At 57.8% G+C, this 112,824-nt stretch carries 116 protein-coding genes and 1 tRNA gene (2 of these 117 cut by a window edge); 59 read left to right on the forward strand and 58 right to left on the reverse strand.

What is annotated here, in order from left to right; genetic code table 11:
• The 5 genes from ACR0IY_RS03315 to ACR0IY_RS03335 all read left to right on the forward strand — a co-directional run.
• Positions 1–881: the 3' portion of a class I adenylate-forming enzyme family protein gene (locus ACR0IY_RS03315; RefSeq protein ID WP_480670418.1), read on the forward strand. Its footprint begins 637 nt before the window's first position; 881 of the gene's 1,518 nt are visible here — the last part of the coding sequence; the start codon falls outside the window, past its left edge; the stop codon is at positions 879–881.
• Complete coding sequence (locus ACR0IY_RS03320; protein WP_480670419.1) at positions 878–1,537, forward strand: DsbA family oxidoreductase; 660 nt, start codon at positions 878–880, stop codon at positions 1,535–1,537. The genes ACR0IY_RS03315 and ACR0IY_RS03320 overlap by 4 nt, the downstream gene beginning before the upstream one ends.
• A gap of 75 nt (positions 1,538–1,612) precedes the next feature.
• The gene (locus ACR0IY_RS03325) at positions 1,613–2,821 is read left to right on the forward strand and encodes a multidrug effflux MFS transporter (RefSeq protein WP_480670420.1); all 1,209 of its coding nucleotides are present in this window, start codon (positions 1,613–1,615) and stop codon (positions 2,819–2,821) included.
• 57 nt (positions 2,822–2,878) lie between these two features.
• On the forward strand, positions 2,879–4,543 hold the full coding sequence (locus ACR0IY_RS03330; protein ID WP_480670421.1) for a tetratricopeptide repeat protein: 1,665 nt from the start codon (positions 2,879–2,881) through the stop codon (positions 4,541–4,543).
• A complete protein-coding gene (locus ACR0IY_RS03335) occupies positions 4,540–5,214 on the forward strand; it encodes an SH3 domain-containing protein (RefSeq protein WP_480670422.1) in 675 nt (224 codons plus the stop codon). Before ACR0IY_RS03330 ends, ACR0IY_RS03335 begins: the two co-directional genes overlap by 4 nt.
• On the opposite strand, the gene mfd is transcribed toward ACR0IY_RS03335, so the two are convergent.
• Together mfd and ACR0IY_RS03345 are read right to left on the reverse strand one after the other, a co-directional pair.
• On the reverse strand, positions 5,211–8,666 hold the full coding sequence (gene mfd, locus ACR0IY_RS03340) for a transcription-repair coupling factor (RefSeq protein ID WP_480670423.1): 3,456 nt from the start codon (positions 8,664–8,666) through the stop codon (positions 5,211–5,213). The two genes, ACR0IY_RS03335 and mfd, sit on opposite strands and share 4 nt — an antisense overlap.
• Before the next feature lie 21 nt (positions 8,667–8,687).
• Positions 8,688–9,212 (reverse strand): component of SufBCD complex, encoded by a 525-nt coding sequence (locus ACR0IY_RS03345; RefSeq protein ID WP_480670424.1) that lies wholly within the window; start codon positions 9,210–9,212, stop codon positions 8,688–8,690.
• Between the two features lie 120 nt (positions 9,213–9,332).
• Here ACR0IY_RS03345 and hemB point away from each other — a divergent pair, with 120 nt between their 5' ends.
• From hemB to ACR0IY_RS03365, 4 genes are all read left to right on the forward strand, one after another.
• Positions 9,333–10,331 carry a porphobilinogen synthase gene (gene hemB / locus ACR0IY_RS03350; RefSeq protein WP_480670425.1) on the forward strand — a complete coding sequence of 333 codons (999 nt, stop codon included), beginning with the start codon at positions 9,333–9,335 and terminating at the stop codon, positions 10,329–10,331.
• Between the two features lie 140 nt (positions 10,332–10,471).
• Positions 10,472–11,044: a lipid-binding SYLF domain-containing protein gene (locus ACR0IY_RS03355; RefSeq protein WP_480670426.1), complete on the forward strand. Its 573-nt coding sequence runs from the start codon at positions 10,472–10,474 to the stop codon at positions 11,042–11,044.
• Between the two features lie 174 nt (positions 11,045–11,218).
• Positions 11,219–13,681 (forward strand): penicillin acylase family protein, encoded by a 2,463-nt coding sequence (locus ACR0IY_RS03360; RefSeq protein WP_480670427.1) that lies wholly within the window; start codon positions 11,219–11,221, stop codon positions 13,679–13,681.
• Positions 13,682–13,786: 105 nt separating this feature from the next.
• Entirely contained in the window at positions 13,787–14,182 is a 396-nt protein-coding gene (locus ACR0IY_RS03365; RefSeq protein ID WP_480670428.1) for an ester cyclase, read from the forward strand.
• Between the two features lie 18 nt (positions 14,183–14,200).
• On the opposite strand, the gene ACR0IY_RS03370 is transcribed toward ACR0IY_RS03365, so the two are convergent.
• From ACR0IY_RS03370 to trkA, 5 genes are all read right to left on the reverse strand, one after another.
• Positions 14,201–14,464, reverse strand: coding sequence for a putative quinol monooxygenase (locus tag ACR0IY_RS03370; RefSeq protein WP_480670429.1), 264 nt, complete (start codon positions 14,462–14,464; stop codon positions 14,201–14,203).
• Between the two features lie 51 nt (positions 14,465–14,515).
• A complete protein-coding gene (hflX, locus tag ACR0IY_RS03375) occupies positions 14,516–15,787 on the reverse strand; it encodes a GTPase HflX (protein WP_480670430.1) in 1,272 nt (423 codons plus the stop codon).
• A complete protein-coding gene (hfq, locus tag ACR0IY_RS03380; RefSeq protein WP_010440340.1) occupies positions 15,787–16,026 on the reverse strand; it encodes an RNA chaperone Hfq in 240 nt (79 codons plus the stop codon). Before hfq ends, hflX begins: the two co-directional genes overlap by 1 nt.
• A 126-nt stretch (positions 16,027–16,152) precedes the next feature.
• Positions 16,153–17,691, reverse strand: a complete 1,539-nt coding sequence (locus tag ACR0IY_RS03385; RefSeq protein WP_480670431.1) for a TrkH family potassium uptake protein — start codon at positions 17,689–17,691, stop codon at positions 16,153–16,155.
• The gene (gene trkA / locus ACR0IY_RS03390; protein WP_480670432.1) at positions 17,691–19,067 is read right to left on the reverse strand and encodes a Trk system potassium transporter TrkA; all 1,377 of its coding nucleotides are present in this window, start codon (positions 19,065–19,067) and stop codon (positions 17,691–17,693) included. Before trkA ends, ACR0IY_RS03385 begins: the two co-directional genes overlap by 1 nt.
• A gap of 96 nt (positions 19,068–19,163) precedes the next feature.
• Here trkA and ACR0IY_RS03395 point away from each other — a divergent pair, with 96 nt between their 5' ends.
• Positions 19,164–19,637 carry a hypothetical protein gene (locus ACR0IY_RS03395; RefSeq protein ID WP_480670433.1) on the forward strand — a complete coding sequence of 158 codons (474 nt, stop codon included), beginning with the start codon at positions 19,164–19,166 and terminating at the stop codon, positions 19,635–19,637.
• A 21-nt stretch (positions 19,638–19,658) separates the two neighbouring features.
• On the opposite strand, the gene ntrX is transcribed toward ACR0IY_RS03395, so the two are convergent.
• From ntrX to dusB, 5 genes are all read right to left on the reverse strand, one after another.
• The gene (gene ntrX / locus ACR0IY_RS03400) at positions 19,659–21,068 is read right to left on the reverse strand and encodes a nitrogen assimilation response regulator NtrX (RefSeq protein ID WP_480670434.1); all 1,410 of its coding nucleotides are present in this window, start codon (positions 21,066–21,068) and stop codon (positions 19,659–19,661) included.
• Entirely contained in the window at positions 21,065–23,353 is a 2,289-nt protein-coding gene (locus ACR0IY_RS03405) for a sensor histidine kinase NtrY-like (protein WP_480670435.1), read from the reverse strand. Before ACR0IY_RS03405 ends, ntrX begins: the two co-directional genes overlap by 4 nt.
• A 99-nt stretch (positions 23,354–23,452) precedes the next feature.
• Positions 23,453–24,820, reverse strand: a complete 1,368-nt coding sequence (locus ACR0IY_RS03410) for a response regulator (RefSeq protein WP_480670436.1) — start codon at positions 24,818–24,820, stop codon at positions 23,453–23,455.
• A 40-nt stretch (positions 24,821–24,860) separates the two neighbouring features.
• Positions 24,861–25,928: a two-component system sensor histidine kinase NtrB gene (locus ACR0IY_RS03415; RefSeq protein ID WP_480670437.1), complete on the reverse strand. Its 1,068-nt coding sequence runs from the start codon at positions 25,926–25,928 to the stop codon at positions 24,861–24,863.
• Positions 25,925–26,866, reverse strand: a complete 942-nt coding sequence (gene dusB / locus ACR0IY_RS03420; protein WP_480671122.1) for a tRNA dihydrouridine synthase DusB — start codon at positions 26,864–26,866, stop codon at positions 25,925–25,927. The genes ACR0IY_RS03415 and dusB overlap by 4 nt, the downstream gene beginning before the upstream one ends.
• Positions 26,867–27,092: 226 nt before the next feature.
• Here dusB and ACR0IY_RS03425 point away from each other — a divergent pair, with 226 nt between their 5' ends.
• The 5 genes from ACR0IY_RS03425 to ACR0IY_RS03445 all read left to right on the forward strand — a co-directional run bounded on the left by ACR0IY_RS03425 (position 27,093) and on the right by ACR0IY_RS03445 (position 31,912).
• Positions 27,093–28,223: a bifunctional 2-C-methyl-D-erythritol 4-phosphate cytidylyltransferase/2-C-methyl-D-erythritol 2,4-cyclodiphosphate synthase gene (locus ACR0IY_RS03425; RefSeq protein ID WP_480670438.1), complete on the forward strand. Its 1,131-nt coding sequence runs from the start codon at positions 27,093–27,095 to the stop codon at positions 28,221–28,223.
• Positions 28,220–28,717 carry a phosphatidylglycerophosphatase A family protein gene (locus ACR0IY_RS03430; protein ID WP_480670439.1) on the forward strand — a complete coding sequence of 166 codons (498 nt, stop codon included), beginning with the start codon at positions 28,220–28,222 and terminating at the stop codon, positions 28,715–28,717. Before ACR0IY_RS03425 ends, ACR0IY_RS03430 begins: the two co-directional genes overlap by 4 nt.
• The gene (locus tag ACR0IY_RS03435) at positions 28,714–29,196 is read left to right on the forward strand and encodes a CinA family protein (protein WP_480670440.1); all 483 of its coding nucleotides are present in this window, start codon (positions 28,714–28,716) and stop codon (positions 29,194–29,196) included. The genes ACR0IY_RS03430 and ACR0IY_RS03435 overlap by 4 nt, the downstream gene beginning before the upstream one ends.
• A 309-nt stretch (positions 29,197–29,505) precedes the next feature.
• Positions 29,506–30,186 carry an orotate phosphoribosyltransferase gene (locus ACR0IY_RS03440; protein WP_480670441.1) on the forward strand — a complete coding sequence of 227 codons (681 nt, stop codon included), beginning with the start codon at positions 29,506–29,508 and terminating at the stop codon, positions 30,184–30,186.
• Between the two features lie 235 nt (positions 30,187–30,421).
• Complete coding sequence (locus tag ACR0IY_RS03445; RefSeq protein ID WP_480670442.1) at positions 30,422–31,912, forward strand: replicative DNA helicase; 1,491 nt, start codon at positions 30,422–30,424, stop codon at positions 31,910–31,912.
• Position 31,913: 1 nt separating this feature from the next.
• Here ACR0IY_RS03445 and ACR0IY_RS03450 read toward each other — a convergent pair whose 3' ends face one another.
• Positions 31,914–32,450, reverse strand: a complete 537-nt coding sequence (locus tag ACR0IY_RS03450) for a GNAT family N-acetyltransferase (protein WP_480670443.1) — start codon at positions 32,448–32,450, stop codon at positions 31,914–31,916.
• A gap of 227 nt (positions 32,451–32,677) precedes the next feature.
• Between ACR0IY_RS03450 and alr the strand changes: the two genes are divergently transcribed.
• From alr to ACR0IY_RS03505, 11 genes are all read left to right on the forward strand, one after another.
• The gene (alr, locus tag ACR0IY_RS03455; RefSeq protein ID WP_480670444.1) at positions 32,678–33,712 is read left to right on the forward strand and encodes an alanine racemase; all 1,035 of its coding nucleotides are present in this window, start codon (positions 32,678–32,680) and stop codon (positions 33,710–33,712) included.
• Positions 33,709–34,491 (forward strand): MlaE family ABC transporter permease, encoded by a 783-nt coding sequence (locus ACR0IY_RS03460; RefSeq protein ID WP_480670445.1) that lies wholly within the window; start codon positions 33,709–33,711, stop codon positions 34,489–34,491. Before alr ends, ACR0IY_RS03460 begins: the two co-directional genes overlap by 4 nt.
• Positions 34,488–35,234: an ABC transporter ATP-binding protein gene (locus tag ACR0IY_RS03465; protein WP_480670446.1), complete on the forward strand. Its 747-nt coding sequence runs from the start codon at positions 34,488–34,490 to the stop codon at positions 35,232–35,234. Before ACR0IY_RS03460 ends, ACR0IY_RS03465 begins: the two co-directional genes overlap by 4 nt.
• 22 nt (positions 35,235–35,256) lie before the next feature.
• A complete protein-coding gene (locus tag ACR0IY_RS03470) occupies positions 35,257–35,907 on the forward strand; it encodes a hypothetical protein (protein WP_480670447.1) in 651 nt (216 codons plus the stop codon).
• A gap of 12 nt (positions 35,908–35,919) precedes the next feature.
• The gene (locus tag ACR0IY_RS03475; protein WP_480670448.1) at positions 35,920–36,366 is read left to right on the forward strand and encodes a paraquat-inducible protein A; all 447 of its coding nucleotides are present in this window, start codon (positions 35,920–35,922) and stop codon (positions 36,364–36,366) included.
• A gap of 155 nt (positions 36,367–36,521) precedes the next feature.
• Entirely contained in the window at positions 36,522–37,304 is a 783-nt protein-coding gene (locus ACR0IY_RS03480) for a DNA repair protein (RefSeq protein ID WP_480670449.1), read from the forward strand.
• 121 nt (positions 37,305–37,425) lie between these two features.
• On the forward strand, positions 37,426–38,787 hold the full coding sequence (gene radA, locus ACR0IY_RS03485; protein WP_480671124.1) for a DNA repair protein RadA: 1,362 nt from the start codon (positions 37,426–37,428) through the stop codon (positions 38,785–38,787).
• Positions 38,788–38,828: 41 nt separating this feature from the next.
• Complete coding sequence (locus tag ACR0IY_RS03490; RefSeq protein ID WP_480670450.1) at positions 38,829–39,428, forward strand: CvpA family protein; 600 nt, start codon at positions 38,829–38,831, stop codon at positions 39,426–39,428.
• 622 nt (positions 39,429–40,050) lie between these two features.
• Positions 40,051–41,574, forward strand: coding sequence for an amidophosphoribosyltransferase (gene purF, locus ACR0IY_RS03495; RefSeq protein WP_480670451.1), 1,524 nt, complete (start codon positions 40,051–40,053; stop codon positions 41,572–41,574).
• Between the two features lie 265 nt (positions 41,575–41,839).
• Positions 41,840–42,088, forward strand: a complete 249-nt coding sequence (locus ACR0IY_RS03500) for a hypothetical protein (protein ID WP_480670452.1) — start codon at positions 41,840–41,842, stop codon at positions 42,086–42,088.
• 42 nt (positions 42,089–42,130) lie between these two features.
• Positions 42,131–42,775 carry an SDR family NAD(P)-dependent oxidoreductase gene (locus ACR0IY_RS03505; protein WP_480670453.1) on the forward strand — a complete coding sequence of 215 codons (645 nt, stop codon included), beginning with the start codon at positions 42,131–42,133 and terminating at the stop codon, positions 42,773–42,775.
• Between the two features lie 58 nt (positions 42,776–42,833).
• Here the strand turns inward: ACR0IY_RS03505 and ACR0IY_RS03510 are convergent, their stop codons facing one another.
• Positions 42,834–43,676: an ATP-binding protein gene (locus tag ACR0IY_RS03510; protein ID WP_480670454.1), complete on the reverse strand. Its 843-nt coding sequence runs from the start codon at positions 43,674–43,676 to the stop codon at positions 42,834–42,836.
• A gap of 155 nt (positions 43,677–43,831) precedes the next feature.
• On the opposite strand from ACR0IY_RS03510, the gene ACR0IY_RS03515 reads away from it, so the two are divergent.
• Positions 43,832–44,881 (forward strand): hypothetical protein, encoded by a 1,050-nt coding sequence (locus ACR0IY_RS03515; protein WP_480670455.1) that lies wholly within the window; start codon positions 43,832–43,834, stop codon positions 44,879–44,881.
• A 79-nt stretch (positions 44,882–44,960) separates the two neighbouring features.
• Here the strand turns inward: ACR0IY_RS03515 and tatC are convergent, their stop codons facing one another.
• From tatC to ACR0IY_RS03530, 3 genes are read right to left on the reverse strand one after another with little or no spacing between them, the layout of a single operon-like run.
• Positions 44,961–45,815 (reverse strand): twin-arginine translocase subunit TatC, encoded by an 855-nt coding sequence (gene tatC / locus ACR0IY_RS03520; protein ID WP_480670456.1) that lies wholly within the window; start codon positions 45,813–45,815, stop codon positions 44,961–44,963.
• Positions 45,812–46,270, reverse strand: coding sequence for a Sec-independent protein translocase protein TatB (tatB, locus tag ACR0IY_RS03525; RefSeq protein ID WP_480670457.1), 459 nt, complete (start codon positions 46,268–46,270; stop codon positions 45,812–45,814). The genes tatC and tatB overlap by 4 nt, the downstream gene beginning before the upstream one ends.
• Before the next feature lie 6 nt (positions 46,271–46,276).
• A complete protein-coding gene (locus ACR0IY_RS03530) occupies positions 46,277–46,507 on the reverse strand; it encodes a twin-arginine translocase TatA/TatE family subunit (protein ID WP_480671126.1) in 231 nt (76 codons plus the stop codon).
• A 227-nt stretch (positions 46,508–46,734) separates the two neighbouring features.
• On the opposite strand from ACR0IY_RS03530, the gene ACR0IY_RS03535 reads away from it, so the two are divergent.
• Both ACR0IY_RS03535 and ACR0IY_RS03540 read left to right on the forward strand, forming a co-directional pair.
• On the forward strand, positions 46,735–47,040 hold the full coding sequence (locus ACR0IY_RS03535) for a hypothetical protein (protein WP_480670458.1): 306 nt from the start codon (positions 46,735–46,737) through the stop codon (positions 47,038–47,040).
• 21 nt (positions 47,041–47,061) lie between these two features.
• On the forward strand, positions 47,062–47,733 hold the full coding sequence (locus ACR0IY_RS03540) for a helix-turn-helix transcriptional regulator (RefSeq protein WP_480670459.1): 672 nt from the start codon (positions 47,062–47,064) through the stop codon (positions 47,731–47,733).
• Between the two features lie 63 nt (positions 47,734–47,796).
• On the opposite strand, the gene ACR0IY_RS03545 is transcribed toward ACR0IY_RS03540, so the two are convergent.
• The 8 genes from ACR0IY_RS03545 to ACR0IY_RS03580 all read right to left on the reverse strand — a co-directional run bounded on the left by ACR0IY_RS03545 (position 47,797) and on the right by ACR0IY_RS03580 (position 55,218).
• Positions 47,797–48,957, reverse strand: coding sequence for a LysM peptidoglycan-binding domain-containing protein (locus tag ACR0IY_RS03545; RefSeq protein ID WP_480670460.1), 1,161 nt, complete (start codon positions 48,955–48,957; stop codon positions 47,797–47,799).
• A 65-nt stretch (positions 48,958–49,022) separates the two neighbouring features.
• Positions 49,023–49,673, reverse strand: coding sequence for a protein-L-isoaspartate(D-aspartate) O-methyltransferase (locus ACR0IY_RS03550; protein ID WP_480670461.1), 651 nt, complete (start codon positions 49,671–49,673; stop codon positions 49,023–49,025).
• Positions 49,670–50,452, reverse strand: coding sequence for a 5'/3'-nucleotidase SurE (gene surE, locus ACR0IY_RS03555; RefSeq protein WP_480670462.1), 783 nt, complete (start codon positions 50,450–50,452; stop codon positions 49,670–49,672). Before surE ends, ACR0IY_RS03550 begins: the two co-directional genes overlap by 4 nt.
• Before the next feature lie 121 nt (positions 50,453–50,573).
• On the reverse strand, positions 50,574–51,659 hold the full coding sequence (locus tag ACR0IY_RS03560; RefSeq protein ID WP_480670463.1) for an ABC transporter ATP-binding protein: 1,086 nt from the start codon (positions 51,657–51,659) through the stop codon (positions 50,574–50,576).
• An 80-nt stretch (positions 51,660–51,739) separates the two neighbouring features.
• A complete protein-coding gene (locus ACR0IY_RS03565; RefSeq protein WP_480670464.1) occupies positions 51,740–52,786 on the reverse strand; it encodes a methyltransferase domain-containing protein in 1,047 nt (348 codons plus the stop codon).
• Positions 52,787–52,887: 101 nt separating this feature from the next.
• Positions 52,888–54,000 (reverse strand): hypothetical protein, encoded by a 1,113-nt coding sequence (locus ACR0IY_RS03570; RefSeq protein ID WP_480670465.1) that lies wholly within the window; start codon positions 53,998–54,000, stop codon positions 52,888–52,890.
• A 2-nt stretch (positions 54,001–54,002) separates the two neighbouring features.
• The gene (locus ACR0IY_RS03575; RefSeq protein WP_480671128.1) at positions 54,003–54,782 is read right to left on the reverse strand and encodes an SDR family oxidoreductase; all 780 of its coding nucleotides are present in this window, start codon (positions 54,780–54,782) and stop codon (positions 54,003–54,005) included.
• Positions 54,783–54,855: 73 nt separating this feature from the next.
• Positions 54,856–55,218, reverse strand: coding sequence for a SnoaL-like domain-containing protein (locus ACR0IY_RS03580; RefSeq protein WP_480670466.1), 363 nt, complete (start codon positions 55,216–55,218; stop codon positions 54,856–54,858).
• Between the two features lie 109 nt (positions 55,219–55,327).
• On the opposite strand from ACR0IY_RS03580, the gene ACR0IY_RS03585 reads away from it, so the two are divergent.
• The 3 genes from ACR0IY_RS03585 (at position 55,328) to ACR0IY_RS03595 (ending at position 59,435) form a co-directional block, all read left to right on the forward strand.
• Complete coding sequence (locus tag ACR0IY_RS03585; RefSeq protein WP_480670467.1) at positions 55,328–56,935, forward strand: peptide chain release factor 3; 1,608 nt, start codon at positions 55,328–55,330, stop codon at positions 56,933–56,935.
• Positions 56,936–56,953: 18 nt separating this feature from the next.
• Positions 56,954–57,892, forward strand: a complete 939-nt coding sequence (locus tag ACR0IY_RS03590) for a glycosyltransferase family 2 protein (protein ID WP_480670468.1) — start codon at positions 56,954–56,956, stop codon at positions 57,890–57,892.
• 184 nt (positions 57,893–58,076) lie between these two features.
• Positions 58,077–59,435, forward strand: a complete 1,359-nt coding sequence (locus tag ACR0IY_RS03595) for a DEAD/DEAH box helicase (protein WP_480670469.1) — start codon at positions 58,077–58,079, stop codon at positions 59,433–59,435.
• Here ACR0IY_RS03595 and ACR0IY_RS03600 read toward each other — a convergent pair.
• Genes ACR0IY_RS03600 through ACR0IY_RS03610 form a run of 3 tightly spaced genes read right to left on the reverse strand, consistent with a single transcriptional unit; the run spans position 59,432 to position 61,436 of the window.
• On the reverse strand, positions 59,432–60,334 hold the full coding sequence (locus tag ACR0IY_RS03600; protein WP_480670470.1) for an EamA family transporter: 903 nt from the start codon (positions 60,332–60,334) through the stop codon (positions 59,432–59,434). The genes ACR0IY_RS03595 and ACR0IY_RS03600 overlap by 4 nt on opposite strands.
• Positions 60,335–60,355: 21 nt before the next feature.
• Positions 60,356–61,240: a fatty acid desaturase gene (locus tag ACR0IY_RS03605; protein WP_480670471.1), complete on the reverse strand. Its 885-nt coding sequence runs from the start codon at positions 61,238–61,240 to the stop codon at positions 60,356–60,358.
• Positions 61,227–61,436 (reverse strand): DUF2061 domain-containing protein, encoded by a 210-nt coding sequence (locus ACR0IY_RS03610; protein WP_480670472.1) that lies wholly within the window; start codon positions 61,434–61,436, stop codon positions 61,227–61,229. The genes ACR0IY_RS03605 and ACR0IY_RS03610 overlap by 14 nt, the downstream gene beginning before the upstream one ends.
• A gap of 107 nt (positions 61,437–61,543) precedes the next feature.
• Between ACR0IY_RS03610 and ACR0IY_RS03615 the strand changes: the two genes are divergently transcribed.
• Positions 61,544–62,410, forward strand: a complete 867-nt coding sequence (locus ACR0IY_RS03615; protein ID WP_480670473.1) for a helix-turn-helix domain-containing protein — start codon at positions 61,544–61,546, stop codon at positions 62,408–62,410.
• 89 nt (positions 62,411–62,499) lie between these two features.
• Positions 62,500–62,682 (forward strand): hypothetical protein, encoded by a 183-nt coding sequence (locus tag ACR0IY_RS03620; RefSeq protein ID WP_480670474.1) that lies wholly within the window; start codon positions 62,500–62,502, stop codon positions 62,680–62,682.
• A 6-nt stretch (positions 62,683–62,688) separates the two neighbouring features.
• Here the strand turns inward: ACR0IY_RS03620 and ACR0IY_RS03625 are convergent, their stop codons facing one another.
• From ACR0IY_RS03625 to bcoG, 3 genes are all read right to left on the reverse strand, one after another.
• The gene (locus ACR0IY_RS03625) at positions 62,689–63,450 is read right to left on the reverse strand and encodes an SDR family oxidoreductase (RefSeq protein WP_480670475.1); all 762 of its coding nucleotides are present in this window, start codon (positions 63,448–63,450) and stop codon (positions 62,689–62,691) included.
• Positions 63,447–64,910, reverse strand: coding sequence for a carnitine 3-dehydrogenase (locus ACR0IY_RS03630; RefSeq protein ID WP_480670476.1), 1,464 nt, complete (start codon positions 64,908–64,910; stop codon positions 63,447–63,449). Before ACR0IY_RS03630 ends, ACR0IY_RS03625 begins: the two co-directional genes overlap by 4 nt.
• An 86-nt stretch (positions 64,911–64,996) precedes the next feature.
• Positions 64,997–65,914: a 3-dehydrocarnitine:acetyl-CoA trimethylamine transferase BcoG gene (gene bcoG / locus ACR0IY_RS03635; RefSeq protein WP_480670477.1), complete on the reverse strand. Its 918-nt coding sequence runs from the start codon at positions 65,912–65,914 to the stop codon at positions 64,997–64,999.
• Between the two features lie 131 nt (positions 65,915–66,045).
• Here bcoG and ACR0IY_RS03640 point away from each other — a divergent pair, with 131 nt between their 5' ends.
• Positions 66,046–67,032 (forward strand): GlxA family transcriptional regulator, encoded by a 987-nt coding sequence (locus ACR0IY_RS03640; protein ID WP_480670478.1) that lies wholly within the window; start codon positions 66,046–66,048, stop codon positions 67,030–67,032.
• A 68-nt stretch (positions 67,033–67,100) separates the two neighbouring features.
• Here the strand turns inward: ACR0IY_RS03640 and ACR0IY_RS03645 are convergent, their stop codons facing one another.
• The 3 genes from ACR0IY_RS03645 to ACR0IY_RS03655 are packed head-to-tail and all read right to left on the reverse strand — an operon-like array spanning position 67,101 to position 70,114.
• Positions 67,101–68,147, reverse strand: coding sequence for an aldo/keto reductase (locus ACR0IY_RS03645; RefSeq protein WP_480670479.1), 1,047 nt, complete (start codon positions 68,145–68,147; stop codon positions 67,101–67,103).
• 37 nt (positions 68,148–68,184) lie between these two features.
• The gene (locus tag ACR0IY_RS03650) at positions 68,185–68,643 is read right to left on the reverse strand and encodes a DNA polymerase III subunit chi (protein WP_480670480.1); all 459 of its coding nucleotides are present in this window, start codon (positions 68,641–68,643) and stop codon (positions 68,185–68,187) included.
• A gap of 4 nt (positions 68,644–68,647) precedes the next feature.
• Positions 68,648–70,114, reverse strand: coding sequence for a leucyl aminopeptidase (locus tag ACR0IY_RS03655; RefSeq protein WP_480670481.1), 1,467 nt, complete (start codon positions 70,112–70,114; stop codon positions 68,648–68,650).
• A gap of 240 nt (positions 70,115–70,354) precedes the next feature.
• Between ACR0IY_RS03655 and lptG the strand changes: the two genes are divergently transcribed.
• The 5 genes from lptG to rsmA all read left to right on the forward strand — a co-directional run bounded on the left by lptG (position 70,355) and on the right by rsmA (position 76,750).
• Positions 70,355–71,455 (forward strand): LPS export ABC transporter permease LptG, encoded by a 1,101-nt coding sequence (gene lptG / locus ACR0IY_RS03660; protein WP_480670482.1) that lies wholly within the window; start codon positions 70,355–70,357, stop codon positions 71,453–71,455.
• Positions 71,455–73,617: an LPS-assembly protein LptD gene (locus ACR0IY_RS03665; protein WP_480670483.1), complete on the forward strand. Its 2,163-nt coding sequence runs from the start codon at positions 71,455–71,457 to the stop codon at positions 73,615–73,617. Before lptG ends, ACR0IY_RS03665 begins: the two co-directional genes overlap by 1 nt.
• Positions 73,608–74,861, forward strand: a complete 1,254-nt coding sequence (locus tag ACR0IY_RS03670; RefSeq protein WP_480670484.1) for a peptidylprolyl isomerase — start codon at positions 73,608–73,610, stop codon at positions 74,859–74,861. Before ACR0IY_RS03665 ends, ACR0IY_RS03670 begins: the two co-directional genes overlap by 10 nt.
• Positions 74,858–75,823, forward strand: a complete 966-nt coding sequence (pdxA, locus tag ACR0IY_RS03675; protein WP_480670485.1) for a 4-hydroxythreonine-4-phosphate dehydrogenase PdxA — start codon at positions 74,858–74,860, stop codon at positions 75,821–75,823. The genes ACR0IY_RS03670 and pdxA overlap by 4 nt, the downstream gene beginning before the upstream one ends.
• Before the next feature lie 84 nt (positions 75,824–75,907).
• Positions 75,908–76,750 (forward strand): 16S rRNA (adenine(1518)-N(6)/adenine(1519)-N(6))-dimethyltransferase RsmA, encoded by an 843-nt coding sequence (rsmA, locus tag ACR0IY_RS03680; protein WP_480670486.1) that lies wholly within the window; start codon positions 75,908–75,910, stop codon positions 76,748–76,750.
• A 53-nt stretch (positions 76,751–76,803) separates the two neighbouring features.
• Here rsmA and ACR0IY_RS03685 read toward each other — a convergent pair whose 3' ends face one another.
• The 3 genes from ACR0IY_RS03685 to prfA all read right to left on the reverse strand — a co-directional run bounded on the left by ACR0IY_RS03685 (position 76,804) and on the right by prfA (position 79,529).
• On the reverse strand, positions 76,804–77,391 hold the full coding sequence (locus ACR0IY_RS03685; protein WP_480670487.1) for a DUF4167 domain-containing protein: 588 nt from the start codon (positions 77,389–77,391) through the stop codon (positions 76,804–76,806).
• Between the two features lie 240 nt (positions 77,392–77,631).
• On the reverse strand, positions 77,632–78,477 hold the full coding sequence (prmC, locus tag ACR0IY_RS03690) for a peptide chain release factor N(5)-glutamine methyltransferase (protein ID WP_480670488.1): 846 nt from the start codon (positions 78,475–78,477) through the stop codon (positions 77,632–77,634).
• Positions 78,474–79,529, reverse strand: a complete 1,056-nt coding sequence (prfA, locus tag ACR0IY_RS03695; protein WP_480670489.1) for a peptide chain release factor 1 — start codon at positions 79,527–79,529, stop codon at positions 78,474–78,476. Before prfA ends, prmC begins: the two co-directional genes overlap by 4 nt.
• A 63-nt stretch (positions 79,530–79,592) precedes the next feature.
• Between prfA and ACR0IY_RS03700 the strand changes: the two genes are divergently transcribed.
• Entirely contained in the window at positions 79,593–79,880 is a 288-nt protein-coding gene (locus tag ACR0IY_RS03700) for a hypothetical protein (protein ID WP_480670490.1), read from the forward strand.
• On the opposite strand, the gene ACR0IY_RS03705 is transcribed toward ACR0IY_RS03700, so the two are convergent.
• The 4 genes from ACR0IY_RS03705 to ACR0IY_RS03720 form a co-directional block, all read right to left on the reverse strand.
• Positions 79,821–80,228 (reverse strand): DUF1499 domain-containing protein, encoded by a 408-nt coding sequence (locus tag ACR0IY_RS03705; RefSeq protein WP_480670491.1) that lies wholly within the window; start codon positions 80,226–80,228, stop codon positions 79,821–79,823. The genes ACR0IY_RS03700 and ACR0IY_RS03705 overlap by 60 nt on opposite strands.
• Positions 80,229–80,296: 68 nt before the next feature.
• Positions 80,297–81,244, reverse strand: coding sequence for an agmatinase (speB, locus tag ACR0IY_RS03710; protein ID WP_480670492.1), 948 nt, complete (start codon positions 81,242–81,244; stop codon positions 80,297–80,299).
• A 63-nt stretch (positions 81,245–81,307) separates the two neighbouring features.
• A complete protein-coding gene (gene speB, locus ACR0IY_RS03715) occupies positions 81,308–82,276 on the reverse strand; it encodes an agmatinase (RefSeq protein ID WP_480670493.1) in 969 nt (322 codons plus the stop codon).
• A 13-nt stretch (positions 82,277–82,289) separates the two neighbouring features.
• Positions 82,290–83,453, reverse strand: a complete 1,164-nt coding sequence (locus tag ACR0IY_RS03720; RefSeq protein WP_480670494.1) for a M20 aminoacylase family protein — start codon at positions 83,451–83,453, stop codon at positions 82,290–82,292.
• Positions 83,454–83,519: 66 nt separating this feature from the next.
• On the opposite strand from ACR0IY_RS03720, the gene mazG reads away from it, so the two are divergent.
• From mazG to ACR0IY_RS03735, 3 genes are all read left to right on the forward strand, one after another.
• Positions 83,520–84,377 (forward strand): nucleoside triphosphate pyrophosphohydrolase, encoded by an 858-nt coding sequence (mazG, locus tag ACR0IY_RS03725; RefSeq protein ID WP_480671129.1) that lies wholly within the window; start codon positions 83,520–83,522, stop codon positions 84,375–84,377.
• Positions 84,378–84,440: 63 nt separating this feature from the next.
• Entirely contained in the window at positions 84,441–85,382 is a 942-nt protein-coding gene (locus ACR0IY_RS03730) for a nucleoside hydrolase (protein WP_480670495.1), read from the forward strand.
• Entirely contained in the window at positions 85,379–85,828 is a 450-nt protein-coding gene (locus tag ACR0IY_RS03735) for a GNAT family N-acetyltransferase (protein ID WP_480670496.1), read from the forward strand. The genes ACR0IY_RS03730 and ACR0IY_RS03735 overlap by 4 nt, the downstream gene beginning before the upstream one ends.
• Positions 85,829–85,863: 35 nt before the next feature.
• Here ACR0IY_RS03735 and ACR0IY_RS03740 read toward each other — a convergent pair whose 3' ends face one another.
• The 6 genes from ACR0IY_RS03740 to ACR0IY_RS03765 all read right to left on the reverse strand — a co-directional run bounded on the left by ACR0IY_RS03740 (position 85,864) and on the right by ACR0IY_RS03765 (position 90,439).
• Positions 85,864–86,031 (reverse strand): hypothetical protein, encoded by a 168-nt coding sequence (locus tag ACR0IY_RS03740; RefSeq protein WP_480670497.1) that lies wholly within the window; start codon positions 86,029–86,031, stop codon positions 85,864–85,866.
• A 155-nt stretch (positions 86,032–86,186) separates the two neighbouring features.
• Positions 86,187–86,720, reverse strand: coding sequence for a GNAT family N-acetyltransferase (locus tag ACR0IY_RS03745; RefSeq protein WP_480670498.1), 534 nt, complete (start codon positions 86,718–86,720; stop codon positions 86,187–86,189).
• A gap of 48 nt (positions 86,721–86,768) precedes the next feature.
• Positions 86,769–88,046: a phosphopyruvate hydratase gene (gene eno / locus ACR0IY_RS03750; RefSeq protein WP_480670499.1), complete on the reverse strand. Its 1,278-nt coding sequence runs from the start codon at positions 88,044–88,046 to the stop codon at positions 86,769–86,771.
• Positions 88,047–88,191: 145 nt separating this feature from the next.
• Positions 88,192–89,073: a DMT family transporter gene (locus ACR0IY_RS03755; protein ID WP_480670500.1), complete on the reverse strand. Its 882-nt coding sequence runs from the start codon at positions 89,071–89,073 to the stop codon at positions 88,192–88,194.
• Positions 89,074–89,211: 138 nt separating this feature from the next.
• Positions 89,212–89,625, reverse strand: coding sequence for a Fur family transcriptional regulator (locus ACR0IY_RS03760; RefSeq protein WP_480670501.1), 414 nt, complete (start codon positions 89,623–89,625; stop codon positions 89,212–89,214).
• Positions 89,626–89,698: 73 nt separating this feature from the next.
• Complete coding sequence (locus ACR0IY_RS03765) at positions 89,699–90,439, reverse strand: endonuclease/exonuclease/phosphatase family protein (protein ID WP_480670502.1); 741 nt, start codon at positions 90,437–90,439, stop codon at positions 89,699–89,701.
• Between the two features lie 178 nt (positions 90,440–90,617).
• Here ACR0IY_RS03765 and ACR0IY_RS03770 point away from each other — a divergent pair, with 178 nt between their 5' ends.
• Entirely contained in the window at positions 90,618–91,589 is a 972-nt protein-coding gene (locus ACR0IY_RS03770; RefSeq protein ID WP_480670503.1) for a cation efflux transmembrane domain-containing protein, read from the forward strand.
• A gap of 14 nt (positions 91,590–91,603) precedes the next feature.
• On the opposite strand, the gene ACR0IY_RS03775 is transcribed toward ACR0IY_RS03770, so the two are convergent.
• Positions 91,604–93,022 carry a protein adenylyltransferase SelO gene (locus ACR0IY_RS03775; protein ID WP_480670504.1) on the reverse strand — a complete coding sequence of 473 codons (1,419 nt, stop codon included), beginning with the start codon at positions 93,020–93,022 and terminating at the stop codon, positions 91,604–91,606.
• Between the two features lie 87 nt (positions 93,023–93,109).
• Between ACR0IY_RS03775 and ACR0IY_RS03780 the strand changes: the two genes are divergently transcribed.
• From ACR0IY_RS03780 to ACR0IY_RS03790, 3 genes are all read left to right on the forward strand, one after another.
• A complete protein-coding gene (locus ACR0IY_RS03780; RefSeq protein WP_480670505.1) occupies positions 93,110–93,529 on the forward strand; it encodes a cupin domain-containing protein in 420 nt (139 codons plus the stop codon).
• Between the two features lie 103 nt (positions 93,530–93,632).
• Complete coding sequence (locus ACR0IY_RS03785; RefSeq protein ID WP_480670506.1) at positions 93,633–94,286, forward strand: hypothetical protein; 654 nt, start codon at positions 93,633–93,635, stop codon at positions 94,284–94,286.
• A gap of 91 nt (positions 94,287–94,377) precedes the next feature.
• Complete coding sequence (locus ACR0IY_RS03790) at positions 94,378–95,268, forward strand: fatty acid desaturase (RefSeq protein ID WP_480670507.1); 891 nt, start codon at positions 94,378–94,380, stop codon at positions 95,266–95,268.
• 78 nt (positions 95,269–95,346) lie between these two features.
• On the opposite strand, the gene ACR0IY_RS03795 is transcribed toward ACR0IY_RS03790, so the two are convergent.
• Positions 95,347–96,468 carry an anhydro-N-acetylmuramic acid kinase gene (locus ACR0IY_RS03795; protein WP_480671131.1) on the reverse strand — a complete coding sequence of 374 codons (1,122 nt, stop codon included), beginning with the start codon at positions 96,466–96,468 and terminating at the stop codon, positions 95,347–95,349.
• 191 nt (positions 96,469–96,659) lie between these two features.
• On the opposite strand from ACR0IY_RS03795, the gene tyrS reads away from it, so the two are divergent.
• Complete coding sequence (gene tyrS / locus ACR0IY_RS03800; RefSeq protein WP_480670508.1) at positions 96,660–97,907, forward strand: tyrosine--tRNA ligase; 1,248 nt, start codon at positions 96,660–96,662, stop codon at positions 97,905–97,907.
• A gap of 86 nt (positions 97,908–97,993) precedes the next feature.
• Here the strand turns inward: tyrS and ACR0IY_RS03805 are convergent, their stop codons facing one another.
• Positions 97,994–98,920: a hypothetical protein gene (locus ACR0IY_RS03805; protein WP_480670509.1), complete on the reverse strand. Its 927-nt coding sequence runs from the start codon at positions 98,918–98,920 to the stop codon at positions 97,994–97,996.
• Between the two features lie 211 nt (positions 98,921–99,131).
• Here ACR0IY_RS03805 and ACR0IY_RS03810 point away from each other — a divergent pair, with 211 nt between their 5' ends.
• Positions 99,132–99,887, forward strand: coding sequence for a 3-hydroxyacyl-CoA dehydrogenase (locus tag ACR0IY_RS03810; protein ID WP_480670510.1), 756 nt, complete (start codon positions 99,132–99,134; stop codon positions 99,885–99,887).
• 8 nt (positions 99,888–99,895) lie between these two features.
• Positions 99,896–100,447, forward strand: coding sequence for a sugar O-acetyltransferase (locus ACR0IY_RS03815; protein WP_480670511.1), 552 nt, complete (start codon positions 99,896–99,898; stop codon positions 100,445–100,447).
• Here the strand turns inward: ACR0IY_RS03815 and ACR0IY_RS03820 are convergent.
• From ACR0IY_RS03820 to ACR0IY_RS03830, 3 genes are all read right to left on the reverse strand, one after another.
• Positions 100,444–102,252, reverse strand: coding sequence for an ABC-F family ATP-binding cassette domain-containing protein (locus tag ACR0IY_RS03820; protein ID WP_480670512.1), 1,809 nt, complete (start codon positions 102,250–102,252; stop codon positions 100,444–100,446). The genes ACR0IY_RS03815 and ACR0IY_RS03820 overlap by 4 nt on opposite strands.
• Before the next feature lie 41 nt (positions 102,253–102,293).
• Positions 102,294–103,028: a GNAT family N-acetyltransferase gene (locus ACR0IY_RS03825; protein ID WP_480670513.1), complete on the reverse strand. Its 735-nt coding sequence runs from the start codon at positions 103,026–103,028 to the stop codon at positions 102,294–102,296.
• Positions 103,029–103,127: 99 nt separating this feature from the next.
• The gene (locus ACR0IY_RS03830) at positions 103,128–103,604 is read right to left on the reverse strand and encodes an outer membrane protein assembly factor BamE (RefSeq protein WP_480670514.1); all 477 of its coding nucleotides are present in this window, start codon (positions 103,602–103,604) and stop codon (positions 103,128–103,130) included.
• An 85-nt stretch (positions 103,605–103,689) separates the two neighbouring features.
• Between ACR0IY_RS03830 and ACR0IY_RS03835 the strand changes: the two genes are divergently transcribed.
• From ACR0IY_RS03835 to ACR0IY_RS03870, 8 genes are all read left to right on the forward strand, one after another.
• Complete coding sequence (locus ACR0IY_RS03835) at positions 103,690–104,226, forward strand: YceD family protein (protein ID WP_480670515.1); 537 nt, start codon at positions 103,690–103,692, stop codon at positions 104,224–104,226.
• A 206-nt stretch (positions 104,227–104,432) separates the two neighbouring features.
• Positions 104,433–104,639, forward strand: a complete 207-nt coding sequence (rpmF, locus tag ACR0IY_RS03840) for a 50S ribosomal protein L32 (RefSeq protein ID WP_008756996.1) — start codon at positions 104,433–104,435, stop codon at positions 104,637–104,639.
• Positions 104,640–104,663: 24 nt separating this feature from the next.
• The gene (gene plsX / locus ACR0IY_RS03845; protein ID WP_480670516.1) at positions 104,664–105,752 is read left to right on the forward strand and encodes a phosphate acyltransferase PlsX; all 1,089 of its coding nucleotides are present in this window, start codon (positions 104,664–104,666) and stop codon (positions 105,750–105,752) included.
• Positions 105,753–105,773: 21 nt separating this feature from the next.
• Entirely contained in the window at positions 105,774–106,745 is a 972-nt protein-coding gene (locus ACR0IY_RS03850) for a beta-ketoacyl-ACP synthase III (protein ID WP_480670517.1), read from the forward strand.
• 97 nt (positions 106,746–106,842) lie between these two features.
• Positions 106,843–107,145 carry an integration host factor subunit alpha gene (ihfA, locus tag ACR0IY_RS03855; protein WP_008755922.1) on the forward strand — a complete coding sequence of 101 codons (303 nt, stop codon included), beginning with the start codon at positions 106,843–106,845 and terminating at the stop codon, positions 107,143–107,145.
• Positions 107,146–107,163: 18 nt separating this feature from the next.
• On the forward strand, positions 107,164–107,787 hold the full coding sequence (locus ACR0IY_RS03860) for a MerR family transcriptional regulator (RefSeq protein ID WP_480670518.1): 624 nt from the start codon (positions 107,164–107,166) through the stop codon (positions 107,785–107,787).
• Between the two features lie 62 nt (positions 107,788–107,849).
• Positions 107,850–107,926, forward strand: a tRNA-Pro gene (locus tag ACR0IY_RS03865).
• A 61-nt stretch (positions 107,927–107,987) separates the two neighbouring features.
• Complete coding sequence (locus ACR0IY_RS03870) at positions 107,988–109,067, forward strand: 2'-deoxycytidine 5'-triphosphate deaminase (protein WP_480670519.1); 1,080 nt, start codon at positions 107,988–107,990, stop codon at positions 109,065–109,067.
• On the opposite strand, the gene ACR0IY_RS03875 is transcribed toward ACR0IY_RS03870, so the two are convergent.
• The 5 genes from ACR0IY_RS03875 to ACR0IY_RS03895 all read right to left on the reverse strand — a co-directional run.
• Positions 109,068–109,283 carry a hypothetical protein gene (locus ACR0IY_RS03875; protein WP_480670520.1) on the reverse strand — a complete coding sequence of 72 codons (216 nt, stop codon included), beginning with the start codon at positions 109,281–109,283 and terminating at the stop codon, positions 109,068–109,070.
• Between the two features lie 64 nt (positions 109,284–109,347).
• Positions 109,348–110,004 carry an SMC-Scp complex subunit ScpB gene (gene scpB, locus ACR0IY_RS03880; RefSeq protein ID WP_480670521.1) on the reverse strand — a complete coding sequence of 219 codons (657 nt, stop codon included), beginning with the start codon at positions 110,002–110,004 and terminating at the stop codon, positions 109,348–109,350.
• Complete coding sequence (locus tag ACR0IY_RS03885; protein WP_480670522.1) at positions 109,997–110,791, reverse strand: segregation and condensation protein A; 795 nt, start codon at positions 110,789–110,791, stop codon at positions 109,997–109,999. Before ACR0IY_RS03885 ends, scpB begins: the two co-directional genes overlap by 8 nt.
• A complete protein-coding gene (gene nagZ, locus ACR0IY_RS03890; protein ID WP_480670523.1) occupies positions 110,781–111,788 on the reverse strand; it encodes a beta-N-acetylhexosaminidase in 1,008 nt (335 codons plus the stop codon). Before nagZ ends, ACR0IY_RS03885 begins: the two co-directional genes overlap by 11 nt.
• Positions 111,785–112,824: the 3' portion of an SPOR domain-containing protein gene (locus tag ACR0IY_RS03895; protein WP_480670524.1), read on the reverse strand. The gene runs 25 nt beyond the window's last position; only the last 1,040 of its 1,065 coding nucleotides appear in the window; its start codon lies off the right edge, out of view; the stop codon is at positions 111,785–111,787. The genes nagZ and ACR0IY_RS03895 overlap by 4 nt, the downstream gene beginning before the upstream one ends.

Below are 112,824 nucleotides of genomic sequence, written 5' to 3' on the forward strand. Positions count from 1 at the left end.
ATACACTAGGAACCGGGCTGATGGACCCTTGGACCATAGGTGCGACGGCCCTGATCCCCGAACCGGGCACCAACCCGGAAACGCTGCCTGCACTACTGCACCAACACGGTGCTACGATTTTTGCGGCCGCACCCGGTGTGTTCCGCAAACTGCTCAAGACCTCAGGTGACCTGCAATTGCCAAAGCTGCGTCACGGTTTGTGCGCAGGCGAAAAGCTGTCTCGGCATCTGCACACACAATGGGCCGAGGCGACCGGAACCGAACTGTACGAAGCTTATGGTATGTCCGAGTGTTCGACCTTCATCTCTTCCAGCCCAGCCCATCCAGCACGAGGCGAAGCATTGGGTCAGCCACAACCGGGCCGCCGTGTGGCGATCCTCGGGCCGGACGGGCCTGTGCCGCAAGGACAGGAAGGCACCATCGCCATTCACCGGTCGGACCCCGGCCTGATGCTGACCTACCTGAACGCACCCGATGAGGCCAAATCACGGATGCAGGGCGACTGGTTCCTGACCGGCGACCAAGGGGCGATGGCGGTTGACGGGCAGATCACCTATCTGGGCCGGGACGACGATATGATGAATGCGGGCGGTTATCGCGTCTCACCGGTCGAGGTCGAGGCCGCTTTGGCCAAATACCCTGGCATCACGCAGGTGGGGGCCGCCGCAGTCGAGGTCAAACAGGACACATTTGTGATAGCTGCTTTCTATACCGGACCGGAAACGCTGGACGATGCGGACCTTCGGACCTATGTGGAGGCAAATCTGGCGCGGTACAAACAACCTCGCGCTTTCATTCACCTGCCTGAACTGCCAACCGGTGGGAACGGCAAACTTCTGCGCCGGGCGTTGCCGGGCTATTTCAAGGCGACCACACCATGACTCAGACCGTTAAACTCGACATCATGTCCGATCCGATCTGTCCGTGGTGCTATATCGGCAAGACGCACTTGGACAAGGCTTTGGCCGCCATCCCGGATCATCCACTTGTCATCGAATGGCATCCGTTTCAATTGAATCCCGATATGCCGGATGAAGGCATGGATCGGCGCGAGTATCTGGAGCGTAAGTTTGGCGGTAAAGACGGTGCCGTACGCGCCTATGCGCCAGTGGTCCAACACGCGGAAAACGCTGGCCTGAGCATCGATTTCGAAGGCATGAAACGCACGCCCAACACCCTGGATGCCCATCGCCTGATCCATTGGGCCGGGATCGAGGGCAAACAAAACGACGTCGTGGATGCGCTGTTCAACGCCTATTTCGTGCAGGCGCGCGACATTGGTGATCACGAAGTTCTGGCGGACATCGCCGACGGCGTCGGAATGGATGCCGCAGTGGTGCTGAAACTGCTGAAATCCGACGCAGATCGCGAGGGCATCCGCGATCGAGACACGCATTCGCGGGAAATGGGCGTCAATTCCGTGCCAACCTTTATCGTCGCCAACCAACACGCAGTTCCCGGCGCGCAACCTCCTGAAATGTGGCAGAAAGTGATTGAAGAGATCATGTCTCAACTTGAGGCTCCCTCTGCAAATTAGCACATTACTCTGTGCGCACTCAGCCCTAGAACCGCGTGATCTGCCGTGATAGCTCGAGCAGGTCAGGAGAACGCTATGGCCAATCGCATGTCTTTGGGGGAATTCATCGCACTTGTTGCAATGATGTTTGCAACAATTGCGTTTTCGATCGACTCGATGCTGCCCGCGTTGCCCGAGATCGGCTCGCAGCTCAGCCCGGATGACGTCAATCGGGCACAGTTGATCCTGACCTCTTTCGTGCTGGGCATGGGAACGGGCACCTTCTTCGTCGGCCCCCTGTCCGACGCGTTCGGACGCAAACCGGTGATTTATGTCGGCTCGGCGCTGTACATCGCGTCGGCGGCTGTGGCCTGGGCCAGTTCCTCGCTGGAATTACTTCTGATCGCACGAGTCGTACAAGGTATTGGCTGCGCCGCGCCACGCGTTGTTGCAATGGCTGTTATCCGCGATTTGTACTCGGGCCGGGAAATGGCGCGCATTGTCTCCATCGCCATGATGATATTCACGCTGGTGCCCGCCGTGGCCCCGATGATGGGGGCCGGAGTGATCGCCATCACCGGCTGGCGCGGTATCTTTGTCTCGTTCATTCTTTTCTCGGTGATCACTGTACTCTGGATGGGTCTGCGCTTGCCGGAATCCCTGAAGCCCGAGAACCGCCGGCCGCTGCGTCTGCACCTGATGGCATCTTCAGCCCGTGAAATGTTCAGTCACCCTACGGTTCGCTTGTCGATCTTCGTACAAACCCTGTGCCTCGGAATGCTGTTCACCATGCTGACAATGGTGCAACCGGTCTATGACGTAATCCACGACAGTGCAGACAGTTTTCCCTTCTGGTTCGGGTTAGTGGCATTGATTGCTGGCTCTGCCAGCCTGCTGAATGCAGCATTAGTGATCCGCATCGGGATGCGGCGATTGGTGACCTGGGCGCTGGCAGCGCAGATCGCGATCTCAATCGGCGTTATCGCTCTGAACGCGATGCAACTTTCGCCGAATCTGTCCTTTGCCGTATTTGTCTTCTGGCAGACGTCGATCTTCTTCATGGCGGGCATGACGATGGGCAACCTGAACGCCATCGCGATGGAGCCGATGGGCCATATCGCGGGCATGGCGGCCTCGGTTATCGGTGCGGTGTCCACCGTGCTTGCTGCGGTCATCGCTGGGCCAATCGGGCTACTGTTTGACGGGACTCTGACACCTTTGACCACCGGCATTCTGGTTATGAGTATGGTCGCGTTCGGCCTGATGCTGCACATGGGCCGGATCGAAAACAGAGTACCTGCCTGACCTGTGCAGCCCGCGCGAATCCCGTTAACCTCCCCCTAATCCGACCGGAGGTTTTCTATGAGCGATTATTACAATCTGGGCACCTATTCCTGCCCCGTCACCACATCCTCGCCCGAGGCTCAGCTGTGGTTCGACCGAGGGTTGGTCTGGACATACGGATATAACCATGACGAGGCCGTCGTCTGTTTCCAGCGTGCGGCTGAGTATGACCCGACATGCGCCATGGCCTATTGGGGTATCGCCTACGCGGCGGGGCCGAATTACAACCTGCCGTGGGACCTGCGTGATGATCGCGGTCAACGAAAAGCGTTGGGCCAGGCCTTTGATGCAGCGCAGCAGGCGCTTGCATTGGTTGAAACCTGTTCACCCGTTGAACAGGCGCTGGTCCGTGCCCTGCCCGCGCGCTACCCGCAGCGCGACCCGATTGCCAATATGAACGGCTGGAACCAAGATTTTGCCGACGCCATGCGCGCGGCTTTTGCAGTTCAACCCGAGAATCTGGATCTGCGAACCATTTACGTCGAGGCACTGCTCAACCTTACCCCCTGGCAGATGTGGGATTTGAAAACTGGCCAACCCGCCGAGGGCGCAGCGACGCTTGAAGCGCAAAAGGTACTGGAAGACGCGATGGCCGACGATCCGATGGCCATGTCGCATCCGGGTCTGCTGCACCTCTATGTTCACCTGATGGAAATGTCGCCGACCCCGGAAAAAGCGCTGAAAGCAGGGGATGTCTTGCGCACACTGGTTCCCGATGCCGGGCACCTGGTGCACATGCCCACCCATATCGACGTGCTGTGCGGTCACTATCAAAATGTCGTCCATTGGAACGAACAGGCCACCGTGGCCGACTTGAAGTATTACGAGCGCGAAGGGGCATTCAACATCTACACCGGCTATCGCCAGCACAACTACCACTTTGCCATGTACGGCGCGTTGTTCCTAGGGCAGATGGAACCCGCACTGCGCGCCAATCAGGGCCTTTGGGATACCACGCCCGAAGAAATGCTGCGCATCGAAAGCCCACCTATGGCGGATTACTTCGAAAGCTATATGTCCATGGGCCCGCACATCTTGATCCGCTTTGGCAGGTGGGAGGACGCAAAGGCACTGGAATTGCCCTCGGATCCGGATCTTTTCCGTACGCTGACTGCCACAACCCACTACGCCCGCGCCATCGCGCATGCCGCCACCGGACAGGTTGCCGAAGCAGAGGCCGAGGAACAGCTATTCTTGTCGGCCAAGGAGTGCGTGCCCGAAAACCGCCTTCTGCACAACAACCGCGTCGTCGATCTGCTTGAAATCGCACGCGAAATGCTGCGGGGCGAAATCGAATACCGCAAAGGCAATTACGATATCGCCTATGCCCATCTGCGCCGCTCGGTCGAGTTGGACGACACCTTACCCTATGACGAGCCATGGGGCTGGATGCAGCCGACCCGACATGCATTGGGGGCGCTGTTGTTCGAACAAGGTCACGTTGCTGAGGCCGAAGCGGTTTACCGTGAGGATCTGGGACTGGGTGGCATCCTCAGCCGCGCCTCGATCCACCCGGATAATGTTTGGAGCCTCAAGGGGTTGTACGACTGCTTGAAGGCACGCGGCGAAGCTGTTGAAATCAAGCAGATCCGGCAGCGTCTCGATCTGGCGCTGGCACGCGCTGATCGGGCTGTCGGAGCGTCCTGCTTCTGTGCTCAGGCCGCAATGAAGGCCGCCGAATGAGGTGTGTCCTGCTGCTTGCCGCCCTGCTCGGCACTCCTGCCTTTGCAGACCGTCAATCCTTTCCCCCGGTTGATCAAGCTGATCGCGATCCGTCGCTTGTAGCCTTTCGGAGTGCATTGCTGGCCAATGTCGCGGCGCGCGATGTTGAGGCCGTCGTAGCAGCGGCCTGCCCAGATATCTATCTCAGCCATGGCGGTGACGGAGGCCCCGAGGAACTGCGCGCTAAACTGAGCCTCGACCCTGAAACTCTGTCAGATGAGTATCGCGCCAACGCAGACGAATTGCATGATCAATACTGGGTCGATCTGGAAGACACCCTGTCACAGCCCGGCTATTTCGACGATGAGGGCGAATATTGGATGCCGCATCAATGGCAGATAACGCTGCCGGCCTCACTAGACGCGAGTCTTGCCTTCTATGTGACCGGCACCGAAGTCGCTTTGCGCCAGGCTGCCGTTCGCGGAGCCCCTGCGTCAGCGTTAATCAGCCACGAAGTCGTGTTAGTCCGTGACTACAATGAAGCTGCGGAGTATCAGCGCGTGATGCTCACCGATGGCACCCAAGGGTATATGCACAGCGATTTTTTGTGGCCCATGACAGGTCACCGCGCCGCATTCGTGAAATCCGACGCGGGCGACTGGCAGCTGTGCACTTTTGTCAGCGGAGACTAGGCTTTAGCCTTTTTCTTCTCGGCAACAACCTTCTCCGCCAGATCGCGGGCGATGGCAAAGGCTCCTTTGATCTTGTCGCTGTCCTTTTTCCAGTCCCGGCGAACGACGATCTTGTTGTCCTTGACCTTGGCCAATCCACGCTGGTTCTGGATAAACTCGACCAGCCCCTGAGGCGAGGCGAATTTGTCATTATGGAACTGGATCGTTGCACCTTTCGGTCCGCCATCCAGTTTGGCAATGCCCGCTCGTTTGCACATGGCTTTGATGCGGACAACCAGCATCAAGGTGTTGACCTCTTTCGGCAATGTCCCGAACCGGTCGATTAGTTCGGCGGCGAAGCCTTCCAATTCGACTTTGGTCGACAGCGACGACAGGCGGCGATAAAGCCCCAGACGCACGTCCAGATCAGGCACGTAGTCCTCAGGAATCAGAACAGGCACACCTAGATTGATCTGCGGCGCCCACTGGTCATCTGCGTCGGATAGCCCCTCCATCTCGCCTGCTTTGATCTTGGCAATCGCCTCTTCCAGCATCGACTGGTAAAGCTCATAGCCCACATCGCGCATTTGGCCAGATTGCTCCTCGCCCAGCAGATTGCCAGCACCGCGAATGTCCAAGTCCTGCGAGGCTAGTGTGAAGCCTGCCCCCAGCGTATCCAACGAGCCCAAAACCCGTAGGCGTTTTTCAGCGGTAGCGGTCAGCTTCTGGCGCGGTTTGGTTGTCAGATAAGCGTAAGCGCGCGTTTTCGACCGCCCTACCCGGCCCCGAATTTGATAGAGTTGTGCCAGACCGAACATATCCGCTCGATGCACAACCATCGTGTTGGCCGTTGGAATATCCAGCCCGCTTTCAACAATCGTTGTGGCCAACAAGACATCGTATTTCCCGTCGTAAAACGCGTTCATCCGGTCATCAAGTTCCCCCGCCGCCATCTGACCATGCGCGACCATATAGGTCAGTTCCGGCAGTTGGCTTTTCAGGAATTCCTCGATCTCGGGCAGATCCGAGATACGCGGGACGACATAAAAACTCTGCCCGCCGCGATAATGTTCGCGCAGCAGCGCCTCGCGGATGGTGACAGCATCAAACTCGCTGACATAAGTACGGATCGCCAGACGGTCGATAGGCGGCGTGCCGATGATCGACAGGTCGCGAACGCCCGTCAGGGACAGTTGAAGCGTCCGCGGGATCGGTGTCGCTGTCAGGGTCAGCACATGTATGTCACTGCGTAGCTGCTTCAGACGTTCTTTGTGACCGACTCCAAAATGTTGTTCTTCGTCAATGATCAGCAAACCCAGATTGTTGAATCTGATGCCCTTAGCCAGCAAAGCATGTGTTCCAATCACGATATCAACCGTGCCGCGCGCCAACCCGTCGCGGGTCTGTTGCGCGTCTCTCGACGAAACGAAACGTGACAGCTGCCTCACCTCGAGCGGGAAACCCCGAAAGCGTTCCTTGAACGAGGCTGCGTGCTGTCGTGCCAACAGAGTGGTCGGTGCGACCACAGCCACCTGAACCCCAGACATGGCCGCCACGAATGCCGCGCGCATGGCGACCTCGGTCTTCCCAAATCCCACATCGCCGCAGATCAAACGATCCATCGGCGCGCCGGAGTGCATGTCCTCCATCACCTCAGAAATCGCGCGCAACTGATCGTCAGTTTCCTGATATGGAAACCGGGCGCTGAACTCCTCCCACGCGTGAGGCGGAGGGTCCATGACCGGGGCTTTGCGCAGGGCGCGCTCGGCGGCGATGCGGATCAACTTGTCCGCCATCTCGCGAATACGCTCTTTCAGCTTGGCCTTCTTGGCTTGCCATGCACCCCCGCCCAGCCGGTCCAGCAACCCCTCGTCATGGCCGTATTTCGACAGCAATTCGATGTTTTCGACCGGCAGGTACAGCTTGGATTGCTCGGCGTATTCCAGCAGCAAGCACTCGTGGGCGGCGCCAGCGGCCGTAACGACCTCCATCCCCATATACCGGCCGATCCCGTGATCGACATGCACAACCAGATCACCGGGGCTGAGCGATTGCGTCTCGGTTAGAAAGTTTTCGGCCTTGCGGCGTTTCTTGGGTTGGCGGATCAGGCGGTCGCCCAGAACGTCCTGTTCGGCGATCACTGTCAAATCTGGGGTCTCGAATCCGTGTTCCAAAGCCCATACGGCCAGATGCAGTCCGCGTTTGCCAATACGTGTGCCATTGGTGACGGGAATGGCCTCGGCCAGACCTTCGTCTTCGATCAAGCCGGTCAGACGTTCGCGCGCGCCTTCGGAGTATGACGCGATCAGCACCGGACCCTTAGCCATTTTGTCAGTGATATGGCTGGCCAACGCGCCAAACAGGCTGGTGCTTTCCTGTTGCCGTTCGGGCGCAAAATTCCGGCCGATCCGCCCGCCCGCGTCGATCACTCCGGGGCCGCTGGCCTGTGGCAGAGGACCGAATTGCAACATGCGCCGATCGCCTACCGCCTGTTCCCACGCCGCGTCGTCCAGATACAGAAGTCCCGGCGGTGTGGGCTTATATACCGTGTCCATACGCGAACGGTTTTCCAGCGCCAATCGCCGCGTTTCGTACTGATCGGCAATAGTATCCCACCGAGCGAGCCGCGCTGGCGTCAACTGATCATCAAGGGTTATCGTCGCCTCGGGCAGATAGTCGAACAGCGTTTCCAGCTTTTCATGGAAGAACGGCAACCAGTGCTCGATCCCCTGATGCTTGCGGCCCGCGCTGACAGCCTCATACAGGGGATCATCCGTACCCGCCGCGCCGAATTCAATGCGATAGTTCTGACGAAATCGCGTAATGGCAGCGTCATTCAGAATGACCTCGGACACCGGAGCCAATTCAACCACATCCAGCTTTTCGGTGGTGCGTTGTGAAACCGGGTCAAACCGACGGGCACCATCCAGAACATCCCCGAACAGATCCAGACGGACAGGGCCGGCCTCGCCCGGAGGGAAAATGTCGATGATGCCGCCCCGTATGGCGTAATCACCAGGCTCCATCACCGTTGGGCTTTGGGTGAAACCCATCCGAACAAGAAAGTTCCGCAACGCAGTTTCGTCAACGCGATGGTTCACGCGTGCGGTAAAAGCGGCCTCGCGTAATACATCGCGGGCCGGAACCCGCTGCGTGACGGCGTTCAAAGTGGTCAGCAGTACAAAACGCTCGGGCATCTGATGCACCAACGCCGCCAGCGTCGCCACGCGTGCTGCCGCGATATCGGCATTGGGCGACACCCGGTCATATGGCAGACAATCCCATCCGGGGAAAACGAACACTGGCATGTTAGGCGCAAAGAAAGCTAGCGCGGCGCGCATCGCCTCCATCCGCTTGTCGTCGCGCGCGACATGAGCCACCGGCCCGCCAGACCGTGCGATCTCATTCAGGACAAGCTGCGCGTCAAACCCTTCGGGGGCGCCGCCGACTGTCACGTGGTTCGGAGCCGTCATCGTCCTGCCTTTCCGAATTTTCTATCCCAGAACACCGATTGAAAAGTTCTGGTACATGCCCCAAAGCGACGTGATCAAGATCGAAATCATTCCAATGATCTGCGTATAAATCCGACAACGCGTCAGAACCTTACCGACGATCTCTAGTTTTTTCTCGCTGCGCTGCAACTTACGCGCCGCCGATATATTGATGAGCATCACCAGACAGATCGGAAACAGCAACAAAAACACGGCCTGCGCAAACTCGACCCCATAGTAGAATCCAAGCATCGCCAGGCCGGTGAAACAGAAACAGCTAAGCCCCAGGATGACCAGCCCGGACACATCGACAATATATAGGATGCGATTGCCGTTGATCCGCACGATGTCCAGCAGGTCTTGCTCGGCCTGCCCACCGATCCGTCGAGCCCTCACCACCAGATCGTAGGGAACACCCATCGCCCAGTGGCTAGCCGTCGACCAAAGTACCGCCAACCCGATCCAATACCACAGATTCGAAAAGCTGCGCATGTCGATGATTTCGAAAAGCGAAGAGTATAAGTCCAAGCGTCAGCCCTTTGTTCACTGTCCTTAGGGGCTTTGTTTGCGCAACTGCGTCCATCGTAACCCTTGAGACCACGAGGAATTCATGCCACCCAATGCGGAAATATTCAAGGAGAGCGCGACATGAAACCGACCATCGCCCCCTATCCACAAACCCGTTTTCGCAGGGCGCGTCAATCGCCCGCCGTGCGGGGGCTTGTCCGGGAAAACACGCTGACCACCGACGACCTGATCTGGCCGGTTTTCGTGCGCGACGGCGAAGGCATTGAGGAGCCCGTGCCCTCGATGCCTGGAGTGGTCCGCCGCTCGGTCGATCTGATTGCCAAGGCTGCGGTCGAGGCGCAGGCGCTGGGAATTCCCGCCATTTGCATCTTTCCATACACCGATCCAAGCCTGAAGACCGAAGATTGCGCCGAGGCGTGGAATCCCGACAACCTGTCGAACCGTGCCATTCGTGCGATTAAGGCGGCAGCACCCGATATTGCCGTCATGACAGACGTGGCGCTCGATCCTTACAACATCAATGGTCACGACGGCTATGTCGTCGAGGGCGAAATCGTGAACGACAAGACGATCGAAGCATTGGTGAGGATGACACTGGCGCAGGCCGAAGCCGGGGCCGACATCATTGGCCCTTCGGACATGATGGATGGCCGGATCGGTGCGATGCGCAATGCGTTGGAAACGGCTGGGCATCATAACGTGATGATCCTCAGCTACGCCGCGAAATACGCCAGCGCCTTCTACGGCCCATTCCGGGATGCGGTAGGCGCGTCGGGCGCGCTAACCGGGGACAAGAAAACTTATCAGATGGACCCCGCCAATTCCAACGAGGCGCTGCGTCTGATCGAGCGCGACCTGACCGAAGGCGCGGATATGGTGATGATCAAGCCCGGCATGCCTTACCTGGATATCTGTCGTCGTGTTAAAGACACCTTTGGCGCGCCAACCTATGCTTATCAAGTGTCCGGTGAATACGCGATGGTTCAGGCCGCGGCGCAGAACGGTTGGATTGACGGCGAGAAGGTGATGCTGGAAAGCCTGCTTGCCTTCAAACGGGCGGGCTGTGACGGCATCCTGACCTATTTTGCCCCACAAGTCGCGCGTATCCTTCAGGACTAAATCACCGAATAGTCGCAAGTTTCCGCCGATTGTGATCAAAGCCTCCACAGCTTTCCCGTGACACGAGGCCGCAATCGGCGTATTCTCGCACATAAGATCGGGAACACCCGACAAATCAGGCAGTTATACAGAGAAATGACATGAGCAGTTCCAACTCTCACCGACTAAATCGTCGTGGCTTTGCCTTGGGCATGGCCGGGCTGACACTGACCGCCGCGTGCGGCAACGGTGTCGGCAATTCAAACGCAGCCACAATCGACGCACGCGTCGATGCCACGCTGACCGAAATGTACTCGCGTTACCCGAACACTGTCGAAATCGCCGAGAAATCCAACGGCATGTTGGTGATGCCGCTGATCACCGAAGCCGGTTTCGTATTCGGTGGCGGTTATGGTCGCGGCGCGCTGCGCATCAATGGCGCGACCGTTGATTACTATTCGGCCGTTAAAGGCACCGCTGGATTGCAGATCGGTGCCCAGCAATACGCCCATGTCCTGTTTTTCATGACACAGGATGCGCTGAACGATTTCCGCCGTTCCAGCGGTTGGACCGCCGGCGCCGATATCGGCTACGTGGTCAGCGATCAGGGCGACTCACTCTCTACCGACACGACAACGCTGCGCACCCCTGTTCTGGCAGCGGTATTCGGTCAAGCCGGCCTGCAAATTGGTGCGACCGTCGAAGGCACAAAATACACGCGGATCATTCCGTAACTCAGGATTACCACACCCCCCTCAAACAGACCCCGCCACAAGCTCCCTTTGTAGCGGGGTTTTTCTGTTTACGGTGCTGTAAACATGAATATTCCGGGGCTCTTCCTCTTTCGGTCATCCCGACCATCTACTAGTCTTGCCGCAATCTGAAACAGACAGGATTATGAGCCGCAGATGGGATTTGTGTTTCGATGGCTAGTGCGTATTACTTCGGGCCTGATCCTTCTGGGGCTGGCAGCTGTGGCGCTGGTGTATTTTCTGGCCAGCCAGTCGCTGCCGGATTACGATCAGACGGTCGAAGTCACAGGTCTGACCGCCCCGGTCGAGATCGTCCGAGACACCGCCAATGTGCCGCATATTCTGGCCGAAAACGACCCGGACGTGTTCTTTGGGCTGGGATATGCCCACGCGCAGGATCGGCTTTGGCAGATGACCGTCATGCGGCGCACCGCACAGGGTCGGCTGTCCGAAGTTTTTGGGGCTCGGACCGTCCACATAGACAAGCTATTGCGCCGCTTGGACCTGTATGGTCTGGCTCATCGCTCGGTCGATGTGCAGGACGACTACACCAAGGCGGCATTGCGTGCCTATGCCGCCGGGGTGAACGCACGGCTGGCTGAAATCAACGAGGCCGCTTTGGGCCGCGGTGCGCCCGAAATGTTCCTGTTCGACGCCCCGGTTTCCCCGTGGCAACCCGGCGACAGCATCGCAGTGATCAAGCTGATGGGCCTGCAATTGTCCGGCCATCTGAAAGACGAAGTGCTGCGAGCCCGCACGTCGCTGATCCTGAACGATCCCGCCCGGCTGGCAGATATCCTGCCAAATGTGCCGGGCGAAGGCATCGCTGCCCTACCCGAATACGCCGCGTTGTTTCCGGGGTTGCCCCGCTATGCCCAGGGAACGCCAATGCCGGACACACCCCTGTCGCCTTTCCCAAAGCGGGGGCTGGCTGGCGCATCAAACGCGTGGACCGCTGCGCCCTCGCGGTCCGCTAGTGGTGGTACACTGCTGGCCAATGACCCGCATCTGGGCTTTACCGCGCCGGGCGTTTGGTATCTGGCCCGGCTTGAATTGGCCAAAGGCGGCGTAATTGGCGCAACTATCCCCGGTGTTCCTGCCGTCATGACCGGGCGCAGTGACCGTTTGGGCTGGGGTCTGACCTCGTCCTATCTGGACGATCAGGATGTGCATATCGAACAGCTGAACCCCGACAACCCCGAAGAATACCTGACCCCAGATGGATACAAAAATTTCCGCACCCGCCCCTCGATAATTGAAATCAAGGACGACGCGCCCATCACTCTGACCCTGCGATGGACGGATAATGGCCCTGTCCTACCCGGAAGCCACTATGATCTGGAAACGATCACTCCGCCGGGTCACGTCGCATCGTTGTCTTGGACGGCGCTCAGCCCGCGCGACACTTCAATGACGGCTTCGATGGCACTCATGAATGCCGACAACGTGCTTGACGCGATTGCAGCCGGGGAAAAGTACATCTCCCCGTCTCAGAACCTGTCGCTGGTAGACAGAGACACGATTGGCCTCAAATTGATCGGAGCGATGCCCAAGCGCGATATACGCAATCAAAGCCGAGGCCGCATTCCAACACCCGGCTGGCTGGCCGAAAACCTGTGGCAGGGCCGCCTGCCTTATGCCGACAACCCGGAATTCGTGGCCCCTGCTGGCGGCATTCTTGGCAACACCAACAACAAGATCATCGACCGACCTTTTCCCAAGCATGTCTCATACGAATGGGGCGACACTCAGCGCGTGCACCGTTGGGAACGCCTGATGCAATCGCGCGAAGTTCATACCCGTGACAGCTTTATCGAGGCGCAACTAGATACCGTCAGCTTCACCGCACGGTCTCTGCTACCGCTGATCGGTGCCGACCTGTGGTTCACCGGAGCATCCGCCCCCGAAGGCACCCCGGAACGCCAGCGCCAGATCGCCTTGTCACTGCTGGCGGAATGGAACGGAGAGATGAACGAGCATCTGCCCGAACCTCTGATCTACGCCGCCTGGCTGCGGGCGCTGCAAATCCGCCTGATCTCGGACGATCTGGGTCCTCTGGCTGCGGAATACAAACATGTCGAGCCGCTGTTCATCGAACGCGTCTATCGCGACATTGACGGTGCTTCAGTATGGTGTGACGTCCGCCAAAGCGCCCCGGTCGAGACCTGCACCGACATGGCACGGCTGGCGTTGGATGACGCGCTGATCTGGATTTCCGAGAATTACGGCAGCGCGCTGGAATCCCTGCGCTGGGGCGATGCGCATCAGGCCACTCATGACCATCCGGTTCTGGGTACAGTTCCTGTGCTGCGGTTCTTCGTCAACATCCGTCAGTCCACAAGCGGTGGTGACAACACCTTGCTGCGCGGGCGCACCTCGGGCGAAGGCAAGGATCCGTTCCAGAACGTACACGGCGCGGGTTATCGCGGAGTTTATGATTTCGCCGATCCGGACAGTTCGGTCTTTATTACTGCAACCGGCCAGTCCGGGCACTTTTTGTCGCGTTATTATGACGATCAGGCTCAACTGTGGCGACGGGGCGAGTATATCCCTATGTCACTGGACCTCGATCTTGCACGCGCCGCAGCTGTTGGTGTCACCAATCTAATTCCGCGCTAATTTCGACGCTTCGGCAAGACCTTGCCCCTTTTTCGCGCGGTCGTGGACGCAGATGGGTGTTTCGCTTACGATCTGCGAGCCAATTATTTGGGACCGGGGGCACAAATGGCAAGTATTCGGGATAGGTTGAACAACCTCGCGCGCGACTATGCAATCGCCTGGAGTTCGGGCGATCCCGACGCGGTGGCCAGCTTTTTTGCTTCAGACTGTCAGATGAGCATGAACCGGGCCGAGCCACTGCAAGGCCGCGCCGCGATTTCCGAAATGGCCCGCGGATTTCAATCGGACTTCCCTGATCTTGAACTGCGCTGCGACATGATGCGGTGGGCTGGACGCCACGCTATCTTTGTCTGGACCTTCGAAGGTCATCACGCCAAGACCGGCAACCACGTCCTGACACGGGGTTGGGAGGAATGGGATCTGGGCGAAGACCACAAAGTCCTGTACTCGCAAGGTTGGTTTGATGCCGAAGATATGCAGCGCCAGATTGATGGCGCATAGCTTGGCAGGCTGATCCGGTTATTCCGACATGATCGAATATTCTCGCGGGATGCCTTCAGTCACCACAAACCAGACCGACGCCTTTGTCCTTAGCTGATGGGCGTCGAACGCGGCCTGATTTTCGAACACTTCATTGACGTTAAAACGCTCGACAATGTTTGGATCCACGACAACCTCAAAGGACAGGCATCCCGGCTCGGCCCGCGTTAGCACGATATGCTCTGGCAATGCAGCCCGGACCGTTTCCAGCCGGTCCGCGGGCAAAGTGATAAACTCGCGCAAATAGACCTTTCCGTTGCCATCTTGCGCTATTGGTATCCACCTATCGGAAGATCAAAGGGCCGCGAAATGCGCCGCTTGCTTGTCTGTCCACAATACCGTGATTTCAAAACCATCATCGGTCTGCTTTTCGGAACGCACGACATCCTGACGGAACAGCCAAGCACGTTTGTTGCCGTCAGCGAACCCAAGAATCAGCGTTGTTTCGTGTCGGACGCCTTGCAGCTTGGTTGCGATTTCGGCCAGCAGAGGGTCGACTCCCTCGCCGGTCACGGCCGAGATCGCAAAAATCTCGGGGTCGCGGTTCGCTCGTTTGAACGCCGCTTCTCGTTCCTCGTCGTCCAACAGGTCGATCTTGTTCCAGACCTCAAGCCGAGGACGTTCATCGTCAACACCCAGCGAGGTCAGAATGGTTTCGACATCTTGCGCCTGTGCGTCGGTCTCTTCGTGGCTGATGTCGCGCACATGCACAACGATATCCGCCCCCAGAACCTCTTCAAGCGTGGCGCGGAACGCCGCGACCAGTTCGGTCGGCAGGTTCGAGATAAAACCCACCGTGTCCGACAGGATCACTTCGGGGCCGTCCGGAAGCTCAACCCGCCGCATGGTCGGGTCCAGCGTAGCGAACAGCATATCTTTGGCCACCACCTCAGCCCCGGTCAGTCGATTGAAAAGGGTTGATTTGCCCGCGTTCGTGTACCCCACCAAGGCCACAATCGGATACGGTACCTTGGCCCGTGCTGCACGATGCAGGGTGCGAGTCTTGACCACCTTCTGAAGCTGCCGCCGCAAACGCACGAGCTGTTCGTCAATGGCGCGGCGGTCGGCCTCGATCTGGGTTTCACCCGGACCGCCAACAAAACCCAATCCGCCACGCTGACGTTCCAGGTGGGTCCACGCGCGCACCAATCGCGTGCGCTGATAGCTAAGCGCCGCCATCTCGACCTGCAACACACCTTCGCGGGTACGGGCACGGTCGCTGAAAATTTCAAGGATCAAGCCAGTTCGGTCGAGGATTTTGACCTTCCACGCCTTCTCAAGGTTGCGCTGCTGCACTGGCGTTACTGGACCGTCAATCAGCACGAGCTCAACCTCGGCGTCGTGAAAGCGTTCACCAAGTTCTTCGATCTTGCCGCTTCCAAAAAGAAGCCCCGGCTGTGCGCGTTGAAGGCGCACAATATCGGACCCGATCACATCCAGATCGGGCAAAGCGGCGGCCAGTGCCACCGCCTCGGCCAGCGCTGGTTCGGGAACACGGCGCTGTTCATCTGATTTGATATCCGGATGCAGCACCCAAGCCCGGGTGCGCGTCCTGTCATGTTCCATCAAGAGGCGTCTTCGCCCTCATACAGGCTGATCGGCTGCGACGGCATAATGGTCGAAATCGCGTGTTTGTAGACCAGCTGCGACTGTCCGTCGCGGCGCAACAAAACACAGAAATTGTCGAACCAGGTGATGACACCCTGCAATTTCACGCCGTTGATCAGGAAAATTGTAACCGGGACCTTTGCTTTCCGTACATTGTTCAGGAACGCGTCCTGAAGATTCTGTCTGTCCGAAGCCATATTTTTATAATCTCGCCATTGTTCTTGCTACGCGCTGCGGACCAACGCGCTCCCTCTGGCTGAGTATGTAGTGTCGTTAACTGAGTTTCCAGACGAAAAATCAGTCATCAATCCAGATGTTGTTTCTTAGTCCCGCCAGAGGCTTGGCGTAATCAGGGCAATGATTGCCAGTGTTTCCAGCCGACCGATCACCATCGCAGCGCACATTGTTAGCTTGGCCCCAGAGGTCAGGTCCACGATCCGAATGGGAATATCCGTCGCCAATTCGATTAACGGACCTGTGGTACTGAGCGCAGCGACGCTTAGCACCATAGCCTGTTCGAACCCCGCACCGGTCATCGCAAGCAGCAGGTTGAACACAGCCGCCGTCAGCGCGAACATCATCAGGAAGATCCACGCGATAAAGGCGCCATCGCTTTGGATGCGCCGGTTACCACCGCCCGCGCCACTGACGGATGAGGGATAGATCAAGCGGTCAATCTCGCGCGCGCCATTCAGATACAAAGCGAACACCCGCAGCAGTTTGACACCCCCCGCAGTCGTCGCAACGCCACCCCCAATCAGGGCCAGCCCCATCAGGATCAGCCCGGGGGTGCCAAGCCCTGATAGTTGTTGCGCATCATTCCAGTTGGCGCTTTCGAAACCAGCCGTGGTCAAGAAAGACAAAACCGTGAACACCATACCCCAAAGCACGTTCAGCGCTTCGAGCGGTTTAACCGTGCCGCCGATCTCGGCAACGCCGGCCAGAACGCGAAAGAATAACAGAACCGCGACGGCAGCAACAATCATCAGGCCAATACGAAATTCGGGGTCTTTATCCAGCCGCGAATATCCGGTTGTGGCCGTATCCGTAGAGAAAGTCAGGCGGGACAGCGCGAAGAACAGGAACAGGAACAGGATCGCTTCGCCAGTGACACCGGCTTGCGCACCCTCCAACCCTCCGACTGGCGAGATCCCGGACGTGGCCATCGTCGACATGGCATGGCAAACGGCCGTCAGTCCCTGCTCACCCGCGATCAGCAGCAGCAGCCAGATGACCGCCGTTAGGCCTGTATAAACAGGTGCGAGAGTGCGCGTAACCCGGATTAAGCGACCACGCGGATCGACCTTTTCGCTTTGCGCCACACCTGAAACCGGGCGTCCGGGTTGCCCGCGTGCGGTGACTTCAAATCCGCCAAGCGACAGCGGCGCCAGAATCGCGGCCGCGGAAATCCACATAATCAGCCCGCCCATCCAGCCGACCAGCGCGCGCCAAAAGTGCAGCGGAGCGTTCAGACGATCGGGATCCGGAAAGATGTCAGCGCCTGTGGTCGTCAATGCGCTGACCATATCGAAATATGCGTTCAGGAACGTTGTAGTTCCAAGCGCATCATGCAGCGGGATGGCCAGGAACAACGGCAGAACAGTGAAGCACCCTAACAGAACTGCCAACTGTCCCAATGTCCCCCTGCGCGGCACCCGGTTGGACGTCGCCAGCGCAACGCTTCCAACCACAAACAATCCCAGCAAACCAGAATAGAAAAACGACCGCGAGGTGTCGTGGTCATCCAGCGCCAGAGCATAAATCGCCGGCACCCACATCGACAGCGAAAAAACGCCCCAAATCAACAAGAACAACGGCAACCGCCGTACCAGACCGATGCGTTGTGTCTCTGCGCGCATCATCAGAAGAAATCAATCGAGACCTGCATCAAACGCTCGACCTCGGGCACGTCCTTGGCCATGGCAAAGATTGCCACCACGTCCTTTTCTTCGATCCTCAAACTGCCGGTCGGACGAAACAACTCGTCCCCCTTTAGAACGGCACCCACCAGAACACCTTCGGGAAAGTCGATGTCTCGCAGCTTTTGCCCGGCCATTGGAGAGGTAGACAGCACTTCGGCCTCGATCACTTCGGCCTCGGCATCGCCGATGGAATAGACCTGCCGCACCCGCCCATGGCGAATGTGACGCAGGATCGAGCTCACGGTGGTTGCGCGCGGGTTGATGTAGGCATCAATCCCCAACGGTCCCATCAGCGCCACCATGCTGGGATCATTGATCAACGCAATCGCCAGGGCGCACCCTTCTGCCTTGGCGCGAACAGCGGCCAGCATGTTGGCCCTGTCGTCATCCGTAACCGCCAGCATGGCGTCGGCGCGTTCGATCCCGGCCTCTCGTAGCAACGCGGCATCCAGACCGTCACCGTTCAGAACAATCGTGCGCTCCAGCGCCTCAGCCGCCAGTTCGGCGCTATGACGATCTCGCTCGATGACTTTGGACCGCACCCGGCTTTCCCGCTCCTCCAGCGTGCGTGCGACCTCAAGCCCGACATTGCCACCACCGACAATCACCACACGGTCCTGTTTTTTCTGGGTTTTGCCAAAGACCTCCATCGTGCGGTCCACGTCGTTGACGTTGCTAAAGACATAGCATTCATCGCCTACGAACAACTGATCCCCGGATTCCGGCGCGAACAGGCTGCCTTCGCGCCGCACACCGACAACGATCGAGCTGAGCGTCGAAAACAGATCGGTAAGCTGCCTCAGCGGTGTGTTGACCACCGGGCAGTCTTCCTCGATCCGAATGCCCAGCAACTGGGCTTTGCCGTCCATGAACATTTCAGTATCAAATGCCGAAGGCGCGGACAGTCTGCGCATGGCTGCAGCTGCAACCTCGCGTTCGGGGCTGATTACCACGTCGATGGGCAGGTGATCGCGGCGGAACAGGTCGGAATGGATCGCCTGCAAATAGGACTTGGACCGCAGACGGGCGATCTTTCGCTGAATTGAAAACACCGAGTGCGCCATTTGACAAGTGACCATGTTCACCTCATCCGAATGGGTCGCAGCAATGATCATGTCCGCATCGCGGGCTCCAGCCCTGCTCAAGACATCTGGATAGCTGGCAAAGCCTGCGATCCCCTGCACATCCAGTGTTTCGGTTGCGCGGCGCACCAGATCTGGGTTGTTGTCCACCACTGTTACGTCGTTCAGTTCGCCCGAAAGGTGCCGTGCGATTTGCCAACCCACCTGACCCGCACCGCAAATGATGACCTTCATGTTTCTGGCCCTTCTGCCTGAATTCTTTGAATGACAGATGCCCCCATAGCGGTCAATTGAATTGTCATGCTGACGAAGCTAAGGCAAGATAAGCCCATGAAATCAGTGCTTCGTTTACTTATTCCAATGATGGCCCTGTCCGCGTGCGAAGGCCCACTGTCAATGTATTACCGCGAAGGTGAAAGCGTATCGCGCCTACAGGCCGAGACCACGCAATGTCAGGTTCAGGCCGTAAATGAGGTGCCGGTGGCCAATCAGGTCCGGCAAAGCCCGCCCACCTACTGGCCCGGTCGCACCTATTGCGACGGTCGGGGACACTGCTATCGCTCGCCCGGATGGTGGCAACCCGGGCGTGTCTATACTGTAGACGTGAATCAGGGCCTGAGAAATCAGGTTGAGGCGCAATGCATGGCCCAAAAGGGCTTTCGCCCGGTTAGCCTGCCCCCCTGTAAGCAGAACGAGAAATCACGGGTGCCTGCGGCTGCAACGACGAAACTGCCGCCACTGACCACTCAGTCCTGCTTTGTTAAGTTCGACAACGGATCGATCCAGATCATCAACCCTGTCTAGGCCGGGTAAAGGCCCGGCGGATTATTCCGCCGGTTCCGGTTCGTCCAGTTGCGCCACCCGCGCGCCGGATTTGTTCGAGGTGACAACTCCCAGCGACTTCAGCTTGCGATGCAACGCGCTGCGCTCCATCCCGACAAAGCTGGCGGTGCGACTGATGTTACCGCCAAACCGGTTGATCTGGGTCAGCAGATATTCCCGCTCAAACGCTTCACGCGCCTCGCGCAGCGGCAACGTCGCCAGCGCACCGGACAAGACCACACGGCCTGTTTCGTCGGATTTTTCTTCTTCGGCAGGCAGTTCTTTTGCCTCGATCGGACCCGATCCGTCGCCCAAAATCAGGACACGCTCAATCAGGTTTTTTAGCTGACGCACATTGCCAGGCCAGGTCATCGTCTGCAGAAGAGCCACCGCCTCTTCCGAGATTTCGCGCACCGTAAGGCCTTGCGTTTCATTACACATCTCAATGAAATGCTCTGCCAGAACTGGGATGTCCTCGCGCCGTTCCTCAAGCGATGGCACCGCAATCGGCACCACATTCAGACGGTGGTACAACTCTTCGCGGAAGCGATCGGCCGCGATTTCCTCTTCCAAATCCCGGTTTGTCGAGGAAATCACCCGCAAATCGACCCGCACTTTGTCCGAACCGCCGACGCGCTGGAACTGTTGATCAACCAGCACTCGCAGGATCTTGGACTGCGTGCCCAATGGCATATCTGCCACCTCGTCAAAATACACTACACCGCCATGCGCTTCTTCAAGCAAACCGGATTCAATCCCGCGTTCCGAGGTTTCGCGACCAAAAAGCACTTCTTCGACCCGCTCAGGCTCGATCCCGGCGCAGTTTACTGTCACAAATGGAGCGTTGGCACGGTTGGAATGCGCGTGAATGTAACGCGCGGCAATTTCCTTGCCGGACCCGGCCGGACCGCTCAGCATTATGCGACCGTTGGATTTGGTGACTTTGTCTAGCTGGCTCTGCATGGCACGGAACGCCGCGGATTTGCCAATCATATCCGAATTGGTGACTTCCTTGCGCTTCAGCGAGGCGTTCTCGCGGCGCAATCGAGAGGTCTCCATCGCGCGGCGGATAACCACCATCAACTGGTCTATATTAAAGGGCTTTTCGATAAAGTCATACGCCCCCTGCTTGATTGCCGCCACCGCGATTTCAATATTGCCGTGGCCGGAAATGATCACCACCGGCACGTCAGGGTTGTCGCGCTTGACCGCTTTGAGGATGTCGATCCCGTCCATGCGGCTGTCCTTCAGCCATATATCCAAAATCAACAGCCCCGGCGGTTCGGAATTGATCTCGGCCATGCACTCATCCGAGTTGCCAGCCAGCCGGGTTGAATAGCCTTCGTCCTCCAGAATGTCGGACACCAGTTCGCGAATATCGCGCTCGTCATCTACGATCAGAATGTCACTCATCTTTGGCCTGCTTTCAGTTTGATAGTATGAATTGCCTGCTTTTGTGGCGCTGAGGTCGGGGCCAAGTTCCCCTTCGGCATCCGGATCACGGCCATTGCGCCAAAATGGTCCTGTCCGTCGAATAGAGGCGCATCTTCCAGAGTAAGCGCCCCGCCGTGTTCTTCGATTATCTTCTTGACGATGGGCAAGCCAAGCCCGGTGCCCTCGTCCCGTGTCGTCACGTACGGCTCGAACAATCGTGCCCGATCCTCGGGCAGGCCGATGCCGTTATCCGCGATGGTGATGATGGTACCCGCATCATCGCTTGTAACGTCCACTTTGATCTGTGGTTTCAGGTTATCGGGTGGGCCTTTTTGTTTCAGCGTTTCAATGGCCTCGCCCGCGTTCTTGATCAGGTTGGTCAACGCCTGATTCAGCATTGTTGCATCCACATCCGCCATGATTGGATGATCCGGCAGAGTGGCGTCAATCTGAACATCCGGCTGACCGGCCTGCTGTAACAGAACCGCCTCGCGGACCAATCCAACGATGTTTTCCTCGCGTCGGTCGGGCTCCGGCATCCGTGCAAATTTCGAAAACTCATCTACAATCCGCCGCAGATCATTGGTCTGCCGCACGATCACATCAGTCATGGATTCGAGGCTGTCACAATCCTCTTCATCCAGCTTGCGCGAGAATTTCCGCTTGATCCGTTCGGCGCTCAGCTGGATTGGGGTTAGCGGGTTCTTAATCTCATGCGCAATCCGTCGGGCAACATCGCCCCAAGCTGCCATGCGCTGCGCGCTGACAAGGTCGGTCACGTCATCAAAGGCAACAACATAACCTTCCAGGCCGCCATCCTCACCGCGACGCGTTGCCATTCGAACCAGCAGAATCTCCAATTGCCCCTTACGGGTGACTTTGATTTCACCCTGAACTGCTTCTTGCCCGCTGTCCTTCAGGCTTTCGAACAGCGGCAAGAATTCGGGTACTGCGATCCCAATCGCGAGTTGGCCCTCGACATGGGACCAGTCCAGTAAGCGTTCGGCCGAGCGGTTTACGAATGTCACACACCCATCTGGGTCCACACCTACTACACCCGACGTCACCGAGCTGAGCACCGAATCGAATAGGCGTCTGCGACGCTCAATCTGTCGAGTGTTCTCAAGAAGAGTGTCTCGCTGCCCTTTAAGTTGCCGGGTCATCTGGTTGAAATAGCGGCCTAACATTGCGATTTCGTCATCGCTGGCCTCTTCTATCACCTGTACGCTCAGATCCCCGGCCCCCACGCGCTGCGCTGCGGTTGTAAGCCGGCCTACAGGACGAGATAGGCGTTCGGCGAACCACATGCCTAAAGACATGGCGGCCAAAATTAGAATCACCGCAAAGCCCAGGTACAACAGACCGAATTCAAAAAGCACCCGGCCCCGTTCGCTTTCCAATTGCTGGTAAAACTGCGCCGTTTCCTTTGTGTCATCCAACAGGGTGAGTAGCTGACCATCCACCTCTCGGCTGACATAAAGATACCTGTCCAGATACGCCCTCAACGGCACCAGCGCCCGGAACTCGCTGTTTTGCCAATCGGCGATGATCAACAATCCTGTATCTGACGCCTCAATAATCTGCTCCGGTGTTGGGGCTTCGTAATTGAATAGATAGGATTGATCGCCCCGAGACTTAATTTCACCACTTCCGTCAATGACATAAGCCTCTCGCAGCCCGCGCTGAATCTGGCCCTGCCCTTGCGCCAGAACCTCGCGCAGCTCTGCGTCTGAGATGAAAAAGTCCACTGACCGCGCATTGTCCAGAAACCTAGCCAATACGATCGCGTCCTGCGTCAGTCCTTCGCGGTGTTCCTGCTCATAGGCTTCGGCTGCCGTCAGAGACGACCCCACCACCTGCCGCACACGATCCGAGAACCATCCCTCAAGACCAATATTCACCGTCAAGCCTGCAAAGATCGCCACCGTTACGGTTGGCACCAACGCTAACAACGTGAAGGCTCCGATCAGTCGCAGGTGCAATCGGGATCCCGCTGATTTTGCGCGACGGGCCGCGATCAGATTGCCCACTTGCCCCAACACAAGCGCGGCGACCACCAGTACATAGACAAGGTCTGCAAGAAGGATTAGGCGCAGCGTAGGTGCGGTTGTTCCCAGATCAAATGGACCGATGACAAGGTAGGTGGCCAAAGCCAGCACAGGGCCTAGAAGAACCAGCCCCAAAGTACCGAAATTGCGCAGTTTTCGGGATTTCCGCCACCGATTGATCGCTGGAATCGGCCCGCTCTGTGCTCGGGTTGCCACCGTCTGCCCTCATTCTGATGTGTCGCTTGCGCGACGTACCGCCATATGTCGTGGTCCTTGCCGGGGGCGAACCCGGATGCCACGGTTTGTGTGGCGATATTACATCAGTTTACGGCGTCGTGTCACCTGAATATCGAGGTCTGTAATCTTTTTGCGCAACGTATTTCGGTTAATTCCCAGAAGATCCGCACATTTTGCCTGATTTCCGCCGGTTGCATCCAGCGCCTGTTCTATCAAGGGTGCTTCGACCTCGCGCAGGATACGTTGATACAGGCCCGGAGGCGGCAACATGTTGCCGTGCAAATCGAAATACCGGCGCAAATGACGCGCGACCGAGGCCGACAATTTTTCACGTTCACCATCGCCCAGAACCGGTTCAGCCTCTGGCTGACTGCCCAATACCATTTCCACCTCGGCGCGGGTAATTTCATCTGCACGGCTGGTAAGGCTCAGACGGCGGATGGCGTTTTCCAATTGTCGCACGTTGCCCGGCCAGGAATAACGGCGAACCAGTTCCACAGCCTCGGGGCTAAGCCAGCGTTTTGTGCCTTGCTCACGCTCCTCGCGCGCTAAAAAGTGATCGGCTAGCAAGCCTATGTCATCTACCCTCTCGCGCAGCGACGGTACATGCACCGTCGCGCCGCACAGGCGGTAATACAGGTCCTGCCGCACCTGGCCGCTTTCCATTGCCTCAGTCAGGTCGGATTGGCTGGTGGCCATAAAGCGGGGCACATGATCGCCGGGCGCGTCCATCATGCGCACAAGACGGGCCTGCAATTCATCATCAATATCGGTAATTTCATCAATGAGCAGCGTCCCGCCCCGCACCCGTGCCATGACGCGCGCAGGCCCCTCAAGATCACGCAATTCCGCAGCGGCAACTGTCACAAAGGGCAAGGTACGGCGATCCGAGAAATCATGAATAGCCCTTGCAATCAATGATTTGCCAGTCCCACTTTCACCAGAGATCATCACAGAAATATCGGTGTTCATTACCCGCGCCACCAAGCGATACAGGGCCTGCATCACCGATGTTCGCCCAACCAGTGGCAGCTCTTCTGGCCGACCCTCAGATACATCAACTGCTTCGGTCTGCACGCGTTGTTTCTGTTCCAGCGCGCGTGCGGTTCGTTTCATCAGATCGGGCAGATCGAAAGGTTTGGGCAAATAGTCGTAAGCGTCCGCCTCGGCGGCCTGAATCGCTGTCATAATCGTGTTCTGGGCTGAGATTACGATAACGGGCAAACCGGGACGATCTTCGGCAATCTTCGGCAGCATCTCCAGCCCGTTGCCATCCGGCATGACCACGTCCGAGATCACCACGTCCCCCTTGCCCTCGCCAACCCAGCGCATCAACGTCGTCAGCGAGGAAGTAGCATGCACTTTGCACCCGGCCCGTGTCAGGGCCTGTGTCAGAACGGTGCGGATCGTGCGGTCGTCATCTGCGACCAGTACTGTGCCATCCATCGGGTGCTCTCCTTACAATTCTTGTCCCGGCCCTGTTGTCTTATTTTGTTTCACTCGGCGCTCGACGCAGCGAAATGCGGAACACTGTGCGACCCGGCACCGAGTCGGCGGAAATCCAACCGTCATGGTCCGAGATAATCTTGCTGACCAGCGCCAGCCCAAGCCCTGTGCCGTTTTCCCTGCCAGATACAAACGGGTCGAAAATTTCACTGCGAATTTTTTCAGGCAGGCCGGGTCCATCATCGATGATCTCGATCTGAAGCGGCATGGAATGGCCCGACCCGTCACTGCGGCGCAAGCGGAAGGAATGTTCGAAATAGGTCCTCAGTCGGATCGTTCCGCCTTTGGGACCGGCGGCCTCCGAGGCGTTCTTGAGCAGGTTCAGCACCACCTGAAGAAACTGATCCGGGTCGCCAAAGGCCAGCGGCAGCGAGGGATCGTAGTCTTCGACGATGTTCATATTCGCACCAAAACCCAACAGTGCCGAGCGCCGAGCGCGATCCAGAACATCGTGAATGTTGACCGGCCTGAAATCCGGCTGCGACAGGTTTCCGAACTGCTCGACCTGTTCCAACAGCTTCACGATACGGCGGCTTTCAGCCACAATAAGGTCAGTTAACTCAAGGTCTTGCTGCGGGATATTCATGCTTAGCAGCTGCGCGGCACCGGTGATCCCCGCCAAGGGGTTTTTAATCTCATGCGCCAGCATCTCGGCCATGCCGATTGCTGACTGTGCTGCCGATTTAACTGTGTTGCCACGCGTCATTCGCCCTGCCAACTCGCGCGGGGAAATGGTCATGATCATCGACCCCGGGTGCCCGATCAACGGAGCGATCTGCAGCGCACATTGCAGCGGTGCGCGGTTACCTGAACCAGCATCCACGTCATTCACGAACAACGGTGTCCCCTGCTCGCGGGCGCGTAAAAACGCCTCTTCCAACGGCGCATCCACGGCAATCTGATCCCAGACCGGCTGCCCGACAACGGCCTTGTGCGAGGCATTCAAGAACCCTTCGCCAGCCGAGTTGACGTCTGAAATACGATCCTCGGCATCGATGATGAAGGCCGGGACCGGAAGCGAGGCCCAAATGCTCTGATCCGAGGTCATGCCGCCACTTCCGTATCGCGGGTCAGCGCATCCCCCAACAGGCGCAGCACTTCTTCGGTATCGCGAGAGGTCAGAACGGCGCGACGCAATCCAGCAGGTGTACCGGCCTCATCCATATACCAACCCAGATGTTTGCGAGCGACGCGTAAACCCAGATCAGTTCCGTAGAACTCCAGCATGGTCTGGTAGTGATCGCGAACCATCGCAGTCAGATCGTCGCCTTGGGGAATCTCGGGTGCGCTTGAGCCGTACAAGTCGTGGCAAATCTGTGCCAGCAGCCACGGCTTGCCCTGTGCCCCGCGCCCGACCATGACCCCATCCGCACCGGACTGATCCAGCGCTTTGCGTGCGGCGTGCGTGTCAACGATGTCACCGTTCGCGATGACCGGGATCGACACAGCCTCTTTGACCGCCCGGATTGCCCGCCAATCAGCGTTGCCTTTGTAGAACTGACAGCGTGTGCGCCCGTGGATCGTGACCATACAGATGCCCGCATCCTGCGCCCGTCGCGCCACGTCAGGTGCATTCAACAGGCTGTCATCCCACCCCAACCGGGTTTTCAGGGTCACCGGAACATCGACGGCCTCGACCACCGCTTCGATCAGCGTCAGCGCGTGATCCGGGGTTTTCAACAGAGCTGAGCCGGAATAGCCGTTCGTCACCTTTTTGGCCGGGCATCCCATGTTGATGTCGATGACTCGCGCACCGCGGTCTGCGACTTGCCGGGCAGCTTCGGCCATCCAATACGCTTCACGTCCTGCAAGTTGAACGGCTGTATTTTCGACATTGGCAGATAATTCCGCACGTTCCCGCACACCGGGCTTGGCCTGCACCATCTCCTGGCTGGCGACCATCTCGCTCACGACCATGCCTGCGCCAAAGCGCATTACCAGATCGCGGAATGGCCGGTCGGTGATTCCGGCCATCGGTGCCAGCATGACAGGCGGGTTTTGGTCTTTGTCAGCGAGTGGCAGAGTCAACGTGCTTAATCCTTGGGCAGTTGCGGGTTTGATATCGAATTCAGCGCATATGAACAACAAATCAGCGGCAAACAAGCCTGCAAAATCATCACTTGCCCATTTTTTAGGCATGTTTACGCAGGTGATTGCCTCTGCATTCACCGCGCCCTAAACAAAGTCTCGAACCACCGGAGAACACGCCCCCATGACCACAGCTGCAATAATCGTCGCCGCAGGACGTGGGTTACGTGCTGGCGGGGGAGTGCCAAAGCAGTGGCGCCCATTGGCTAAACGTCGGGTCTCGGACTGGACGATTGACCGGTTCCAGGGTGAGGCCGACCATATCGTACTCGTGCTATCCCCAGATGATCGCGACGCCTGGGCTGAATTTGACGACACGGCCCTGATCCTGACCAAGGGCGGCAGCGACCGGGCGAGCTCTGTGCGCAACGGGCTTGCGGCCCTTGCCGGGCTCGAAATCCAACAGGTTCTAATTCACGACGTTGCGCGCCCCTGTGTCAGCCAGCATACCATTCAAAAAGTGCTGGCCGCGCTGGAAACTCATAAGGCCGCCGCGCCGGGTTTACCGGTTACCGATGCGCTTTGGACGGGAGATGGTACCGTCGTAACCGGAACGCAGGACCGAACCGGCCTGTTCGCAGCGCAGACTCCGCAGGGCTTTCGCTATGACGCGATCGTCGCAGCCCATGCCTCCCATCCAGGGGGGGCCGCCGATGACGTAGAGGTCGCCCGCGCCGCAGGGATTGAAGTGGCGATGGTGCCGGGCGATGCGGACAATATCAAAATCACAAGACCCGAGGACTTTGCCCGGGCAGAACGCATATTGGGAAAGAACATGGATGTAAGGCTGGGCAACGGGTACGACGTGCATCGGTTTGGCGACGGAGATCACGTGATCCTGTGTGGCGTGAAGCTGCCGCATGATCGCGGCCTGCAAGGGCATTCGGATGCGGACGTAGGCATGCACGCTGTCACCGACGCCATCTATGGTGCGTTGGCTCAGGGCGATATCGGCCAACATTTCCCGCCCTCGGACCCGCAGTGGAAGGGGGCGGCCAGCGAGATCTTCCTGCGCCACGCAGTCGATTTGGCCGCACAGATGGGTTACCGGATTTCGAACGTCGACTGCACGCTTGTCTGCGAATATCCCAAGATCGGCCCGCACGCAGCCACCATGCGGGATGAGATGGCGCGGATCATGGACCTGCGCACCGATCAGGTCTCGGTCAAGGCAACTACGTCGGAACGACTGGGCTTTACCGGTCGCAGTGAAGGGATTGCCTCGGTCGCCACAGCTTGCCTGGTGAAATCATGACAGCCGCGCGTCTGATCGGAACCGTCTGTGGCGTCGGCTACCTGCGCCCGGCTCCCGGAACGTGGGGATCACTGGCCGCCCTGCCCCTGGCTTGGGTTCTGCATACAGTGGGCGGCTTTCCGTTACTGGTCATCGCCACAGTCGCCGTATTCCTGAGCGGCCTCTGGGCTACCCGCGTGATGACTGAGGGCAAGGATAATCACGACCCGTCAGAGATCGTCATCGACGAAGTCGCCGGACAATTCATTGCTCTGTGGGCCATCTCTTATCCTTCGTGGGCGCACGGGATCGAGATCACGGCGTTGTGGCCCGGCTGGATCGCCGGGTTCGTCCTGTTCCGTCTGTTCGACATCACAAAGCCCGGCCCTGTTGGCTGGGCCGACCGGCGCAATGACTCGATGGGTGTGATGCTGGATGACGTGATTGCAGGCGTCCTTGCCGGGATCGGCGTGCTGATCCTTGCAGGCATTTCTCATGGAGTTCTCGGCCTATGACCGTCTCTGACTTACTCGACCGCGCAAAAGCGCAGGGGGTGATGATCGCGACAGCCGAAAGCTGCACTGGGGGCTTGGTCGCGGCTGCACTGACCGATATTCCCGGCAGCTCTGCCGTGGTTGATAGGGGTTTCGTCACCTATACCAACACCGCTAAGCAGCAGATGCTTGGCGTTGGCGCGGGTACGTTGCAGACACATGGCGCCGTTTCCGAAGAGGTCGCGCGCGAAATGGCCGAAGGTGCGCTGCTGAATTCAGACGCGCATCTTGCAGTTTCAGTAACCGGCATCGCAGGCCCAGGTGGGTCCGAATTCAAGCCCGAGGGGCGGGTTTGCTTTGGTCTGGCCGCCAAAGGCGTGCCGACCGCGACAGAAACCGTAGAATTCGGCGCGCTTGGCCGCGACAACGTTCGTAAGGTTGCTCGGGACCATGCGCTGACTATGCTTTCAAACGGCCTTTTCATCCTCGCTCAAACATAGGGTGGCTCGGTCCGTTATGCGGGCTGGTTACAGTGGGTTTTTTTCGTCAGTTGTCATAATTGTGTTGATCAAGACGGTTGCGCTGAGCACAACGCTTCGCGTAGACGCTGACGCCGAGATGCACGGGCTCGATCTCGAGGTCCAAGACATGCGATATGAGCAGCTAAGCCCACCTTGGCTGCGCATGCCCGCAAGGGCAAAAGCGGACCTCTTACAGGTCCGCTTTTCTTTTGGACAATCCCCTCTCGACACCGGGGGCGCAGGCGGGCTATCAGCCCACAACGTCAATTTACCTACCGAGGCCGTGTCATGATCCCCAGTTCGTTCCCCGACAGCACCGAAATTGCCCGCCTGACCGCGCGGATGCTGCTGGAGATCAAGGCCGTGCATTTCAATGCACGCGAACCGTTCACACTGGCCAGTGGCCTGCCCAGCCCGACCTATATCGACTGCCGCAAGCTGATCTCGTATCCGCGTATCCGCGCGACCCTGATGGATTTTCTTACTGTCACCGTGATGCGCGACGCAGGCTTTGAAGCGTTCGACAATATCGCTGGTGGTGAGACAGCTGGTATCCCCTTCGCCGCCATGGTCGCTGAACGGATGGCCCTGCCCATGACCTATGTGCGTAAAAAGCCCAAAGGCTATGGCCGTAACGCACGGATCGAGGGCGCAATGTCCGAGGGCGAGCGCGTTCTGCTGGTCGAAGACCTGACTACCGATGGTGGTTCGAAATTGTCCTTTGTGGATGCGATCCGTGAAACCGGCGCGACCTGTGGACATACGGCGGTGATTTTCTATTACGGCATCTTCCCCGAGACTGAAAAAACACTGGGTGACCACGGTGTGCAGCTGCATCACCTTTGCACCTGGTGGGACGTACTGGCAGAAGCGAAGGCGCAAAAGGCCTTTGACGAAGAAACCCTTAGCGGTGTCGAGGCTTTCCTGAACGACCCCCGCGCGTGGCAGGAAGCCAACAAAACTTCATAAACCGCCTGTGTATAAGCTGGGGGTAACTCTGACCAGAATCGCCCCCAGACCTCTTGCATCTAGTGGCCACCTTCATCACGCACGCAAAATGTTGCGTGGAGCGGCGTTTTTTGGCAGAGTTGTCCAAAGTTATCCCAAGCTGAAGCCAAGTTATACGCGACTTATCTTCAGACATTTACAGATGGCCCAAGCGGGGTCTGATTGATTAGAACTGCCGCAGGGCAGCGGGGACAAAATGAACGAGATAAGCAGTATCGAGCAGGCAGCGGCGCAGATTCAGAACGCCGAAACCATGCCGCACTCCATCGAAGCTGAACAACAGCTTTTGGGTGCGATCCTCACCAATAACGATCTGTACGACCGGGTGGCCTCGATCATCGGGGCCGAGCATTTCTATGATCCGGTCCATGCCCGCATCTACGAGGTCGCAGCCAATCGCATCGCCAAGAATGCGCTGGCCTCGCCTGTAACGCTGAAATCCTTCATGGCCGAAGACGAAGGCCTGAAGGAACTGGGCGGTCCGGCCTATCTGGTCAAACTGGCCGGGGCCTCGATCAGCGCCTTTGCGGTGCATGACTACGCCCAGATGATCTATGACCTAGCTATTCGGCGCGAGCTGATCCGGCTGGGCCGGGACATCTCGGACAAAGCGGCGCGGGTCGACGTCAGCAGCGAACCAAAAGAACAGATCGTAGAGGCCGAGCAACAACTCTATCAACTTTCCGAGCAGGGCCAGACCGAACAGGGATTTCAATCCTTCCTCAAGGCGGTCACAGAAGCCGTTAATGTCACCAACGAAGCATATCAGCGTGGTGGCGGCATGGCGGGTATTTCCACCGGTCTGGCCGACCTGGACAAACAGTTGGGCGGTTTGCACCCGTCTGACCTGATCATTCTGGCGGGACGTCCGTCGATGGGTAAAACCTCGTTGGCGACAAACGTGGCGTTCAACGTGGCCAAAGCGTACAAACGCGGCACCAAGCCCGATGGCACCGAAGGCGCGATTGATGGCGGTGTGGTCGGGTTCTTCTCGCTTGAGATGAGCGCCGAACAACTCGCGGGCCGGGTTCTGGCCGAGGCATCCGAGATTTCCAGCCACAAGATTCGTCAGGGTGATATGACGGAATCCGAATTCCGCCGGTTTGTAGACGCGGCAAAGGAATTAGAGGCCTGCCCGCTGTTCATCGACGACACCCCAGCCCTGCCAATCTCGCAGCTGGCCGCCCGCGCGCGGCGGTTGAAGCGGACACACGGGCTGGACCTGCTTGTGATCGACTACTTGCAGCTATGTCGTGGCATGGCCGACAACCGCGTCAACGAGATTGCCGAGATTTCGATGGGTATGAAGGCCATCGCCAAGGAACTGAACATCCCGGTGATCGCGCTGTCTCAGCTGTCGCGTCAGGTCGAAAGTCGCGACGACAAGCGCCCGCAACTGTCTGACCTGCGGGAATCGGGCTCGATCGAGCAGGATGCCGATGTGGTGATGTTCGTGTTCCGCGAAGAATATTACAAGGAACGTGAAAAGCCCGGCGATCACGAACTGGAAAAGATGGAAGAGTGGAAACAGGCGATGGAACGTCTGCACGGGAAGGCCGAGGTTATCGTAGGCAAGCAGCGCCACGGCCCCATCGGCACCGTCGAACTGTCGTTCGAAGCGCAATTCACCCGCTTTGGTAATCTGGTCAAACCCTGGCAGCAAGACGGCCAGATCGAAAGCTACTGACCTACCACAACTCAGGCCTGTCAAATGCGCTTACACAGCGGGACGGGCCAGCAAACGGTTCATCATTGCCACTAAGGGATTGGCCCAACCATCCGTGCGGCATGCTCAGCGGCATGGGCGCTTGGGCAAACGTCTCGGTGATCGGATGAAACCCGGTTTTTCTGTAGTAAGCTGGATCACCATAAGTCACCACGAAATCAACACCCTGCCCGCGCAACTCGTTCAAGCCAAAACGAATCATCCTTTGCCCAGCACCCGCCTTTTGACGGTCTGTCCGTACCGCCACGGGTGACATAAGGAACACCTGACGCACATCCTGATCAAAACGCAAACGGGAAAACAGGATGCACCCCAGCAGTGCACCGCCATCCAACGCCAAAACAGCGCGCAAATCGCGTTCGGGTGTTTTCAAAAGATCCCCGACCAGAGATCCAACCGCGCTCCCTTCTTTTTCCCCTTCTGACTCCGTAAACACACTCCTGAACAGTTCAGGCAATTCGGGCGCGCGGGCCTTGTAGTCGACGGTCAATTCCAGCATCTGCACTCCCTTGTGGCTACGCCGTGATCCCAGGCAACGATACCTCTCGAATACCGGCAAATGATCACTGTGCGAACACAATGACGAGATGTCGCTGGCTATCCAATCCGCTTTTTCCGCCAATATGTTGCGATACCGGCCACAAGCCGCGCAAGAAGGCCTAAATCCACGCAAGAATTGGCGCGTACCCCCTTGACCTGCCGCGATCCAATGTCATGAACAGCACCATGAGTACCGCACGTTTGACGATCAATCTTCACGCGCTGGCCAGCAACTGGCGGGCGCTCGACGCGAAAACGGATGTCGAGACCGGCGCCGTGGTCAAAGCCGACGCTTATGGCCTTGGAGCCGGGCCGGTTACCGCAGCCTTGGCCGAAGAAGGCGTTCGCAAGTTCTTTGTGGCCGTAGCCGAAGAAGGCGTTGCCGTACGCGAGGCCGTAGGCCCCGATCCCATGATTGCAGTGTTCTCAGGGCATATGGAGGGTGACACCGATTTGCTGCGCACTCATGACCTGACGCCGCTCATCAACTCGCCCGAGCAATTTTTGCGTCATGAACAGGCCTTGCCAGATCGGCCGTTCGGTATTCAGCTGGACAGTGGCATGAACCGTTTGGGGCTGGAGCCCGCCGACTGGGCCGAGCTGCGTCCTAGGGCCGAAGCGTTGAACCCGGTCGTTTATATGTCACACCTGGCCTGCGGCGATGAACCCGACCATCCCATGAATCAACAGCAGCTAAAGACCTTCCGTGAAATGACAGACGGCGTCACCGCGCCCCGATCTCTGGCGGCCACCGGCGGGACGTTGATTGGCCCCGAGTTCCACTTTGACTTCTGCCGCCCCGGTGTTGGCCTGTATGGCGGAATGCCTTTTGCCGACGCCAAGCCGGTGGTTACGGTGGACTTGCCCGTCGTTCAAGTGCGCCCCGTCGCGGTCGGAGAATCCGTCGGCTACGGCAACAGCTGGATTGCCCGGCGCCCATCACGCATTGCAACCGTAGCCGCCGGTTATGCGGACGGTCTGCATCGCGCAATTGGTGGCGGGATAGACACTTTCGCCGGTGATCAGCCCTGCCCCGTTGTTGGTCGCATCTCGATGGATTTGATCACAGTCGACGTCACCGACCTGCCTTACGACCCTGAGCGTCTGCGCATTTTGAACGGCCACCAAACCGTTGATGATCTGGCCGAGGCGGCAGGTACCATCGGATATGAAATCCTCACATCGCTTGGCGCGCGTTTTTCTCGGGGCTACGTGGAATGAGTGTTTTCTCAGTGCTTGGCAGCTTGGGCCGCGCGGTCATGGCACTGTTTGCCACATTCGGCAAGGTCGCACTGTTTTCGATCGACGCGATCTCTCACGTGTTCCGCCCGCCCTATTACCCGCGTGAATTTGCTGTTTCGCTGATGAACATCGGCTGGCTCTCATTGCCCGTGGTTGGCCTGACAGCGATATTCACCGGCGGCGCGCTGGCTCTGCAAATCTACGCCGGCGGCGCGCGCTTCAACGCTGAGGCGGTTGTTCCGCAGATCGTTGCCATCGGTATGGTACGAGAGCTCGGCCCCGTGCTGGTCGGCCTGATGATCGCCGCCCGCGTCACCTCCTCGATTGCGGCCGAGATAGCCACGATGAAAGTGACCGAGCAGATCGACGCGCTGGTCACTTTGTCGACCCATCCGATGAAATACCTGACCGTCCCGCGCGTTCTGGCCGCCCTGATCACTGTACCGCTCCTGGTGGGTATCGGGGATATCATCGGTATTGCAGGCGGTTATGTCGTTGCCACCCAAAACTTGGGCTTCAACGCGGCGACCTACCTGCAAAACACGGTCAACTTCCTAGAAGCCCGCGATATCGTGTCGTCGCTGGTCAAAGGGGCAGTCTTTGGCCTGATCGCGGCCCTTATGGGCTGTTACTACGGCATGAACTCGGGCCGCGGTGCGCAGGGCGTGGGCCGGGCCACCAAGTCCTCGGTCGAATCCGCCGCCATCATGATTCTGGCCGCCAACTTCATTCTGACAGGGGTGTTCTTCTCGCTATGATCCGAATGGAGAACGTACATAAGGCCTTTGGCGACAATCGCGTCCTTCAAGGCATGAACCTTGAGATTCCCAAGGGCACTTCGATGGTCATCATCGGCGGCTCGGGCACCGGGAAATCCGTGGCGCTGAAATGCGTGCTGGGCCTGATCAAACCCGACAGCGGCATGATTTACGTCGATGACCGCGACGCCACCAAAGGCGACCGTGACAAGTTTCTGGCCCGGTTTGGTATGCTGTTTCAGGGCGCAGCGCTGTTTGACTCTCTGCCTGTCTGGCAGAACGTCGCCTTCCGCCTGCTGCGCGGCCCGCTTAAACGTCCGCCGGAATACGCCCGCGAAATCGCTATCGAGAAACTGCGCCGCGTGGGTCTGAAATCCGACGTGGCCGACCGCTTTCCATCGGAACTGTCGGGCGGCATGCAAAAACGCGTAGGCCTCGCCCGCGCTATCGCCGCCGAGCCCGAGATTATTTTCTTCGACGAGCCCACCACGGGGTTGGACCCGATCATGTCCGGCGTCATCAACGACCTGATCCGCGAGATCGTAACCGAGATGGGCGCCACCGCGATGACCATCACACACGACATGAGCTCCGTCCGCGCGATTGCCGACAACGTGGCAATGCTGCACGGAGGCGTCATCCAGTGGACCGGCCCGGTCAGCCAGATGGACGCCTCGGGTGATCCCTATGTGGAGCAGTTCATCAGCGGCAGTGCCGTAGGGCCGATTGAGGCGGTGCGGTGAAATTAGGCGAAAGGAAAATTAAATGACGGATGACGAAATACTTAATGCAATTGAAAGCTGCATAAAGCGTCTTGATGATCTAAAACCCAACTTGATTTCTTCCAACTATGAAGGACTTGAAAGTCTGAAAGTCACTCTTGTTGGGGATGCAATAGATCTATTTTCCGAGTTATCTGCACTTTCATCATACACCGCTTGCCCACTTTCCCTGCCAAGAGAGATTAAAGATGACTTAACTTCCATTAAGTCACTTCTAGCCAGATACAACAGTTTTCGAGCACAATATCGCGCTTTTGCAACGAAGTACCGCGTAGAAAAGGAAAGAAGCGGTTCGTTAGTCAAACTTGACGAAAGCGACATCGAAACAATCCAAGAACTGATTAACGAAACTAGAAAAAAGATCAGGGCATCTACTTTGCTGGACGAACTTCACAAGGGTCGACTTTTATCACGGTTGGAATTGCTTCAATCAGAAATTCACAAAGTCCAAAGTGATATGGATAAAGCTTTGGCAGGTCTTGTTGAAGTTGGAGACGCGGTTGGTAAATTTGGCAGTAAAGCGAAGCCCTTTGTAGACGCGTTTGAACGCATCGCTAATGTTTTTAACAGCAAACGTGAGGAACCTTTACAGTTACCAGCGCCACCAAAGTCTCTACCAAAACCCGATTGTTAAAAAACTAAAGGAATGACCCTCCGCCTCGCCACCCTCTCCCTCCTGATCCTCTACCCCATCGCTTGGTTCGCCCCCCTGATGCGTGCGGGACTCCTCCCGATCTTCGGCCTAAGCGAAATCAGCGTCATCACCGGCCTGCAATCCCTGTGGAAATCCGACGTCTTCCTGGCGCTGATCGTCACCATCTTCGCCCTGTTTGCGCCCTACATCAAAACCATCGGCACCGCCCTGATCCAATGGGATCTGCTGGATGCCCGCGTCCAACCCGCGCTCAATATCCTCGGAAAACTGGCCATGGCCGACATCTTTCTGATCGCGCTATATATCACGCTGGCAAAGGGAATTTCCTACGCCACCATCGAAACCGCATGGGGTCTGTACCTGTTCACGGCCTGCATTCTGGCCTCGATCGCGTTGGGTCACATTACCGAAATGACACGCAGATCACGAAATACTTAGATGTAATTGATTGAAAACGCTCATCTGAGTATCATCATTATATTTCGAGCAGTAAAAATTTGTAGTTTTCGGGTCCGTAGCGGATCAATCTGTGTGTTTTGGATGTTCCCCGCTTGGGCCCGGTATGTACCGGTTCCAGAAGGAGTTCGTCGATCATGACTGCCCTCCATAACATTACATTGCAATTTCAGAATGCCTTTTTAAGACTGACTTTTTTAATGATCTGCGCCGCGGCTCTGGCCGCAGTTTCCGCGACGATATTATCCGCTTTGGGCGTGCTGCCCTGGCTGTCCATGCAGGCCGGATTCGGTTCTGCTGCGGTTATTGATGCCGGTATGTACATCCAGATTGGCCTGACCGTGCTGATTCTTATGCTGGCCTTTTACCTGCCCGCAAATGCCAGGATGATGGCGCTTGAGAACAGTCACCGTAAATTCTCACTGAACATGCATGACATCTCTGCGGCCTATCAGATGGCCCACGCCGCCGACCGCAGCGATCTGTTCACTATGTCGTCCGAGTTTGACGCAGTTAAAGAGCGCATGGCCTTCTTGCGGCAGCACCCTGACCTGCAGTCTCTTGAACCCGAGATCCTGGAACTGGCCGCTCAGATGAGCCAGATCAGTCAGGAACTTGCAGACACCTATGGCGATGCCAAAGTCTCGCGCGCCCGGACGTTCCTGCAACAGCGTCAGGAAGAAATCGAGCAGTTCCAACAGCGCATCGAGGAAGCCCAGACAATCCAGCACGAATTGCGTCAATGGACTCAGGACATTGAAATGGAGGAATCCATTGCCAAATCGCAACTCACCCGTTTGCGAGATGAACTGTTCGAGCTGTTGCCAGAATTGTCGGCGCAACTGCAATCGGCACCCAGTGAAGGCACACCCAAGAAATCCAGAGTCATCGCAATGCCACCGCCCCGCGCGGCAGAGTAAGCGCGCAAGCGCCCGCCGCGGACGATGGCCCCCTGGGGCCTGAGATCGCGGCGTCCCACCGGCGGAGATGATGGCCCGCAAGGGCTTGAAGAACCGCCCATCCTCGGGCACCAAGGGCCGCATGGCAAAGACAACTTTTTCCTGCTCGGCTTGCGGCGCGTCTCATTCGCGCTGGTCCGGGCGTTGCGACGGCTGCGGTGAGTGGAATACAATCTCGCAGGACGTCCCCCTTTCTGCTGGCCCAGCCAAGAAGTCCCTCGGTGGAAAGCGCGGCCAGTCCATCGCACTCACGGATCTGTCCACCGAGGAAACACCCCCGCCCCGCACACTGTGCGGGGTTGAAGAACTGGATCGCGTCTTGGGCGGAGGTCTTGTCCCCGCCTCTGCCCTGCTAGTTGGCGGTGATCCCGGTATCGGAAAATCCACCCTTCTGCTTCAGGCCGCAGCACGGTTTTCCCGGGCGGGCGTGAAAACCATCTATGTCTCGGGCGAAGAAGCCAGCGCGCAGGTACGTATGCGGGCCCGTCGGCTGGGGTTGGAAGACGCTCCTGTCCAACTGGCCGCGGAAACCAATCTTCGCAACATCCTGACAACGCTTGAGGCTGAAAAGCCGGGCCTTGCCATCATCGACTCGATCCAGACCATGTGGGCCGACAATGTGGACAGCGCGCCGGGTTCGGTCTCTCAGGTCCGATCTGCCGCCCATGAACTGACTACATTTGCCAAACGTCATGGCGTATCAATCATCATGGTCGGCCACGTCACCAAGGAAGGGCAGATCGCAGGCCCCCGCGTGGTCGAACACATGGTGGACACCGTCCTCTATTTCGAGGGCGAGCGTGGCCATCAGTTCCGCATCCTGCGTGCGGTGAAAAACCGCTTTGGCCCAGCGGATGAGATCGGCGTGTTCGAGATGACCGGCAAAGGTTTGGCGCAGGTTACCAACCCCTCGGCCCTGTTTCTGTCGGAGCGCGGCACGCCAAGCCCCGGATCAGCAGTTTTTGCGGGCATCGAAGGCACCCGACCTGTTCTGGTAGAACTGCAGGCGCTGGTTGCCCCATCCCCGCATTCCCAACCCCGTCGCACCGTCGTCGGTTGGGACAGCGGGCGTCTGGCCATGATCCTCGCCGTGCTTGAAGCGCGCTGCGGTATCCCCTTTGCAGGGCTCGATGTCTATTTGAACGTGGCCGGAGGGTTAAAAGTCAGCGAACCCGCCGCCGACCTGGCCGTGGCGGCCGCACTGCTGAGCGCACGCGAAGATACCGCCCTGCCCGCCGACACCGTCGTTTTCGGAGAAATCTCGTTATCCGGGGCACTTAGACCGGCCCCGCAAACCGAAAATAGGTTGAAAGAGGCGCAAAAACTTGGTTTCACATCGGCAATCGCCCCGGCGGGCGGCAAAACCGGCACTGTGGCAGGTCTGACACTCACCCGACCCTCTGATTTGGTGGGGTTTGTTGGCGAAACCTTCGGAGCAGGTTAAGATAACGCCTTGAGGGGCAGAAAAAATTACGGGCGAGGGCCATGGAAGGTTTTACAATTATTGACGGGGTTGTCGCCCTGATCATCGTCGTGTCGGGTCTTCTGGCCTATTCGCGTGGCTTTTTACGCGAGGTTCTAGCCATCGCAGGCTGGGTTGCCGCCGCCGTTCTGGCGTTCATCTTTGCACCTCAAGCGGTTCCGCTGGTGAAAGAGATTCCGGTAGTCGGAGATTTCCTGCGCGACAGCTGCGAATTGTCGGTCATCACTGGCTTTGCAGCCGTCTTTGCCATCGCGCTAATCGTGGTCAGCATCTTTACACCGCTGTTTTCGTCGATCGTACAGCGCTCGGCGATTGGCGGGCTGGATCAGGCACTGGGGTTCTTTTTCGGGATCGCACGCGGCATCCTTTTGGTTGCCATTGCCTTCTTTGTTTATGACACGGTGATGACCGGTCAGTCCTACACCATCGTGGACGAAAGCCGATCGGCCAAAGTGTTCGAGCAGTTCAGCGACCGGATCGAGGAACAGAACCCTGAACAGGCCCTGGGTTGGGTCACCCAGCAGTACGAAGAGCTAGTGGCCAGCTGCACCGCAGGGTCTGAACCTTCAGAAGAACCGACAGCCCCAACCACCACCGAATAAAGTAAATGCCCGGCTCTGACCGGGCATTTTTTCATCAGATGCGTGAATACTGAGGTCAGATAAACCCCTCGCCCCCGCAAATCGTGCATCTGATATTCTTAACGCCGAAACATCCCTCGCATCGACCGAAGATGGGTTTGCCGTGGATATCCCGGCTTTTGAGAACCTCGCCTTTCCCATTACAAATCTGGCACGGCGCGCGCCCCATGCCTCGGCAGCGATGGCAGCGGCGCTTTACAGGTTCTTCCTTTTTTTGACCTTGCTTGTGTTCCCACATGGCTGGCTTCCAAATTACATCCGGTTCCGGGATCAACTCTTTACGCTTGGCATGACAGCATAAGCCCGCGATCATGTCACCTTGAGATACCGTGTTTCGCAAAATCCACCGGCTGGAAATTTCAATTGTGATCCTTTGATGACACAGGCCGCGTAAAGCATTATGTGGGTGCCGACTGACATGGAATCGGAGCCACCGACCTTGCTGTACCTGTTTTCTTTCGCGCTTGCTCCGGCAAAACCCGCGCGTATGAACACCCGGCCGCACATGCCGACACAGTTGCGCGAACGCTCCGACAGACCGTGCAAACCAACATCATAACGTCATAGAAATTGGAGCCCGTACATGTGTGGGATTTTGGGGATCGCAAGCCGGACGCATGATGTCTTTGCGGAAATCTATGACGGGCTGCTGATGTTGCAGCACCGGGGGCAGGACGCCTCGGGCATCGTCACCTATAACGGCGAGTATTTCCGCGAGAAGAAGGCCAACGGACTGGTCAAGGACGTATTCAACGCAAGTGACGCCGAAACCTTGCTGGGCAAGATCGGCATGGGCCACGTTCGCTATCCCACCGCGGGCTCGCTCAGCGCAGCCGAAGCACAGCCCTTCTTTGTGAACGCGCCTTACGGTATCTACCTTGTCCATAACGGCAACATCACCAACACCGCTGAACAGCGTGAAAAGGTCACTGCAAAGTACAGCCGCCACCTGCGCACTACTTCGGATTCAGAAATCCTGCTGAACGTGCTGGCAGACAAAGTGGCCGACGCAATCAAGGTCAACGGAAACGCCGAACCCATTCGCAACATCTTTGCTGGCGTGAAGATGACGATGGAACGCATACAGGGTGCCTATTCCGTCATCTGTCTGGTTGCAGGTGTGGGCATGCTGGCCTTCCGCGATCCCTATGGCATTCGCCCACTGTCCGTTGCCAAGCGTGACGTAGATGGCACGGGCGATGATTATGCCTTTGCTTCGGAAGATGTAGCCTTTGGCATCAACGGCTTTGAAAAGCTGCGCGATGTCAAACCCGGTGAGGCGATCCTGATCGATCTGGATGGCAATATGCACAGCTTTCAGGCGGTCGAAGGTCAGCTGACACCTTGTATCTTTGAATACGTTTACCTGGCCCGTCCGGATTCGTTGCTGGATGGCGTCTCAGTCTACAAGACCCAGATGCGTATGGGCCAGACGCTGGCCCGCCAGATCGAGGCGGCAGGTCTTGAGATCGACCGGATCATCCCGGTGCCCGACAGCGCTCGCCCAGTGGCGCTTGAGGTCGCAAAGGCCACAGGGATTCCCTACCGCGAGGGTCTGGTGAAAAACCGCTATGTTGGCCGGACCTTCATCATGCCGGGTCAGGAAGAGCGGCAAAAATCCGTGCGCCGCAAGCTGAACGCAGTGCCACTGGAATTCAAAGGACACAATGTACTGCTGATCGATGACTCGATTGTGCGCGGCAACACGATCAAGAAGATCGTGCAAATGTGCCGCGAAGCCGGGGCCAAAAAGGTGTACATCGCCAGCGCCTCGCCGCCGGTGAAGTTCCCCAACGTTTACGGCATCGACATGCCTACCAAGCATGAGCTGATCGCCAACGGTAAAGAAATCGAAGAAATCCGGCAGGAACTGGGTGCCGACGCGTTGTTCTACCAGAAACTCGACGACCTGATCTGGTCCGCCAAGGAAGGCAACCCCGAGATCGAGGCATTTGATTGTTCCTGCTTTGACGGCAACTACATCACTGGCAGCGTCAGCGACGACTATCTGGACAGTCTGGAAAACAGCAGCCGGGTCAGCAAAAAACGAGAAGATATGCAGGTTCCCGGCGGCTCGTGGAACGCCGCCAAACTGGCATCAGGGTAACGGAAATCCCGAATCAATCTGTTTAGACCCGTTTCACTGACGTGAAGCGGGTCTTTTCTTACCCTCTGGTTTTTCAGGTCGGTGGATATCCGCGCACAACCCTTCGATGAAGAAAATGTAATCGCAAGGACTTCGCCGAGGTCGTGCTGCCCTGCCCGACCTGCGACCACAGGTCGACCTTTTGCTCGACGTTTCGATTTGATAGCGCGCTGCGTGACAACCACTCAAAACAAGGGGTCGGGTCGCTGCGGCCAGGCCGTTCTTCATGTCGAATGCAACCGTCAAAAGTGCGGCCACGCAAAAGGGCGCGCTAAAAAAGAATACTGTTTCCGTGCTTGGTGTCTTTGGCCCCAAGGCTGAAATGCGTGCCCTGATGCGTATGTCGTCCGGCCGGGTGAAAGAAGTCAAGCTAGGTAGCCGAGTATCTTCCGGCACCGTTGTTGCCATTGATGCCGAAGGTGTAATGCTGCGACAAAGCGGCCAGACAAAGCGGATCACCATACCCGGCAACTAATCCTGTCTTGACGCCCCGCGCACAGGGGTTCAAACCCCTGTCATGACCGATCAGACCAAAATTGCCCTTATCACGGGCGCTTCACGCGGGTTGGGCGCAGCTCTGGCCGAGGCGCTGGCACCCGAATACCACATCGTCGCCGTGGCGCGCACAACCGGCGGCCTGGAAGAATTGGACGACCGCATTCAGGCCAAAGGCGGCGCGGCCACACTGGCACCAATGGATATTGCGGATCCGAACGCCATGGCAACCCTTTGCCGGGGCATCCATGACCGCTGGGGCAAAGTGGACCTGTGGCTGCACACCGCGATCCACACCTCTGCCCTGACGCCCGCGCATTTCGTCGACCCGAAGGAATGGACAAAGGCTGTCAGCACCAATGCCACCGCGACGTCCGTCCTAATTCCCTATATCGCACCTTTGCTCGGTGAAACCGGCCACGCGGTATTTTTCGACGACCCCAAAGCCGGTCAAAAATTCTATGGCATTTATGGTGCGACCAAAGCTGCACAGATGGCACTGGCCCGCAGCTGGGCAATCGAGACGGAACGCACCGGCCCGCGTGTTTCGATTATCGAACCCGCACCGATGCCAACCGCAGTACGGGCGCGGTTTCATCCGGGTGAAAACAGGGATGCTTTGACCAGCCCGGCGAATGAAGCCGCGCGGATACTGTCTTTGTTGTAAAGATGGCCCCTTCGGCCATGCCTCCGGAGGGGAATTTTTGCTATGTGAAGCCGGCGGATCAGGCGATATGAACACCGTGTCGCCCGGCCAGATCGACGAAGAACTGCCACGCCACACGCCCCGAACGCGCACCCCGTGTTGCCTGCCACTCGATCGCTTCGGCGCGCAATGTGTCTGCGTCCACAGAAACGCCATACGCGCCGCAGTACCGGTCGATCATGGCCAGGTATTCATCCTGATCGCAGGGATGGAAACCAAGCCACAGGCCGAAGCGATCCGATAGCGAAACCTTTTCTTCCACCGCTTCAGACGGATTGATCGCGCTGGAGCGTTCGTTTTCGATCATATCGCGCGGCATCAGGTGCCGACGATTTGAAGTGGCGTAAAAAACCACGTTTTCGGGCCGCCCCTCAATGCCACCGTCCAGCACCGCCTTGAGGGATTTATAGTGTTGGTCATCGTGGCTGAATGACAGATCGTCACAGAACAGGATGAACCGGTGTGGAGCAGACCGCAGGTGGTTCAGCAGTCGTGCGACTGAGCCCATATCCTCTCGCTGAAGCTCCACCAGCTTTAGGTCCGGATGGTCTGCCTGCAGGGTGCCATGCACAGCCTTGACGAGGCTTGACTTACCCATACCTCGCGCACCCCAGAGCAGTGCATTGTTGGCCTTATAGCCATCTGCAAATCGCCGTGTATTGTCCAGCAGCGTGTCGCGGGAACGGTTGATGCCTACCAAAAGGTCCAGATTGACACGATTGACCTGAATGACGGGCTCTAATCTGTCCGGTTCTACATGCCAGACAAAGGCAGGCGCCGCTTTGAAATCCGGGGCGGCCAGAGGCGCAGGTGCCATACGTTCCAGCGCATCAGCAATGCGGATTAACGAGTTCATGTCCATGTTTCGCTCCCAAGGCACCCAACCAGTCCAAACCATGATCCTGCCTTGTGTTCAAGGTGCCTCGCCCCAATGCTTTACGATCCTTGTTTGATTGGGTAACAACCCAGACCATTACGGTATCCGCGACATTGCGGCGGAGTTTTTGACGGCAACTTATGCAGAAAAAACCAAAGACATGTATTTTACATGTGGGCGTGCACAAGACAGGCACAACTGCAATCCAGAAGGCACTGGAAGGCTATGATGATGGCACGTCGCGCTATGCAGATCTGGACCATGCGAACCACAGTATCCCGCTAAATATGGTTTTCGGGCAGCCTGCTGATATGGACGCTGCCGCGCCCGATAGCCCCAAAGACAAGTACTTACGGGCCTTGGGTGAAGCAATGGAACGCAAACTGCGCCGCGAGCTTGAGCTGGATCGCGAACGTATCGTGATATCCGGCGAAGTCGTGTCAACATTCGAACCTACAGCCCTTCGTGCTATGGCTACCTTGCTGAACGAATATTGCGATCGCGTTGAGGTTCAGTTCTTTGTGCGGTCCCCGCTGAGTTGGACTGCCAGTTGGTTACAGCAGTCCTTGAAGAGAGGATTGCCCATCAACGCCAAGCGCATCTCGGGGCATCTCTCTGACAAGTATCAAAACCTGTGTGACGCGTTCGGCACTGAAAATGTTCGGGTTCATAGATACGAAGACAAGGCGCAGTTTGGCGGCGATATCGTTGCCCTGTTTATCGATAGGCTTGGGCTGAACGTTGGCCTAGTCAAAAAGAACAGAAATATCGAAAATCAATCCCTGCCCGAGGCAACAACCCAGGCTATCTACAGGCTGAACCAGATCGACGGTTTCAAAGCCATATATCACAATATTCCTGAGGTACGAGGCCAGTTTATTTTCGCATTGAACAACGCAAGCGGTTCAACGCGTCCTCTTGATCACCGAATGTTCGCCAGCGCCGTTGATAGGGACGACTATTCCAAGATCAATGCCCTGCTGGACACGCCCTATGATATTGCGCTTGATCCCGCTGGAGATCTTGAGACCTACCTCATGAAAGTTGATCCCCAGTTGATGATCGGTGTTAATAAATCTCTGAAAGAAAAGGGAATTTTGGAACACCCCACCGACGACACCGACCTCGCCTTGTCGCTCTTTTTTGTACTGACGTGTGGGAAGGCGTTCGAAAAACTGACCCCGCGCTGAAAAGCTTGCTACCTAATAGCGCGGGATCTTTGTGTTCCTATTCAATGCCAGCACGATTATTCAAAGCGGGCCTTGTCACCTAATCGGCTTCATCCTCTTCACTTTCCTCGTCGTAGTAACCGTCAGCGCGCAGTTGCTCTTCACGCTTCTTCTCGACGCGGGCGACAAGAAAGATCGAAACCTCGTACAATCCGTATACCACAACGAACAGGATCACTTGTGTGATTACGTCTGGGGGGGTAACTATCCCAGCAAGAATGAGGATTGCCACGACGGCGTATTTTCGAACCGAACCCAATCCCTCGGCGCTAACCAGTCCAGCCTTCCCCATAAGCGTAAGAAGCACCGGCAATTGGAAGCAGAGGCCAAAGGCGACGATGAACTTGATCGTCAGGTTCAGGTATTCTTGGGCTGAACCTTGAAACACCACACTTAGCGGCGCTGCTGTGGCTTCATCAATCACGGCCTCGCCTTCGGTGCCGAACTGTTGGAAGCTTAGGAAGAAATCGTAGGCCAGCGGAGTGACGACGTAGAACGCGAAGCTCGCACCCAAAAGAAACATAAACGGTGACGCAAGCATGAACGGCAGGAACGCGTTCTTTTCAGTCCTGTAAAGCCCCGGCGCAACAAAGCGCCACATCTGGAACCCTATGTAGGGAAAAGCAAGAAGGAAGCCTCCAAAGAGCGACACTTTGATTGCAACAAAGAACCCTTCCTGAGGTGAAATGAAAATCAGTCCACAATCCTGACCTCTCTCCAAAAGCGCAGAGCATAGCGGACCAGTGAGAAAGTTGAAAATTGGCGTCGCAATTGCAAAGCAAAGAAACATGCCGACGACAAAGGCCGCCACACAATGGATCAGCCTTGTCCGCAACTCTGCCAGATGTTCGATCAATGGAGCCGAGCTGTCCTCGATCTCGTCGGTTTTTGTCATGACTTGCTTTCAGTATTCAGCGCGGCTTCGGCCTCTTCCGCCTTGGCCAACGCGTCCGCCGCTTCCTTGGCCTTACGTTCAGCAGCGGCGCGAGCGGTCGAAGCCTGGATCTTCTTGGCCTGTTCAGCCCGTTCAACGGCCAGTTTGCCGGTTTCGCTATCAGGGTCGAATTTGGTCGGGTCCATACTTTTGGCCATGTCCTGCGCGGCCTCTTTCACACTGTCCATCGCAGTGTTGACAGGGTTAGTTGCCGCGTTGAGACCCTTTTTTATCTCGCTCACACCTGCCTGATCCGCCGCTTCGTTCATCGCGCTGGAAAACTCGCGCGCCATACCACGGGCCTTGCCAACCCAGCGACCGACATTGCGAAACAGCACCGGTAGGTCCTTTGGCCCAACAACGATCAGGGCCACGATGCCGATGACCAGAAGTTCGCTGAAGCCCAAATCAAACATCTGCGCTTAAACCTTGTCTTTGTCAGTCTCGGGGGTGACGTCCTTTGCCATTTCGGAAGCGTCCTTTTCCAGTTCTTCGGTTCCCTCTTTGACGCCTTTCTTGAACGAGGTGATTCCCTTGCCAACTTCCCCCATCAGAGAACTGATCTTGCCACGGCCAAACAGCACTAGAATTACGATCGCAATCAGCAACCAGCCGACAGGTGGAACATTTGTCAAAACCATTGGGGTCATCATCATAGGCATGTCTCTTCTCCTTTTTCGTCGGCACAGTGCGCCGGGAATATGATCTGGGTCCGTGTCTACGCCTACAGCCCCGCCGAAAAAAGTGAGACAGATCAATTCTGCGCTGAAATGTGAACGAAACACATGTTTTTGCGGACTCGCAATTTCCAACTGACAGGTTTATGTCAGTTGGAAAGGGCTAATCAGAGGGCATCGAAACCAGGTCAACGGAGATCCACATGACCCATGTCGCAGAAATCGTCACCTTTTCCCTCGCCAATGGCACCAGCACGGAAGAATTCGTTAAACTTAGCCAGGCGTCCGAGGCTTTCGTCCGCTCCGCCCCCGGTTTCGCCCATCGTCAGTTGAGCCAGGGTGAAGACGGTCGCTGGACCGACTATGTCGTCTGGACTGATATGAAAGCTGCACAGGAGGCCGCCGCACAATTCATGCAACAGGACTGTGCGGCCGCCATGATGGCCGTGATCGACCCCGACAGCGTCCAGATGCGCCACGAGCACGTACTATGGAAAATGACCGCTTAATCCCATCTAGGACGGCGTGTGATGCGCCGTACTGATCGTCTGTTCGACATCATTCAGATCCTGCGCGACGGCAAATTGCACCGCGCACAGGACATCGCGGACCGGCTTGAGGTGTCGGTCCGCACGATCTATCGCGACATGGACACTTTGGTTGCCTCGGGCGTTCCTGTCGAAGGCGAACGCGGCGTAGGCTACATGGTGCGCGAGCAGATCACCCTGCCCCCGCTGAACCTGACACCAGCCGAGCTTGAGGCGCTGAATCTTGGCATGGCGATCGTGGCCGAGGCCGCCGACCCCGACCTCAAGGCCGCCGCAGAAACGCTTGCCGACAAAATCGATGCCGTGCTGCCGACGCAGGTTGTGGCCGAGGCTGATACCTGGAAATTTGCCGTCTACCCATTTGCCGATGCAGCACGCGGGCTGGCCCACATGGCCCCGATCCGCGCCGCTATCAAATCGCGCCAGAAGTTATTCCTGTCTTACCGCCGCATTGATGGCACTCTAACGGAACGCACCATTCGTCCGCTCCATATGGAATACTGGGGCCGCGTCTGGACCCTGACCTCATGGTGCGAGCTGCGTGAAGGCTTCCGTGTTTTTCGGATCGACCTGATCGAAACAGTCTCACCCCTACCGGAAATCTTCGCCGACGAGCCCGGCAAACGGCTCAGCGACTATGATCCCCACATCTGACTGCCGCTTCACCTGGCTTATAATATCCCCACCTGAATCATGGCCCGCGCGGGGCCATTCGCATCACTTCAAATAGGGCTCTGGGTCTACGGATTCGAACCCTTTGCGCACCTCGAAATGGACATAAGCATTGTCCCCACCGCGCAAGGACGCAATCTGTTGTCCACGACGCACACGATCGCCTTTCTTGACCTTGATGTTGTCGACATTGGCATAGACCGTCAGCAGGTCGTTATTGTGTTTGACCACAATGATCGGCACCTGATCCGCATCAGCCGTGATCGCCGCAACTGTTCCAGCTTCGGCGGCGTTCACAGCCGTCCCCGCAGATCCAGCGATGTCGATCCCTTCGTTCCTGCCTTTGTCATAGGTCCGAATAATCGTCCCTGTGACCGGCAGCCCCAAGGCAGCGTTGCTCTGATTGGTTGGCGCTTCCGCGGTGACATCGGGCGCAGGTGTGGCCGGGGCAAGCTCTTCATCCGGCAACGGCTGTGTCGCGCTGGGAGGGGTCGGAGTGGGCGATCCCTGCCCCGGTTGGGTCACATTGGTCGCCGGTACTGCCGCCTGTTGCGGGGCGGGCTGGTTCTTGACCGGGATCAGCAGGAACTGATCTTCGCGCACCATAAAGTCCGATCCCAGGCCGTTCCATTCCGCCAGGGATTCGACAGGCACATCATATAGCCGCGCGATCGTATAGGCCGTCTCGCCGCGTTTGACCTTGTGCCGCACCGGTTCCGGGCCGGAAGGCGTTGCAGGCGCAGGTGCTGTCACGGGTTGCGCAGGCTCCAGAGCCGATGTCCTTACGGATCCATCCGCCGGGGCTTCGTCAATCGCTGCCCCCGCGATCGTGGCAATATCCACCGAACTGGCAGCACCGACTGTGCGTGGCAGTGCGATCACTTCGCCATCACGCAGCGTATCCGTTGGCTTCAGACCGTTGAACACAGCGAGTTCACCCTCGGGCAATCCGACACGTGCAGCGATGTCGCTGACCGTATCTCCTTGGCGCGCAACCGCCACCTGATAGGTTGGGTATGTAATGACACCACGCGCATCGGGTGCCGGGCGGCTGGTGGTCGCGGATTGCGCGGCACCGGTGGTTGAAAATCCACCGACCTGCCCGCGCAGATCATAGTCCAGCGGACCTTCACACGCGGCAAGAAATGTCAAAGCGGCTACCCCTGTCACACAGCGGCGCATAGCTGAATTGGAAACTGCTCTCATTTTACTGTCCTCAACACCTGCCCCCTGTTCGCCGGGGTTCCGGTGCATTTTTGCAGAATAATCCTCTAAGCCCCGTCTTTTCCCAAACCCTCCAACAAGGGTACAAAACGGACGGGCAACAATTCATCATAGTCCAAACCGGTCTCGGTGCGCCTGACCCGGATCAGGGTCTGAACCGCATCCGACTGTCCCACCGGCAATACCATGATACCGCCGATTTTCAACTGCGCCAAGAGCGGCCCGGGCGGGTCTTCTGCCGCAGCCGTTACAATGATCCGGTCGAATGGGGCCTGCTCTGGCAAGCCGAACGATCCGTCCGACAACATGGCCGTCACATTGGTCAGACCTAAGTCGCGGAACAGCTGCCCGGTTTCCCGCACCAGACGCTTGTGACGTTCTACCGTGTACACCCGGCGTGCCAGCTTGGACAGGATCGCCGCCTGATAGCCCGAGCCTGTGCCGACCTCCAAAACCTTGTCACGGGGTGTCACTTCCAAAGCTTGCGTCATCAAGCCCACCACAGACGGCTGACTGATCGTCTGCCCGCAGGCTATTGGCAGCGGCGTATCTTCATAGGCGCGTTCCGCGAACAGGCCTTTGACGAATTGCCCGCGGTCGATCCGTTCCATTGCCGCCAGCACGCGCGCATCCGTCACCCCGCGCGAGCGCAGGGCAAACAGGAACTGCATGGTTGTTTCAGGGTCTGGTCCGGTCATTCGATTGTCTTCAACGCCGCCAGCGTATCATACGCTGTCAGGTCAGCCCGCATCGGCGTGACCGAAATATACCCTGCCAGATTCACCGCTGCGTCCGTACCCGGCGCGGTCGGATTGTGCTGATAACCGCCCTTGATCCACAGGAACCGACGCCCCGAAGGCGAACTATGTGGTTCAACCGAAAAATGCGTATCCCGGCGATACCCTTGCGGTGCGACGCGGGTACCCAACACCTCATCCGCAGGAACGGGGGGAAAATTCACATTGTAAAACAGGCGATAATCGCCCTGCTCTGTCGGAGTTGCGTCCAGAATCCGACGGACCAAATCGGCCCCGAACCGGTTGGCAGGTTCGAACGGGTCTTCCAACCCCAAATTATGCGGGCCGAAATACTGCGACAGCGCTATTGCCGGAATACCCTGCAATGCCGCCTCCATCGCGCCCCCTATGGTACCGGAATAGAGCGTATTCTCAGCCGAATTATTGCCCCGATTCACCCCCGACAATACCAGATCAGGCGGCGAATCCTTCATCACGTCATGCAAACCGGCCAACACGCAGTCGGCCGGTGATCCTTCGGCGGCAAAACGGCGCTCGCTGAGTTTTGCGACCATCATGGGATGCGTGTAGCTGATGCAATGGCCAACACCTGATTGCTCGAATGCAGGGGCAACAACCCAGACCTCGCCGTCAGGTCCGGCCACGTCCGCCGCGATCGCCTCAAGGGTGATCAGGCCCGGCGCGTTGATGCCGTCATCGTTGGTCAGAAGAATACGCATTTACCCCATCCACCGCAGCGTTTTGATCTTGATAGACGCGCCCCCGCCCTGCGGCAAGCAAAGGGCGCACGCAATCTGAGGCTTTCGCGCACCACTTGGCGCTAAACTGTGTTTTCACAGTCTAATTCGGGAATACAAAGCACCGATCGCGGCGAATGGTCAGCCACATAACCCTCCCAGAATTGGGGACGAACACGTTCGGTACCGTGGCCTTGAGGATCGATCCATCGTAATCCATCCGAAATTCCACAAGGCTCTCGTTTCCCAAAAACCGCGCCCTTTCGACCACTCCGCGCGCGGCAACCCCATCGGTGGGTGTCGGCAACGGCCCCTTGCCGTTGCGGTCGAAATCCAGCCGGACATGCTGTGGCCGGAACACGATCTCAACATCGGTGCCATCCGGAACACCCGGTGCCAGAAACTGACCAAAAGGCGTTTCCGCCAAAGCTCCATTCACTTGCGCCCGCAACACATTGACATCACTAAAGAAGGCCACCGCCGCCTTATCGGCCGGACGGGTATAGACATTGTACGGTGCCCCCTGCTGCACGATCTTACCGCGCCGCATCAGGGCAATTTCATCGGCCATGCGCATGGCCTCTTCCGGCTCGTGGGTTACCAGAACTACAGCGGCGTCCTCTTCTTTCAGAATCGCCAGCGTTTCGTCGCGAATACCGTCGCGCAACCGGTTGTCGAGGCCCGAGAACGGCTCGTCCATCAGCATGATCCGGGGGCGAGGCGCTAGGGCACGCGCCAAAGCCACACGCTGCTGCTCTCCTCCCGACAGATGATGCGGAAATTTGTCGACAAAGCGGATCAGATCGACCTTGCGTAGCAACTCATCGACACGGGCGCGCTTTTCTTCTTTGTGACCTTTCAAGCCAAAAGCGACATTGTCGGCTACGCTCAGATGCGGAAACAGGGCAAAGTCCTGAAACATCAGTCCGATTTCTCGACGCTCGGGCGGTACGCGAAACACCGTGTCGCAAATCAGCTTACCGTCGACAAAAATTTCACCGGATTCCTGCATCTCAACCCCGGCGATCATGCGCAGCGTCGTCGACTTGCCGCACCCCGAAGGCCCCAGCAAACACGTCACTTGCCCCGCCTGAACCGTCAGCGAGACATCGTCCACGACGACCCGCCCCTCATACCGGGCAATCAGATTGCGAATTTCCAGACGAGGAGGAGTTGCGTCTACTGTCACCGATGGACCCCGTTGCCTTTCCCGATCAAAAGCATCGGGCTTAGGCGGGGATAACAACCCCGTCCGTCAGGCGCAAGGGATCAGCAGCACCCGCCCGTCGGGGCCTCACCCATAGCTTCGAACGGGCTTTCTCCGCCGCAACCCGCGAAAATACCGTAATGCGTCGAGAAATCACCGATAAACTCGAAATGACGAGCAAAGCGCGTGTCTTTCAGCATCATCCAGGTGTTGCCGCACACCGGAAAAACCTTGTCCTTTTCAATGGCGTGGTGGTCGTCCAACTCGAACAAATGGGGCGCGTTTGGAATGGTGCCCTTGTAGATTACGGCCTGACCATAATCCTCGCAGGCTGGTTCCAGTTCGGACAGTTTGAACAATCGATACGTTGCAGACAGGAATTTCAGCGGCGCTACGCGTTCTTCCAGAACCGGGTTTTCAATAGTCAGTGGTCGGTGGGCCACTCGGCGCGGGTCACCGAACCCCGCCTTACGCGATATCGACAGGAAGTCATTCCAATAAAGCGCACCCGACAGGCATTCGCCGTATAACACCTCATCCTCTGCCATCGCCTGTGGCACACGCCGGTCAGCGTACACATCCGAGAAATACATCTCACCACCCTCCTTCAGCAGGCGGTGCGCGCCCCGCAGGACGGCCTCTTTGTCGGTGGCCAGATTGATGACGCAGTTTGAGACGATGATATCGAAAGAACCGGGTTCCAGATCCAGTTCATCCAGCTTTTCGATGAACCCGTGATAGAAGTCCACATTGCTGGCCGAATGCCCAAAGGCCTGCGCATGATAGTCCTGATGCGCCCGCGCGACATCCAGCTGTTCCGGCGTCATATCGACACCAACAACACGGCCCGTCTCACCCACCATGGCGGACAGCGCATAGACGTCACGTCCTGCGCCGCAGCCCAGATCAAGAATGCTCATCCCCTCGAGGTCAAGCGGAGCTATCAGTCCGCAGCCATAATAGCGGGTCAACACTTCGTCATGGATACTTGAAAGAATCTTCTTCACATGATCCGGCATGTCATCAGGGGTACAGCATGCGTTGGTTTGCAAATCAGCGCTGCCCTGCAGGACCTCACCATAGTAATTCTGCACCGACTCATGCTTCATATCGCTGATCCTTTTGTGGCTGGCTGAAATGCAGCTAATACAGCGTCACGCCCTGCGCAATGCGAAGGCCCTGTTTCTGACGAAAGCGTGAGTATCCTGCTTCAACACAACAGGTCGAAATCGACTTCCGCTCGGATCTGTCCATTAACCTGAATTTCCAACCGGTGCTGACCGGGAACAAGTTTGAACGTTGTCGCATTACCCTTGAGCTTGTGCGTCTTGCTCAAACGCAAAAAACCATCCTTCAAGACCGCCTGTTTCAACTTGTGCACTTTGGGTGAGGTTTTACCGTTAGGCCTTTGAAAGTGAATGATGTAATCAACCAAAACGGGCTGATTTTCTTCACCTTTCAGGTCCACATCAAATTGCAGCGCTTCACCGATCCGCGCATTTCCATTCAGCCGTATTACAGCCGAAACGTCCGCATCCGGATCATACCCAAGCATTTTCATGGCACGCGGATGGCCGGCTTTGACCAACCCCCGCAGGGTATGGGTGATTATCCAACGCAACTCATCCCGATCCTGCTGTCCTGCTACGTCCCAAGCCTGCAATTTGCCCAATACCAAGTCGGGGTCTTTCTTGCTTATGTCGTTGAGATGGTTCGCCACTGACCGCGTGACATAGCGCGTAGTGTCCGCATGCAGCCGATCCAACATCGGCAGCGGATCGGTCAGGCCTAGTCCGACGGCCTGCCCCCACGGCAGACGCGGACGCGTCCCTTCACTGACCAGACGGCGGACATGATAACTGTCATGTTCACACCAAACCGCCATCCGTGCCAGCACCTGATCCGGATGTTGGTTGAGAAACGGACGAATGGCCCACTCCATCGAAAACCTCTGGGTCAACTCCTCAAGCACATCCAGTGCCAATTCCGGGTGGTTCAGCCCCACGCCCACAACCCAATCACCCAGCGGTGCAAAGATGAAGTCACCGAAATCGTCATCTGTCTTGCCGGGGTCCAGCGGCGGCGGCAGCGCCTTCAGTATAACAGGTGCCACGTCCGGCAGGTCACCGGGCACGGCCTCTTGCAGGCATTCAGCGATCCAGGCCATCCGCTCTTTTAGCTCGAGGTCCAAAAGGCGGGACATGACCTGTTCCTCAAACGCCGCCGCATCAAATCCAGGATCAGCATTCGCGAACAACCCCGCGAGATAGCGGGTTTTTTCCACGTTAAACAGTTGATCCTTCAAAGAGAAATTCTGTGCCATACTCACATCGTCAGATTAGTGGCGCCACCGTCCAGCAGGATGTTCTGACCTACGATGAACCCCGCATGTTGCGAACACAAAAACGCGCAGGCCGCGCCGAATTCCTGCCGCGTCCCATACCTGCGCGCCGGGATCGTTGCCGCGCGTGTCGCCCGTGCCTCATCCATAGAAATCCCCTGCTGCGCGGCCACACCGGCATCCAGCGAGTCCGCTCGATCCGTTGCGTGAATGCCTGGCAACAGGTTGTTGATCGTCACCCCGTGCGGGGCGACCTGCCGTGCAGTTCCGGCGACATAACCGGTCAGCCCCGTGCGAGCCGCATTCGACAGGCCCAAAGCCGGGATTGGCGCGCGCACGGATTGCGACGTGATATTAACCACCCGGCCCCAGCCCTTTTCCACCATACCCGGCAGCAGCGCTTTCATGAACGCAATCGGCGTCAGCATGTTGGCATCCAGCGCCTTGATGAAATCGTCCCGGTCCCAGTCCGACCACAATCCCGGCGGCGGGCCGCCCGCATTTGTCACTAGAATCTCAATACCCTGCGCTGCGCTTATAACCCGCGCCTGACCCTCCATTGAGGTCACATCGCAGGCCACGGTTTGCACATCCACACCGTGTTCTGCCCGCAGGCGAGCGGCCTCGGCCTCCAACGCTTCGGCCCCGCGTGCGTTCATCACCAGATCCACTCCAGCGGCGGCCAAGGCCTCGGCGCAGCCCAAGCCCAACCCCTTGCTGCTGGCACAGATCAGCGCGCGTTTTCCTTGAATTCCCAGATCCATACGGTCCTCTCCACCTTTTGTTGTCCGCATGTCTAGCACCCGCCAGACGGAGAGGACCAGAGATCAATCACAGTCAGTAAAAGAACTCTTCCCTGACTATCTTGCCTTCGGCGACGTGATAAACGCCGACCTCGCGCATATCGAAGGTTTCACCAGTTTCTTTCACCTTCCCTTGCACTTCGAAGATCACGGCGAAACGGTCATCCCCGTGCATGAAAGGTTCACTCACAGACGCACCAGAGACCTCATGCGCGCCCTCCCACCATTCGTGTTTGCCACGGATCGCGTCACGTCCTTGTATTTCGCGTCCCATGCCGGAGTAATCTACCGCTTCAACCGAGACCGCATCGGCGGAGTAAAGCTTGGCCAAATTTTCTTTAGCCCGATCCTCCCGGCAACCTGCAACCAGTTCGTCCGCAATTTCTTTCAAATTCATTGATCCACTCCATCTTTTGTTCACTATATGTTCTTATTGCCATAGCGTCGTGATTCTGAACACCCCCTTTGTCTTGCCTCGGCAGGATTCCACGCCTATACGCGCCTCCATGCTTGATACCGCCTCGAACAAACCCGTATTGCCGCCCGAGATCGCCCGGCGCCGGACATTCGCCATCATCTCGCACCCGGATGCGGGCAAGACGACGCTGACTGAAAAGTTCCTGTTGTACGGGGGTGCCATTCAGATGGCCGGTCAGGTGCGCGCCAAAGGTGAAGCGCGGCGCACGCGCTCGGACTTCATGCAGATGGAGAAAGATCGGGGCATCTCAGTTTCGGCCTCGGCCATGTCGTTCGACTATGGGAATTTCCGGTTCAATCTGGTGGACACACCCGGCCACTCGGACTTTTCTGAGGATACGTATCGCACCCTCACTGCTGTAGACGCTGCCGTGATGGTGATCGACGGCGCAAAAGGTGTGGAAAGCCAGACGCAGAAACTGTTCGAGGTCTGCCGCCTGCGCGATCTGCCGATCCTGACCTTCTGTAACAAGATGGACCGGGAAAGCCGCGATACGTTCGAGATCATCGACGAAATTCAGGAAATGCTGGCGATCGACGTCACGCCCGCCTCTTGGCCGATTGGCGTGGGTCGTGACTTTATCGGCTGCTACGACATGCTGCGCGACCGGCTGGAGCTGATGGACCGCGCCGACCGTAACAAAGTGGCCGAGAGCATTCAGATCAACGGACTGGACGACCCCAAACTGGCCGAACACGTGCCCGCGCATCTGCTGGAAAAGCTGCTGGAAGAGGTTGAGATGGCGCGCGAACTGCTGCCCGCACTCGACCCGCAAGCGGTACTTGAGGGGCACATGACCCCAATCTGGTTTGGCTCGGCGATCAACTCGTTTGGTGTGAAAGAACTGATGGAGGGCATCGGCGCCTACGGTCCGCAGCCACAAGTGCAATCAGCAGAACCGCGTCAGATTTCACCCGATGAAAAGAAAGTCGCCGGCTTTGTTTTCAAGGTGCAGGCCAATATGGACCCCAAACACCGCGACCGTGTGGCGTTTGTCCGTATGGCCTCGGGCCACTTTAAACGCGGCATGAAACTGACCCATGTGCGGTCGAAAAAGCCAATGGCAATCTCAAATCCGGTCCTGTTCCTTGCCTCCGACCGTGAACTGGCCGAAGAAGCCTGGGCCGGTGACATCATCGGCATCCCCAACCACGGCCAGCTGCGTATCGGCGACACGTTGACCGAAGGTGAGGCGCTACGTGTCTCAGGCATCCCGTCCTTTGCGCCCGAGCTTTTGCAAGGTGTGCGTGCGGGTGATCCGATGAAAGCCAAGCATCTGGAAAAAGCCTTGATGCAATTTGCCGAAGAAGGCGCGGCCAAGGTGTTCAAACCCTCGATAGGATCGGGCTTTATCGTTGGCGTCGTTGGCGCACTGCAATTCGAAGTGCTCGCAAGCCGGATTGAGATGGAATACGGCCTGCCCGTGCGGTTCGAGGCATCCCAATTCACCTCGGCCCGCTGGGTCAGTGGGGACAAGGCCGAGGTCGAAAAGTTCGTCAACGCCAACAAACAGCATATCGCACATGATCACGATGGCGACATTGTTTACCTGACGCGTCTTCAATGGGACATCGACCGAGTGGTTCGCGACTATCCCGCCCTAACCCTGACCGCCACCAAAGAGATGATGACGTGACCGGCGCGAAAGCCGATTATGCTCGATAAGCCGTCCTGGGGTGTTGTTTCCACGGTTCGGGGCGCGGCCCTGGATATTTTGCGGTTCGCAGCCTATCACCTCGATCTTGGGGTCGACCGAATATACCTGTATCTGGACGAGCCCAACCCCAAGGCATTCAACGCGCTGAACAATCACCCGTGTGTCACAGTCCGCAATTGCGATGACGGGTTTTGGGCCAACCGAAAACGCGAGCGCCCTGAGAAACACCAGGTCAGGCAAACCGCAAATGCGACATTCACCTATCGCAATACAGAGCTGGACTGGCTGGCCCATATTGATGTGGACGAATTCCTGTGGACCGAAAAGCCGATCGCTGACCTACTGGCTGAGGTTCCGGGTGACATTCCTGGCGTTCGTATCCGCCCAATCGAAGCGCTGGCCGCCGGCAGCGATCTGTACAAGGCCTTTATTCCGAGTGGAAAAGACCGAGACGGCCTCGTGCAGTCTCTTTATCCCAATTTCGGTGCCTTTGTGCTGGGCGGATTCTTCAGCCATGTGCAGGGTAAATTGTTTGCCCGCACCGGGCTTCCGAAAATCAATTTTCGAATCCACAATCTTTTCCAGAACGGAGAGCTAATGCGCTGCAAGGTTGAACTGCCGGAAGTTGATCTGTGCCACCGGCACGCTGCTGATTGGGATCACTGGCTTTCTCACTACCGGTTCAGGCTTGAACGCGGCTCATATCAGCCCGGAATGTCCCCCAACGTACCGCGCGACCGCGGCGGGATGAACATGAACGAACTGCTCAGTTGGATCGAAACCGACGGCGGACTGGATGGTCTGCGCTCCTTTTTTAACGAGATCAGCGGGGCCGATCCCGATGTACGCGCGCGCCTGGAAGGCCACGGCATGATCCGGCATCGACCTTTGAACCTGGACGAGAAAGCCAGGAAACACTTCCCCGGAAGTGTCTGAATTGTTGCGCATAATCTGCATCATACGCTGAGTTAAAACGGTTAAGGGGACTTCATTTGACCCCGCCCTACGTTTTTGTTATGTCCGCGCTCAAGCCGAAATGCGCCCAAAGCGTATGGCCATCCGGGCCCGGCACACCTTAGACGCGCGGGCTAGGTTTAATGTCCGCATGAACCGGACATACATGACCAAGTTTAACGAACTGAACCTGAACCCGAAGGTCCTCAAAGCCATTGAGGAAGCCGGATACGAAACTCCCACTCCGATCCAGGAAGGCGCGATTCCGCCCGCGTTGGAAGGCCGTGACGTGCTGGGTATCGCCCAAACCGGTACTGGCAAAACCGCCAGCTTCACCCTTCCGATGATCACTCTTCTGGCCCGTGGCCGCGCGCGTGCTCGTATGCCGCGCTCGCTGGTGCTGTGCCCGACACGTGAGTTAGCCGCACAGGTGGCCGAAAATTTCGACACATATTCCAAGCATCTGAAGCTGACCAAGGCGCTGTTGATCGGTGGCGTGAGCTTCAAGGAACAAGAGGCCCTGATCGACCGTGGCGTGGACGTTCTGATCGCCACGCCGGGCCGTCTGCTGGACCATTTCGAACGTGGTAAGCTGCTGCTGACCGGCGTGCAGATCATGGTAGTGGATGAGGCTGACCGGATGCTGGATATGGGGTTCATCCCCGATATCGAACGCATCTTCTCATTGACTCCGTTTACCCGCCAGACGCTGTTCTTCTCGGCCACTATGGCGTCCGAGATTGAACGCATCACTGATACTTTCCTGTCCGCCCCTGCACGGATCGAGGTTGCCCGTCAGGCCACGGCCTCCGAGACCATCGAACAGGGCGTGGTTATGTTCAAAGGCGGCCGTCGCGACCGCGAGGCCAGCGGCAAGCGTAAAGTTCTGCGCGCATTGATCGACGCCGAGGGTGACAAGTGCACAAACGCCATCATCTTCTGCAACCGCAAAACAGACGTGGATATCTGCGCGAAATCGCTGAAGAAATACGGCTATAACGCCGCCGCCATTCATGGCGATCTGGACCAGTCACAACGTATGAAAACGCTGGACGGTTTCCGTGATGGCTCGCTGCGGCTGCTGGTCGCGTCGGACGTTGCCGCGCGAGGGCTGGATATTCCTTCGGTCAGCCACGTGTTCAACTTTGATGTCCCCGGTCATGCCGAGGATTACGTCCACCGCATTGGCCGTACTGGTCGCGCGGGCCGCGAGGGCAAGGCTGTCACGATTTGTTCAGGCCGCGATGAAAAGGCTCTGGATGCGATCGAAAAGCTGATCCAGAAAGACATTCCGCGCATCGACAACCCGGTCAAGGAAGCGCCCAAGACCGAAAAGCCGAAGCCCGAAAAAAAGACCAAGACCTCAGACGGCACAAAGAGCGACAGCAAGAAAAGCGACCGCAAAAAAGACAAAGAGCCTAAAGGGCGCGGTCGCCGCGACGATGGTGGGTCTGCTGTCGTTGGCATGGGCGATCACCTGCCCAGTTTCATTGCCCTCAGCTTTGATGAGCGCCGCGCTGGCTAAATAGCTAGGACCAACGCCAGAATTGAGACACCAAGCAACGTCATCCCGGCGATTTCGCGCCGGGTTATGGTCTCGCGGAAAAACAGGATCGAGGCAAACAGGCTGAGGATCAGTTCCACCTGCCCCAATGCTTTGACGTATGCCGCGTTCTGCAACGTAAATGCAAAAAACCAGCAAAACGAACCGCACAGGCTAGTCAGGCCGACAAAAACGCCGGTGCGGCGCGTTCGCCAGACCGCACCCAGTTCTGCGCGATCCCGCCACAGCAACCAGGCGCCCATACTCAGAAACTGGAACGTCACGACCACGGCCAGTGTGACCAGCGCGCGAAACCATGCGTCAATGTCCCCCAACTCCAACGACGCACCGCGATAGCTGACTGAAGAAAAGGCAAACAGAACGCCGGACCCCAGCCCCAGACGCGAGGCGCGATTGGTCAGGTGTTGCCACCAAGCGCCGTCACCTCCGGGGTTCTTCGACAATAGCAGCACTGCCGCCAGTCCCAGAAAGATTGCAACCAAAGCTCCGGACGAGACCTGATCGCCCAAGACCAGAAACCCGACAATCGCCGTCTGGATCACTTCGGTTTTCTTAAAGGTGATTCCCACGGCAAAGTTGCGCTGTTTGAACAGGGCGACAACGCAGATGGTTGCCAGGATCTGCGCAGTCCCGCCTATGGCCGCAAACAGCCAAAACCGTCCGGTCAGGTGCGGCAGGCTGAAACCCGTTACCTGCATCGCGACAATCAGCCCGAGAACCGCCAAAGGCATAGAATAGGCAAACCGGGCAAAGGTTGCACCAGCCGCTGTCAGCTTTACCGCGCTTAGCGACTTTTGCAGCATAAACCGCACCGTCTGAAACGACGCGGCGGCGATGGTGACGGGAATCCACAAACTCATGGTTTCCCTTGTGTCGAGAAATCAGGGCTTTGGCCAGAGAGGATGCGCAACCGGGTCTTTGGCGCGCCAGAGATAGGCGCGGAATATCTGTGCATAGGACCGGTATACATACGCCTCATTGCTGGCCAGGTATCGCTCTTTTCCTGCTTGATACAGCGCGGGCAGCCGATACCACGGGGCGCTGGGATTCATGTGATGAACGACGTGCAGGTTATTGTTTAAAAAAAGAAATGCCAAAGGACCACGGTCTTCGATTATTACAGTCCGGGCACGCGATTTTTCATGTGCACGATGTTCCAGAAAAGTACGAATCTTGACCAGCCCCAACCCGATATATGCTGACGTAACAAAGGCCCAAATCGGCATCGGTGATTGCGCCACAATCCATAACACCACGGCAACGCCCGGCAAGTGCAGAGCCCATGCGAGCAGGATATTTCTGTCCCCATGTAACGCTCCACGCAACTCGTCGCGCAGGAATTGTATCTGCCCTATGGCCGGACCCAGCACGATCCGCCCCAGCAAAGTGTTGTTCACGGTATACACCCCACGCTTCCAACCGGGCAATGAACCCCACACTTGCGGGTCCAGATAGTTCGACTCTGGATCATCATAAGGGTCAGTCAATGTCGCATCACGGTGGTGCGCCAAGTGCAGGTCACGAAACCTGTTGTATGGGATAAAAAGGGTCAAAGGCAGCGCCAACAACACCTCGTTCATCCATCGGGCTCGAAATGGGTGCCCATGCAGCGCCTCGTGAGTCAGTGACGAATGCAACGCTGCCACCAGCCCCATAACAGGAATGGCTATCCATACTGGCAGCAGAAAAATAACCACCAACCATGCCCCGTAGCATGCGAAGATGAGGGCCAGCGTGCCCCACTCTGGGCCGTTACGCCCAGCCATGTCGGCCCCATGAAATTCCGGCCCAAACGCGTTCGTAAATCACATAAAGCGTCAGGCCGATGGCGGTATTCACAATTGCTAAAGTTCCGCCAACTGCTGCTGACCCGGTTGCGATCAGTCCGACCAGAGTCATCATGATCAGACCCATCGCATTCCACACCACAGCTTTCACGACCGATCTTCGTCGCGTTTCCATTCCGTCACCCATATTATTGTTATGTCTTTAAAATTACGGCCCCTTACGCTCGTTGAAAATTCTGAATATGATTAACAAAACTCATCAAATATGATATTTATAAACATATGCAGGATAAAATAGACAAACGCGACCGTGCCGCCCAGTTCCGACTGCGTCTTGCCCGCGCCATGGAGGAACGTCACATCAGCCAAAGCGCATTGGCCCGTCACATAGGCGTTGATCGTTCGACGGTGTCGCAACTTTTAACGGATGCTGGCGCACGGCTGCCCAATGCCCATGTGGTCGGCAGCTGTGCCTCGGCTTTGGGCGTGTCGGCAGATTGGCTTCTTAGCCTTTCGGACCGGCCAGAAAGCGCAGCGGAATTGCTGGCCAGTTCCCTGACAATGACGGAAGCCCCTCGCGCCCTTGTCGATGAGCGCATTTTCGAATGGCACCAGGAAGCTGCAGGATACAAAATCCGTTATGTTCCAGCGACTTTGCCCGACATGTTGAAGACACGCACAGTGCTGGAATGGGAATACGCCCCGCATCTCGGCAGGACAGCGGACCAGGCAATTGGTGCCTCGGCGGACCGTCTGACATGGATGCGCAGCGCACAATCCGACTATGAAATAGCAATGCCGCTGTATGAAATCGAAAGCTTTGCCCGCGGCAGTGGTTACTACTCTGGGCTTTGCCCGAAAATTCGCCTGGAACAGATCGATCATTTGCTGGATTTATGCCAACAACTGTACCCACGGATGCGCATCTATCTTTTTGATGCAAAACGGCTTTACTCTGCTCCGGTGACGATCTTCGGCCCCCTGCTTTGCGTGTTCTACGCAGGCAGCCATTATATGGCCTTCCGCGACCGCGACCGGATTGAGACCTTCACACGCCATTTCGACACACTGGTGCGTGAGGCAGACCTGACCGCGCGGGACTTCCCCAATTACCTCAAACAGCTACGGGCAGAGATAGCTGACGACTGATACCCGTAGATGCGCCCCCATCCATCTTGTGTTATCCTCATTTGGCGCGAACCTTGGGGCATTCTGACCACAGACGGAGGATGACAGGAATGGACGCACTAAAAACCGCACAATATGCACGTGCACTCTATACCGCTCATGGCGACCGGGCAGAGGCGGAAGCCGCGCAAAAGATGCGCGAATGCGAAGCTTCCGGAAACAAGCAAGGCGCACAAGACTGGCAGGCGGTTCGCCAGACCATCCGCCAGATTCGCGGCCCCAACCAGGGCTGACAGCGCCTAGATTTTCGGGTCGGGGTTCACAGTATGCCCGTCCACGGCAATCACCTGACCCGATACCAATCGCGCCGCATCCGAAGCTAGAAACACGGCCATGTTGGCAATGTCTTGAGCTTCGACAAAGCGCCCCATTGAGGTGCCCGAGGCGTACCCATCATAAACCTGATCCCGTGTCATCCCTTTGGCCGCAGCCTCACGGGCCAGGACGCCTTCCATACGGGCCCCCTCGACAGCGCCGGGGCAAATAACATTGCTCCGCACGCCATGCGGGCCAAGCTCCATCGCGAGGGTCTTTGCCAGTCCGATTACGCCCCATTTCGCTGCGGCATAAGGCGCGCGATTGGGGTATCCATACTGTCCGGCCGTCGAGGACGTGAGCAGCACCAATCCGCGCCCCTGCTTTTTCAGCATCGGAGCGGCGTGTTTCGCACACAAAAAGGCCCCTTCAAGATTGACTGACATACAGGTCCGCCAATCATCCAAGGTCACATCTTCGATCAAGGCCGTCGGTCCGGCGATACCTGCGTTGGCGCACAGGGTATCAATCCCGCCCCATTCAGAATTGATTTCATTGAACAAAGCTGCCACGGCAGTCTCGTCAGCTACGTTCACCTTGGACCGCAACCAATGCGCGGGACATGCTGACAACGCGGCCTGATCGACATCTGCCACCCACACCTGCGCCCCGGCTGCGTCGAACGCGTCGGCCATGGCACGACCGACGCCCGAAGCGCCAGCCGTGATCAGTACACGTCCGCTCATGCCGGTTTGCGGATCGCAGCACCCGCGCCGTCTGGATAGGGCAAGCCTGCCTGAGCCTTGGCGATCCGGGCCATTGCAGCCTCAATCTCGGCTGGCGGCGCACTGGGGCGGCGCGTTTCCAGACTGACATGCAGCAGAAAGCTCTCACCTGTCGCCAGTAGTTTGTCGCCTTCATACATGCTGTGGAATAGGTGCAGCTTCTTGCCCTGCCCCAACAGCATCTGTGTGCGCACTTCGATCTTCGCGCCCGCGTGCGCTTCGTCCAGATATCGGATATGGTTCTCGGCGGTGAAATAGCTACCGCCCGAGGCGATATAATCTGCGTCACAGCCAATGACCTCCATGAAACGGTCCGTTGCGGCGGCGAAGGCCTCCACATATTTCGCCTCGTTCATGTGACCGTTGTAGTCGGTCCAGTCCAACGGCACCGCACGGGACAGGGTCAGGATCGGTTGGCTCAGATCCGCCTGTTCCAGTGTCGGCAGCGCGCCGGGTTTCAGCAGTGCGTCATGCTGGTTCAACACTGCACCCGCACCGTAGTTCTGCGCCTTGAGAGCGCGCATCATGCCTACAAGATTGTTGTCGCGAATACGCTCCAACTCGCGGATCGAATGCATACCTGACTGCGCATCGGACTGATCCGCGATCAGATCCACCAACTCATCCGTGAACTCTGGCACATCCATCAACTTGGTCCAGGGCCATTTCAAGGCAGGCCCGAACTGCGCCATGAAGTGCCGCATCCCGGCCTCGCCCCCCGCCACGCGATATGTTTCGAACAGACCCATCTGCGCCCAGCGGATACCAAAGCCCATACGGATCGCTTCGTCGATCTCTTCCGTCGTGGCGATGCCGTCTTTGACCAGCCACAGCGCCTCACGCCAGACGGCCTCGAGGAACCGATCAGCGATATGCGCGTCGATCTCTTTCTTGATGTGCAGCGGGAAGAAGCCAACCGATTTGAGTAGGTCCTGCGCGCGCGCAACCATCTCGGGCGGGTTTTGTTCTGTCGGCACCAATTCAATCAACGGCAACAGATAGACCGGATTGAAAGGATGCGTCACCACGATCTGCTCGGGGCGCAGTGCCCCACCCTGCAACTCGGACGGTTTGAACCCGCTGGTCGAAGACCCAATTATTGCGCTCGGATCACACGCCTCCTGCAGGCCCTTGTAGACCTTCAGTTTCAGGTCCAAACGTTCCGGGACACTCTCCTGAATCCACGCGGCCCCTTGCACGGCCTCTGCCATATCCTCATGAAAGGTCAACGCCCCCTCAGGAGGCAAAGGCACATCGCTTAACCCCGGCAGAGACCTGCGCGCGTTGTCCAGAACTTCACCAATCTTGCGCTCTGCCTCTGGGTCCGGGTCGAACACCCGAACATTCCACCCATTGAGCAAGAATCGAGCAGCCCAACCGCCACCGATTACGCCACCACCAATGATCGCAGCCGTTTTCATCGCATTCAGTCCCAAGTCAAATTCTGATCTTCATCTTTTTGAAATACTCTGGAGGATTGGGGACTGCCCCCCCAATCCAACCATCGTTACTTCGCCACCGGTGCCCGTTTTACTAGACCCAGCTTCTCGCGGACCTCTTGCGGCCCGATCACCCGCGCGCCCATGTTCTCGATGATGGTCCCGGCACGCTCGACCAGTTGCCAGTTCTCGGCCAGAACGCCCTTATCCAGCCACAGGTTGTCTTCCAGACCGACGCGCACATTGCCGCCCGCCAGCACGGATGCTCCGACATAGGCCATCTGATTTCTACCCAATCCAAACGCGCTGAACGTCCAGTCATCGGGCACGTTGTTGACCATCGCCATGAAAGTGTTCAGATCATCCGGCGCACCCCAGGGCACGCCCATGCACAGCTGAACCAGAGCCGGACTGTCCAATACACCATCCTTCACCAGTTGCTTGGCGTACCAGAGATGGCCGGTGTCAAACGCCTCGATCTCGGGCTTAACACCCAGATGTGTCATCATCCGCCCCATCGCCTGCAGCATGCCCGGCGTGTTGGTCATGACGTAATCAGCTTCGGCAAAATTCATGGTGCCACAGTCCAGGGTGCAAATCTCAGGCAAACATTCGGCCACATGTTCGACCCGTGCCGCCGCGCCGATCATGTCGGTGCCGTCCTCGCGCAGCGGCAAAGGTGCCTCGGTCGGGCCAAAGACCATGTCCCCGCCCATCCCCGCGGTCAGGTTCAGAACCACGTCCACTTCGGCCTCGCGAATGCGGTCGGTCACCTCGCGATACAGATCCAACCGACGGCTGGGCGCACCGGTCTCGGGGTCACGCACATGGCAGTGCACCACGGCAGCGCCAGCCTTGGCTGCGGCGATCGCGCTGTCGGCGATTTGCTGCGGCGAACGCGGCACATGCGGGCTACGATCCTGCGTTCCGCCCGAGCCGGTGACGGCGCAGGTGATGAAGACTTCGCGGTTCATTTCCAGAGGCATGGTGTTTTCCCCAAGTTATACCCGGTTTTGCCGTGAGTTTTCCCCAGGCTTCTCCCCGGATTCCGATTTGCGTTGCGCGTAAGTCTGACGCAGCCTTGTGGAAACACTTGCCAGAATGCGAATCGAACTTGATGAAATCCGCAAAAAACATACTTCAACCCGAACATCGCGCCCTTAAAACGGCCGTGCTGGTTCTGGACGAATGCAACACGCTCAGCTTTGCCTCGGCGGTTGACCCGATGCGCGCAGCCAACAGGTTGGCAGATCGCCCGGCTTTCGATTGGGATTATGTCACCGCGACGGCAGAACCCGCTATGTTGACCAGTGCCCTGAACGTCCCCGGCATCCCGCTGGCCCGATTGCAAAGCTGCGACCTGATGATCGTAGTCGCCGGGTTTCAGCTGGCTCGCCACGCGACTCCCAGTTTGCTGGCTGGACTGCGCCGTATTGCGGGCACTGGGTCCACGATGGCAGGAATCGATGGTGGTCCCTGGCTGCTGGCCGAAGCTGGGTTATTGGATGGCCACGCTGCGACAACTCATTGGGAAGATCTGGACAACTTTGCCGCCCGCTTCCCCGATGTCGACGTCCGCCCTGACCGTTTCACCGTTTCAGGCAATCGCCTTACCTCCGGCGGCGCGATTCCAGCGGTTGAGATGATGCTACACATCATTGCTGCCCGCCACGGTGGCGGCTTTGCCGCACGTGTCTCAGGCCTGTTCCTCTACGATGGTGCACCGGAACCCACAAAACCGCAAAGCCGAACAGGTGCACCGCACCGCCACACAGCGTTGACGGCCAAGGCTAACACGTTAATGGAAGCCTCGCTCGATGATCCGTTGCCATTGGCAGACATCGCCGACACCCTTGGAACTAGCCCTCGCACTCTGCAGCAGCAGTTCAGGCTGCGCCTGAACACCACGCCGCAGGACCACTACCTGCAACTGCGCCTGGCAGAGGCCCGCCGTCTGGTCACTGACACCGACATGTCTTTGATGGACGTTGCACTGGCCACGGGGTTCGCCTCACAATCCAGCTTTGCCCGCGCGTTCCGCACCGCACACGGTCTCTCGGCCCGCGACCTCAGACAGGAACGCACGCACCCCACACACCACTAACCGGATCCCATATCTGGCCAATAAATATCCCAAGGGAGACGTGCATAGCGCGGCGGGGGCGCAGCCTTCTAAAACGGCATCGGGTGAGCGCGGTGGGCCTGACTGATCTCGTGCACAACTTCATCCGAAAGCCGTACTTCCTTGCCTGCCAGAATATGTTCCAACTGCGGCACTGTAGTCGCACCAAAAATGGCCGACATCATGAAGCGCCGCGTCCGACACCAGGCCAGCGCCATGTGCACCGGGTCCAGACCATGCCGGTCAGCGATCTCCAGATAGGCCGAGACCGCCTCGAACACACGCGACCCCGTCCGACCGCCCATTTCAGCCACCAAGCACATTCGAGACCCCTCGGGCACTGCCCCGCCCTGATACTTTCCGGTCAGAAATCCCGCAGCCAAAGGCGAAAAGGCCATCAGCCCCACATCCTCATGTGCGCTGAGTTCGGCCATATCCGTGTCGAAATGGCGGCACAGCAGCGAATACTCGTTCTGAACCGAGGCTACCCTTGGCGCGCCCATCTGCTCGGCTATCCGTAGCCATTGCACCGTGCCCCATGCGCTTTCGTTCGACAGGCCAAAAGCCCGGATATTGCCTTTGTCGACCTGCGTTTGCAGGGCACCAAGGCATTCTTGCATGTTGTCCAAAACTTCGTTCGTATTGTGTCCTGACGGCGCATAGTCCCAGTTCTGGCGAAACATATAACTGCCCCGGTTGGGCCAGTGAAACTGGTACAGATCAATGTAATCCGTCTGCAATCGCCGCAGCGAACCTTCGATCGCCCCAGGGACCGTCTGAGCGGTTATTGGTGCACCTTCACGGACATGAACCATTCCGGCACCGGAATGCTTGGTCGCCAGAATATAATCACCGCGCCGAGATGGGTTGGCAGCATTCCAATTGCCCAGAATTTCCTCGGTCCGCCCAGCGGTTTCTTTCGAGATCGGGTTCACCGGGTACATCTCGGCGGCATCAACGAAATTGATTCCGGCCTCCAGCGCCAAATCCATCTGCCGGTGCGCATCTGTTTCAGATGTTTGGCTACCGTAGGTCATCGTTCCGAGGCACAGGTCGGTCACCATGATGCCTGTGCGGCCCAAAGGCTTGGTTTCCATCTGTTGCTCCCTCGAGATTTAATTTGAAGTCAAGGCCTTACGCCTCGGCTTTCTTCTCCCATCGGCCTGATTCTTCGGACCAGTATTGCGCCGCACATCCAGCACCAGTCAGCGCCTTCCACTGCACTCGCGCGTGCTGCACGGCTTGGTCATCATTGCCATCGAACAGGATGCAAACGCGTTCCAGCGCAGTGACTTCGTCCGGTTCAACCGCTGCTCCGTCCACCGCCATAATACAGGATGGTTCATTGGCTGCCTTCGGCCCCGTCGTCAGCAAAATGGGCTGCGCTGCATCGTGCGGCCCACCCTCACGCCCATGTGGCAGGAACCCGTCCTCGGGCCCCAGCCACAGTTTTTCGTCCAGCCAGTCCATCCGCGCGGGATCAATACCCCGCACGGCTATCTTCCACCCGGCCTGCCGCGCCTTGTCCAGCAGTACCGGCAGAGTCTGCTCCAGCGGTTGACGGGTCAGATGGTAGAAATAGACAGCCCCCATGTGCTTACTCGAAATTATCCTGCACAAATCGGCTCAGCGCACGAACGCCCCAGCCTGTGGCCCCTTTTGGCGCATAGGACGTCTCGGACGACACCGAAGCGACCCCGGCGATGTCCAGATGAATCCACGGAGTTTCCTCTTTGACGAACCGCTGCAGGAATTGCGCTGCCGTAATCGAACCCGCCGGACGTCCGCCCACGTTTTTCATATCAGCAATGCGCGACTTCAGCAGTTTGTCATAAGCGTCGCCCAGAGGCATCCGCCAAGCGCCTTCATCCTCGGCACCGGCGGCCTTCAGGAATGCATTGCAGAACGTGTCGTTGTTCGAGAAAACACCGGCATTCTCATGCCCAAGACCAATGATGATCGCACCCGTCAATGTCGCCAGATCGACCATACCCACTGGCTTGAACCGCTCCTGCGCGTACCACATTACGTCACACAGAACCAAACGGCCCTCTGCATCGGTGTTGATGACCTCGACCGTGTCACCTTTCATCGACTTGATCACATCGCCCGGACGGGTAGCGTTACCGGATGGCATGTTCTCGACCAGACCGACAAGCCCGACCACATTAGCCTTGGCCCTTCGCTTGGCAAGCGCGCGCATGGTGCCCGCGACAACCCCCGCGCCGCCCATATCCATGGTCATGTCTTCCATGCCACCCGCTGGCTTCAACGAGATACCACCGGTGTCGAACACGACGCCCTTACCGACCAGCGCCAGCGGCGCGTCGTCCTTTTCACCGCCGTTCCACTGCATCACCACCACTTTCGAGGGGCTGACAGAGCCCTGCCCAACGCTCAGCAGCGTGCGCATGCCGAGTTCTTCCAGCTTGTCCTCTTCCAGAACTTCGACCTCAAGCCCCAGTTCTTTCATCTCGGCCAGACGGTCGGCGAATTCGGTGGTGGTCAGGATGTTGGCCGGTTCGTTGGTCAGATCGCGGGTCATACGCACACCATCGGCCACTGCGTACAGAGGAGCAAAGGCAGCCTCGACCTCATCAGCCTTACGGTGCCTGACAGTGACAGTTCCGGCATTGCCACTGTCCTTGGTCTTGTGCGCATCAAAATCATAGTTGCGCAGCGCAATCCCCATCGCCAGATCTTCGGCGCGCGTCTGATTGTCGGCCATTACAAGCAAGTCCTTCTTGCCCGACAATTTGGCAAGCGCCGCGCCGGCCTTGCGTGCCTCGGCCGCGTCCGGACGGCGCGGCAGGATCACTATGTCAAGCGCTTCAGCCACCATGCCGACAGGCCATGCCAACGTAATCACGTCCCCCGTTTTTACCTTTTCAAACCGAGAGCTTTCGATCAGACGCGCCACCGTACCCCGGGTCAGCCGATTGGCCCGGCGAACCGCAGGGCTCATCTTGCCTTCGGGCGGTACAATCACGGCAACCCGCCCTTCGGCAGATGCCATTACGTCCACGTCAAAAGGCTGAAACCGGATCGGTACAAGACTGCTCATTGCAAACTCCTCAAAATCTGTTCTCCAAGACCTAGCCCGCGCGACGCGGCTTGACCAGATAGCAGTTTTCCCCGCTTGCCAATTGCAGTACAGTCCCGAAAAAATTCCGGCCGGATCGGGGGAGAACAAATTGGCGAGACAGGGCAGGCATAGGCTGTTGCGCGTCAGCGCGGGCAGATGTGATTCTGCGTCCGTGAGCCAGAACACCCCCATTGATGCCCACACGTCGGAGGCACGTTCGTGATCCTCGACCGTTATTTCGCCCGTCGGTTCATCCAAAGCTTTCTGGTCATCGGCGGGATTTTTCTGACGCTGTTGATCCTGATTGATCTGGTCGAACAGGCCCGGAAGTTCGACAAGGAAAACCTGGCATTTGGTAAACTGCTGCATCTGACATTGCTGAACACACCAGCCGCGATCAGTGAAATGCTGCCCTTGCTGGTGATACTCTCGACGATTGCATTATTCATTGGTCTAGCTCGCAGTTCAGAACTGGTGGTGACGCGGGCAATCGGCCGGTCCGGCATTCGGGCATTGTTGGCGCCGGTGGCTCTGGCGCTGTTGATCGGCACGCTGGCGGTTGCGGCGCTGAATCCGATTGCTGCCGCGACATCCGAGGAATACAGCCGCCTCTCAGACACTTACAAAAACAGAGGCGGGTCCGCTCTTTCGATCACTCGTGAAGGTCTTTGGCTGCGCCAGGGTTCCGAAAACGAGCAATCGGTCATTCACGCCCGCGGCACCACCGGTAACGGCACATTGGAACTGACCGGCGTGACGATAATCACTTTTGCCCCTGATGGCAGGCCAACCCAACAGATAAGCGCCAGACGGGCACGGCTGGAGAATGGAAAGTGGGTTCTGTTCAAAGCAAAGGTCTGGCCACTGTCCGATAACGAAAACCCGGAAGTCGGCGCGCAAGAACACAAGCGCTTCGAAGTCCCGACAACTCTGACGCGCCAGCGTATTCTGGACACGCTGGGACAAAAAGATTCGGTTTCCGTCTATGACTTGCCCCAGCTGATCCGCGACCTGGGCGAGGCCGGCTTTTCCACCAAACAATATGAGGTCTGGTTGCAGGTTCAGCTTGCGCGACCTCTCTTTCTGATGGCCATGGTCATGATTGGTGCCGCCTTCACCATGCGCCACGTGCGATTTGGTGGCACAGGCATCGCGGTTCTTTCTGCCGTTCTGCTGGGATTCGCCATCTACTTCGTTCGAAACTTTGCCCAAATTCTAGGGGAAAACGGTCAATTGCCTATCTTCGTCGCAGCCTGGGCCCCGCCCTTTGCAGCCATCCTACTGTCCCTTGGTCTGTTGCTGCACGCGGAGGACGGTTGATGCGGGCACTGTCGTACTTGCTGCTGTCCGGTGCTGTGGTGCTGGCTGCGCCCACGGCGGTGATAGCCCAAGGTCGCCCCGCCCCGGCCCAAACGCAGGAGACGCAACAGGAAGACCTGCCTGCCCTGCTGGTTGCGGACAAAATCTTCATAACGCCCGAACGCGTTCTGGTTGCGGAAGGTAACGTCGAAGCCTTTCAGGGCGAGGTCAAAATTACCGCTGACCGTATCACCTATAACCGCGAAACGGGGGCTTTGTCGCTGGAAGGCCCGGTTCGTATGGACCAAGGCGGTGAAACCACCATATTGGCGGATTCAGCCGAACTGGATGACGGCATTCAGAACGGACTGCTGATCGGAGCGCGGATGGTGTTCGACCAGCAAATCCAGATCGCCTCGGTTCAGGCTACTCGAGCCGCAGGCAGATATACTCAGCTCAGCAAGGTTTCAGCGACGTCGTGCCAGGTCTGCGCCAATGGTAGGCCGCCGCTCTGGCAAATTCGCGCTCGCAAAGTCACGCATGACCAGTTGGAACGGCAGCTCTATTTTGAGAACGCGCAGTTCCGCATACTGGACGTACCGGTGTTCTACCTTCCTTATCTGAGGTTACCGGACCCAACGCTGGACCGTGCCACTGGTTTTCTTGTTCCCTCAGTCAGAACCACTTCGCAACTTGGGACTGGCCTGCAGGTGCCGTATTTCTTCAAGCTGGGCGATCACAAGGATCTGACGCTGACCCCTTATGTATCCTCCAAAACCAAGACGTTGGGATACCGTTATCGTCAGGCGTTCAAGACCGGTCGCCTTCAAGTGCTGGGGGCCTACACCAAGGATGATCTGCTGCCAGACGAAGATCGGGGTTATCTGTTCGCCAACGGCTGGTTCCTGCTCAACGATGGATTCCGGTTTACGTTTGACCTTAAGACGACGTCCGACGACTCCTATCTAGCTGATTACGGATTACCGGATTTTGACCGGCTGCGTAGCGAGATCGCGCTTGAGCGGATTAAACGCGACACGGCGTTCCGAACTAGCTTTATCCACTACAAAACCCTGCGGGACAGTGAAGATCAGGATGAAATCCCGTCACGGATTTTCGATCTGTACTATCAAAAACGGCTGTTCCCGACGACAGCAGGCGGTGAAGTCAGGTTAAGCTTTGTAACTCACGCGCATGAACGTACTAGCGATGCAGATATCGTCGGACGCGACATCGCCCGCGCCACCTTTGATGCAGTATGGCTGCGCAACTGGACCTATGCCTCGGGCATTCGGGCAGAGACACGTGTGGGCGCGTCAGTAGACGCGTTCAATATTCGTCATGACAGTCAGTTTCCTGAAAATGTGACACGGGCAACCCCACGCGCTGCCCTGACTTTGCGGTATCCGATGCAGAGGCGCGAGCAGTCTGGGGCGACTCAGATCCTCGAACCGATTGCTCAGATCGGCTGGACTCATGTGACGGATGATGATGTTCCCAATGACGAAAGCACTTTTCAGGAATTCGACCAGGGCAACCTGCTGTCTCTTTCGCGCTTTCCTGCACCCGATCAGCGTGAAGACGGGGTTACCGGCGTAATCGGCGTCAACTGGTCTCGGTATGGGCGGTCCGGGTGGCGGGCACTGGCTACGGTCGGTCAAGTCTTTCGCAACGATGCCGATCCCAATTTTAACCTGACCTCGGGCCTTCAGGGCACGTCTTCGGATGTGTTGCTTGCCGGTCAGATTGAAACGGCCAATGGCTGGTCACTGGCTGGTCGCGGGCTGATCGACGGTGACTTCAGCTTTACCAAGGCCGAACTCCGCGCCGCGTGGCGACAAGAAACCGCTGGTGTTACCGGCAGTTATGTCTGGCAAGAACCCGACCCGGCCGAAAACTTAAGCGACGAGATTTCTGAAATCAGGTTGACCGGACGTTATACCGTGGATCAGAACTGGCGCACCACCGCATTGGCACGCTATGACCTGAGCGAATCCGAGCCTATTCGATATGGGTTGGGTGTTACGTATCAGAACGAGTGTGTACGAGTTAACATGACCGTCAGCAGGCGCTATACCTCATCATCAAGTATTGAGCCTTCGACAGAATTCGGCTTTACCGTAGCCCTGACGGGATACTCCGTTAAAAGCGGTGGCCAACAGTACAAGAGAAAATGCAGTTGATATCAGGTTTCTCCAGTTTCATTCGCTCCGGTTGGCTAAAGCCGGTCGCTCCTGCTTTGATCGGGGCGATGTTGGTTTGGTTGCCCCCTCAGTCTCAGGCTCAAAGCCTGTTTTCTCCGGCGATCAAGGTCAATCAGGATATCGTAACCTGGTACGAACTGAGTCAGCGACAACAGTTTCTGGCCGCATTGGGTGTTGGCGGCACCTCTGAAGAGGAGGTGCGCCAGGCTTTGATTGACGAACGTTTGCGCCGCCAGGTTATGCGCGAGGCAGGGATCGAGGCCACGCCAGAGGAAATCCAGGTGGGGATCGACGAGTTTGCCGCGCGCGGTCAGTTGTCAACCGACCAGTTTCTGCAGTTGTTGGCCGACCAGGGGGTAGATCGGGAAACCGTCCGGGACTTCGTGGCCGACCAGATGTCATGGCGCGACTATATCAGCGGACGCTACCTATCGCAGGCGCGCCCGTCAGATGACGAAATCAATCGCGCTTTGGGGCAAGCCGGAGGCGGCGGGCTGCAAGTTCTATTGTCCGAAATCATCATCCCGGTAAATCAGCAGACCTTAGCTCAGGCAGAGCTTTTGGCGGATGAGATTGCGCAACTAGACGGCTACGACGCATTCTCAGCAGCCGCCGCGCAGTATTCGGCTGCCGCCACGCGTGACAATGGCGGTCGGCTGGATTGGTTGAATCTGACCAGCCTACCTCCTGCCCTGCAACCGGTTATTTTGGGCCTGAAAAACGGCGATATCACCCAGCCTTTAACCTTGCCGAATGCGATCGCTCTGTTCCAGATGCGCGGCCTTCGAGAAGTCGCAGCCGACGCCCCCCGCTATTCCGAGATTGACTACGCGATCTACTATATTCCGGGCGGCCGCAGCGCCGAAACTTTGGCCGATGCAGCACGGTTAAAAGAAGAAATCGACAACTGCGATGACCTCTACGGCATCGCCAAGGATCAACCACCCGAAGTACTGGAACGTATTCAGGCCAGCCCCTCGGAAATCCCGCGCGACATAGCGCTGGAACTTGCCAAGCTTGACCTGAATGAAGTGTCGACAACGCTGACCCGCAACAATGGCCAAACGCTAATGTTCCTGATGCTGTGCACCCGCACCCGCGACAGAGGCGAGGAAACATCGCGCGCCGACGTTGCCAATGCACTTGCTCAGCAACGGCTGACTGCGTTCGCCGAAAGTTTGCTGGAGCAGCTGCGCGCAGACGCAACCATCATCGAACAATGAACGCTCCTATCGCGCTCAGCTGTGGAGATCCAGCCGGAGTAGGACCGGAAATCGCCGCCAAAGCGTGGTCCGACCTAAGAGAAAATTGCCCATTCTTCTATATCGGCGACGCGGCTCACCTGCCCGCAGAAACACCTGTTGCACACATCTCTGATCCTGCTGAGGTTGCCGACATTTGCGCGACGGCTCTCCCTGTGTTGCAATTGGAATTCCCGGCACCCAACAAATTAGGTCACCCAAATGCGGCCAATGCTCCTTCAGTCATTGACGCGATTGAGCGCGGCGTCTCACTGGTTCAGACGGGCGCGGCATCGGCTCTCTGCACCGCACCGATCCACAAGAAAGCCCTGATTGATGGTGCCGAGTTTGCCTATCCCGGCCACACCGAGTTTCTAGCCGCACTTGCCGGGCGTGACCGAGTGGTCATGATGCTGGCCAGTGATCAGTTGCGAGTGGTGCCCGCAACCATCCACATTCCCATTTCTCAGGTTCCCGCCGAACTGACGCCCAAGCTGCTGCGTGATACCATCGCGATTACCGCCGACGGCTTGCGTCATCACTTCGGCATCGCGCGTCCCCGCATCGCCATTGCCGGCCTCAACCCACATGCAGGCGAAGGTGGTAAAATGGGGCATGAGGAATTGGACTGGATTGCCCCTCTGATCGCCGATATGCCGACCGATGGCTACAGCATTACCGGGCCTCACCCGGCGGACACGATGTTCCATGCTGCGGCCCGCGAGAACTATGACGCAGCAATTGCGATGTATCACGATCAAGCCCTAATACCGATCAAAACGCTGGATTTTGACCGGGGGGTGAACGTAACGCTTGGACTGCCTTTCATTCGCACCTCACCCGACCACGGCACAGCGCTGGATATAGCGGGCAAGGGAATCGCCAACCCCACTAGCCTGATCGAGGCCTTGAAACTTGCTCAACGCATGGCGCAAACCTCTTGATCCCTAACTTGGCTAAAAATATCCCTGCCGAAGGCAAAAAATCACTGGCGCATCAACTGCAACCCGCGCCACGGTAAACAGATCATGAGCGCTATCGACAATCTCCCCCCTCTGCGTGAGGTCATCGCAACGCACCAGCTCTCGGCGCGTAAATCCCTGGGCCAGAACTTTCTTCTGGATCTCAACCTGACAGCCAAAATCGCCCGTCAGGCTGGTGATCTGACGGATTGCGACGTGCTGGAAATCGGCCCCGGCCCGGGCGGCCTGACCCGTGGGCTTCTGTCCGAAGGCGCGCGCAAGGTGGTGGCGGTGGAAAAAGACACCCGCTGCATCACCGCCCTAAACGACATCGCCGACGCCTATCCCGATCGGCTCGAGGTGATCAACGGCGACGCGCTGGAAATCGATCCGTTGGAGCACCTGACGCCACCGATCCGCATCGCAGCCAACCTACCCTACAATGTCGGCACCGAATTGCTGGTGCGCTGGTTGACCCCGCCCGAATGGCCACCTTTCTGGCAAAGCCTGACGCTGATGTTTCAGCGCGAAGTGGCCGAGCGTATCGTCGCCCAACCCGGCAGCAAGGCCTATGGCCGTCTCGCCATTCTCGCCCAGTGGCGGGCCGAGGCGCGTATCGCCATGTCCCTGCCCCCCGGTGCCTTCACTCCGCCGCCCAAAGTATCCAGCGCGGTGGTCCACCTGACCGCTCTACCTGAACCACGCTATCCGGCAGATGCCGCGACCCTGTCCCGTGTTGTGGCAGCCGCTTTCAACCAACGCCGCAAAATGCTGCGCGCCTCGCTGAAAGGAGTCGCCCCGGATATAGAAGATCGTCTGATCGCCGCTGGGATCAAACCCACAGAACGAGCAGAACAGGTTCCGCTTGAGGCTTTTTGCGCATTGGCCCGCGAAGTCAGAAAAGGCTGAAAACAAAAAAACCCCGGTTAACAAACCGGGGCTTTCTAATTTCTGCGGGGAGTTTACTCAGCCGCTTCCGGCGCGTCACCATCGGTTTTTGGCGCGTCCTCAGCTGCAGCTGGTGCAGCCTTTGGCTTGCGTGTACGCGGGCGTCGCGCGGGCTTTTCCTTTTTCTCAGGCGCTTCCGCAGCCGGGGCGGCGTCCTTGCTTTCCGGTGTCTCGACCAGACCGGATTCGGGCGCAGCGGCTTCGGAGCCGAAATCCATCACGTCGGGCTGGGGCGTTTCCGCAGGGTCCGCTTGACGGGCAGCTTCGCGCTCTTGACGCTCGGCGCGTTCGCGGTCGCGCTCGGCCTGGCGTTCGCGGTTCTGGCGCTCCTGCTCTTCGCGACGCGCTTCAATCTCGCGCTGCGCTTCGCTTAGCATGCGCAAGTAGTGTTCGGCATGCTGCTGGAAGTTCTCGGCAGCAACGCGGTCATTCGACAGCTGGGCGTCACGCGCCAGCTGATTGTATTTGTCAATGATCTGCTGGGGCGTGCCACGCACCTTGCCCTCGGGACCCGAGCTGTCAAAAACCCGGTTTACGACGTTGCCGCCGGAAGGACGATTGCGGTTGTTTTTGGCCCGCGAGCGGGATTTTGAGGATCTCATCTTACTTTACGTCAGCCTTGTCTTTCGATGCCGATCAAGTCGCGTCCTGCACTGCTCAATGGCTTTAGCCGTCACGCGATGTCGACTTTTTTGGGCTTGGCGTCAGGGGCCCGCTGAAACAGCGTCAACCTCTCCGACTGACTCTGAGTAAGCATGTCCAGCGCCTCCAGACAAGAGCTTTGTCCAAAAATTCGCAGCTTTTTTACATCAATCGGCGCTTTTCAGCCTCAGACAGCGCTATCACTGCGGCATTCTGGCGACGACAACACGATCACGACCATCCAGATCGGGAATAATCCGAGCGTCAGCCAAACCTGCCGCCTGAAACAACGCAGCAACGCTTTTGCCCTGTGTCGGGCCGATTTCGACCAGAATACGTCCGCCCGGCATCAGAAAATCCGGCGCCGAGGCCGCAATATGACGATAAGCCCCAAGACCGTCACCTTCATCTGTCAATGCCAGGCGCGGCTCGTATTCGCTTACCTCTGGGGACAAATCGTCCATTTCCGAAAGCGAAATATAGGGAGGATTAGAAACAATCAGGTCAAACTGCCCTTCAATGTTCTCAAACCAGTCCGAGCGTAAAATCTCGATCCTCCCCTGCACTTGATGCTGCACCGCGTTTGCGCTGGCCTGCAAACAGGCGGCTTCGCTCAGGTCAACCCCAACCCCCGAGGCGCTGGCCCGCTCAGCCAGCAGCGTGATCAGGATACAGCCAGACCCGATTCCCAGATCAAGCACATGGTCAAACGGTTCGCTCAACGCCGCTTCGATCAGCACTTCGGTTTCCGGGCGCGGGTCCAACACATCCCGACTGACGCGGAACCGGCGGCCATAAAACTCGCGCTCACCCAGCAAATGAGACACAGGCACCCGAATGGCGCGTAACGAGATCAGGTGGTCATAGCGTTCGGCAATCTCAGGAGACAGCTCCTCGGGCGCGATCAGCGTGACCCGGCTGGCCTCGATCCGCGCCGCATGGGCCAGCAGGACCCGGGCGTCTCGCGCCGGATCATCTACTCCGGCGGCGCGCAACCGCGCTGTTGCGGCGACCATCGCCTGCGCTGCTGTTAGTGCGCCGATCATTGCGCCATCTCCGCCAGCATACGGGCCTGATCGTCGGCTGTCAGGGCGTCAATAACCTCATCAAGATCGCCCTGCATCACCTGATCCAACTTATAGAGCGTCAGGTTGATGCGGTGGTCCGTCATGCGCCCTTGCGGGAAATTGTAGGTTCTGATCCGTTCCGAGCGATCACCCGATCCAATCTGACTGGCGCGATCCGCCGAGCGTTCGCTGTCGATCCGTTGCCGTTCCAAATCATACAACCGAGTTTTAAGGACTTGCATCGCGATCTCGCGGTTGCGGTGCTGCGATTTTTCCGAGCTGGTCACAACTATCCCGCTGGGCAAATGGGTGATCCGAACAGCCGAGTCTGTGGTGTTCACATGCTGACCGCCCGCACCAGAGCTGCGCATGGTGTCGATACGAATATCATTGGCATCGATCTGGATATCAACATCTTCGGCTTCGGGCAGAACCGCCACTGTGGCCGCCGAGGTATGAATACGCCCTCCACTTTCGGTTTCGGGCACGCGCTGCACCCTGTGAACACCGGATTCGTATTTCATACGTGCAAAAACATTGTCGCCTTTGATATGGGCCACGACTTCTTTGATGCCACCAAGGTCCGAGGCCTGCTCTTCGATGATCTCAAACTGCCAGCCCCTGCTTTCAGCATAGCGTTGGTACATCCGCAGCAGGTCACCCGCGAAAAGGGCTGCTTCATCGCCGCCGGTTCCGGGGCGTATCTCAAGCATCGCCGGGCGCGCGTCGGCTGCATCTTTGGGCAACAGCGCCAGCTGCAACGCATGCTCAGCCTCGGGAATACGGGCCTGAAGCTCTGGAATTTCCTCTTCGGCCAGTTCTTTCATGTCCGGGTCGGTCAGCAGCGCTTCGGCCTCGGCTAGATCGGCCACCAGTTGCCGCCATGCCATGATCTGATCGACCACCGGCTTGAGGTCCGAATATTCCTTGGCCAAAGCCGCAATGTCACCGCCCGAGGCGCCATCGGCCATGGCAGCTTCGAGGTACTGGAATCGCTGGGTTATCTGTTCAAGGCGTTCTTCGGGGATCATCCGCGCGGTGTCTCTTAATCCGGGGCTTTGGTCAAGGGCTGTCCCTGTGCTAAGCTGACGCGTATGACACGTTTGGCGCTTGTTTTTCTGCTGTACGCAGCACCTGCCTTTGCCGATGTGGTCGGACCCGGCGGCAAGGTTCAGGATTGCTATTGCACCGACAAGTCAGGATCCCGCGTGGAATTGGGCGAACTAATCTGCATGCAGGTGGATGGGCGCATGTTCATGGCGCAATGCCAGATGTCCCTGAACGTGCCGATGTGGCGCGAGGTGCAGGAGGGGTGCTTGTCGTCAGGGCTGCAACACAGCAAGCCACCCGTCGACTCGATCCCGGTTCACCCCAAAATCTGATCTTCCAAACCGCAATCGCCCGTGAATACGCAAGGTGTCACCGTCCTGCTGTGCAGTGGTGTAGTCAGGAAACCCCAACCCCTTGGTGCGGGTGACATAGGTAATCATCCCCTCCTCGACCGAGCCCGCCAGAACCGAAGTGCGCGGCGCTATTCGGGCAATCGCGTCCAGACGCGCCAATCCGTCGGGGCCAGTCTGGATCACACGGATCACACCGCCACGCAGATTTCGATCAGCTTCGCCGACCGGGGATACATGCCACAGCGCGGGATCAGAGGGTGCCAGCCGGATATATGCCCCAAACAGGATCATCGCCGCCAAAACCAACCAAAGCACTGTTTTTTTCATCCCTATTCTGCCCCTTCGCACCAGAACCTAACCTGTACACATCGGGGCACAAGGCCCGGCGCCGCTCTTTACCGTGACGTCACGCCCGGCAGGATACACAGCATCTCGAACAACAGGTTCGCCGCCGTCAGTGCGGTATTGCCCGAAGGGTCGTAGGGGGGTGACACTTCGACCAGATCGCAACCCACCAAGTTCATGCCTGCCAGCGCATGGAGCAATTGCAGCGCCTGAGGGGTGGTGAGGCCGCCAATCTCGGGCGTGCCGGTGCCGGGGGCAAAGGAAGGGTCCAGGCTGTCGATGTCGAATGAAAGGTAAACCGGATGCTCGCCTATTTCTTTGCGTATCTGTGCGCCAGTCACAGTCAGATTTTGCTGCCACAACTCCCATGCCGGGAATTGACGGAACCCCCAGCCCTTCGCCTCGGTAAAGTCACTGACGGAATAGCCTGAACCACGAAGGCCGATCTGAAAAGTCTTGTCGGGAACGATCAGACCTTCCTCGTGTGCTCGGCGGAAAACAGTACCGTGCGTTTCCTTTTCACCGAACATCTCATCATTCACATCCGCATGCGCATCCACATGCACCACTGCAACTGGCCCATGTTTGGCCGCAACCGCCCGCAGGATGGGTAAAGTGATCGAGTGATCCCCGCCCATCGCCACCGGCGTAACCCCCTGCGCCAAAATAGCGTCATAGCTTTCCCTGATGATCCTGAAGCTATCGCTCAGCGAAAACGTGTTGATTGCAAGGTCGCCGATATCCGCGACCTGCAGGCTGTCGAAAGGTGCGGCGAAAGTAGCTATGTTGTAGGGCCGGATCATAGCGCTTTCGCTGCGGATATGTTTCGGACCGAACCGTGTGCCCGACCGCCACGAGGTACCAATATCCATCGGCACCCCCAACACCGCCACATCCAGTCCTGCAAGCGAGTCCGCCTGCGGCAACCGCATGAACGTGTTCGGCCCCGAAAACCGCGCCAGATCGTTACCACTGATGGGTTGGTTAAAGTCTTTCATGTCCATGTTTCTCCCGTCCGACCACTCAGACAAGGAAATACAGGAAGTATGACTAACCAATGGTTAAGCTGAAACTCGCTTGTTCCATCCCAATAGGCAAATGATCTCTGTCGCTGCGTGTGCGCCTGCGATGGCCGTTGCGCCGCTTGTATCGAATGGCGGAGAGACTTCGACCACATCCCCACCCTTGATGTTGATGCCAGCAATGTCGCGCAGGATCACCTTCGCCTGCATCGAACTGAGCCCTCCCCAAACCGGCGTCCCCGTACCGGGGGCAAAAGCTGGATCCAAGCAATCTATATCGAATGTTAGATAAACCGGATTGTCTCCCAGAATACCTTTGATCTTTTGCGCAACCGCAGCCGGACCGATATCGTGTACCTCGCGTGCGTCAATTATGTTGACACCCAGCGTATCTTCATTGGTGGTTCGTATTCCTACCTGAACCGAACGTGTCGGATCGACGATCCCTGATTTTACCGCCTTGTAGAACATGGTGCCATGATCCACCCGATCCATGTTGTCGTCAGCCCACGTGTCTGTGTGCGCATCAAATTGCAGCAAAGACATGGGGCCGAATTTCTCGGCATAGGCTTTGAGTATTGGGAAACTGATATAGTGATCCCCGCCCAGAGTGACGGAGGCCACATCGGCCGCCAGAATAGTTCGGATATGTTCCGTCAGCGTACCAGGAAATTCAGGTATGTTGGCATAGTCAAATGCCATATCCCCATAGTCAATAATCGCCAGCTCACTAAACGGTTTATATGGCCAACCATATGGTTCATCTGGCGATTGTAATGTGCTGGCCTCACGGATTGCGCGTGGCCCAAGACGCGTCCCGGGACGGTTGGTTACTGCCTGATCGAACGGCACCCCAGTCACCGCAATATCAACGCCTTCAAGATTCTTGGTATAAAGGCGCCGCAGAAACGAGGTTGCACCACCAAACGTATTCTCGTGCGAGACACCTTTCAGCTCGGGTTTGGTGAAAGCCTCATCCACGTAATTCTTTGAATCTTCCAGTGCCATTCATTCTTCCCTATCAGCCTATTGGTTGTGCTTTCTCGACGATCCGGGCGAAAAAGGAAGCCCCGACTGGTGCGATGTCATCATTGAAGTTGTATTTCGGGTGGTGCAACCCGGCACCTTCGCCTTGCCCCAGAAACAGATACGCTCCGGGCCGGGATTGCAGCATGTACGAGAAATCCTCGGCCCCCATTTCTCGCCCGATATCATCGACCACACGTTCCGCCCCAGACACGTCACGGGCCACGTCTGCCGCAAAGCTGGTCTTGTCTGCGTCGTTGATCGTGGCAGGATAGTTCTTTTCATAATCCAGCCGCGCCTCGACCCCGTACGAGGCCGCCTGCCCCTGCACGATCTGCTCCATACGCTCAATCACCATCTTCTGAACATTCGGATCAAATGTCCGCACCGTGCCATTGATATAGGCCGTGTCGGGAATCACGTTGTTGACGGTGCCAGTGTGAATCTGCGTGACCGATACCACCAGATCATCCAGCGCATAGTGGTTTCGGCTGACAATGGTTTGAATCGCCTGTGCAATGCCACAGGCCGCCATTACCGGATCGCGGGTCTCGTGCGGCATGGCGCCATGGCCACCGACCCCTTGAATATGCACCTCGAACGTATCCACAGCTGCCATGATTGGCCCCGGAGTGGTATAAAACGCACCCTCTGGGATGCCAGGGACGTTGTGCAGCGCGTAGACCTGCGAAATGTCGAACCGGTCCATGATCCCCTCATCGACCATCACGCCCGCGCCACCGCCCTCTTCTTCGGCGGGCTGAAAGATCAGCGCCACGCGACCGCGAAAATTTCGCGTCTCAGCCAGATAACGCGCAGCACCCAGCAGCATCGTCGTATGTCCGTCATGCCCGCAGGCATGCATGAGTCCAGGGTTCTTCGAGGCGTATTCCACCCCCGTTTCTTCGGGTATCGGCAGAGCATCCATATCGGCGCGCAGGCCAATGGTCGGCCCATCGCCCGTCCCGTTGATAATCGCCACCATGCCGGTTTTGGCGATGCCTTCGTGCAGCTCATCCACTCCGAACTCGCGCAAACGCTCGGCCACAAAGGCCGCCGTTTCATGGCATTCAAACTCAAGCTCGGGAATGGTATGCAGGTGCTGCCGCCAAGCGGCCATATCGGCAGAGAAATCGGCAATTCGGTTGACGACGGGCATCTGGGGTGGACTCCTGATCGAGACTGCGGAATGGATGCATCTGACACCGGAATGAAAGGGTCCGCAATGGCCGAAAATCCTCTGATCCATAACAGCGATGCAGGTATCGAACGGTTGCTGGAAATCATGCGCCGCCTGCGCGATCCGCAATCTGGCTGCCCGTGGGACATCGAACAGGATTTCGCAACCATCGCGCCCTATACGATCGAAGAGGCCTATGAAGTCGCCGACGCCATCGAACGCGAGGCTTATGACGAGCTGAAGGGAGAGCTGGGCGACCTGCTGTTCCAGTCGGTCTTTCACGCGCAAATGGCCGAGGAGGCCGGGCATTTCACCTTTCAGGATGTAGTCCGCACCATGTCGGACAAGATGGTCGACCGCCACCCCCACGTGTTCGGCGACGAATCCCGTGACAAGACCGCCGAACAGCAAACGGTGGATTGGGAGACGATCAAGGCCGCAGAACGTGCGGGTAAGGCACAGAAAGGTGCGCTGGACGGGGTCGCCGCGAACCTGCCTGCCCTGCTACGCGCGCACAAGTTGCAGAAACGCGCGGCCCGTGTGGGCTTCGACTGGCCCGACGCCAGCCATGTGCTTGCCAAGATCACCGAAGAGGCTGCTGAATTGGAAGAGGCGCGTAACAGCAAGGATCCAGACGCGCTTGAGGATGAATTCGGCGATTTGCTGTTCGTGATGGTCAATTTGGGTCGACATCTGGGGATCGAACCCGAGGCCGCATTGCGGCGCACCAACGCCAAGTTCACCCGCCGCTTTGAGCAGGTCGAGGCGCGCCTGGCTGAACGCGGTAAAACACCGTCGCAAAGCGATTTGGCCGAAATGGACGCGCTGTGGGATGAGGTCAAAACCGAGGAACATCGTGCCAACGGCAAACTCCCGCCTGTGGACGCCACAACCGAGGCCTGAAACCGCTGGACAAGTGCTTTGACACTTGCGAGTGTCCGCGCTTCAAGACCCCGGAGGCATCGCATGGCACCGCGCAAAATTATCATCGACACCGATCCCGGTCAGGACGACGCCGTTGCCATTCTGCTGGCGCTGGCCAGCCCGGAAGAGATCGAGGTTTTGGGCATTACGGCTGTTGCAGGAAACGTTCCGCTTGAGCTAACGGCAAAGAATGCTCGGATTGTTTGCGAATTGGCTGGGCACACGCAAATTCCCGTCTACGCAGGCTGCGACCGCCCGCTGGACCGCCCTCTGGTCACGGCCGAACATGTGCATGGCAAGACCGGCCTGGATGGACCCGTATTGCCTGACCCTGAGATGCGCTTGGCTGATGGCCACGCGGTTGATTTCATCATCGACACGCTGCGCGAGCAGGAACCCGGGACAGTGACGCTTTGCCCGTTGGGGCCGCTCACCAATATCGCTACAGCTTTCCAGAAGGCGCCTGACATTATCGAACGGGTGCAGGAAATCGTTCTGATGGGCGGGGCGTATTTTGAGGTCGGCAACATCACCCCTACGGCAGAATTCAACATTTACGTCGATCCGGAAGCTGCTGAAATTGTGTTCAAATCCGGCGCGCACATCGTCGTTATGCCGCTGGATGTGACGCACGACGCGTTGGTCACCAAACAAAGAAACGATGCGTTCCGCGCGTTGGATTCCAAAGTTGGTCACGCAGTCGCCGAGATGACGGATTTCTTCGAACGGTTTGATAAGGAAAAATACGGATCCGAGGGTGCCCCGTTGCACGACCCCTGCGTGACGGCCTATCTGATCCGCCCCGCCCTGTTCTCGGGCCGTCATGTCAATGTTCAGATCGAAACCCAGTCTGACCTGACTCTGGGCATGACCGTTGCGGATTGGTGGCGCGTAACAGATCATCCGCCCAATGCGATGTTCATGGGAGAAATTGACGCCGACGGGTTCTTTGACCTGTTAACAGAAAGGTTGGCCCGCCTATGAGCGCCGCGCTGAAACTTGCTCGCCCCGACGATATCGACCGTCTGATGGGGCTGGTTACAGCCTTTCACGCTGAGGCTGGCATCCAACAGGACGCCGATCAAACCCGCAACGCGCTTGTACCTCTGCTTGAAGGTATCCCACACGGCTGCATCTACCTGATCGGACCAGGACGAGCCCCCCTAGGCTATGTCGTCCTGACGTTTGGCTGGTCGCTTGAATTTGGCGGTATGGACGGCTTTATCGACGAAATCTATATCCGTCCCGCCGTACGTGGTCGCGGAATCGCGACCGAAGTTCTGTTAGACCTGCCCAAAGCCTTGGCCGAGGCTGGTCTGACCGCCCTGCATCTTGAAGTCGATCGCACGATGGAAGCCACTCAAAAGCTTTATCTACGCACCGGCTTCAAACCGCGTGAGCGTTATATGCTGATGAGCAGAAAACTCTGACGTGTGGCCCCACCCCAAAACCGGTTTAGAAGGCCTTACCGGGATTCTCCGCTGAATACATACCCCGGAGTGCCCATATCCTGAACCGGATCGGTAGAGGCTACCGCATCACCCGTGATTGGATATTTGCCTGGCCCCGCACAGGCCGCCAACAACACAGTGCTGATTACGGATGCTACGAGAAGGAATTTCGAACCAGTCATGGTGTGCTCCTTTTCTGTCCTGCGCCCAAAATACGAGACACAGGCGCACACCAAATAGGAAAAAGTTCACACATAACTGACTTTATGTGAGCGAAAATCCGCCCATTCACACTTTCGTCAATAATAACAACGGGAACCGTCGAACATTTTTTTGACTATTTCGCCAAACAGGAACCGTCCGGGCGCAAAGACATCTCAAAGAACAGAATATGACCTTCGGCGATATCGGGAATCTCGTAATACGCATCGCGCTGGCGGAACCCCATCGAAAGATACAGCCGAACCGCAGACTGCAGCGGTATCCCAGTATCCATTCGGATTAAATCGAACCCCAAAGCCCGGCAATCTGAGATCAAAGACTGCATGAGAGCGTAACCTGCCCCGGTTCCGCGCGCCTCCTCGGACACAAACACCCGTTTGATCTCGGCGACGCCGGGTTCGATGGTGTGAAACATACCGCAGCCCACGGGGTGACCGTCGTGCAGGGCCAGCCGCGCGCCTCCGTTCGGCGGAATATGTACGGCCTCAATAGCCCCCATGAGCTCCGCGTATTTTTCGCGCGGATAAAACGTATGAACGATGCGCTGTGATTTTTCGTCTAGTGTGAGAAGAAAATCGCGATAGTCCCAACACAAACGCCGAACCGCGTCAAAGTGGTCCGGCGTTTTTGGTTCTATAACGTTCAGCAAGACCTGACCCCCGATAAGATTGCGGGGATCAGTCTAGCATTTCGCAGGTTACTTGCGAAGAATGGACGCCCCGGCATATTCGGCGACCTCGCCCAGCGATTCCTCGATGCGGATCAGCTGGTTATACTTGGCCAACCGGTCCGACCGCGCCAGCGAGCCGGTTTTGATCTGACCGCAATTGGTCGCCACTGCCAGATCGGCGATGGTGGCGTCCTCGGTCTCGCCCGAGCGGTGCGACATCACGTTGGTATAACGCGCGCGGTGCGCCATATCGACGGCGCGCAGGGTTTCTGTCAGGGAACCGATCTGGTTCACCTTGACCAGCATCGAGTTGGCACAGCCACGCTCGATCCCTTCGGCCAGCCGTTCGGGGTTGGTCACGAACAGGTCGTCGCCGACCAGTTGAACGCGATCACCGATAGCATCGGTCAGGGCCTTCCAACCGTCCCAGTCGTCCTCGGACATGCCGTCTTCGATCGAGATGATCGGGTAGTCATTGACTAGCGCTGCGAGATACTCAGCGTTTTCCTCGGACGTCAGCGAGATGTTTTCACCCGACAGGACATATTTGCCGTCCTTGAAATACTCGGTTGCGGCGCAATCCAGCGCGAGGTGGATTTCCTCACCCGGCTTGTACCCCGCCTTTTCGATGGACTGCAGGATGAAATCCAATGCCTCGCGGGTGCTCGCGATGTTCGGAGCGAAACCGCCTTCGTCGCCGACACCGGTGGCCAGACCTGCCGCCGACAGTTCGCGCTTTAGCGTGTGGAAGACCTCGGACCCCATGCGTACCGCCTCGCGAATATTTGCGGCCGAGGTCGGCATGATCATGAATTCCTGAATATCGATTGGGTTGTCAGCATGTTCGCCACCGTTGATGATGTTCATCATCGGCACAGGCAGAACGCGGGCTGAAGTGCCACCCACATAGCGATACAGCGGCTGAGTGGTGAAATCTGCGGCTGCTTTCGCAGTAGCCAGCGAGACACCCAGGATGGCGTTTGCGCCAAGACGGCCCTTGTTCTCGGTGCCGTCCAGTTCGATCATGGCACCGTCGATAGCCACCTGCTCAGTCGCGTCGAAACCCACCAGCTCCTCGGCAATCTCACCGTTAACGGCTGCAACGGCTTCAAGCACGCCTTTACCCATGTAACGCGATTTGTCACCGTCACGCTTTTCGACGGCCTCATAGGCACCGGTCGACGCGCCCGACGGCACAGCGGCGCGGCCCATGGTGCCGTCTTCCAAAATCACGTCCACTTCGACCGTCGGGTTGCCCCGGCTGTCCAGGATTTCGCGTGCGTGAATGTCGATGATGGTGCTCATGAGGCCCGTCCCTGTGGCTGCAATCAGTTGCACGCCTCATAACACCACAGTGTAAAAAGTAAACCTGCTGCGTTAACGCTAACACCCCATTTTTCGGACCTTTAGGGCTAACACCATTCTGTTTGCGCAAACCTGCGACGATCCGTCAGGCCGCAACCGCCAATTCACGCGCCAGTCTACGTTCACGGATAAAGGTATACATGCCGGAACAAATAATCAGCGAAGCCCCGGCTATTGTCATCAGGTCCGGGCGCTCGCCGAACATCAGCATCCCGGCCATAATCGAGAATACCAGTCTGGTGTACCGGAAGGGCATCAAGGCTGACGCCTCGCCAATCCGCATAGCCGTGACGATGCCGTAATACCCAAGAACGCCAAAGCCTATCGCACCTAGATAAGGGCCGATCTGAACCGCCTGCAATGGAACAACGGGCTGGGCCGAAAACACCATCAAAACAACACCGGCAAGCGCAACTGAGATGTAAGCCTGTAGCGCAACAACAGATGAGGCCACACGGACGTCCAGCTTGCGCGTGATCAGATCACGCGCCGCGATAGCGATCACTGTTGCAACAACGAACAGCGACTCGGGCTGGAAGCCCTGCAAACCGGGGCGGATGATCATCAGAACGCCGAGGAATCCGACACCAATCGCGCTCCAGCGCCGCCAGCCGACCTGCTCTCCCAGAAACAGCGCAGCACCCATGGTGACCGCCAGCGGCATCGCCTGAAAGACAGCGGCGACGGTCGACAATTCGACCAGCGACAAAGCTGTAACAAAGGTCAACGCACCGGCGGCTTCTGCACCGGCTCGTGCCATGGGTAACGGTTTCCACGCCACAGGGTCGAAGATGCGCTTGCGTGTGACCAGCGACATCACGGCAAATACCGCCCCGCAGAACAGACCCAATACGATCATGATCTGTCCGGTCGATACGCTGATCGACAGATGCTTGATGAACATGTCCTCAAGCGCGAAGGCCGCCATCGACCCTATGATCAGCAGAATGCCGTTCAAGTTGTTCATATGCATATCCGTTGGAACGGGCTGACCAAAAGCAGAGCCCTTTACGGCAGCAGAACCGTAACTTTCGCGACGCGGCAAGCATATTTGCGACAGGATTGATGAAATGCCGTGAGGCGGTCAATCGCGTTTGGTGATGAATCAGTCCTGTTCGAGCGGAACACCATACAACTCTAGCCGGTGGCCTTTCAGCTTATACCCCAGCTTGGCTGCGATTTTTTCCTGTAATTCCTCGATCTCTGGATCGACGAATTCGATCACTTCACCAGATTGCATATCGATTAGGTGGTCGTGGTGGTCACGCTCGGCGTCTTCATAGCGTGCGCGGCCATCGCCGAACTCCAACCTGTCAAGAATCCCTGCCTCTTCGAACAGTTTCACCGTGCGATAGACGGTAGCAATGGAAATGCCTGCATCCACTTCGGAGGCGCGGGAATAAAGCTCCTCGACATCCGGGTGATCTTCGCTTTCTTGCAGCACCCGCGCAATTGTGCGGCGCTGCCCCGTCATGCGCAGACCCTTGGCTTCGCAGCGGGCGATGATCGTATCGGACATGAGTGACCCTTCGGAGTAGTTCGGGTTTCTGTCTTAATACGTCTGAGCGGCTGGCGCTACAGGGGATTTTGCGTCAGGCGACACGGCGCAGGTCAGCCCAGATTGGCAAGTGGTCCGACGCAATATGCGCAGGCCGAACGTCATGCACGCCGTGTACCACGGCCTCAAGCCCTGCGCCCAGCGCGATACGGTCCAGCGCGCCTAGTGGTTGTGCGGCCGGAAAGCTTGGGACAGGTGGCAGAAACCTCATATCCGGGGCCAGATGATCCAGCACCGGCTGACGTGACCATTCATTGAAATCCCCGGCCCACACGGTGGGCATCTGATCCAGATCGTTATCGAACCGCCGGATATGCGTGATCTGCTGACGGCGTGATGCAGGCAGCAGGCCAAGATGCATGCCCATCACCCGCAACGGGCCAATCGGTGTATCGAACTCGACCCGCACAGCACCGCGCGGCTCCAACCCTGGCAGATCATGATGACCGGTCTGTTGTACCTGAATCGCGTCGCCCCGCCAGATCACTGCGTTGCCGTGCCAGCCCAAGCTACCTGCCCCGCCCAGATCAACAATCTGCCACCCGGCCTCGTCCAGCATGAAATGCGGCAAAGCCGCAGGGCGTGGCGGCAGACGCTTGTCAGCTTCTTGCAACACAACAATATCGGCCTGCATGCTTTCAATGACCTGCATGATGCGTTGTGGTTGGCGACGGAAATCGAGGCCGACACACTTCTGAATATTATAGCTGGCGATGCGCAATGTGGACTGAGTGTGCATGAGGCCCCAATCAAACGGATGCAACCAAAGTGCCATGCCTGCCGTTGGGTGCAACCCCTTGTGGCCACAGCAGGGTGAAAATCGCGAAATTTCCACCGCTACTTGCCCCATGCCCAGCATCTGCCTGCTACTAATTCGCCGGGTGCAGGTGTTGGCCATTCCCACTCGAACGGTTATGCCTCTGCCTGTTTGACGCAAATCAGGGCTTTGAGACATGACGACGCCGAATGCGGAACGCAGGAAACAGCTTGAGGGCCGGTCCCTCATCGTGGCTATGGGTGGTAACCTGTTCATGGGCGCAGCCGGTGTCTTGGCGGGGGTTCTGTCCAACTCGAACGCAATCATGTTGGACGGGTTGTATTCCTTGATCGGTTTCGGTTCTGCATTTCTGGGGCGCCGTATCAGCATGCGCATCAATGCAGGCCCCGATAAACGGCGCCCCTTCGGCTATGCGGCAGATGAGGCAATTTTCTCGACCTTCCGGTCTTTGTCGTTGCTGGGTCTGGTGCTGTTCGCCATTTCGAGTGCAACCAAGAACATCTACAACTACTACAACGGCCTAATGCCCGAGCCGCTGAACTTCGGGCCGATGTTCGTCTATTTCTCGGCGATTGGCCTGACCTGCTTTTTCCTTTGGGCGTTCCACTATTTCACCTGGCGCGAAACCGGCAAATCCAGTGCGATCCTGCGTCTGGAATCCAAGGCCGCCTTGTTTGATGGTTTGTTTACAGCCGCGGCTGGCATAGGTCTTGGCGCGATCTACCTGTTCCGGGATGGGCCACTGGCAGCGATTGCGCCCGTGGGCGACTCGATCATCGTGCTGTTCCTTTGTGTTTTGGCCGTCGGCACCTATGTTCGCGAATTCAGCGGTGGCCTGGGAGAGCTGGCAAACGTAACAGCTAGCCCCGAGTTGCTGGCAGCGGCCCGCCGCGCATTGCGACCCGCCATTGCCGAAGATGGCGGTGCACTGCGCGACATGTCTGTGACGAAACAAGGCCGGACGGTCTTGGTAACTGTCTACTATGACCCCCTGCGTCCGATCCTTGCGGCTGAAATCGACACACTGAACCTTCGGATGATCCGCGATGCCCGCAGGGCAATCGACGGTGCTGATGTCTACCTGATGATCAGCGAATATGCCCGCCGCTGGCCCGATTCCATAGATCCGTTCAAAGACACCGCCTGAACAGACAGGCGGCCTCAGGTCCCGCAGAACGTTGCATGAACCACTTCGTCATCCGCCGGGGGGCGCATCAGGTCGGCAGCCTCGGGTTGATCCTGATAAGGTTGAGACAGAACCGTGTTCAGTCGTTGGAACGGAGCAAAATCCCCCTGAACCGCGGCCTGTATCATCTGCTCAATTCTGTGGTTGCGCGGGATGAAAGCCGGATTTGCTTCTGCCATGACATCCGCAGGGGCCTTCTCACGGTCTAGTCGCGCGCGCCAGCCTTCGGCCCATTCATCAAAGGCTTCGGGTGCCAGGAACTGATCCCTGGCTTTGTCGCCGCCCAGCGCCCGGAAGGTGTTTGTGAAATCGGCATTGTTGTGCGCCATCCGGGTCAGCAAATCTGTAATCAGTGCTTCATCCCCTTCATCCTTGGATGAAAGACCTATTTTTGAACGGAACCGCGATAGCCATTCCTGCTGAATTAATCCCGGCATCGCATGCACGATCTCGGTCGCTTCCACGACGGCGGCCTCGGGGTCTTCCAGCTGCTGGATCAGCGCAGTCGCCAGTTGAGCCAGATTCCACACCGCGATGTCCGGCTGGTTGGAGTAGGCATACCGGCCCATTCGGTCGATCGAGCTGTAGACCGTATTGGGATGATAAGTGTCCATGAAAGCGCATGGCCCATAGTCAATCGTTTCCCCAGCAATCGAGGAATTGTCGGTATTCATTACCCCATGGATAAAGCCCACGCTCATCCATTGCGCAATCAGACGTGCCTGCGCATCCCGCACGGCGCGTAGCAAATCCATCGGTCCCTTGGCTTGCGGGTAATGGCGGGCAATGGCGTACTCGGTCAGTTTCCGCAGATTTTCGACCTGCCGCCGCGCGGCGAACACCTGAAACGTCCCTACCCGCAGATGGCTTTGTGCCACACGGGTCAGAACCGCGCCCGGCATCGGACCTTCGCGCAACACAACCTCACCCGTCTCAACTGCGGCCAGTGCACGGGTTGTCGGGATTCCCAGGGCGTGCATCGCCTCGGACATCACATATTCGCGCAGAACCGGCCCCAGCCATGCACGGCCATCGCCCTGACGGCTGAACGGTGTGGGGCCGGACCCTTTCAGCTGAATGTCCCGTCGAATGCCATCGGTGCCGACCGTCTCACCCAAGAGTACCGCACGCCCGTCACCAAGCTGAGGGTTGTAGTTCCCAAACTGGTGTCCGGAATAAAGCTGCGCAATCGGCTCGGCTCCGTCGGGCACTGTGTTTCCGGCGAACGCCTCGGCCATTTCCTGAACGTCACCCGGAGAAACCCGAAGTATCTGCGCCAGATCGTCGTTAAACGCGATCAGACGCGGCGCACGAACTGGCACCGGGGCCTGCCGGGCGTAAAAGGTGTCGGGAAGGCGGACATAGGTATTGTCGAACGGGATATGCAGTGTCATGCGACAAACATATTGTTGAATGGGGCGAATACCATAGCGGATCACAGCCACGCGTGCATAATTCGTCCACAAAGACATGAGGCTCAAATGACCGCGCAAGACATTATCGACCACCTGAAGCTGACCGCCCACCCCGAAGGTGGCTGGTTCCGCGAAACCTGGCGCGCCGAAAACGAAGGCCGCGCCACCGGCACATGCATATATTTCCTGCTGCAAGCGGGCGAGCGCAGCCATTGGCACCGTGTCGATGCTACTGAAATCTGGCTGTACCACGCTGGCGCACCGCTGATACTGTCGACCGGCGCCACCGACGAAGGCCCCGCAACCGATCACGTATTGACCCCGGACCTGTCCCGAGGCGCACCGCAGCTGATCGTGCCCAAAAACCACTGGCAGGCGGCGCGGACGACAGGCGACTACACTCTGGTCAGTTGTACAGTTTCACCTGGGTTCGAATTTGCCGGGTTCGAACTGGCCGAACCCGAGTTCGAAATTCCTTTGGGTTAGAGCTCTGCAGTCCCCCAAACATTGGACACCGCCATAAAGCGGACGCAAATCGGTGCAAGCCTAGCCGGGTGCATTCTTCGAAATGAAATTGAAACCGTTCAGCATGACTAAGCCAAACCCAAATACGCTATACAAATCTCGGTTCAGAAGACGTGAAATTCGTGACGTGAACATCGTGTTCATGTGGATCAAACTGGTTGCTGGCACAGTCGGGCTCGCGGCTTGTCTGGGCTATTTCCTTTTGGGCGACCATCGGTCGGGAAGCGGTGCTGGCGCTATTCCCATCCTTGCGCTGATCCCTATGGCAGTACTGGGCCTCGGCCTTTTGGACCTTGTGCTGCTCAGCCTGTCCAAACTTGCCGACAGCGGAATGCGCAGGCATGACCGCCACGGACGTAGCAACAAGTGGCACCTGATTGTCGTCACGCTGGGCGGCTTTCTGTTGCTACACCTGATCATGGTTTTTGAATTCGGCACGGGGTACTGGACGTCAATCCTGGCCCCTGGCTTCAACGAGCACAGGATGACAAGGCTACTGTACGTTCTTTTGCCCAACGCCGCGTTTGGCGGGGTCATGCTCTACCTCTGGCTGCGACCCGAACCCGATCCGGCTGTCCTGACGGAAGCAGAAGAACGTGCGCTGAAAGATGAACGGCGCTGCGTAAAAAAACGCCGGCTGATCCTTCTTGGGCTGTATGTTGCCTTCGTAATGGCAGCAATAAGTTCCGTATACGTAGCGGGCCATCTCACAAGCTGACCGTCGCAACGCAATCAAACGTCTGATACATACTGCTCAAAAGGTCCGTCCGCCCTTAGGGGGATAAAACCGAGCTGTAAAAGGATACCTTATGGACCACCGCGCCCTTATTGCGTCAATCCCCGCCGAGGCCAAGGATCGCCTCCAGCGCCGGTCGGATGTACGGGGTTTGCAACACCTTGCGCTTTATCTTTCGGTGCTTGCAATAACCAGCGTGGGCATCGTCGCTCAGGTGCCGCTTTGGGGGCTTCTGATCCTGCCGCAAGGCATCCTATGGGTTTTTCTGTTCACACTCAGCCACGAATGCACACATAAAACACCATTTCGCAGCAGTTGGCTGAACGATGCAGTTGGGCACCTTATTTCAATCCCGATTGCCCTGCCCTTTACCTGGTTTCGATATTTTCATCTGGCGCATCACAAATGGACGAACCACCCGGAAAAAGACCCCGAACTCGACGGCAAGCCCCGGCCTGAGAACTGGCCGGAACTACTGTTTTATCTGAGCGGCTGGTCATATTGGAAAGGTATGGCCAAAATTCTATATCGAAATGCCTTCGGTAATATCGCGGCGCCCTACCTACCCGCCCGTCAGCACCGCGCCATGCGCATCGAGGCACGTCTGCTGCTTGGCCTTTATACAATCGCCGGTCTCAGTCTGCTCTACTCTTCGATCCTTTTCTGGCTGTGGTTATTACCGATCCTGGTCGGGCAACCCTTTCTTCGGTTGTACCTTCTGGCGGAACACGGTCTGTGCCCGCCAGTCACAAACATGCTGGAAAATTCCCGCACGACTTTCACCAACCGCATTGTTCGGTTTCTGGCCTGGAACATGCCCTACCATGCCGAGCATCACACTTTTCCCAACGTACCCTTTCACCAGCTTCCCGCACTGCACGACTGGACGCAGGCGCATCTGAAATCCACCTCGGACGGGTATGTCGAGTTTACTGCAGCCTATGTGCACAAGTTGGAGCGATGAGTTGGCAATTCGTAGCTCGCGCCAGTCACGGTTGAGGGCCTGAACACTATCGTTCAGGCCTGTAATCCGCAGGCCCTCTCAGCCAGTGGCCCCCATCGACACTGTACTGACCACACCACCGCCAACCAGCGCCTTTACACCAGTCGTCCCAGGGCATGAGGTTGGCAGCCCACGCGCCACTCGGACGGCCAGATAGGCAAAGGCCTGTGCCTCGAGCATGTCACCGTCCAGACCCACTGCCTCAACAGGCTCGACTGGACAGTCCAGCGAAACGCGCAGCATCTCCATCAACACTGGATTGTGACGCCCGCCGCCGGTGACAAGAACGCGCGATGGAGGTCTGGGACAATATTCCATCCCCTGCAAAACACCTGCCGCACACATACCCGTCAGAGTCGCAACCGCATCTGAATCGCTGAGCTCCTGCACCAGCCCGATCATCTCGGCGAAATCATTCCGGTCCAGAGATTTGGGTGGCAGTCGGTTAAAGAAGGGCTCAGCCAGGAACAGTTCCAACGCCCCGGTCTCGACCGTCCCGCCACGCGCGACTGCGCCGTCGCGATCCATTGGCAGGCCCAACCGTGCCTGCATCAGATCGTCGACGGGTGCATTGGCCGGGCCGGTGTCGAACGCCAACAATGCGCCGGGTGCTTCGGGGCCGCCATAGCTGGGGTCAACATAGGTCAGGTTCCCGACCCCACCCAGATTCAGGAAACATAGCGGAGCGTCAGCCCCGATCCACTTGGCGCAAGCGAAATGAAAGAACGGCGCCAGCGGTGCACCTTCACCGCCCATGGCCACATCATCGCTGCGAAAATCCCACACGACCGGTAAGCCCAAAGCCTGCGCAAGCCCCTTGCCGTCACCCACCTGCAACGTACCGCGCCCACGCGGTTCATGCGCAAGTGTTTGACCGTGAAAGCCGATCAGATCGACCTCTTCGTACTCCGACAGGGCCTCGGCATGGGCAAAGGTGACCAACTCGGCGGCCTTATCGACCGCAGGCCCGTGCCACTGCCCCAAAGCGCTGCGCAAATTGGTGCGTTCCGCATCAGTATAGGCGCGGTATCCGCTAGGACCAAAACCGGAAATCAAATGGCCGTCGGTTTCGACAATGGCCGTATCTACCCCGTCCAGCGAGGTTCCAGACATTGCCCCCAAGGCTCTGATTACGCCTGTCTTCCCGATAGTCCGGTTCACGTTTACCTCTTGCGCTTTGTCTGCTCTGCTGCGCCCGTTGTTTCCGCGCGTTTCGCACAACCTGCCCGCATTGCCGAACCCATAGCAAGCCACATCGCGCATCGTCCGCATTTTTCTTGGAAATGGTGCCTTTTCCTTACCACCCCTGCCGCCTATACAGTGCCCCGCAACATCAACCCAAAGGGCACAAAATGACCTACCACCCCAAGTCAGATTTCATCGCCACGATGATCGAGCGCGGCTTTCTCGCCGACTGCACCGATTATCAAGGCCTTGACGAAGCGCTGATCAGTGGGTGCAAACCGGCCTATATCGGCTTTGATGCGACGGCCAAGTCGTTGCACGTGGGCAGCCTGATCCAGATCATGATGCTGCGCTGGTTCCAGAAAACCGGCCACCAGCCGATCACCCTGATGGGCGGCGGAACCACCAAGGTGGGCGACCCGTCGTTCCGTGCGGATGAACGCCCGCTGCTGGGCCCAGAACAGATCGATGAAAACATCGCGGGCATCAAAAAGGTGTTCTCGGCCTATATTGACTATGACACAGACGCCGAAAACAAGGCGCTGATGCTGAACAATGCCGAATGGTTGGACGACCTGAACTACCTCGATTTCCTGCGTGACATCGGGCGGCATTTCTCGGTCAACCGGATGCTTTCGTTTGAATCCGTGAAATCGCGGCTGGATCGTGAACAATCGCTGAGCTTTCTCGAGTTCAACTACATGATCCTTCAGGCCTATGACTTCCTTGAGTTGAATCGCCGCTATGGTTGCGTTCTGCAGATGGGAGGTTCAGATCAGTGGGGCAATATCGTCAACGGTATCGACCTGACCCGCCGCGTGCTGGATCATGAAATCTACGGCCTGACTTCACCGCTGCTGACCACCAGCGACGGCAAGAAGATGGGTAAATCTCAGGATGGAGCCGTCTGGCTGAACGCCGAGATGCGCTCGCCCTATGAATTCTGGCAGTTCTGGCGCAACACCACGGATGCGGATGTTGGGCGGTTCCTGAAGCTTTACACCGAAATGCCGGTGGATGAGTGTGATCGGCTGGGCGCCTTGCAAGGGTCCGAGATCAACGAGGCTAAAATCCGTCTCGCCAATGAGGTCACAACTCTGCTGCACGGGGCCGAGGCCGCCGCCAAGGCCGAAGCCACCGCACGCGAAGTCTTCGAAAAAGGCGGTGTTGGGGGTGATCTGCCGACCCTGACCCTCAGCGCCGAGGACCTGCCTGCGTCGATCGTTCAGGTCATTGTGAAATCCGGTCTGGCCAAATCAGGCAAAGAGGCCAAGCGTCTGATCGCCGAAAACGGAGCCAAGCTGGACGATGCCCCTTTGACGGATGCGGGCCTGATGCTCGATGCAGGTGCGTTGTCCTCACCCATCAAGCTGAGTGCAGGCAAGAAACGCCACGCGCTGGTTCAACTGGGCTAACCAGTTCCCATTCCGAAACGGAAAACGGCCACCCAATCGGGTGGCCGTTGTCTTTTCCAGCAATGCCGGGGTGCGCGGAGGCAAATTTAACGTTTTCCGCCTTTACCGCCGCCGTGGCCGCCCTTGCCGCCACCTTTGCCGTCGCCGCCTTTACCGCCGCCGTGGCCGCCCTTGCCGCCACCTTTGCCGTCGCCGCCGTTACCGTGACCGCCGCCGCCATTACCTGAGCCGTTACCGTGGCCGTTGTTGCCACCGCCATTTCCAGTCCCGGGGCCAGAGCCGCCGTTGTTGCCTCCACCGTTGCCTGGGTTTCCGTTGTTCCCGTTACCGTTTCCCGGACCGCCGTTGTTGCCGCCGTTACCGCCGCCGCCACCATTGCCGCCACCGTTGTTCCCGCCGTTGCCGCCACCATTACCGGGGCCGCCACCACCATCACCGGGATCACCGCCACCGTCACCGGGATCACCGCCGCCGTCACCGGGGCCACTACCCCCATCACCGGGATCACCGCCACCGTCACCGGGATCACCGCCGCCGTCACCGGGGCCACTACCCCCATCACCGGGGCCACCGCCACCGTCACCAGGGCCTCCGCCGCCGTCACCGGGACCACTGCCGCCATTACCGGGGTTGTCGCCACCCCCACCAGATCCACCTCCGTTGCCCGGGCCCACTTGGGCGATCTGGTCATTGCCACGATCAGTTCCAGGGTTTACCGAAGTGCCAATCGATCCCGTCGGCAAATCCACCAGCAGAGAGGCCAACCCGGGGCATTGCGCGCTTGTGTTGCGTAAAGTCGTTTCGAAATCGGACCGAACCTGCAATCGCTTCAGAAAACTGGGAGTCACTTGCGTGCAATCACACATCGTCGCGTAATCCCCGCGATTTGCGGCATCACGCGCAGTTTTCCAGTTGCACACTTCGGGCGCAGCAGATGCGCCATTCGCTATCATAACGGTCAGAAACGGTGCAGCGACCAGCACTGGAATTCCAACCTTCAACCTCTTACTCATAAAGCATAACTCCTTGTACGGCGCCGATTTGGCACTTGATGCTCATAAGTTTCGATATGAGACACGCGCATTAACCGTGGTTAAAGAACTTCTGAGAACGTCTTGAGAATTCGCGCACGTCTCTGAAAACAAGAGCCAAAACTGTGGACATGACATTAACCCTCGGATTAAATGAACAGACGTTCAAATCCCAAAACGAAGAGGATCCGCCATGCAATTGTCCACCACTGCCGCGATCATCACCGGCGGCGCGTCCGGTTTGGGTGAGGCCACTGCCCGGTATTTCTCTGCCCAAGGTGCTCAGGTCACCATACTGGATCGGGACGCCGACCGAGGACCACAGGTCGCGAAGGAAATCAGCGGGCATTTCGTACAAACCGACGTGACGGATGAAATCTCGGTCGCGGCGGCGATTGCACACGCAATGGACCGTATGGGCCGCATCACCGCAACAGTGAACTGCGCCGGTATCGCCTATGGGATCAAAACGGTAGGTAAGGACGGCCCTCACCCGCTGGACGCATTTCAACGAACCATCGACGTCAATCTAGTGGGCACGTTCAACGTCTCTCGTTTGGCGTCCACCGAAATGGCAAAGAACGAGCCCGAACCGGATGGCGCGCGCGGGGTGATCATCAACACTGCCTCAATCGCTGCATTTGACGGGCAAAAGGGCCAAGCGGCCTATGCGGCTTCAAAAGGCGGTGTGGTGGGCATGACGTTGCCCATGGCGCGCGATCTGGCTTCCTCCGGGATAAGGGTGATGGCCATTGCACCCGGAATTTTCATGACTCCAATGCTGGCCAACCTGCCGGAAGAAGTGCAACAACAACTCGCCGCCGACGTTCCCAACCCTGCCCGTCTGGGCGACCCGCAGGAATACGGACGATTGGCCGGATTCATCGTCGAAATGGGTTATCTGAACGGAGAAGTCATCCGCATCGACGGAGCCCTGCGGATGCGTTAGGTTTTCCCATGACCGAATGGGAAAAAATGCAAGCTGGACAGTGGTATTGCTGCCTGGACCCTGAATTGGAAGCCCTGCGGGCAACGGCGCGGCGTGCGGTACACGCCCATAATGCTTGTCACCCCGATATTCGCGGCGCTATGGCTTCAGAGCTACACGACTTGTTTGCCAAATCTGGTTCCAATTGTTTTCTCGAAGCACCTTTCCACTGTGCATACGGGTTGAACATTCACCTAGGAAACCGTGTCTACTTCAACGCCGGTTGCGTGATTTTGGACACCGCCCCTGTTCACATTGGGGACGATACGATGTTCGGGCCTCATGTGCAGATATATTGCGCCCAGCACGCCAAAGATCCGACCGAACGCGCCCAAGGACTGGAAATTGGATTGCCGGTGACAATTGGCCGAAACGTCTGGGTCGGCGGCGGGGCCATTCTGATGCCTGGTATAACGATCGGTGACAATGCGACCGTCGGCGCAGGAAGCGTCGTCACGAAAGACGTGGCGATCGGCGACACCGTGATCGGGAGCCCTGCCAGAGTATTGAGCCGCGCCTAAGCACCTTCGGCCTTTTCTTCGAGCGTCAGCCACTCTTCCTCGGCCGCTGCAAGTTTTTCCTGCCGCTCAACCAAGGCGTCGGTCGCTTTCTGAAATTTGACTGGTTCGCGCGTGAACAATTCTGGATCGGACATAAGCTCTTCGAGTTTACCGATCTCGGCCTCAAGCCGTGCGATTTCAGCAGGCAGTTTCTCAAGACGGTGCTTTTCAGAGAAGGACAGACCCGATTTGGGTTGAGATTCCTGCTTTATCTTCGGCTTAGAAGGTTTTGATTTTTCGATCTTCTTTTCGACCAATTCACCCCGTTGCGCGATATAGTCCGACCATCCGCCTGCATAAACAGTCGCGCGGCCATTGCCCTCCATTGCGATTGTCGTGGTTGCCACACGGTCCAGAAAATCCCTGTCGTGGCTGACCAGCAAAACGGTGCCGTCATAATCGTCCAGCAGTTCCTGCAAAAGGTCCAGAGTCTCGACATCCAGATCGTTGGTCGGTTCGTCCAACACCAACAGATTCGACGGCTTCGCCATCAACTTTGCCAACAGCAACCGCGCTTTTTCCCCGCCGGACAGCGATTTGACGGCCGCTCTTGCCTGTCGTTCGTCGAACAGGAATTCCTTGAGGTACCCGACGACATGCTTGGGCTGTCCGCCCACCATCACCTGATCAGCCTTGCCAGATACCCGCATCTCGGGATCGCCGGTGAGACTGTCCCAAAGGCTCATTTCCGGGTCCAACTGCGCGCGGGTCTGGTCGAAAACCGCGATCTCGAGATTGGTGCCCAGTGTCACCGAGCCTTCGTCTGGTTTTTCCTGCCCAAGCAGCATCTTCAGCAAGGTCGTCTTACCAACGCCGTTTGGCCCGACAAAGGCCACCCTGTCGCCGCGTTGCGCCAGAAGATCAAAGTTCCGCACAATCTGCTGCCCATCAAAAGACTTGGACAACCCTTTGGCCTCAATCACTTTTCGCCCGGATTTCGGGCCGGACTCCAGCGACATCGCCGCCGAGCCCTGCCGTTTGATCTGCGCTGCCTTTTCAGCCCGCAACGCCTGTAGCGCACGCACCCGGCCCTGATTGCGCTTGCGGCGAGCACTGATGCCCTCAACCGCCCATTTGGCCTCGGATTTGATCAGGCGGTTCAACTTGTGCCGTTGCTGATCCTCTTCTTCCCAGATCTTGTCACGCCAGGTTTCGAATGCGTCAAATCCCTGCTCGTGCCGCCGCACCATACCCCGGTCGATCCACAAGGTCGCGCGGGTCAAGGCGCGCAGAAAGGCCCGGTCATGCGAAATCAAGACATAGGCCGCACGGGTTGAACCCAGCTCACGCTCCAGCCATGCAATTGCTTCGATATCCAGATGGTTTGTCGGTTCGTCCAAAAGCATCAGGTCAGGCGCTTCGGCCATCAGCTTCGCCAGCGCGGCACGTCGGCGCTCGCCCCCGGATGCAGTTTCGACCGCGCGGGACGGGTCGAATTTCAGCCCTTCTCCTGCGCGTTCGACCTTATACAGTTCGCCCGGCTCCAACCCGCTGGAGGCGTAATCACCCAGCGTCGCGAACCCTTCCATACTGGGATCTTGCTCCATGTAACCCACAGATTTCCCAGGGGGAATCACGATTTCCCCATGATCAGGCTCGACCAATCCGGCCATCACTTTCATCAAGGTGGATTTTCCCGACCCGTTCCGCCCTACCAAGGCAACGCGGTCGCCCGGCTGAACCACCAGATCCAGCTCTGAAAACACCGGATTGCCCCCGAAAGTCAGAGAAATGCCGGACATCTGCAACAAAGGAATTCTCGCCATGTCCGCCAGCTAAACCGCCGGGATCAGCGCGTCAACGGCGATTACCCGACAACCGCACGCAGCAGTCGTTTCCGCGCCGTGGGAATCGCCCCAACTTCAAGGCCGGTAAACACATGCAAAGTGTTCATATGACGATCGACGACGGCGTGGTCACTCACCCAACCACCCATCATCAGATACGTCCGCAACAACGGGGGCATGCGCAACATCGCCTTTTTCGCATCCGGGCGCCGGCGTAATCGTGCAGCAAAGCGAAACACATCCGGTGCCTTAACCCGAGGCAACCAGCGCTTGGGTGCCAAATGCCGATGCTTTAACATCGCAAACGCATCCAGATAGTCAGAGGTCTCGGTTCCGGCAAAAGACGAGCACCCAAACAGCATCTCAACACCGTTCTGGTCCACATAGGTGGTCATTGCCCCCCATGCGACGCGCAGAATGTCTGGGTCTGCCCACTCCGGGTGGACGCAGAATCGACCCATCTCGACCATCCGTCCTGCAAACCCCTCAAGCGCCGAAAGATCGTAGAACTGCGCGGAATAGCTGCGCCCGATTTCGGCCCCGTCCTGCATGGTCAACATGCGGAAACAGCAGACCAGCTGATGATCGGCCCTCGAATCCTCGATCAGGACATGAGTGCAAAGAGCATCGAATTCGTCCTGATCGTGTGTTTCCGTCCCAAAGGCCAATGAACGCAGCCGCTGCGCTGCGGCTACATCCTGCGGAGATTGCGCCAAACGCGCGCGATACCGACCCTTACCAAGCAATAGTGCCATGGTCGCATCCCCCTACGGTTGCTGACCCGTTCCAACTTGCTGCTTCGATATCACAATATGTGTGACCGTCGTGTGACTGTCGCAAGATGCGGCTGCGACTTATTGCGTCGCGCCTGGAATATTGGCCGGGTTGAAGTTGCCGATATTACCCAGCAGCTGACGCAGGATGCCCTGATTTTCAATCGTGGATTCGGTCACACGGCGATCCAATTGAATAACAACACCATCCTCCAGCCCGAACCGCTCGATGTTGCGAACAACTCCACGGCTGTCAAAGCTGATGGCAAGCAGCTCACGTGAAACAACTTCCGGCCGCTTGGGACCATAGTGGCGTATCCGTGATCGTACGTAATAATATCCCGAATCCCGAACCAGACCGGATGAACTGGGGGCTCCGACGGCTTCAACCACGCTTTCACGCGTGTCCCTACCAACTTTGATTTCTGCAAGATCCTCGGCCGGCGGGATATAACCGTGATTCTTGTATATCGGAGTACACGCCCCGGCGACTACCAGACAGGCCACAACGGCAAGCGTTTTCGACGCAGGTTTCAACCTGTTCACAACCTTAAACATTTACATCCTCTTGCCTTGGCCCCTTGCGGACCCTATCCGATTACATCAAACCGCAGCCCCGGTTCAACACAGGAAAGGGTCACGAATGAGCAACCAGACATCTCTGCGGGTGGCCGACCTGCCCCAAAACGCACCAACGACCTTTGAGTTGCGCCCCGATGCCAAGGGCCTGGACGCAATTAAGGGCGAATTGGGCCTGTTGGGTCTGCGCAAACTCAGCTTTGCAGGTGACGTAAGGGCACAAGGCAAACGGGACTGGGTTTTGAAGGGTAAATTGGGCGCAACGGTGATCCAGCCCTGCGTCGTGACCCTGGAACCGGTGACCACCCGGATCGACGTCCCGGTCACGCGTGTTTTTCTGGCCGACTGGGTTGACCCGGAAGAGCCCGAGTTCGAAATCCCCGAAAATGACGAGACGGAACAGCTTGGCACCGAAATCGACCCGGTCACTGTCATGATAGAGGCCCTGTCGCTGGCCCTGCCCCAATACCCACGCAAAGAAGGTGCCGAACTTGAACAAGTCGACTTTACCGAGCCGGGCAAGCAAGCCATGACAGACAAAGACGTCAAGCCGTTTGCCGGGCTAGCCGGTTTGCGCGATGCACTGAAAAAAGACGAGTGACATAGGTCTGTTTTCCTGTCATAGCAGGCCCTCAGAAAAATTGCTTGAACATGTCGAGAATCGCAGTATTTTCGCGCGCTCATCGGAATTTGGGTTGGACAACGTGGGGCTCGTGCCCTAAACGCGCGTCAAACCACGAGAAAAACGAAGAACGAAACCCGGTCGGCGGCGAATCTGCTGACCCTCAGTAGACAAAGGTTGAGACCATGGCCGTCCAACAGAACAAAGTTTCCAAGTCGCGTCGCAACAACCGCCGTGCACACGACGCTCTGGTTGCTGCAAACCCGAACGAATGCCCTAACTGTGGCGAGCTGAAGCGCCCGCACCACGTCTGCGCGTCCTGCGGTCACTATGATGATCGTGAAGTCGTCGCGCAAGCCGACGAAATCGATCTGGACGAAGACGCGGCCTAAGCCTTTTAGAGCGCAGGCCAAGGCATGACGGAACAGCCCACGCAAACCGGACGGATTACCATCTCGGTTGATGCTATGGGCGGAGATTCGGGGCCCGCTACTGTTGTGGCGGGCATTACCGAATCTGCAAACAAGAATCCCGACATCGCGTTCATCCTGCACGGGCCAGAAGCCACACTGCAAAAGCTTGTTGCGAAACGACGTGTCCTTCAAGGACGCGTCGTTTTTCGTGACTGCCCAGACGTTGTCACGATGGAGGACAAACCCAGCCAGGTTGTCCGCAGCGGCAAGCAGACTTCGATGTGGTCGGCGCTGGAATCGGTGCGCCAAGGCGAAGCACATGGTGCCGTCTCCTGCGGTAATACCGGTGCGCTGATGGCCCTTTCAATGATGCGACTTCGTAAATTGCCGGGTGTGAACCGTCCGGCGATTGCGATTCTGTGGCCCTCGCGCAACCCGCAAGGGTTCAACGTGATGCTGGATGTGGGCGCAGATGTGCGTGCCGACGCCAAGGATCTGTTGCAATACGCATTGATGGGCGCTTCTTACGCGCGCAACGGTATGGCGCTGGAACGCCCACGCATCGGTTTGCTAAACGTTGGCACCGAAGAGCACAAAGGCCGGGCCGAACTGAAAGAAGCCCACGCCATGATCTCGGATTTCGCAGAGCAGGCGAATTTCGACTTCGCTGGCTTTGTCGAAGGCAGCGATATTCCCGGCGACAAGGTGGATGTCATTGTAACCGATGGGTTTACCGGCAACGTCGCAATCAAAACTGGTGAGGGGACGGCCAGTCTGATTGGCGATCTGTTGCGTCAGGCCTTCAAATACTCTCCCCTTTCACGCCTTGCTTCGATCCTGGCTATCACGTCGTTGCAACGCTTGAAGAAACGTATTGACCCGCGCCGGGTGAACGGCGGGGTTTTCCTCGGTCTCAACGGAACCGTGGTAAAGTCACACGGTGGTGCGGACGCCACCGGAGTATCTGCGGCAGTCAAACTGGCCTTTACTTTGGCGCAATCCGGGTTCGCCGAAAAATTGGCCGCACGGGTTGCATCAACAGCCGAGCTTGCACAAGATGCCGCGCACGTACCGCCAAAAGCGGGCGAATAACAATAAAGGCAGTAACCCAAAATGGCAGGCCGTTCTGTTGTCGTAGGTGTCGGACATTATTTGCCAGAGCGCATCGTTCCGAACTCCGAATTTGAAAAGACGCTTGATACATCGGACGAGTGGATCAGGACCCGCTCGGGTATTGAACGCCGTCACTTCGCTGCTGACGGTGAAACCACTTCGGATCTGGCCACCAATGCCGCCGAGGCCGCGCTGGCCGATGCCGGACTGACCGCTGACGATATCGACGCCATAATACTGGCTACCTCGACGGCTGATCTGACCTTTCCATCCGCCGCAACTATGGTTCAGGCCCGACTGGGTATGACCACAGGTTTTGCCTTCGACGTCCAGGCCGTCTGTGCCGGGTTCGTCTTTGCTCTTAGCAACGCCAACGCTCTTATTTTGTCCGGTCAAGCCAAACGCGTGCTGGTCATCGGGGCCGAAACATTTTCACGAATCATGGATTGGACTGATCGTTCAACCTGCGTGCTGTTTGGCGATGGCGCTGGGGCACTGGTTCTTGAACTGCAGGACGGTGAAGGCACGTCGCAGGACAGGGGCATTCTGGCCACCGACCTGAATTCGGACGGGCGCTACAAGGATCTCCTTTTTGTTGATGGCGGCGTGTCGACGCAGTCCACCGGTCATCTACGAATGCAAGGCAATCAGGTTTTCCGCCACGCGGTCGAAAAACTGACCAAAACCGCCGAAACCGCGTTGCAACGCGCTGGCCTCGGCAATCCCGATGTCGACTGGATTGTTCCACATCAGGCAAACATCCGCATTATTCAGGGCACCGCCAAGAAAATGGGCCTGCCCATGGAAAACGTCGTTGTTACCGTCCAGGATCACGGCAATACCTCGGCCGCATCGATTCCCCTCGCGCTGTCTGTGGGGAAACAGCGCGGGCAAATCAAACAGGGCGATTTGATCGTGACCGAGGCAATTGGCGGCGGGCTGGCTTGGGGTTCGGTCGTTCTGCGCTGGTAACCGGCGCAATTCGGCTTACACACAGCCCTGCAATTCATTGATATTGACAGCGAATTTCCCCTCGCCATATTCTTTGGTATCAACAGGGGAAAATGGTATGGGCGATAAAACACTGACCCGAATGGATCTGAGCGAGGCCGTCTTTCGTGAGGTGGGCCTTTCACGCAATGAAAGCGCGCAGTTGGTTGAAAGCGTTCTGAACCATATGTCCGACGCGTTGGTGCGTGGCGAACAGGTCAAGATTTCTTCGTTTGGCACCTTCAGTGTTCGAGACAAAACCGCCCGTATCGGCCGCAACCCCAAAACCGGCGAAGAGGTTCCGATTCAACCCCGCCGGGTTCTGACTTTCCGCCCGTCGCACCTGATGAAGGATCGCGTCGCCGCAGGGAACCGCAAGTAAGATCAGGACGACACGGTCATGAGCAAGTCCCCCGACGCCTTTCGCACGATCAGTGAAGTTGCGGACTGGCTGGGCGTTCAGGCTCATGTGCTGCGTTTCTGGGAAAGTCGATTCAGCCAGGTCAAACCCGTAAAGCGCGCCGGTGGCCGTCGCTACTATCGACCCAATGATATGCGCCTGCTGGGAGGCATCAAAAAGCTCCTTCACGAAGACGGGATCACCATCAAAGGTGTTCAACGTATTCTGCGCGAACAGGGGGTAAACCATGTTGCCTCTCTGTCTCAAGGCTTGGATGAAGTAGCGTCGCCAGAGAAAACCGAAATCGACAGCGTCGTTGTACCTTTCGCGACCAGAACAGCACCGGCAAGCGAACAGATCAATCTGGATTTGGGTGAATCTGCTCCGGCGTCTAAATCGGCGGCAATGCCACAGAAGGCTGAGAAACCACAGGCCGATCCTGCAGCCGCCAAGACTGTAGAAACCGAACCTGAATATCTGGACGAATCCCCCCTGCTGGGTGGAATTGCTACGCAGGCGTGGAACAGAATCGACTTCGATGAAGATCTGTTGAGACAGATTGCTCCGGTTGCAAAGGACTTGCGCGCTGTTCTTGACCGCATTGAAAACCGATCGGCGGGATAAGAAAAAAAGGCGATGATTTCCTCTTGCCCCTGCCGGGAAAGTCTTTATGAACACCTCAACGTCGGGCTATGGCGCAGCCTGGTAGCGCGTCCGTCTGGGGGACGGAAGGTCGCAGGTTCGAGTCCTGCTAGCCCGACCAAATCACACCGACGTTTATGGCACACAGGCCAGATCCCGCTCTGGCATCAGGGGGGACTGGAATGACAGGTGTATGCCCGAACCAACAGATCGAGGCGATGATTTCCCGCGGGGAGATCACCGCAAGCCCGGATGTTTTACCCGCGCAGATCCAACCGGCCAGCCTTGATTTACGTTTGGGTACAGTTGCTTATCGGGTACGGGCGTCATTTCTAGCCGGCGAAGGCCGGTCGGTGGCTGACCGTCTGACAGAATTCGAGATGCACCGCATCGATATCTCGGACGGCGCAGTTCTGGAAAAGGGCTGCGTCTATCTGGTGCCGCTGATGGAAGCGCTAGCCCTGCCCGCCGACATCAGCGCGGTGGCAAACGCCAAAAGCTCAACCGGACGTCTCGACCTGCTGACCCGGACCATCACCGATGGTGGCACCGAATTCGACCGGGTGCCCGCAGGCTATACCGGTCCACTCTACGCCGAGATCTGTCCTCGTTCGTTTTCGGTTCTGGTGCGACCGGGAATGCGATTGAACCAAATTAGATTCCGGCAAGGACAAGCAGCGCTGAGCGACGCCGAACTGACGATATTGCACAACGACTCGCCTCTGGTCGATGGCCCTGCTGTCATTCAGGACGGGCTGGGTTTCTCGGTTGATCTGCAACTGCCGGACACTGATCTGGTTGGTTATCGTGCGAAACCCCATACCGGCGTTATCGATCTCGACCGGATCGGAGAGTATGATCCGCAGGAGTATTGGGAAGAAGTGCGAACCACCGACGGGCGCATCATCCTTGACCCCGGCGCGTTTTACATTCTCGTCAGCCGTGAGGCCGTCCACATTCCACCCATGTATGCCGCAGAAATGGCCCCTTATCTGGCCATGGTCGGCGAATTCCGCGTGCATTACGCGGGCTTCTTCGATCCCGGTTTCGGCCACGCAGCCGCAGGTGGCGCCGGGTCGCGCGGCGTGCTTGAGGTGCGCTGCCACGAGGCGCCCTTTGTCCTGGAGCACGGGCAGATTGTCGGGCGGCTGGTCTATGAAAAGATGGCCGAGATGCCGACACAGCTTTACGGTGCAGGTATTGCCTCAAACTATCAGGGCCAAGGACTGAAACTGTCCAAACATTTCAAAGCAGTGGGTTAATCAGAACTTCATGAACCGACGCATCTGACGGGTCATTTTCTGCGCGTGTTTCAAGTTCGGAGACGGGCGTGGCCCGCTTTTGTTGGCACGACCGGATTGCTGATCCGAATTTCCGCCCATCCGGCTTGCCACGTCAAATCCCTTGTTCACGCCCTTGTTGACAAGGCGTCGCATGACCTGACGTACGATCATGTCGATAATCCGATTGGCATTCATTGCTCGACTCCGTTTCCTCAGCCCCAACATAGGCATCTCATACCGCCGCAAAAGGGCCGCATGGTCATTCTTCCTCGAACAGTTCGGTCTGATCTTCTTCTTCTTCGTCTTCGCGCCCCTCGCCCAGCGGGATCGTGCCCGGAGGTGGCCGATTTTCCAGCAGCCCGGCAGCGCGTAGTTCCTTGAGGCCTGGTAGATCGCGCGCATTCTCCAGCCCGAAATGGTCCAGGAACTGTGGTGTCACAACGAAAGTAACCGGACGCCCCGGTGTCATGCGCCGACGACCCAACCGAATCCACTCCATTTCCAGCAACTGATCAATGGTTCCGCGCGACACGGATACACCACGGATTTCCTCAATCTCGGCCCGAGTGCAAGGTTGATGATAGGCCACGATGGCCAATGTCTCGATCGCCGCCCGGCTCAGCTTGCGGGTTTCGACCGTTTCCTTCTGCATCAGAAAGCCCAAATCCGGGGCGGTACGAATGGCCCACGCGTCACCGACCTTGACCACGCGCACACCGCGCCCTTCATAGCGTTTCTGTAACATTTCAATGGCTTGCGCGGCGTCGCTACCATGGGGCATTCGCGCCTCGAGGTCCGCAATCGTCACGGGTTCGGCACTGGCGAACAGCACGGCTTCGACCATACGTTCCTGCTCAGCCAAAGGTGGTGCTTCGAACAGAGTGCCGGTGCCTTCGTCTTCGGGGGCGTCAGTCACGTTTTTCGGTCCTCTTACGCAGATGGATTGGGGCAAAGGTTTCGCTCTGCTTGATTTCCATGTGTCCTTCCTTCACCAACTCAAGCGAGGCTGCAAAGGTCGCCGCCGTGGCTGAGCGTCGGCGCACCGGGTCAGCGTCCCATCCGTCTGGCAGATAGGTCTCCATATCCGTCCAAGTGCCCGCAAACCCGATCAGAGGGCGCATCCGTTCCAGCGCCTGCTCCATTGTAAACACGGCGTCGCGGTCCATGACAAAGGGACGGAATTCGTCGCGGGTGCGGATGCGGGCATAACCCTGCATCAGATCCAGAAGAGTGGCCGAATAGGTCACGGTGCGAATACGGGTGATGTCCTCACCCTGCCCCCGCTTGAAGAAATCACGGCCAAGCTGATCACGCGCCATCAGACGGGCGGCAGAGTCACGCATGGCCTGCAGACGCTCCAGCTGGAACGCCAGGTGGGCGGCCAGTTCCTCGCCCGAGGGTCCCTCGTCATCCGGATCAGGGGGCAGCAACAGGCGGGATTTAAGAAAGGCCAGCCACGCCGCCATCACCAGATAGTCGGCCGCCAGTTCGATCCGCAGCGCGCGCGCCTTTTCAACAAAGGCCAGATACTGCTGTGCCAGCGCCAGAACCGAGATTTTCCGCAGATCGACCTTTTGCGTGCGCGATAAAGTCAGCAGCACGTCAAGCGGGCCTTCGAACCCGTCCACGTCAACAATCAGTGCTTCGGCCGCCAGCCTATCCGCGACCGAGACCGGATCTTCGCTGAAAAGGTTATCGTTCATATACCTGCCCGCCCATTAGGGCAGATAGTTCCGCCTCGGCGGCTTGGATGTCAAGTTCCACAGGCTTCTGCCGCATCGTCAACGCCCGTTCTGCGCGTTTCTGAGCCAGATCGGTCATCTCTCCGGCGGATTCCAACACCTTTGCGCGGGCCTCAAATGTGCCATTGCAATGCAAGGCCACGTCGCATCCTGCATCCAGCGCTTGTCGGGCAATTTCCTCTGGGGCACCGCTAAGGGCCTTCATCGAGATGTCATCGGTCATGATCAATCCATCAAAGCCGATCTTATCGCGGATTAGACCAATCATTGTCGGCGAAATCGTCGCCGGTTGAGGATCGATCCGGTCGTAGACCAGATGCGCCGTCATCCCCATCGGTAGATCATTCAAGGCCCGGAATGGTACAAAGTCGGCCTGCTCCAGCGCGTCTTGCGTCAGGTCCACATGCGGAAGGTCATAGTGGCTGTCCAGCGTCGATAGCCCATGCCCCGGCATATGCTTGATCACTGGCAGCACGCCACCATCCAAGTGCCCCTTGGCGACGGCCTTGCCCATTTGGGAAACTGCTTTGGGATCAGAGCCATAGCAGCGATTCTTCAGGAATGCGTGCGTTTCCTCTCTGGCCAAATCAATCATCGGGGCGCAGTTGCTGTCGATGCCCAATTCGAACAGTTCACTCGCGATCAGACGGTATCGCAGATACATCGCCCGTTCTGCCTGGCCCCCAGCCCGTTTCGCATGATCCAGCGGAGGCAGCCACTCTCGCGCCAGCGGCGCGCGTAGACGCTGAACACGACCGCCTTCCTGATCAATAGTGACAGGGCAGTTGCGCCCCACAGATTCGCGGAACTCGTCACACAGCGCGCGAACTTGATCGGCGGTGTCGATATTGCGGGCAAACAGGATAAACCCAAACGGGTTCATCTGACGGAACAGCTTCTTCTCCTCGGACGTCAGGCGTAGGCCTTCGGCATCCGTGATCGCCGCGCCGAAAGTCACCGAGCAGCCACTGGGATGCAGTCAGCGCCCTGCGCCTCGAGCGCAGCACAGAATTGACGCGAGTCACTGAGGTCATCGAAACCCAGAACACGCAGGCGATAGAACGTCCGGCCACCGCGTGAGGTTTTTTGGATAACCCTTTGTTTTCCATCCATATACTCACCAAATCGGCCATTCAGACGATCCCATTCGGCCCTTGCGACATCCGAACTTTCATAGGCTCCCAGCTGAGCCATGCGCGTGCCCTTTGAGAGGGCGTTCGGATCCACATCCAAGCCAACAGCCGCCTTGACGGCGGCGTTGATTGCGTCTTCTGCGCTGCTGTTTGTTGTGATCGCATTGCGCGTGACACGCGCCGGGCGTGTGATCGGGCGCAAGGACCGGCGTACGCCGGGCAGAGCAGCCAGTTCCGGGTCGGGCAGTTGTGCGGCCAGATCCGCAGGATCAATTGCCGGCTCTTCCTCGGGCGTCACCAGAGCGGCCGGTTGCACGCCCTGCTCTGCCGGCGCATCAATCGACGGAACTTCACCCGCCAGTTCAGCGACCAGTGCGTCAACGGACCCCTGACGCAGTTGAGCAGCCTCTTGATTAGAGATTTCTTCCTCAACCACATGGACGGCGGGCGTGGCCCTTAGGGGTTCGGTCGGAGTGTCTTCATCGGTCAGCGACACCGGGCGAGGCGCAAGGATCAAACGATCTGCTGGCGGTGCTGCTGTGCCGACTGCGGCTACTGCGTTGACAGCCAGCCCCTGATGATCTGCGGGGGTCCCACCGGGATTTTCGGGCTGGATGCGCATCGGCCCTTCGATCGCCCGCACAACCGGTACGCCACTAACGTCGCGCATCACCAGCTTATAGCCCCAGACGCCAATCCCGGCCACCAAAGCCAAGGACGCAACGGCCCCCATGACATTGACGATACGACTCAAGCCAGCTGCACGAGGGGCTTCATCATACCCGTACTCGTCGTCGGAATATTCAAACCCATCCTGAGGATGCGGTTGATTCGTGTAATGCATCTGCTCGGGGCGCGCGT

Source organism: Ruegeria sp. BC1, assembly GCF_056539305.1.

Bases quoted from the DNA above. Each gene is read 5' to 3' on its own strand.
- ACR0IY_RS03415 (WP_480670437.1), bottom strand. From the start codon at position 25,928: ATGACCTCGGATCAGAGCATTTGGGCCTCGCTTCCGGTCCCGGCCTTC.
- tatB (WP_480670457.1), bottom strand. From the start codon at position 46,270: ATGTTTGATTTGGGCTTCAGCGAACTTCTGGTCATCGGCATCGTGGCC.
- ACR0IY_RS03435 (WP_480670440.1), top strand. From the start codon at position 28,714: ATGACCGTCTCTGACTTACTCGACCGCGCAAAAGCGCAGGGGGTGATG.
- ACR0IY_RS03770 (WP_480670503.1), top strand. From the start codon at position 90,618: ATGACGACGCCGAATGCGGAACGCAGGAAACAGCTTGAGGGCCGGTCC.
- speB (WP_480670492.1), bottom strand. From the start codon at position 81,244: ATGAAAGACTTTAACCAACCCATCAGTGGTAACGATCTGGCGCGGTTT.
- ACR0IY_RS03425 (WP_480670438.1), top strand. From the start codon at position 27,093: ATGACCACAGCTGCAATAATCGTCGCCGCAGGACGTGGGTTACGTGCT.
- ACR0IY_RS03870 (WP_480670519.1), top strand. From the start codon at position 107,988: ATGACAGGTGTATGCCCGAACCAACAGATCGAGGCGATGATTTCCCGC.
- ACR0IY_RS03480 (WP_480670449.1), top strand. From the start codon at position 36,522: ATGACTGCCCTCCATAACATTACATTGCAATTTCAGAATGCCTTTTTA.
- ACR0IY_RS03625 (WP_480670475.1), bottom strand. From the start codon at position 63,450: ATGAGCGGACGTGTACTGATCACGGCTGGCGCTTCGGGCGTCGGTCGT.
- ACR0IY_RS03505 (WP_480670453.1), top strand. From the start codon at position 42,131: ATGACCGATCAGACCAAAATTGCCCTTATCACGGGCGCTTCACGCGGG.
- ACR0IY_RS03460 (WP_480670445.1), top strand. From the start codon at position 33,709: ATGAGTGTTTTCTCAGTGCTTGGCAGCTTGGGCCGCGCGGTCATGGCA.
- ACR0IY_RS03785 (WP_480670506.1), top strand. From the start codon at position 93,633: ATGACTAAGCCAAACCCAAATACGCTATACAAATCTCGGTTCAGAAGA.
- tyrS (WP_480670508.1), top strand. From the start codon at position 96,660: ATGACCTACCACCCCAAGTCAGATTTCATCGCCACGATGATCGAGCGC.
- surE (WP_480670462.1), bottom strand. From the start codon at position 50,452: ATGCGTATTCTTCTGACCAACGATGACGGCATCAACGCGCCGGGCCTG.
- ntrX (WP_480670434.1), bottom strand. From the start codon at position 21,068: ATGAGTGACATTCTGATCGTAGATGACGAGCGCGATATTCGCGAACTG.
- ACR0IY_RS03815 (WP_480670511.1), top strand. From the start codon at position 99,896: ATGACCGAATGGGAAAAAATGCAAGCTGGACAGTGGTATTGCTGCCTG.
- ACR0IY_RS03410 (WP_480670436.1), bottom strand. From the start codon at position 24,820: ATGGATGGCACAGTACTGGTCGCAGATGACGACCGCACGATCCGCACC.
- trkA (WP_480670432.1), bottom strand. From the start codon at position 19,067: ATGAAGGTCATCATTTGCGGTGCGGGTCAGGTGGGTTGGCAAATCGCA.
- ACR0IY_RS03730 (WP_480670495.1), top strand. From the start codon at position 84,441: ATGGCACCGCGCAAAATTATCATCGACACCGATCCCGGTCAGGACGAC.
- ACR0IY_RS03490 (WP_480670450.1), top strand. From the start codon at position 38,829: ATGGAAGGTTTTACAATTATTGACGGGGTTGTCGCCCTGATCATCGTC.
- ACR0IY_RS03575 (WP_480671128.1), bottom strand. From the start codon at position 54,782: ATGGATCTGGGAATTCAAGGAAAACGCGCGCTGATCTGTGCCAGCAGC.
- ACR0IY_RS03450 (WP_480670443.1), bottom strand. From the start codon at position 32,450: ATGCTGGAATTGACCGTCGACTACAAGGCCCGCGCGCCCGAATTGCCT.
- eno (WP_480670499.1), bottom strand. From the start codon at position 88,046: ATGAGCACCATCATCGACATTCACGCACGCGAAATCCTGGACAGCCGG.
- ACR0IY_RS03515 (WP_480670455.1), top strand. From the start codon at position 43,832: ATGCAGAAAAAACCAAAGACATGTATTTTACATGTGGGCGTGCACAAG.
- ACR0IY_RS03600 (WP_480670470.1), bottom strand. From the start codon at position 60,334: ATGAGTTTGTGGATTCCCGTCACCATCGCCGCCGCGTCGTTTCAGACG.
- ACR0IY_RS03565 (WP_480670464.1), bottom strand. From the start codon at position 52,786: ATGAAGCATGAGTCGGTGCAGAATTACTATGGTGAGGTCCTGCAGGGC.
- ACR0IY_RS03775 (WP_480670504.1), bottom strand. From the start codon at position 93,022: ATGACACTGCATATCCCGTTCGACAATACCTATGTCCGCCTTCCCGAC.
- ACR0IY_RS03630 (WP_480670476.1), bottom strand. From the start codon at position 64,910: ATGAAAACGGCTGCGATCATTGGTGGTGGCGTAATCGGTGGCGGTTGG.
- ACR0IY_RS03885 (WP_480670522.1), bottom strand. From the start codon at position 110,791: ATGAACGATAACCTTTTCAGCGAAGATCCGGTCTCGGTCGCGGATAGG.
- hfq (WP_010440340.1), bottom strand. From the start codon at position 16,026: ATGGCTTCGGACAGACAGAATCTTCAGGACGCGTTCCTGAACAATGTA.
- ACR0IY_RS03860 (WP_480670518.1), top strand. From the start codon at position 107,164: ATGAGCAAGTCCCCCGACGCCTTTCGCACGATCAGTGAAGTTGCGGAC.
- plsX (WP_480670516.1), top strand. From the start codon at position 104,664: ATGACGGAACAGCCCACGCAAACCGGACGGATTACCATCTCGGTTGAT.
- ACR0IY_RS03365 (WP_480670428.1), top strand. From the start codon at position 13,787: ATGGCAAGTATTCGGGATAGGTTGAACAACCTCGCGCGCGACTATGCA.
- ACR0IY_RS03465 (WP_480670446.1), top strand. From the start codon at position 34,488: ATGATCCGAATGGAGAACGTACATAAGGCCTTTGGCGACAATCGCGTC.
- ACR0IY_RS03810 (WP_480670510.1), top strand. From the start codon at position 99,132: ATGCAATTGTCCACCACTGCCGCGATCATCACCGGCGGCGCGTCCGGT.
- ACR0IY_RS03385 (WP_480670431.1), bottom strand. From the start codon at position 17,691: ATGATGCGCGCAGAGACACAACGCATCGGTCTGGTACGGCGGTTGCCG.
- ACR0IY_RS03500 (WP_480670452.1), top strand. From the start codon at position 41,840: ATGTCGAATGCAACCGTCAAAAGTGCGGCCACGCAAAAGGGCGCGCTA.
- ACR0IY_RS03705 (WP_480670491.1), bottom strand. From the start codon at position 80,228: ATGAAAAAAACAGTGCTTTGGTTGGTTTTGGCGGCGATGATCCTGTTT.
- ACR0IY_RS03830 (WP_480670514.1), bottom strand. From the start codon at position 103,604: ATGTTTAAGGTTGTGAACAGGTTGAAACCTGCGTCGAAAACGCTTGCC.
- ACR0IY_RS03360 (WP_480670427.1), top strand. From the start codon at position 11,219: ATGGGATTTGTGTTTCGATGGCTAGTGCGTATTACTTCGGGCCTGATC.
- purF (WP_480670451.1), top strand. From the start codon at position 40,051: ATGTGTGGGATTTTGGGGATCGCAAGCCGGACGCATGATGTCTTTGCG.
- ACR0IY_RS03510 (WP_480670454.1), bottom strand. From the start codon at position 43,676: ATGGACATGAACTCGTTAATCCGCATTGCTGATGCGCTGGAACGTATG.
- ACR0IY_RS03665 (WP_480670483.1), top strand. From the start codon at position 71,455: ATGCGGGCACTGTCGTACTTGCTGCTGTCCGGTGCTGTGGTGCTGGCT.
- ACR0IY_RS03325 (WP_480670420.1), top strand. From the start codon at position 1,613: ATGGCCAATCGCATGTCTTTGGGGGAATTCATCGCACTTGTTGCAATG.
- ACR0IY_RS03605 (WP_480670471.1), bottom strand. From the start codon at position 61,240: ATGGCTGGGCGTAACGGCCCAGAGTGGGGCACGCTGGCCCTCATCTTC.
- prfA (WP_480670489.1), bottom strand. From the start codon at position 79,529: ATGATCCCCGAAGAACGCCTTGAACAGATAACCCAGCGATTCCAGTAC.
- ACR0IY_RS03320 (WP_480670419.1), top strand. From the start codon at position 878: ATGACTCAGACCGTTAAACTCGACATCATGTCCGATCCGATCTGTCCG.
- ACR0IY_RS03580 (WP_480670466.1), bottom strand. From the start codon at position 55,218: ATGAATTTGAAAGAAATTGCGGACGAACTGGTTGCAGGTTGCCGGGAG.
- ACR0IY_RS03590 (WP_480670468.1), top strand. From the start codon at position 56,954: ATGCTCGATAAGCCGTCCTGGGGTGTTGTTTCCACGGTTCGGGGCGCG.
- ihfA (WP_008755922.1), top strand. From the start codon at position 106,843: ATGGGCGATAAAACACTGACCCGAATGGATCTGAGCGAGGCCGTCTTT.
- ACR0IY_RS03755 (WP_480670500.1), bottom strand. From the start codon at position 89,073: ATGAACAACTTGAACGGCATTCTGCTGATCATAGGGTCGATGGCGGCC.
- ACR0IY_RS03610 (WP_480670472.1), bottom strand. From the start codon at position 61,436: ATGGAAACGCGACGAAGATCGGTCGTGAAAGCTGTGGTGTGGAATGCG.
- ACR0IY_RS03700 (WP_480670490.1), top strand. From the start codon at position 79,593: ATGACACGTTTGGCGCTTGTTTTTCTGCTGTACGCAGCACCTGCCTTT.
- ACR0IY_RS03655 (WP_480670481.1), bottom strand. From the start codon at position 70,114: ATGAGCAGTCTTGTACCGATCCGGTTTCAGCCTTTTGACGTGGACGTA.
- ACR0IY_RS03545 (WP_480670460.1), bottom strand. From the start codon at position 48,957: ATGAGAGCAGTTTCCAATTCAGCTATGCGCCGCTGTGTGACAGGGGTA.
- ACR0IY_RS03595 (WP_480670469.1), top strand. From the start codon at position 58,077: ATGACCAAGTTTAACGAACTGAACCTGAACCCGAAGGTCCTCAAAGCC.
- ACR0IY_RS03585 (WP_480670467.1), top strand. From the start codon at position 55,328: ATGCTTGATACCGCCTCGAACAAACCCGTATTGCCGCCCGAGATCGCC.
- ACR0IY_RS03570 (WP_480670465.1), bottom strand. From the start codon at position 54,000: ATGGCACAGAATTTCTCTTTGAAGGATCAACTGTTTAACGTGGAAAAA.
- ACR0IY_RS03780 (WP_480670505.1), top strand. From the start codon at position 93,110: ATGACCGCGCAAGACATTATCGACCACCTGAAGCTGACCGCCCACCCC.
- ACR0IY_RS03760 (WP_480670501.1), bottom strand. From the start codon at position 89,625: ATGTCCGATACGATCATCGCCCGCTGCGAAGCCAAGGGTCTGCGCATG.
- ACR0IY_RS03740 (WP_480670497.1), bottom strand. From the start codon at position 86,031: ATGACTGGTTCGAAATTCCTTCTCGTAGCATCCGTAATCAGCACTGTG.
- ACR0IY_RS03530 (WP_480671126.1), bottom strand. From the start codon at position 46,507: ATGATGACCCCAATGGTTTTGACAAATGTTCCACCTGTCGGCTGGTTG.
- rsmA (WP_480670486.1), top strand. From the start codon at position 75,908: ATGAGCGCTATCGACAATCTCCCCCCTCTGCGTGAGGTCATCGCAACG.
- ACR0IY_RS03640 (WP_480670478.1), top strand. From the start codon at position 66,046: ATGAAATCCGCAAAAAACATACTTCAACCCGAACATCGCGCCCTTAAA.
- hemB (WP_480670425.1), top strand. From the start codon at position 9,333: ATGAAACCGACCATCGCCCCCTATCCACAAACCCGTTTTCGCAGGGCG.
- hflX (WP_480670430.1), bottom strand. From the start codon at position 15,787: ATGGAACATGACAGGACGCGCACCCGGGCTTGGGTGCTGCATCCGGAT.
- ACR0IY_RS03550 (WP_480670461.1), bottom strand. From the start codon at position 49,673: ATGACCGGACCAGACCCTGAAACAACCATGCAGTTCCTGTTTGCCCTG.
- ACR0IY_RS03765 (WP_480670502.1), bottom strand. From the start codon at position 90,439: ATGGCACTTTGGTTGCATCCGTTTGATTGGGGCCTCATGCACACTCAG.
- ACR0IY_RS03355 (WP_480670426.1), top strand. From the start codon at position 10,472: ATGAGCAGTTCCAACTCTCACCGACTAAATCGTCGTGGCTTTGCCTTG.
- ACR0IY_RS03430 (WP_480670439.1), top strand. From the start codon at position 28,220: ATGACAGCCGCGCGTCTGATCGGAACCGTCTGTGGCGTCGGCTACCTG.
- speB (WP_480670493.1), bottom strand. From the start codon at position 82,276: ATGGCACTGGAAGATTCAAAGAATTACGTGGATGAGGCTTTCACCAAA.
- radA (WP_480671124.1), top strand. From the start codon at position 37,426: ATGGCAAAGACAACTTTTTCCTGCTCGGCTTGCGGCGCGTCTCATTCG.
- ACR0IY_RS03720 (WP_480670494.1), bottom strand. From the start codon at position 83,453: ATGCCCGTCGTCAACCGAATTGCCGATTTCTCTGCCGATATGGCCGCT.
- ACR0IY_RS03790 (WP_480670507.1), top strand. From the start codon at position 94,378: ATGGACCACCGCGCCCTTATTGCGTCAATCCCCGCCGAGGCCAAGGAT.
- rpmF (WP_008756996.1), top strand. From the start codon at position 104,433: ATGGCCGTCCAACAGAACAAAGTTTCCAAGTCGCGTCGCAACAACCGC.
- ACR0IY_RS03535 (WP_480670458.1), top strand. From the start codon at position 46,735: ATGACCCATGTCGCAGAAATCGTCACCTTTTCCCTCGCCAATGGCACC.
- ACR0IY_RS03670 (WP_480670484.1), top strand. From the start codon at position 73,608: ATGCAGTTGATATCAGGTTTCTCCAGTTTCATTCGCTCCGGTTGGCTA.
- pdxA (WP_480670485.1), top strand. From the start codon at position 74,858: ATGAACGCTCCTATCGCGCTCAGCTGTGGAGATCCAGCCGGAGTAGGA.
- ACR0IY_RS03685 (WP_480670487.1), bottom strand. From the start codon at position 77,391: ATGAGATCCTCAAAATCCCGCTCGCGGGCCAAAAACAACCGCAATCGT.
- ACR0IY_RS03615 (WP_480670473.1), top strand. From the start codon at position 61,544: ATGCAGGATAAAATAGACAAACGCGACCGTGCCGCCCAGTTCCGACTG.
- ACR0IY_RS03445 (WP_480670442.1), top strand. From the start codon at position 30,422: ATGAACGAGATAAGCAGTATCGAGCAGGCAGCGGCGCAGATTCAGAAC.
- ACR0IY_RS03395 (WP_480670433.1), top strand. From the start codon at position 19,164: ATGAAATCAGTGCTTCGTTTACTTATTCCAATGATGGCCCTGTCCGCG.
- ACR0IY_RS03470 (WP_480670447.1), top strand. From the start codon at position 35,257: ATGACGGATGACGAAATACTTAATGCAATTGAAAGCTGCATAAAGCGT.
- ACR0IY_RS03540 (WP_480670459.1), top strand. From the start codon at position 47,062: ATGCGCCGTACTGATCGTCTGTTCGACATCATTCAGATCCTGCGCGAC.
- tatC (WP_480670456.1), bottom strand. From the start codon at position 45,815: ATGACAAAAACCGACGAGATCGAGGACAGCTCGGCTCCATTGATCGAA.
- ACR0IY_RS03335 (WP_480670422.1), top strand. From the start codon at position 4,540: ATGAGGTGTGTCCTGCTGCTTGCCGCCCTGCTCGGCACTCCTGCCTTT.
- ACR0IY_RS03850 (WP_480670517.1), top strand. From the start codon at position 105,774: ATGGCAGGCCGTTCTGTTGTCGTAGGTGTCGGACATTATTTGCCAGAG.
- ACR0IY_RS03330 (WP_480670421.1), top strand. From the start codon at position 2,879: ATGAGCGATTATTACAATCTGGGCACCTATTCCTGCCCCGTCACCACA.
- ACR0IY_RS03875 (WP_480670520.1), bottom strand. From the start codon at position 109,283: ATGAATGCCAATCGGATTATCGACATGATCGTACGTCAGGTCATGCGA.
- ACR0IY_RS03825 (WP_480670513.1), bottom strand. From the start codon at position 103,028: ATGGCACTATTGCTTGGTAAGGGTCGGTATCGCGCGCGTTTGGCGCAA.
- dusB (WP_480671122.1), bottom strand. From the start codon at position 26,866: ATGCTGGCACCGATGGCCGGAATCACCGACCGGCCATTCCGCGATCTG.
- mfd (WP_480670423.1), bottom strand. From the start codon at position 8,666: ATGACGGCTCCGAACCACGTGACAGTCGGCGGCGCCCCCGAAGGGTTT.
- mazG (WP_480671129.1), top strand. From the start codon at position 83,520: ATGGCCGAAAATCCTCTGATCCATAACAGCGATGCAGGTATCGAACGG.
- ACR0IY_RS03820 (WP_480670512.1), bottom strand. From the start codon at position 102,252: ATGGCGAGAATTCCTTTGTTGCAGATGTCCGGCATTTCTCTGACTTTC.
- ACR0IY_RS03650 (WP_480670480.1), bottom strand. From the start codon at position 68,643: ATGGGGGCTGTCTATTTCTACCATCTGACCCGTCAACCGCTGGAGCAG.
- ACR0IY_RS03440 (WP_480670441.1), top strand. From the start codon at position 29,506: ATGATCCCCAGTTCGTTCCCCGACAGCACCGAAATTGCCCGCCTGACC.
- ACR0IY_RS03835 (WP_480670515.1), top strand. From the start codon at position 103,690: ATGAGCAACCAGACATCTCTGCGGGTGGCCGACCTGCCCCAAAACGCA.
- alr (WP_480670444.1), top strand. From the start codon at position 32,678: ATGAGTACCGCACGTTTGACGATCAATCTTCACGCGCTGGCCAGCAAC.
- bcoG (WP_480670477.1), bottom strand. From the start codon at position 65,914: ATGCCTCTGGAAATGAACCGCGAAGTCTTCATCACCTGCGCCGTCACC.
- ACR0IY_RS03620 (WP_480670474.1), top strand. From the start codon at position 62,500: ATGGACGCACTAAAAACCGCACAATATGCACGTGCACTCTATACCGCT.
- ACR0IY_RS03735 (WP_480670496.1), top strand. From the start codon at position 85,379: ATGAGCGCCGCGCTGAAACTTGCTCGCCCCGACGATATCGACCGTCTG.
- ACR0IY_RS03805 (WP_480670509.1), bottom strand. From the start codon at position 98,920: ATGAGTAAGAGGTTGAAGGTTGGAATTCCAGTGCTGGTCGCTGCACCG.
- ACR0IY_RS03645 (WP_480670479.1), bottom strand. From the start codon at position 68,147: ATGGAAACCAAGCCTTTGGGCCGCACAGGCATCATGGTGACCGACCTG.
- ACR0IY_RS03475 (WP_480670448.1), top strand. From the start codon at position 35,920: ATGACCCTCCGCCTCGCCACCCTCTCCCTCCTGATCCTCTACCCCATC.
- prmC (WP_480670488.1), bottom strand. From the start codon at position 78,477: ATGATCGGCGCACTAACAGCAGCGCAGGCGATGGTCGCCGCAACAGCG.